The following is a 115343-nucleotide window of genomic DNA, read 5'->3' on the forward strand; positions in this document are numbered from 1 at the left end:
TAACGCCAACGCCAGTGATAACACCAACACCAGTGATAACACCAACGCCAGTGATAACACCAACGCCAGTGATAACGCCAGCTCCCACATTTGTTGTTATATCATCAACGAGTCCGGTAATAGCAGTCACGCCTAGTGCAACCTCAACAGTGACGCCGGTAGTTACACCAACACCAACGGCAACACCAACACCAGAACCAGTTCAACCAACAGCAAGTATAAAGCCAACAGATTCTGCGTCAGGAGGAAATGGAAAGTCAAGTCAGTCGGGCAAGGGGAAATCTACCAGTGGAGAAGAGACACCTACGAATAGTGGAGCATCTTCTGGTACTAGTGGGAGAAATCGCAATAGTCTGACGGATGAAGGTGAAAGTATCCCTAAGACAGGAGTACAGTATAACTTTTTGTTTCCAGTAGTAGGATTTATGTTTATTTCGGGCGGATTTAGTTTAATCTATTTTATAAAGAGAGATCATGAGAAAAAGAAAATTAAGAACTAGAATTCAGTGGGTAGCAGTCATATTCTGTATGATGTGTGGAGGAATACTGTTGTTAATAAGTGCTTATCCTGTTTTTCAAGATTATTTGGAAAACAGGAAGCAAGAACAGTTCTATCAGAAACTAGATGAAAATGATATAGTATCAGTAAATCAATCAGTTATACCAACAGAGGAACAAGCAGAACCAACTGCCTCAGGTTCAGTGGAGACAGAAAAACCTTCCAAAACAGTTATGAAAAAGTATGAAAAGCTTCTTAAATTAAACAAAGAAGTAATTGGATGGGTTAAAATTGAGAATTCTCAAATCAATTATCCTATTGTCCAGCATGAGGATAACACGTATTATTTAACAAAAGCAAGTAATCAGGAAGATTCCTCATATGGAAGTATTTATCTTGACTATAGGAATGAGCCAGATTTTCAAGACCATAATAATATTATATATGGGCATAATATGAAGGATGGTTCTATGTTTCACAATTTGATTAATTATAAGGATGAAGATTTCTTTGAGAAAAACAAGATAATTGTCGTTAGTGATTTATATGAAGAATTTTCGTGTCAGGTGTTTGCGGTTTATGTTGTAGACGCATCTACAGAAAAAACCTATGTGAAATATACGGAAGAGGATTTTCTTGATTATATTAAGGAATGTAAAGAGCGATCTTTGTTCAAGACAGATATTAATGTTCAAGAAGATGACAGAATAATTACATTGATTACTTGTAGTTATGAATATGAAAATGCAAGAACAGTTGTGCAAGCTAAGATTTTATAATAGATACTCTCGCTTTTTATAAGCGAGAGTTTTTGTGGTTCACTCAGCATGGGCAAACTCTTACGAGGCGTCTTTGTAGTAGGTGATATTCATTCTGGTGTTTACCTAAAGGAAAAATACATTGATAATCATAAAGGCTTTGATGTGACAGCAAACAGAGTAAAAGCAGAAATAGATAACTATATGTATTAGTTCGGTTTTAATTCAGAAAAGGAGTGGAAAATGTATGAAAACTAACGCTAAATTGTGCGTAATTGGATTTATCAATATAATTATAGATTTTTTGATGATAGGTTTTGTATTATTTAGTCATATAATGCCCCTGTATAGCATACCGCAGTTCTTCTTAATTATAATAATTATTTCATTGCTACTTAACGCTTTTCTCTCTTTTCACTTTTCAAGTGATAGATTAAATTTTTTGAAGATACCTACAAATTGGATATTTATACTTTTGTTAATAATATTAATTCTAATGTGTACAGAGCCATTTAGCCTAAATTTTTCTGACTTCGGTTGAAAGGGAATCAAAATCAACAAATTTAACGCTAATGATAGGAGCATCCAATCTTTTTTGCTGAAACTGGGATTGTTTAGGCACATTCGTTTGAGATATAATGAGTGTGCTTGTTATTTGCCCAAAAAGTTAAAAGTTTTTGTAATTGTTCCTACGTTGGTATATAATTATACCGTATGAAATGTGTTTAGACTCAAATGGAAGGTCAATGAATAGTCTAACTATTTATTATAGGAAAACGGAGGATATGAAGTTGATCACATCAGAAGAAATAAAAAGAAGATTATGGGATGGAGCAAATGAACTAAGAGGCTCAATGGATGCAAGCCGCTATAAGGATTACATGTTAGGATTGATGTTTTATAAGTTTTTGAGTGATAAAACATTAGAAACATTTAAAATGACAGCTGGTGTTAAAACGGTATCTGAAAGTGAACTAGTAACTGAATTTGTGAAAGCAAAAGAGGAATATGGTGAAGACCTGGAAAAAATGATTCAAGATGTTTTAGGTTATTATGTATCGCCAGAGTACCTTTATCAAACATGGTTAATAGATATTAATATGGGAAACTTTGAAGTGCAAAAAGTTTCAGATAGTTTAAATGCATTTGAAAGAACAATTATGAGTTCTGGTGATGTAAGAGATTTTAAAGGACTTTTTTCAAGTTCAACATTAGATTTAACGGATACAGCACTTGGAAGCAATCTTCACGATCGAAGTGAAAATATAAAAGCTTTAATCTTATTATTTGCGGATTTAAATATGGTTGCACTTCAAAAAGGAGATATCTTAGGAGATGCTTATGAATATTTAATTGGACAGTTTGCAATGGAATCTGGTAAAAAGGCCGGAGAATTCTATACGCCACATCAAGTGAGTGAAGTAATGGCACAAATAGTTGCTAAATCTTCAGATATTAAATCCATATATGATCCAACTGTCGGGTCAGGTTCTTTATTACTCACAGTTAAGAAACATTTGACAAAGGACAAACAAAGGGATCTTGCCTATTATGGACAGGAAAAGAATACGGCAACCTATAACCTGACGCGTATGAATTTATTATTACATGGTGTTCGTCCAGAAAAGATGACAATCAAAAATGGGGATACCTTATCCAACGACTGGCCAGAAGATCCAGAAAATCCAAACGAAGGGGTACAATTTGATGCAGTTGTGATGAATCCACCTTATTCGGCAAAGAATTGGAATAAAGCAGGATTAAAGGTAAGTGATCCAAGATTTGAAGTGGCAGGGGCATTACCTCCAGATTCAAAAGGTGATTTTGCATTTTTATTACATGGGTTATATCATTTAGGAACTAATGGAACAATGGCGATTGTATTACCGCACGGAGTACTTTTTAGAGGTTCATCGGAAGGGGAAATTAGAAAAAGATTATTAGAAAAAAATTATATAGATACGATTATAGGGCTACCAAGTAATTTATTCACCAATACAGGAATACCAGTAGTTATTATTATTTTGAAAAAAAATCGTAATGTCGCAGATCCAGTATTACTTATTGATGCCTCCAATAGTTTTATAAAGGTTGGAAAACAAAATGTTTTACAGGAAAAAGACATCGCTAAAATAGTAGATGTATATCTGGGTAGAGAAGAAATGAAAGGGTATAGTCATCTTGCTACTCGTGAAGAAATCATGAAAAATGATTATAATATGAATATTCCAAGATATGTAGAAGGGGTAGATTCTGAAATCCCACAAGATGTGGATGCACATTTGTTTGGTGGAATCCCAAAAAGTAATATTAATGATTTGAAAGTTTTGCAATCACTTGTTCCAGAATTATTAAATCAGTCAATGGAAGAAATTCGACCTGGCTATGTAAATTTATTGAAACCAGTAACAGAACTAACAATTGAGATTATGAAGGATGAACATATTATTGCAATGTCTAAGGAAATAGAAGCAAAGACGACTGAATATATTCAAAAATACTTGGATTCTTTAAAACAGGTTACTATGGAAACAGATATCTCAGCTCTTACAGAGGAAATGCTTTGTGAGATCAAACAAATTTTATTAAATTACCAATATATTGATGTGTATGGTGGTTATCAAATTATTGCGGAGATATGGAAGAATGCATTGCACCATGACACAGAACTAATTGCAAATGAAGGATTTTATAATGCTGGACGCAAGCGTGAACCTAATATGGTAACAAAGGGATCTGGCAAGAATAAACGTGAAGAACAGGAGGGTTGGGTTGGAAGTCTGATTCCAAATGAATTCATTGCAAAGATGCTTTTTTCAAGGGAATTAGAGAATCTTGAGAATAAACGCATTAAAATTCAGGAAATTGAAACAGAACTCTCAGAGTTAGTGGAAGCAGCAAAAGTGGAAGACAGTGATGAGAATAATGCATTAATAGATGCGATAAAGAAAAATGATGATGGTGAGCCTTTAGATGCATTTGATAATAAAGCTTTAAAAGAGGAATTAAAGAAAGCAAAAAAGGGTTCGGCAGAGCAGTTACTACTTAAAAAAGTAGAATATTTCATAAATAACAAAGCATCGTTAACAAAAGAATTAAAAACAGAAGAAAAGGAACTTGACGATGCAGTACAAGATAGAATCCTCACACTAACAGATGATGAAATTGACAGTTTGATGTATCAAAAATGGTTTGGTAATACAATCAATCAAATGGTAGGTCTTATACAGAATTCATTGAAAAAGGAATTGAATTCTTTGCGAATTTTAGAAGAACGGTATTCAGATACATTACTTGATATTGATTCACAAATCGATAAAATGATGAAAGAGTTTGAATCATTAAAGGATAAATTGGTGGTGGAATAATGAACGAAGGGAAAAAATGTATACCAAAAAGACGATTTAAAGAGTTTCAAAATGACGGAGAATGGGAAGAGCGTAAGCTTGATGACATGGCAGATGTTAGAGATGGAACACACGATTCTCCTCAGTATTTTTCACAAGGACATCCGTTCATTACTTCAAAAAATGTTGGAGGCGGATATATTAATTACGACGATGTTCAATATATCTCTGATGAAGCTTTTGAAGAAATAAATAAGCGTTCTAAGGTAGATAAAAACGATATTCTTATGGGCATGATTGGAACCATAGGAAATATGGCTTTAATACGTGAAAAGCCTGATTTTGCAATTAAAAATGTGGCATTAATTAAGGATACAAAAAAGGTGTATTATTTATATCTTTATCACTATCTACAGTCATCAAATGTTATAAGCCAATTAAACAGCGGAATGGATGGGGGTACACAAAAATTTATTGCATTAAATAAAATTCGTAATTTGAATATTCTTATTCCATATGGTAAAGAACAACAAGCAGTTGGAGCGTTTTTCTCCAATCTCGACAATCTTATTACCCTTCATCAGCGTAAGTTGGAAAAAATTAAAGCATTAAAAAATGCATATCTTTCTGAAATGTTTCCAGCTGAAGGTGAAAGTAAACCAAAGCGAAGATTTGCAGGATTTAAGGATGATTGGGAACAGCGTAAGTTAACTGACGAAGTAGAATTATTTAGTGGTTTAACATATTCTCCTAACGATGTTGTTAATGAAGGCGGGACGCTTGTTCTTCGTTCATCTAATGTAAAAAATGGAGAGATTATTAATGCTGATAATGTGTATGTAAAATCAGATGTTGTCAATGTGGACAATGTCCAGGAGGGAGATGTTATTGTCGTTGTAAGAAATGGTTCTCGTTCATTGATAGGAAAACACGGTCAAATCAAGGTTAAAATGGACAATACAGTTATAGGTGCGTTTATGACAGGCATGAGATCATCAAACTCTTTTTTCACAAATGCATTACTGAGTACACCAGTTTTTGATAAAGAAGTGGGAAAAAATCTTGGGGCGACAATTAATCAAATCACAAACGGCATGTTTCAAAATATGCATTTTATGTTTCCAAATGAAGAAGAACAAATTAAAATTGGAGACTATTTTACTCAACTCGACAACCTTATCACCCTTCATCAGCGCAAGCTTGATAAATTACAGAATATCAAAAAAGCATACTTGAATGAGATGTTTATTTAGAGAGGAGCTATGTCATGAGTAATACACCAAAAAATGCCTCAGAGAGAACTTTTCAAGAAAATTTTGTTGAAGAATTAAAAAAATATAAGTGGGAAGCACCAGAATTTTTAAATGGAAATAAGAAAAAGGTTACCGTTGCAGACCTTATAAATCATTGGAGAAAAGAATTAAATCGTATCAATGGGGATCAACTAGAAGGCGTTGAATTAACAGACAATGAATTTAAACAAGTATTGTCAAAGGTGAATTTGATAAAGAATAGCTATGAAGCAGCAAAGATTTTATCGATGGAAGGTTCAAAAGGTAAAATTGATGGAATTTATCGTGATGATCATCCAGCTATTACTAGAAAACAAATCACATTGACAATTATAAAAAAAGCAGAAGTTCGAGGAGGAGATTCTAGTTATCGAATTGCTAGAGAAGTTGAGACTCCAAGCGGTAATCGCTTTGACATTGTTTTGTTAATCAATGGGTTACCACTAATCAATATAGAACAAAAACGTACAGATAAATCATTAGATGAAGCATACGGTCAGTTTATAAGATATTATAGAGATGGAGAGTACTGTAATAATTTCATGGCTTTTTCGCAAATGATGGTCATAACAACTGAGATTGAAACCCGTTATTTTGCAACACCAAAATCAATAGATGAATTTAATCCAGTATTTGTTTTTCATTGGGCGGATAAAGAAAATAAACCAGTGAATGATTGGAAGAAAGTGATTGAACAATTTTTAATGATTCCAATGGCACATCAGATGGTAGGAGATTATCTTGTTATCGATGAAGCAAAAGAGGAAGAAAATCGTAAACATATGCTGATGAGACCTTATCAAGTATATGCATTACAAGCGGTAGAAGCAGCAGCTTTTGGATTTGATAATAAAGAACACATTCCTCATGGGGGATTTGTTTGGCATACAACAGGATCAGGTAAAACAATTACCAGTTTTAAAACCGCATTGTTTCTTGCTACACGTGCAGGATTTGATAAGGTAGTATTTTTAGTGGATCGACGAGAGTTAGATAGTAGGACAAGTGAAAATTTTAAAGCCTATGCAGCCTATGAACCAGTTACAGTAGACGATACAAAACATACATTTGAATTAAAAAAGAAATTGAAGTTACCAAATCCAGGTATTATAGTTACAACAACTTTTAAGCTGAATGTTCTTGTAAAAGAGTTAGAAGAGTCAAAGGATGATTCCTTGGCAGATAAAAGAATCGTTTTTATTATTGATGAGGCTCACCGGACAACAATGGGACAAATGATGGGTGATATCAAAAAATATTTTAAGAAAAATGGTCTATTCTTTGGATTTACAGGGACGCCTTTATTTGATGAAAATCATATTAAGGGAAAAATAAACGAAAAAAGTGAAGTGATTAATACGACGGAAAAACTATTTGGACCCAAACTTCATCAATACACCATTGATGAGGCAATTGCAGATGGAAATGTTTTGGGTTTTAATGTGGATTGCATCAATACAGGAGAATTTAAAAGCTACGAAGATTTAAGGGATCAGTTAATCGAACTTATGAAAGAAGAACATCCTGAACTTGGAGATAGAGAGATTCAAAGAAAAGTACTAGGATACTCCGAGGCAGAGGTGGAAGAGCAGGCTAGTAAAAACAAGATTTTAATTTATCAAGACGAAACTCATATTCCAAGAGTTGTAGAAGCAATTTTAGGTAATTGGGATATGCAATCAAAAGGGAGAGAATTTAATGCTATTTTAACCGTTGCCTATAAAAATCGTGTGATAGCGTTTTTTAATGAATTTCAAAAGCAATTAGAAGAACGTAATATGACATTAAATATTGCTATGACATTTAGCTTTGGGAATGAAAACGATCCGGAAAATATTGCTCCCGAAGTCATAAAAGGGATGTTTACAAATTATGCAGGATTTACAGGAATTGAATTTGTTGCTGGTGATAAAAAACATGGAGAAAGTGCATATTTTGAAGATGTTGTAGAAAGAGCTACAAGAGGTGGAAGTGGAAGAAATAAAAAGAATATTGACCTTGTTATAGTAGCGGATCAACTTTTGACTGGATATGATTCCAAAAGATTAAATACATTATATGTGGATCGACCACTAGAATTACAAGGACTGATACAAGCGTATTCAAGAACAAATCGTATTTATGGAAAAGAAAAGGAATTTGGTAGTATTGTTAATTTTCAATATCCAGAAATGACGAAAGAGATAGTGGACACTGCATTAAAATTATATGGAAGTGGTGGAAGCAGTAGCAAAGCAATCGTAGATACATATGAGACAGCCGTTAAAAAATTCAACCTAAATGTTTTAAAGATGATTCAAACATTACCAGACCCATCCGATTGGCAAAGTATTAAGGACAATAAAGAAGATGTGGAAAAATTTATACTTTCATTTAAGGATGCCACAGAACAATTAAATTTAGTAGAACAATATTATGCGTATCAATGGGATGACACTTCATTTGGAATTGACGAACATACTTGGTTAAAATATGTTGGTGCATATAAGAATCTTGTTAAAAAAGAAAGTACTGGTGATCCTGTTCCAGGGGTTATAAAGTCATTGGTTGGAAAAATAAAATTAGCAGGAACGCAAGTGATAGATGCAACGCATATTCTTGGTTTAATTGGTTCAAAAGTTAGTAATGTAGGTGGAACACAAGCAGTAGACGGAGAAACTTTAAGAATTATTTATGAACAAATCCAAGAATTAAGCGATATGGGGGATGACAGCAAGGCTCACTTATTACGAGAGTTTGTTGATACCGAATTACTTCCAGGGAAATTAGAGTATGGTGTGTTTTTTGATGATGCTTTTGAACGCTGGAAAAGCAACAAATTAAAGGCAGAAACAGATGATATAGCAGAGCAGTGGGGAATAGACAAAGACTGGTTATTTAAATCGGTAAATGCTTTTACCATATCGCAACCTTCAACAATTCCATATATTGACGAATTAACGAAAAGTGTAGATTATGAGAAGGCTGCTGATAAATCTGCTGGCAATAAACTAAAACATATCATGACAATGACCCGTGAATTGCCAAGAGTGATAAGGGAACTCAAGCAGAAATATGAGTAAAATGAGATAATATCTAAATAAAAATGAAACTGAGGGAACTGTGAAAATTAAACATTTTAAAAGAATTAGTTATGGGCTTGTTGACAAATACATGTTCTGGGGAGAAAAGAAGTGCAAACCTGATGTATATAATGACATTCGATTCATGCTCAACAGTTACTTAGAAAAGAACCCAGATTATTATCTTAATAAAGGGTACAAGATAACGATTTATTTCAAATTAAATATTAGCGCTAAGCCATCCTATTTACATATATCAAATTATAATGAAACAGTTGAGGAATTAAAAATTTATAATGGGTTTTATCATGTAAGTGGAGAACCTATGTCAGGGAGCAAGTTTGAAAAAATATCAAATTATGTCGTCTTTGACGGAATAAAGTCATTGAAATTGGATGAGTATGTTATTTTTGATGATGTATCAAAGTTAACTAGTCTTACTTCTTTGGAATATGTAGTAATTGGTGGAATGGATTCGGCAGAAAAACAGGAAGAACTGAATGAGGTTTTACCTAATTGTCAATTTAGGCTATTTTGAATCTATTTATTTTTTGTGTGATATATTGTATAAAAATGTATTATGTGATAAAATGGGGGTAACTTTATTGTGAATATACCAAGGGGAGTGTCTTTGATGTTTCTGTATTGCATAATGTTTCTTTTATATATTATATCCTATGCAATCGATCCATTTATCTGGATTCATGCATACTATACCGTATTTACACCTAAATATAGGGAAAAGGGGTACTATGTTGGTGCGTTTTTAGGATTATATGCCATAATAATAGTAAAGCAGATCATGACATTTAGAGGAGTTGGTATCGCTTCAATAGCCTTTTTCCCAATTATGTTTGCTTATATTATAATCATATCAAATTTATTATTTAAAGGAACTTTTAAAGCTAACATTTATCTTTTTATTATTATTTACATAGTTTCTATTATTGTAGACTGTCTTGTAGGAGGACTATGGATTATTTCTACCAATGCTGCAAATGATGAGTATGCAGCCATAGGAATATTGAATCTTGGAATTACCATCAGTGCAAGGACGGTAAATTTGATATGCTATAGATTTTTATTACCGTTGCTGTCCAAAAACAAACTTTTTATAAAATGGAAAGGGATGTATGCTACAGTTTTATTTAATATAGCTACAGTAATTCCATTATTAATTATTTTTTATAATATAATTGGAAGCAAATCGGAAATATTATTATTGGCATTAGGAGTGGAATTATTAATTGCAGTATTATTTAGTCTTTATATTGCGTACACAATTTATCAAAAAAGCAGAATTCAAGATATGAAAAACAAGAAAATAGAAGAAATGAAGTCTCAGCTTGCCTTTTATGAGGAAAAGACAGAATCTATAAAAAATTTAAGAAAATTACGGCATGATATGAAATCTCATATTTCTCAAATTATGAGGATTGCAAAAGAGGAAAACAGTTCCAATGTGATCAATTATATTAATGCTCTTTATCTTGATATTGACATAGCCGATGAAATATGTACGATAGACAATTTGTTTCTTGCAAGTATTATTACTGAGAAGAAAAAACATGCTGGTAAAAAGGGAATTACCTTTCAATCTGAGATTACAGTCAGTATATTTCCACTTACGAATCAGGAACTGACGTCATTGTTTGCAAATATTTTGGATAATGCACTGGAAGCAACGGATAGAATTCAAGATGGTAGAAAAAAGTATGTGGATTTAGAAATTTTTTGTGAGAAAGAGATCGTACATATCATTTGTAAAAATAGTTTTGCGGAAAGACCAAAACGTGATAAAAAGGGGAATTATGTAACAAGTAAAGAAAATAGAACAAATCATGGGATGGGAATGTTAATTATAAAGGACATTGTAGTTAAGTATAGTGGAGAAATGACCACTTTTTATGATGCAGAAGAATTTATTTTGTCAATTTCTTTTAGAAATAGTATGTGAGGGAAGAAACATGTTAAATGTATTAATATTTGATGATGATAAGCTGTCTGTAGATATTAACAAGGCTTGTGTAATCAGATTTGCTGAAACCCTTAATGTTCCAGTGGAAGTGAATTGTTACACAAAAATGGAGCAGGGATTAGTCGAATTAATGAATAAAAAAAGAGTACATATGGCTATCTTAGATATTGATCTGGATGATCCCAATCAGAATGGACTGGAGATTGCTAAGATGATTTTAGAAAAAAATCCTTTGGTGATTATTATATTTGTTACAAGTTATTCTGAATATGCTTTGGACGCTTGCGATATGCTGGCATTTGGTTTTTTGCAAAAGCCTGTCGAAACGGAGAAATTTAAAAAACTATTTCGAAAGGCATTAGTTCAAATCAAAGGGATTCATACCATCAAAAATGATACTATTATTGAGATAACGTCTAACAGGACAAATCATTTATTGAAGGAAAGCAGTATTCTATACATTGAAAAGATTGGGCAGACGGTAGAGGTTACTACTGTAAGTGGAGAATCTTACGTAACGTATCGAACACTACAAAGTTATGAAAGCATATTGTCAGATTTGTTTATAAAAATAAACAGTGGAGTCCTTGTAAACAAAAGCAAAATCGTAAAAATATCAGGTCGAACTGTAGTTATGGCAGATAAAAAGGAGCATTCCATTACAATAAGAAAATGTAAATATGTTAGCCAGGAATACAAAAATTATATAAGGGAGAATAGACTTATTACATAAGAGAAATGACATATAAACTATCAACTAGTTTGTAGTAGAGAAAGGTGGTTTTAATATGAAAAAAACAAATCTAAAGGCAGCAAAATTAACGGCGGAATTTTTGATTAAACGCAATGTGAATTCTGCCTGCTGGTTTCTTTGGCATCAGCCTAAAGTACCAGATGGTTACAAAAAATTTGTAAAACAAAAAAAATTGTAAAAATAGAAGAAGGAAGGGAAACCCTCCTTCTTCTATTTTTATCATATTGTCCATTTTTGATAGAGTTAATAAGACTAAAATAAAAGATTGTGCAAAATTAATATGAAAAATGTTCAATTTTATATATTATATTGTAAGAAATGGGAACAAGAAATATAATAGGTAAAAGCCGTTCCTTGAACTACGAACAGCTTTTAACCCCTTACCCCTTTTAGTTCATGTAATATGTATTTTTACATAAAGTGGCTGTTGCTAGTTATCCAGCCACAATCCCTGAGTAAGAGACTTTAGGCTACCGCGGAAATAATTAAATTTATACAGAGGAGTGTTTTTGTGGAGAAAGCGGAGAAAAAAGAATTAAAACAGTTTTACTATAATAAACTATTAGGAAAAATCAAGGAATTCTACAACACACAGGAGGCTTTTGCAGCAGCACTGGGAATTGGAAGAGTTTCACTGAGCCAGAGGCTGAATAACAAAATCGAATTTTCACAGATGGAAATTTACAATTCTGCAAAGTTATTAGATATAGAAATAGCAGAGATATCCACCTACTTTTATTGTACCGAAGAACCTAAAATCAACAGTGAAAAGGAACCAGAACAAAAGAAGACGGAAACAAAGAAAAGAAGAGGAAGAAAGAAGAAGTAAATCGCGTTTCATTTTTATCCATATGCCGAGTAAGGAGACAGAACAGAGATGGCAGCAAGATTACCAAATCAGAAAATAACCTATAATTTTAACTTACTACGAATGGAGATAAAAAATCAGTATAAAACACAAAATCAGTTTGCAGATGCCTTAAGAATCGGAAGAGCATCCCTGACGCAGAAGCTGAACAACCATGTAAAATTTAATGCTGATGAAATATACCGAAGCTGTATGCTGCTGCATATTGATTTAAATCACGTCGCATTATATTTTTTTCAAATTGCTTACGAGGAAAAGCCAGGATACATACCATTATGGAAATAGATTCTCCCTACGAAAATAAGAGCTTCGCACACAGGCTCTTATTTTCACCTATTACTTCGTTTTTTCAGTTGCATGGAAAATTTATTATACTGTTCGGTCTGCTTAAATTCCTTTGTGCTATTTGAGATCCTTTTGTACCAGGCTATGAATACAGGAAATGACGGCTCACTTTACGCAGGACATGCTAACCTTGTGAAGGATATGTTGACGTAGCTAAAAAGTCCATGTTTACAAGGGGTTAGAAGGTTTTGTGCTTTTTTAAAAAGTGTATTTTTAGCACACAGGAGAGACAAAATGAAGTTTTGGGGGAAATTTACGGGGTAAGGTTGTGCCAAAAAGTATGAACTAAATGGCAAAAGTAGAAAGGCAGAAAAAATAATTGACACAATATTTATTAAATGGTATAATTATGAAAATTATTGCAAATAGCTATAGAGAAAGGTAGATTATGCACAATATATTAATAGAAGAAGGATATAATTTGTTTTTTGAAAATGTGGTAGTATATAGAGCCAGATTAAAACAAGAAGATTTTCAAGACGCAATTCAAAATGTTATGACGCAAATTTTTAACAGTGGAGCTAAATTAGAAGGAAAAATGATGACAGTAAGTCATGATTCTAATTGGGAGGATGGTCAACTGGTTGTTGATATTGAATATATTTTACCGATCGATAAAAAAATCGAGCTGACAGGGAAATATAAAGTAATAAACGGATATAAATTTGAGAAATTTATACTATGGAAATATTGTGGTTCGCAAGATGAGTTTCAAAGTGCTCTTTGTAAATTTAATCAATACTTAGTAGAAGAAAAAATTAGTCCGAGTACCCCAATGCATATTGCTTATGATACTAATATGATAGAAGGCAAATTATTTAAAGAGATAAAAGTTGAAGCAATAATAGGTATAAAATAATTCTTTAATTATAACATTTGTTTTAGTTATTGAATTATTTTTAATAAATGAAATATCCGATATAAAGAGAGGTGAGTAAAAAATGAATGATTTTGTAGAAATGAAAAATGATGAGATGATGGATACAAATGGTGGAGTATCAGTGTTTTTTATAGCTGCTGGAATAATAGCAGTAGCTGCAGGAGTTAATACATGCTATGATTTGGGGAAAAATTTAGGTGAAGCAATATACTATGCGACTCACTAAATTCTAAAGGGAGGAAAGTATGAATACATATTTCATGGAGTTAAATGAAAGTGAACAATATGACATTAATGGTGGTATTGGGATAGGATTGGTAGTGGTAGTTGGTGTCATTATTTTTGTGGTAGCTGCGGTCGTAACTGCTGCTATATTATTTTCAAAATAACAAAAAAGGGTTTTGGTGAAAGGAGAATAAATATGCAATTTAGTCTATTATCAGAAGAAGAAGCAATAGAAACTAATGGTGGCATTGCGTTTATAGGTGCATTAGTTATTTGGGGTTGTTGTGCAGCATTAGGAGCTGCAACAGGTGCAGGAATTTATGTTGGCTATAAACAAGCAGAGGAAGCACATAAGTAAGAGGAGATTAGATATGAGATATATTACCGATATATTCAGGGGTAATGTTATGGTTAGAAATATAGCATTTTTAGTTATTTTTTTAGTAGCAATGTATGTATTTTATAACTTAGGAAAGAATATTGGTGAGTTAGTATATTATTTGTCAATAAGATAGGTCTGTATATAGCTGCTACGTGTTGTAGCAGCTATGCCATATTATGCAATTATATAATTTACCCATTGGAGGCAAAGTAATTGAAAAAGTACTATTGTATAAAACAACATGACATTACAGATTGTGGAGCAGCCTGTTTAGCCACTATTTCCAAACAGTACGGTTACAAAACCTCCATTACAAAGATTCGGGAGATAGCAGGAACGGACAAACAGGGTACAAATGCATTCGGAATCATTAAAGCGGCAGAACAACTGGGGTTTTCAGCCAAAGGAGTAAAAGGAAACAAGGATGCTTTTTTTTCGGAATTTCCACTTCCCTGTGTTGCCCATGTTATAGTAGATGGGTCACTGCTTCATTACGTGGTTATACATAAAATAACAAAGAAACAAGTAGTCATTGCTGATCCAGGAGAAGGAATTGTCAGGCTAAAGCCAGAAGAATTTTTTGGGGAAGTGCGAGAAGGAAATAAACCACCCAAATATCAATGGTCAGGAGTGCTGATTTTACTGGTGCCAGATGCCAAATTTGAAAAGGGAAATGAGAAAAAAGGGATTTTTCAGCGGTTTATTCATTTATTAATACCGCAGAAGCGTTTATTAACTCATGTCTTCTTTGCATCACTCCTAATTACCATACTTGGTATATTAGGCTCTTTTTATTTTAAAGTAATTATTGATGAAATTATGCCAGGAGGATTAAAGAAAACGCTGACAGTGCTTTCCATTGGTGTAATTTTATTAAATTTATTCAAGGTAATACTGACGGCACTCAGATCACATCTGCTGTTGTATTTAAGTCAGAAACTGGACATTGCCTTGCTGTTGGGATACTACCGGCATGTGCTGGAGCTGCCCATGAACTTTTTTGGAACACGAAAAGTGGGGGAAATTATTTCGAGATTTAACGATGCCTCTAAAGTACGGGATGCTATTTCTGGAGCAACCTTATCCATTATGATTGATACCATTATGGTACTGGTGGGAGGTATTATTCTGTATATGCAGAATGACAAGATGTTTTTCATTACCGTAATTGTAGTGGTATTCTATTTTCTGATTGTAATGGGCTTTAATAAGCCATATCGAAAACTAAATGAAAAGCAGATGGAGAATAACGCACAGTTAACTTCTTACATGGTAGAGTCTTTAAATGGAATCCAAACAGTAAAGTCTTATAATGCGGAACGAAAGGTAAAACAGGAGACGGAAACAAAATTTGTGAAGTTGTTAAGAAGCGTATTTCAATTAAGCTGGGTAGGAAATATTCAAAGTTCACTGGTGAATTTTGTGGAACTGACAGGGGGAATTGTAATCCTGTGGGTAGGAGCAGCATCTGTCATCAGCGGAGATATGACCATTGGTCAACTCATTACCTATAATTCCTTATTAGCCTATTTTTTAGATCCCGTGAAGAACTTAATTAATCTACAGCCTCAGATGCAGACGGCATTGGTCGCTTCCGATCGTCTGGGAGAAATACTGGATTTAGAACTGGAACGGACAGAGAAGGAAAATAAGAAAATGACACCTGTTTCCTTAAAGGGAGAGATTCAAATCCAACAGATTACCTTTCGGTACGGTACAAGAAGACCTGTACTGGAGGATATTCAGATACATATTAGGCAAGGAGAAAAAATTGCTTTTGTTGGAGAAAGTGGTTCAGGAAAAACTACTTTATCCAAGCTGCTGTTAAATCTGTACACAGCAGAAAAAGGAGAAATTCTTATCAATGGAAATAATATAAAAGACATTGCTCTGGATACATTGAGGGATAAGATTGCCTATATTCCACAAGAAACATTTTTGTTTAGCGGAAGTATTATGGACAATCTGACACTGGGAATGGATTCCTATACAGCAGATGAGGTAATTGAGGCCTGCAAGCGTTCTCATGCTCATGATTTTATCAATGAACTTCCCTTACGTTATGATACGGCGCTGGAGGAAAATGGAAGTAATTTATCAGGAGGACAGAGACAGCGGCTTGCCATTGCCCGAGCAATCTTAAAGAATCCAGATATTCTAATTTTGGATGAGGCAACCAGTAACCTGGATACCATTACAGAAAGGGCAATTGACAAAACCATAGCGGAGTATAGTGAAGGGCTTACGACAATTATCATTGCCCATCGGTTAAGTACGATAAGAAGGTGTGACTGTATTTATGTGTTTGAGAAGGGCAGGATACTGGAGCAGGGAAATCATGAGGAACTGATGGAGCAGGACGGAAAGTATGCAGACTTGTGGAGAAGACAAGTGGAATAGATAAAGAGGTGGTTACGCAAATGAAACCAATTATTATAAATATTGAGGATATGTCAGACAGCAGAGAGGTTTATGAATCGAAACCAAACAAGGCAGGAATTTGTTTTATTTATCTTGTACTGATTCTTGCAGTCACTGCGTTGGTCTGGATGTATTTTGGGAAACTAGATGAGGTTGTAAAATCCGAGGCAATGCTGCGTCCCAATGAGCAGATTGGTACGGTGGTAAACCAGGTGGGTGGAAAATTAACAGAGGTAAGAGTAGAAGATGGAAAACAGGTCCAAAAAGGGGATGTTTTGTATCAAGTAGATTTCAGTGAACAGATGATTCAGAAGGAATATCTTGCACAGCAGATTCAGGAGACAGAAGCTGCGATAGGAAATCTCAAAGTATATAAAAAGTCAGTAGAGGAAGATACTAATCTTTTTCAGCAGACAAAGGAACAGGAAGCCTATTCCGTTCAGTTTGAAACTTATTTCTTAAATTACAGCAGTACGATACATTCGGCTGATTATGCAGAAAAGGAGATGGCATTTTCTTTATCATCCTGTCAGCAGCAGTTACAACAAAAGGAAACACAGCTTTTACAGTATAATCAGTTGAAACAGTCCATTGAGAAAGGGAAAAACTTATTTCAGAATTCAGGGGAGACCAGAGAGTTCTATGATTTATATGAAAAGTATGTAAGTGGCTATGCACAGATAAAAAGTCAGTATGAAAAGCAGGCGGAAGAAATATCACTTTCCACTGCTCAAGAAGGAATTTCTAATTCCTTGGAGTACTATCAGCAGCAGCTGGAAGGTTATCAGACACTTTTGGAAAGTGTAAAAACAGAAGTGGATTCTTTTGAAGCGGATTCTTCTTACCGTCTTCGCTATCAGCAGTATATTAGTCAGATAGAAAAACTGGAGCAGGAGTATCAGGAAGCCTCGGATAACTATAACTTAAATGTGGAATTAGGAGACTATGGAGTCAGCCAGCAGGAAATTGATGCGTCAAAAGTGAGAATGGAACAGGCAGAACAGGCTATTGACGATTACAAAAATTCTTATTTGACAGAACTGAAGGAAACCATAGAAGGAATTCAGAAAAATATACAAGAAGCAGAATTAAATGACAGTGGGGTATTGGAGAAAAAAGAGTTGTTAGAAAAAAATGAAACGGAAAAGTCGGAAGCGTTGCGTAATTATGTACTGGATTATCGGATTAATCTGGATAATACCATATCTGAATTGGAAGAGGTTGTGCAATCCTTAAAGGAAAAAGCTGCTTCCCTTGAACTTCAGCAGGAAAAAGCGTATCAGTATGAGGAACAGGAAAAAGAGAAGGTAGACGGTTCCGTCAGTTTACTAAAAGCCAGTGAAATAAAAACGACCTTGGAAACAATTCAGGGAAAGGAGGAACAACTGGAAAATTTAAAGAAAGAACTGGAATCCGTTGAATTTTCCATTGATCATGCTACGGTTACAGCTTCCATGGATGGAGTGGTAAATAGCAATGTGGAACTGGTGGAGGGAGATATTCTTGCAGCAGGGACGGAAGTCATGACGATTCTTCCAAATCATAATAATGAGTATAAAGTAAATATTTATGTTTCTAATCAGGATATTGGAAAACTAAAAATAGGAATGGACGTGAAATTAAATGTGTATGCTTTGCCTAATACCGAATATGGATATGTTGTTGGTACCATTACAAAAATATCAGAGGATATTAAAGTAAATAATGAAAATACAGCAGGGTACTATCTGGTAGAAGCTTCGTTGGAAAATAGAAAGCTGTATAACAAAGAAGGAACTGAATTTTCTTTAAAATCGGGAATGGGTGGACAGGCACAAATCATAATCGGACAGAAAAGAATTTTGCAATATGTATTGGAAAAAATAGAATTATGGGTCAGAAACTAAGAGGAGGCATGTTTGGGATGAAGAAAAGAAACGTTGTCATAGTGCTGGTGGGAGTTTTGTTGTGTACCTTGTTTCCTACAAAAGCAGTCTGCCTTGCAGATACAACCTATTATGTAGATACAGGGTATGCACCCATAAAAACAATAAAAGAAGCGTTGGAACTATTTGAATCAGATAGTTCTATCATAACACAAATTAATACCTCGTATGAGATAAAAGAGTATGAATATCAAACCTATCAAGAAAAAGCCAATGCCTACAAAACACTGTATGAAACAGCTCAATCAGCAGGTGCTTCTGAGGAGACGGTTTTAAACCTGAAAGCAGAGTATCTGGAGGCGTTACGAAATGCGGAGGCGCTTGTGGTTTATCACAACAATAAGGATGCACTCATAAAATCTGCTATAAAACAAAAAAAGTATGAAGTAATTGTTTGCTGTTATCAGCTTATGCTGTTAGAAAAGAAGATGAATTATTATCAGGTAAACAGTACCTATTTAAATGCATTGCAGGTCTTGGAAACAAAGAAATATAAAAAAGGAAGTTCTACGAAACTGGCAGTAAACCAGCTAAATGCGCAGATACTGGAAAATGATGCAGATTTAAATGCTGTTTCTTTAGACAAAGAGGAATTGCTGGAACAGTTACAGGGGTATTTTAATGGCACTCTAAATTTCAGGATTTCAATTGTGGTTAATACAACTTCAAAATCCTATCAGCAGGCTCAACTACTTAGTTTGTTTGAAGCAGATGATTTCAGCTATGAAGAAGCCATTTCCAGCCAGACCGCCTATACCAATTATAGGAGCAACATGGAACTTGTAGCAGGCAGTACAGCTTATCAATACTGTAGCTTGCTTGCTAAAAATTATGGGTTACAGGCAGAACAGATTACAAAGGAGCTTATAGCCTACAGAAAAAAGGTAGTTCGGATGTACCGTAAGTATACGGCAAGGTGCAGTGCTGCAACAGCAAAAAGAGCAGTGCTGGAGGAGCAGTTTACCAACTTGCAACAGCAGTATAAGAAAGGAAAAGTAGCAAAAATAAAAGTTTTGGAGGCAGCGGTTAACCTAGAAGCGGCAGAATTAAATTACGACACCTGTATGTATGACAAAAACAGGTGGGAATACGTAATGGAACAAGGAATCTATGGAATTTCAATTTAGTGAGGTAAGTAGGATGTTAGTAACAGATCGTTTAAAGGAAGAGTATATAGTAAAGGAAAAGACTACAACCATGATAAAAGCAAATGTTTTTGCGTTGCTGTTAGTTATTCCAATTGTTCTTGTTGGTGGGGGGATATATTACTTTTATCATCCATTTAACGTAAAGGAAATTTTGTTAAGTGATTCTTTTTTTATAAAACTAATTCTTTTTGTAGTTTTGTTTATTCTTTCAATTGGTATTCATGAATTCATTCATGGTCTTTTTTGGAGCTTCTTTTGCGTAAAACATTGGAAAAGTATTTCTTTTGGAATAGATAAAAGTACGGGAAGTCCTTATTGTCATTGTGAGGAACTATTAAAAGTGTGGCAATATGTAGCAGGGGCATTAGCACCCGGTGTTATTTTAGGAGCTGTACCTTATATGCTATCAGTCTACTGGGGCAATATAATGCTTCTTTTGCTAAGTCTTTTTTCTATTTTAGGAGCAGGTGGTGATATTATGATGGTTTCATTTTTGATAGGTGAAAATCCCAATTATTTAGTACTGGATCATCCTAAATTGGTGGGATGCATGGTATATTGTAAGAATAGTGGCGTGTAATTTTTGGGAGGTGAAGGATAGTTTTGAAAAAAAGGAAAAGCAGTACAATAAAAAGCTTTGTTCTTTTATTAATAGGGGTAAGTTTATTATGTACCTCTTGTATAAAAGAAAATAAAAGAGAGTTTCATAGTATTGATGAAAAGGATGTTCAAGAAATGACAGAATCTATAACAACAAATGAATCAGAAGAGCCGTTGCATACAAAATGGACTACAATTAAGAAAGAAAAATATTATTGTATTGAAAAAATGGGACTTCGTGAATACAACGATTATTATAGATATACGGTGTACAATACAAATGAAGAATCTATATATAGTGAGATATTGGGCGAATTTAACGATCCTCCACGTGTAACAATTTGTGATGATACAGTAAATATTCATTATGGTTATGGTACAGGGGTTTTTCGTGATAAATATGTAGACTATAAAAATAATTTGCAATCTATTTGGCTAAATAACGTATGGGGAGTTGGAAAAAAATATGTGGCCTATGTAATTGGTGATTGGCGTAATGGTTCAGACTCTAAACTTGCTATAGAAGAAAAATATATACAAAATACAAGAAAAGAAATTCCTTTTCCGCATATTATTTATGATACTGATGTTGATATATGCGAATTTAGAAACAATGAAACGGAACTGTATATTCATTACATAGACAAGGATACAAAAGAGGCAGAAGAAAAGATAATTAAGCTAAGTGAATTTGAGTAAGGTTATTTCTAAAGTGGAACTGGCACAACCTCTAAGGTCTTTACTGTCTGGCGGGGTGCTTTGCCAGACAGCCATCCATTTTCACCTATTACTTCGTTTTTTCATTTGCGTGGGCAGCTTTTTATACTGTTCAGTCTGCTTAAATTCCTTTGCACTTTCTAAAACAGAATTCATTTTCGATTCTGGATCAGCAGCACTCTGGCTGCACTTTTGAAGCTCATAAGTAATAAGATTATTAACTTCTTCCTTGGTTCTGGCCTGCTTCAGCCGAGACTCAAATGCTTCTTTTTCTGCCATGTATTTTTTTGCTTGTATGTAAAGTTCCGGATAATATTGCTGTAAAAATGCTAGTTCATTACTAGTTAGTCTTTTTCCACTCTTTACCTTTGCCATAATGCGCTGGCATTTTTTTTCTTTATCCGATTCAGATAGCTTTGTAAAACGGATAGTATCTCGAATTGGCTGACCCAAAATGCCAAGCTGGTTGTTTTCTATTAGTTTCATATATCCACCTCATCTCTATTCTTTTTCTATATATCGAAAAAAAATAGAAAAAACTAAATAGCATGTCAAAAGAACAGAAACAGGAAGTTGGGCTTCTGTTTCTGTTCTTTTGAAAGGGTTAGCATAACATTTAATTTCCAATTTTTCATCTTTTGTAAGTCTGAATATCTTTTGTGTAAAATTTTTGGATGTCATTTGTAAAAATTTCGGAGTATCTTTTGTAAAATCCTCTGTGTCTTTTGTACGTTCTAAATAAGTTCTTTTGTAAGTTGAAATTCTTGTGTGTTTTTTACTTCAATAGTATGAAGTATTTATCTTTTGTATGTTATTATTTTATACTAGATATTAAATAGTTACAAGATAAGTGATAATAATTACAATATGCATTTATAAAATGATGAAATTAGACGGATTATTTCAATTTTAAATATAAATTCTTCATTATATCAATAGAATTTGCACTTTTTTTGCTGGCAACTTGGGTCATTTAATCGAACATTTTACACATATAATGGGATAGCATGTATAATAAGTGATATACTTTAATTGTTAAAGTATAACAAAGGGAGGAATATTTAATGAAAGGAAAAATTAAAAAAAGGGGAATTGTTGGAGTTCTTGTAACTTCCATGATTCTTGGGTTAGGCGGCGTGCCTGGGCGCACAGTTGAAGCTGGACCGACAGAGACACCATTTAATTATGCAGAAGCATTTCAAAAATCAATGTATTTCTATGATGCAAATATGTGCGGAGAATATGAAGGTGAGTTGGCATGGAGGGGAGACTGTCATCTAGAGGACAGTGAAATACCGCTGGTTCCAATGGGAGATACGTTGAAAGGCACTAACATGTCAGCAGCTTTTATAGCTGACAATATGGAAACCCTGGATCCAGATGGAGATGGCTGTGTGGATCTTCAAGGGGGATACCATGATGCAGGAGACCATGTGAAATTTGGACTACCTCAAAGCTATGCAGGAGCAACTCTGGGATGGGGCTATTATGAATTCAGAGATGCTTATGTTAAAATCAGTGAGCAGGATCACATCGAAAATATTTTAAGACACTTTAATGATTACTTCTTGCGATGTACATTCCGTAATGAAGATGGTGAGGTTGTTGCTTTTGCTTATCAGGTAGGGGAAGGTACATCAGATCACTGTTACTGGGGGCCACCAGAATTACAAACAACAGATCGCCCGGCATGGTTTGCTACAACTGAGACGCCGGCCAGTGATCAATGTGCTGGTGCAGCAGCAGCATTAGCCATTAATTATTTGAATTTTAAAGATACAGATCCACAATATGCTGAAAAATCTCTGGATACAGCCATTGCATTATATGAATTTGCAAAAGAAAACAGAGGCTTAGGTTATTCGGGAGGATTTTATAATTCAAGCTTTGATGAAGATGAAATGTCATGGGCTGCTGTCTGGTTAAATATTGCAACTGGAGAACAACAATATATTACCGATATTACAGCTGTAGATGCCAGTGGAAATTACATCGGATATATGGGCAAAATTTTAAATTCTTCATCAGATACATGGCAAAATATATGGGTTCATTCATGGGATACTGTATGGGGCGGTGTATTTGCAAAACTGGCACCGATTACAAATAGTCCTCAGCACTGGTATTTCTTTAGATGGAACATTGAATATTGGTCAGGAGTCCCACATCAGGATACTACCGATCAAACATTTATGGCAGCAACTCCAGATAATTTTAAAGTTATAAGTACTTGGGGCTCCTGTCGGTATAACACAGCTGCACAGTTATGTGCCTTAGTTTATAATAAATATAAAACAAATCAGGATTTTGTAAACTGGTGTAAAGATCAAATGGACTATATTTTAGGAGATAATCCAATGAATCGTTGTTATATGGTTGGGTATTCTGACATTTCAGCAGTAAATCCACATCATAGGGCAGCCCATGGTTCTTTGACAAACAGTATGTTGGATCCTGCTGTACAAAGGCATACATTGTGGGGAGCATTAGTAGGAGGACCAGATGCTACCGATCACCATGAGGATATTACAACCGATTTTGTTTACAATGAAGTTGCAGTTGACTATAATGCTGGTTTTGTTGGGGCATTAGCTGCATTATATCTCATTTATGGACAGGACCAGGAACCACTGGAGAATTTCCCGCCACAAGAAACAGACGCTATGCCATATTTTGCATCTGCCAAGCTGGAGCAAGAAAATGGAGAAAGAACGCAAGTTACGGTTACCATAAATAATGATACAAGTCTTCCACCAAAAGTTGTAAGTACACTAAAGGCAAGATATTATTTTGATATTTCTGAACTGTTAGAAGCTGGGCAAAGTGTCAGTGACATTGATATTCAGGTAATGTATGATCAGGCATTGATAAGTGATGGTAAGGCAACTGGTATTTCAGATCCAATTGCGTGGGATGAAGAAAATGGTATCTATTATATTGAGCTGGACTGGACAGGAGATTCCTTCCATGGAAGCAGACAAATTCATTTTGCCATTGTTCCTGGTATGGACTCACAGTGGAAGGTACATTGGGATCCAACAAATGACTGGAGCCGTCAGGGAATTACTGATGTAGATGCGGTAAATTCATATATACCAGTTTATTTAGATAACGAGCTTGTTTATGGATCAGAACCAGAAAAGGGCGTATTGGTAGAAGATTTTAATGTAGCAGTTACTGCACCAGAAGCAGGAACAATAGTTGATTGTATCGATGGTTCTAAAACAGTGGATCTTTCGGCAGCAGTTACAGGTAAAATAGAAGCGGTATCTTTGGTTGAATTTTATGTAAATGGAGAAAAAATAGGTGAGGATGCAACAGCACCTTATACGACTTCGTATTTTATTGATAAAACGGCCGTTGATTCAGCTAAGAAAAATTACGAGATTACAGCAAAAGTGATTTCTACAACAGGTAAATCAGCAGAAAGCAGTGGGGTAATTATTTCAGCTGTTTTCATAGCACCACAAGAATCTGTTATTGATATTACCAGCCCAATACCTGGAGCTATATTGGATGTTACACAAGGTGTCAACAGCGTTGCTGTAGTTGCCGAGCAAACGGAGGAACTGGCAGGTAAAACAATTGAAAAAATTGCAGTCTATGCAGATGGGGTAAAAATTGGTGAAAGTGCTGGAAACAAATGTTCTGCGGCCTATATTGCACCAGACAGTTATGGACCACAGCCAGATGGGTATATTACGGTTAAGTTTACTGCAATTGCCTTATTAGATGATGGAAGTGAAATGGAAGCAGATCCATATACATTGTCTGTTAAACTTCCAGTAAAAACAGTAGATGTGGAAGGACTGACATTGACAGCAAATGGTGTTTCTGCACCATCAACTTGTACAATTCAAGAGAAAATTAAGCTGGCAAACACGGGAAGTCAGAACATTGACTTGAGTAAGGTAACAGTCCGCTACTATTTTACAAAAGAAGCTAATGTGTCTCAGCAAATGATTTGTGATCATGCAGGCATGACATTTAATGGCGCACCATGGTATTTAGATGCGACTGCAAATGTAAAAGGGAGGTTTGCTTCTCTTTCACCAGCAGCAAATGCAGATACATACTGCGAGATTTATTTTTCTGATTTAAATAATACCTTAAATCCAAATCAGAGTATAGATTGCGATCTTCGCATTGTAAACAGTGACTGGTCATTCTTCAATCAGGAAAATGATTATTCTTACTTAAGTAATGAAAACATTGTTGTATATTATGATGGAGTAGTAATTAGTGGTGTTGAACCAAAATAGGATTTATTTTTACAAATAGTTTCTAAAAGTAAATACAAAACTGTTTACTTTTTTGGGAAAAAATAGTATATTGTATAAGGATGGTATTCTGAAAAGAAACTATACCTTATTGCAATATACTAATTTTTTATTTAATAAGAAATTGTTCCGTATTTCAGTAGGTATTTCTGTACATCTTTTCATCCAACAAAAAAGTAGTTACAATTTAATATTTGGAGGAAGTCAGATATGAAACATACAGTTGCAGAGTTTCAAAAAATGAAAGAGTCTGGACAAAAAATAGCTATGCTTACAGCATACGATTATTCTACGGCAAAAGTAATGGATGAGGCAGGAATTCATGGTATTTTGGTAGGAGATTCTCTGGGAATGGTAATGCTTGGATACGAAAATACCCTATCTGTAACAATGGAGGATATGATTCACCATGGAAGAGCAGCAGCAAGGGGAGTAAAAGAAGCTTTATTAGTAATTGATATGCCATTTATGTCCTATGAAACCAGTGTCAGGGATGCGGTAATCAATGCAGGCAGATTAATTAAGGAAACTGGTGGGCATGCGGTAAAGCTGGAAGGTGGAGCAGAAGTTTGTCCACAAATTAAGGCTATTACAGCTGCCAAAATACCTGTTATGGCACATATTGGAATGACACCGCAGGCGGTACATGCATTTGGTGGATTTAAGGTGCAGGGCAAAGAAAAAGAGGCAGCTGCAAAAATACTTGAGGCGGCAAAGAGTGTAGAAGAAGCAGGTGCTTTTGCTATTGTATTAGAATGTGTTCCAGAAGCATTGGGGAAAGCAATTACAAAAGCGGTATCCGTTCCAACCATTGGTATTGGAGCAGGAGCGGCTTGTGATGGACAAATTTTGGTCTTTCAAGATATGCTGGGGATGTATAATGATTTTAAACCAAAATTCGTAAAACAATATGCCTCATTATCAGATACCATGAAGAGTGCCTATCAGACTTATATTAGAGAAGTGCAGGAGCAGGTTTTTCCAAGTAGTGAGTTTAGCTTTTTGTAAGGAACGGCTAATGGCAGAATGATTGAAAGGAGTGTACAAGATGAAAATATTTAAGGAAATTAAAAAGGTCAAGGATATTGTAAGATTATGGAGATTGGAAGATAACAAAATCGGGTTCGTTCCTACAATGGGCTATCTGCATGAAGGACATAAAAGTTTGATTGAGCGTGCAGCAGCAGAAAATGATAAGGTCATTGTAAGTATTTATGTAAATCCGATGCAGTTTGGTCCGAAAGAGGACTTGGCATCTTATCCAAGAGATTTGGAAAGAGATGCGAAAATATGTGAAGAGGCTGGAGTGGATGTTATTTTTCATCCAGATAATAGTGAAATGTATGTACCAGATTTTTGTACCTACGTAGATATGAGTATTATAACAGAGGAACTTTGCGGAAAAAGCAGGCCAGTGCATTTTCGAGGCGTATGTACAGTGGTAGCTAAATTATTCCATATTACAAGTCCAGACAGAGCTTACTTTGGGCAGAAAGATGCACAGCAGCTGGCAGTCATCCGTAAGATGGTGGAAGACTTAAATTTTGATATAGAAGTAATTGGATGTCCTATTGTCCGTGACCAGGATGGACTGGCAAAAAGTTCAAGGAATACTTACTTAAGCCCAGAAGAGCGAACTTCTGCACTAGCACTAAATCAAACACTGAAAAAGGCAAGGGAGTTATTTTGGTCAGGAATCAATAAAACGGATGAATTAATAAAATTTATGAAAACGGAATTAGAAGAAGATTCACGAAGAAAGGTTGATTATGTGGAAATTGTAGAACCAAGAACCATGCAGCCAATTGGGGCAGTAACAGAGAAAAATTGTTGTATTGCAATAGCAGTATGGGTAGGGAAAACAAGGCTGATTGACAATATAAGTCTGGACGAAAAATTATAACAGAAGAGGAGAAGACAGATGCTGAAAGGTAAAGTAGTTGTGGTTGGAGTAACGGGAAGCATTGCAGCATTTAAAGCGGCATCCCTGGTAAGTTCCTTGATTAATAGGGGATGTGAGGTTCAGGTTATCATGACCAGAAATGCAACACAATTTATTCATCCCATTACATTTGAAACCTTGACAGGTAATAAATGTCTGGTAGAAACCTTTGACCGGAATTTTCAGTTTCATGTGGCTCATGTGTCCCTTGCAAAAAGAGCAGATGCAATGGTTATTGCACCTGCTACCGCAAATGTAATCGGTAAGCTGGCAAATGGTATTGCAGATGATATGCTGACAACAACAGCACTGGCATATAATAAAACAATAGTACTGGCACCAGCAATGAATGTAAATATGTATGAAAATAAAATTGTTCAAGATAATATGACAAAGCTTCGGATGTTTGGTTTTCAGATAATTGAGCCACAGGTTGGGCGGTTAGCCTGTAATGTAGTTGCAAAGGGAAAAATGGCAGAGGAAAGTGAAATTCTTGCCGAGCTTGAAACAATGCTCTATGAAAAGAAAGATTTATTAGGGAAGAAGATTTTGGTAACGGCAGGACCTACTCGTGAAGCAATCGATCCAGTTAGATTTATAACCAACCATTCGACTGGAAAAATGGGTTATGCACTTGCCAAAAATGCCATGCAGAGAGGCGCCAACGTAACCTTGATTACAGGGCCGGTGGAGCTAGATCCTCCTCCTAAGGTAAAGGTGATTAAAATTACCTCGGCTGCTGAAATGTTTGAAACTGTCAGACAAACTATGGGAGAGCAGGATATTATAATAAAAGCAGCAGCAGTAGCAGATTATTGCAGCAGCGAAGCAGCGGAACATAAAATAAAGAAGAATGATAATGTAGTTTCTTTACAGCTTAATCCTACAACCGATATTTTGAAATATGTTTGTGAGCATAAAAATAAAGGTCAGTATGTTTGCGGTTTTTCTATGGAAACAGAAAACTTAATCGAAAATTCAAAAAAGAAGTTGGAGAACAAGAAAGCGGATATGATTGTTGCCAATAATTTAAATGAAAAGGGCGCTGGTTTTGGTGGGAATACAAACATTGTTACGATTCTTACAAAAGACAAAATAATTCCGGTGGAATGCATGGAAAAGGAAAAGGTTGCAGAAAAGATATTAGATAGTATTTGTGAAGAACAGATAAAACTGGTGCAGTAAAATGCTGCACCAGAACATAAAATCAGTTTTTCATTTTCTTCATCAGATTGCCCATTTCGATTGCAGATAAAGCACAGTCATAGCCTTTATTTCCAGCTTTTGTTCCAGCACGTTCAATGGCTTGTTCAATATTCTCTGTTGTTAATACTCCAAAAATGACAGGAATATTAGATGCCATAGAAGCAGCAGCAATGCCTTTGGAAACTTCACTGCATACATAATCATAATGTGTAGTGGAACCACGAATTACTGCGCCAAGGCATATGACAGCATCATATTTCTTGGAATTAGCCATGTTTTGGGCAAGAAGAGGTATTTCAAAGGCGCCAGGCACCCAGACTAGTTCAATATCTTCATCGGCTACATTATGACGCTTTAAACCATCTAAGGCTCCGCCAATTAGCTTTGATACAATAAACTCATTAAATCTTGCTGCAACAATACCAATTTTTAATCCTTCTGACACTAAATTACCTTCTAAAATATTCATGAAAAATCTCCTTTTCAATTATTCTTATCAATTAATTACATATAAGTAAATAAATGTCCCATTTTATCCCGTTTTGTTTTTAAATAAAATGCATCAAAAGGGGAGGCTTCTATTTCAATAGAAACACGTTCGGTAACAGAAATTCCGTACTTCTCAAGCTGTTGGATTTTATCAGGATTGTTTGTCATTAATTTGACATTAGAAACACCAAGGCACCTGAGTATTTGTGCACCGTTTGAATAATCTCTCATGTCCTCAGGAAATCCAAGAGAAAGATTTGCTTCTACAGTATCCATGCCTTGATCCTGAAGGGCATAGGCCCTTAGCTTATTAATTAATCCAATACCACGTCCTTCTTGACGCATATAAAGTAAAACACCAGTTCCGCATTCTTCTATTTTTTTCAGTGCAAAAGCCAGCTGGTCGCCACAATCACAGCGTTTTGAACCTAATGTATCACCAGTCATGCATTCAGAGTGGATGCGGCATAGAACAGAATCGGCTGATTTGATGTCCCCCTTTACTAATGCCAGATGATGTTCTCCATTTATCAGATTTTCAAACCCATAGATTTGAAAATCCCCAAATTTAGTTGGCATAGGAGTTGAAACAATTTCAACCATATGCTGCTCGGTGGTTTTTCTATATTCAACTAATTCCTGGATTGTAATCATTGTAAGATTATGGGAAGCAGCAAACCTTTTTAAATCAGAACCACGCATCATGGAACCATTATCAGCCATGATTTCACAACACAATCCACATTCTTTCAGTCCAGATAAACGCATTAAATCTACAGTTGCTTCTGTGTGTCCATTGCGTTCCAGTACGCCATGATTTTTAGATAGCAGTGGAAACATGTGGCCAGGCTTTCGAAAATCTTCTGGTTTTATAGAATCTTCTACACACATGCGTGCAGTAATTCCACGCTCAGCAGCAGAAATACCAGTTGTAGTGGAAACGTGGTCAATGCTGACCATAAAGGCTGTCTGATGATTGTCAGTATTATTTGCAACCATTTCCCACAGTCCAAGCTTTGCAGCTATTTTTCCAGACATAGGCATACAGATAAGTCCTTTTCCATGCTTAGCCATAAAGTTTACATTCTCCGTTGTGGCATATTCAGCAGCACAGATTAGATCTCCTTCATTTTCCCTGTTCTCGTCATCTGTCACTAATATTATTTTACCTTGCTTAAGAGCAGATAAGGCAGCCTTAATTGATTCAAAATTCATTCTAATATGACCTCCACTATTTTCTATTTTAGTAAAATCCATGCTCCAGTAAATATTCTTTTGAAATTTTACTAGAAGCGTTTTCTTTTTCTGCATATACATTGCCAGAACGATGCAATAAATTTTGTACATATTTCCCCAATAAATCACTTTCTAAATTTACAGTATCCCCAACTCCCTTTGTACATAGTACTGTAGACAAAAGAGTGTGAGGAATGACAGATACAAAAAAGCTTTCATTTGTAACATCAGCTACAGTCAGACTTATGCCATCCAGTGCAATAGAGCCCTTTTTTACAACACATGAGAGCAGATTTTCAGATGCACTAATCTGGTACCACACTGCAATATCATCACGTCTTATAGAGAGAATCGTGCCAGTTTCATCAATATGTCCAGAAACAACATGTCCCCCAAATCTTCCATTACTGGACATAGCACGTTCAAGATTTACAGTACTCTTTACTTTTAATGAACCCAGATTACTACGGTTTAAAGTTTCGTGCATAACATCAGCAATAAAAGTTGTCCCCAGTACTTGTCTGGCAGTAAGACATACACCATTAACGGCAACGGAATCTCCTTTTTTTAAATCATCAAAAATGATAGTTCCATGTATAGCAAGCTGCGAAGAATGTGTTCCTTTTTGTATTCCGTAAATTGTACCAATTTCTTCAATAATTCCAGTAAACATGAATTAATCTCCCTTCAAAAACGCGGTTAACTTTTGCTCTCTTTCTTTGTATCATAAGCTTTCTTTAGTAGGATTATTCGTGTCAGGCAATATGAGATGAAACCATATTAGTTCATTTCTCATACTCTAATAAAATATCTGAATCTATCGTTGTTGCATTTACAAATCGAAAAGAAAAATAGTCATTCAGCCGTTCAACGCCAGTACCACCAACAGGTGTCTTTGCGGCAGTACCACCAAGTATTTTAGGAGCAATAAACAGATAAATGTAATCAACAAGATTATCTTTTAGTGCACTAAAATTAAGGGTTGGTCCACCTTCCAGCAGAATACTGTCAATCTTCATTTTGCCAAGCTGCATCACAAGCTCCGATAAATCTAAAACACCATCTTTTAATGGCGTATAAATCATATTGCATCCTAACTCCCTTAAAAGTTGACCCTTTTCAGATTCTTCACAAGCAGTGGCAATGTATGTTGGAACATCATGAGCTGTTTCAACAATTTTGCTGCTTAAGGGTATTCGCAAATGAGTATCACAGATAATCCGAACCGGATTTTTTGCATCAGGCAGCCGGCAGGTTAGCAAAGGATTGTCCGTTATGACTGTCTGAACGCCAGTCATAATGGCCGAATAGTTATGCCTGAGCTGATGTACATATTTTCTAGAAGAATCATTTGTAATCCACTGGGATTCCCCACTGCTGGTTGCTGTCTTGCCATCTATTGTCATGGCTGATTTCAAAACTAAAAAAGGCCTTTTAGTTGTAATGTAATGAATAAAAACTTTATTAAGAAGCCGGGATTCTTTTTCTAATACACCTACAGTAACTTTAACACCATGCTGCTCTAAAATACGCACTCCGTTACCACTGACTTTTGGATTGGGATCAAGTGTACCTACAACAACATGGGAAATACCGCTTTCTAGAATAGCCTCTGTGCAAGGCGGGGTTTTACCGTAGTGGCAGCATGGCTCTAAGTTTACATACATGGTTGCACCAGCTGGAGATTCGGTGACAGAAGCAAGGGCATTCCTCTCGGCATGAAGTTGTCCGTAAGCCTGATGGTACCCAGAACCAATGATGCTATTATTTTTTACGATAACGGCGCCTACCATTGGATTGGGGTTCACAAATCCTTTTCCTTTTTCAGCCAACTCTAAGGCTAGTTTCATATATGCTTCCTGTACCATTATTTTATCTCCTTTATTGTTCTCTATCACATAAAAAAGATGCTATGATATGAAAGAGAGTCATTCATTCAGGGCATCTTCTGTAAAAGTATATAAATGTAAAAAAACCTGAAATGGATACCATTTCAGGGCTGATAATTACATACGTTACATCTTCTTTCATCCAGACTGTACTGTCGGCTTCGGAATTACACCGAATCATGCCATGCGGCTCGTGGGCTTTACCACCGGTAGGGAATTGCACCCTGCCCTGAAGACAATTATTTATTTGTTTATTTTATAACACTATATGTAGAGTTTGTCAATAGAAAAAGAATAACTAATAATGAAAGGATTGCTTTCTAACTCATATTCCTGTAAAATGAAATAAAAAAATACAATTAAATGGAGTAAAAAATGGAATTATTTGAATTGCTAAATGAGGATGGAACAAAGCAGGGAATTGTAAAAGAGAGGGAAGCTGTTCATAGAGAGGGAGATTTGCATGGAGGTTCCCATGTGTGGGTGAGCCGGTATTCTGCAAAGTACAAAAGAATTGAAATTTTACTTCAAAAGAGAAGATTTGATAAGGATGCTTTTCCAGGATGTTGGGATGTATCCTGCGCGGGGCATATGGATCAGGGGGAGGATTTTATAACAACTGCAATAAGAGAAGCAGGAGAAGAACTTGGTTTATTTATAGAGAAAGAAGATTTGGACTTTTTGTTTTCTCAACTAGTAGAAGGAAAGTATGTATTTCATGGTAAGCCTTTTTGGAACAGAGAAGTAAATCATGTCTTTTTGTTGAAAAAAGAAGTACAAGGGGACATGCTTAATTTTCAAAAGGAAGAAATCGAAATGTTGGAATGGCAGGATGCAGAGCATATAAAAAATGAACTGATAAATAATAATCCGGAATATTGTATTTTTCTGAAGGAATATATGGGTCTATATGAATATTTGGTAAATAAATATGAAGGGAATAAAGCGGGCGATGAGTAAAAATATAAGAATATGTCTGGAGTATGATGGGACTCGTTATGATGGGTGGCAGAAACAGGAGAATACTGACATGACCATACAGGGAAAGTTGGAAGTTTTATTGAAGAAAATGACAGGCGAGAATATAGAAATTCATGGGTCAGGAAGAACAGATGCAGGGGTTCATGCATTTGGACAGATTGCAAATTTTCACACTAGCACAAAAATGTCAGTAGATGAGATTATGAATTATATGAATGAGTATTTGCCAAAAGATATCGCTGTAGTGAATGTGTCAGAAGAAGCACCTCGCTTTCACAGCCGGTTAAATGCTCGGAAAAAGATCTATTGCTATCGCATCTGGAATTCAAAGGTTTCTAATGTGTTTCAGCACAGATTTTTATATCAACTGGCAGAAGAGCTGGATTTGGAAAAAATGAGAGAAGCAGCAGAAATTATGACGGGAACACATGATTTTAAGGGATTTTGTTCAAATAAGAGAATGAAAAAATCTTCAGTCCGGACGATAGAAAAAATTTCTATAGAAAAAATTGAAAATGAAATTCAAATCAGGTTTACTGGAGATGGATTTTTATATCACATGGTTCGTATTTTAACAGGCACATTAATTGAGATTGGCATGGGAAAAAGAAAGATAGAGACTGTTTTGGAGATATTTGAGAAAAAAGACAGACAATTAGCAGGATATACGGCTCCTCCTAATGGCCTTGTTCTAGAAAAAGTAGAATATTAGAGAATGCTATACTTATTTTAAAAAAAATCTTTCATACTATTGCAAAAGGTCAATTTTATTTACATATTATTTTCCAATGTGATATAATTAAATAATATTTGCAGCAAGAATTTATAAGTAAAGTGGGTGAAAGTGCATAAGAATAGTAAAGACATAGGTGTAAAAATAGTGGGGGAACATGATAAAATTAGAAGAAGGATGGTATTATGAAGAGAATAATTGTTTTTTTAGTGTGCCTGTCAATGATAATGTGTGTAGGATGTAATAATACAAGTAAAAAAGAGGAACAGGTAAATGGAGAGGTTGATTCACAGCAGACTGAAGCAGCGGCAACTGAAGCAGCGGAGTTTCAAGGTGAGTTATATCCGATTATGGTGAATGGCAAAATGGGTTATATCAATGCAAATGGTGAAATGATGATGGAACCTGTTTATGCTTATGCTGGTGAATTCTGTGAAGGATTTGCTGCGGTGTCCATGGATGACAAATCATTATTTTATATTAACAAAAAGGGTGAAAATGCATTTGGTACTACTTTTGTATCTGGGAATGATTTCGCTTGTGGGCGAGCTGTAGTTTTAAATGATGCTGGCAAGCTTCAAATTCTTGATACTGAAGGAAATATTATGGATACTCCTGAAGATTTAGTGTATGCAGTACAGTATAGTGAAGGATTTCTATGTGCTAGATTTGAAAGTGGATTATACGGCTTTTTAGATACAGAGGGTAAGGTAGTAATAGATCCAACATTAGAATACGCAAGAGATTTTCATGAAGGTGTGGCTGCGGTTGGTACAACAAAGGATAAAATTGATTTATCTTACATAAACACAGATGGAACTGTGTGCTTTGAGACAGAGCTGGAATATAATAATTATATGTGTGTACATGATTTTTCAGAAGGACTGGCATGTTCTTATAATGGAAAAGCGTTTGGATATATTTCACACTCTAATGAAGTGATTATTGACTATCAATATGAAAGTGTAAAACCATTTTCAGAAGGACTGGCTGCTGTAATGATTAATGGAAAGTGGGGCTTTATCAATACCCAGGGTGAACTTATAATTGATGCAATCTATGATGAGGCTGATTCATTTTCAGAAGGACTGGCTGCTGTACGTAAGAAAAATACAGCAAATCAGGATTATCAGATTGGCTTTATCAATACCCAGGGTGAACTTGTAATTGATTATCTGTATGATGAGGATTATAATTCAGACGCATTTTTACAGGTAAACAATGCAAAAAAGAATGGACTGATTCAAGTGAAAAGCTATGAAGATAAATGGTATGGGTATATTAATGACGCAGGGGAAGTAATTTATAAAGCAGAATAATATATAGAATTTTGTGTTATGCTAATGTATAAAGCAGTGCTTGGTTCTACTAAAAAGACTTTATACAGGAGGTTTGGAATGAGACTGAAAAAAATACTACTTAGCTTTGTTTTATTAGGAGCAGTTCTTATTCAACAAGAAATAGTTTCAGCTGATTCTTACGATGAGAGTGTGACACCATATGTTGCATTGGGAGCAGATTTGACTGAGGAACAGAAGAATACTGTTTTTAATCTGTTAGACATTGAGGAAGAGGATTTGGAACAGTATAAGGTCGTTGAGGTCACCAATCAAGAGGAGTATGAGTACCTAAGTGGATACTTATCTAGTGATATAATTGGTACGAAGGCACTTTCTTCTGTTAAGGTAATAAAGATGGAGGATGGCGAAGGAATTACAGTTCGTTCTTACAATATTAATTACTGCACCAACGGAATGTATTGTAATGCGCTTCTGACAGCAGGAATCAGCGATGCAGAGGTAGTAGTGGCAGGACCGTTCCAGTTAACAGGTACAGCAGCATTAGTTGGAACCATTAAGGCATATGAGGAAATGACAGGTAAAGAAATTCCACAAGAAAGCATTGATGCGGCAATGAATGAGCTTGTTTTAACAGGTGAACTGGCAGAGGATATAGGTAATGCAGAGAAGATGGAACAGTTGATTGCTTTGGTAAAACAGGCGGTTGTGGAAAAGAGTCTGGACTCCAGGGAAAAAATCCTAGAGGAAATTCAAAAGGATTCAGCAACTCTAGATTTAGAACTAACAGAAAACCAAAAGGAAAAAATCGCTGATTTAATGGGGAAAATTGAAGGATTAAATCTGAATATTGATACCATGAAGCAGCAGGCAAAGGAATTGTATGATAAGTTAGCAGAGCTTAATCTTGATACAGAAGGTTTCTTTGCTAAAATCGGTAATTGGTTTTCAAATCTTTGGGATCGTATTGCAGGGTTATTTAGTTAAGGGGCAAAAGTGTGATAGAATAGAGAATTTATGAATCTCCAGGAGCATAAGTAATGCTTTTGGAGATTTTTTATGATAAAGGTATTGATTTTTCCAATGTTTATAGTTATTATGTTAAATAGATAAATCTGTAAAAGAAATCGGATAATAAGTCAGGCTTATTTAATAGTGGAGGGTAACATGATTAATTTTGAAGAAGAAATAAAAAAATTTCAACCCAGCTTGGATGTGGATCAAGCAGAGGAAGCAATCTATAATAATAATTTGACTGATGTAACAGATATTATTGGTGAAATTCTGAAAGATATTAAAAAGTAAGCTGGTATCAAGTGGTAAGGAGGCTGTTATGAATTGTCCAAAATGCAATGCTAATCTGTTATTTAAAGTGAATAAATGTGAACAATGCGGACAGGATTTGAAAACATATAAGAAAATAATAGGAGCATCCAATATTTTTTATAATGATGGTTTATCTCGGGCTAAGATTAGAGATTTGTCTGGGGCAGCAGCATCATTAAAAAAGAGTCTGCAAATTTATAAAAGGAACACGAATGCTAGGAATCTTCTTGGGCTGGTATATTTTGAAATGGGTGAAACTGTTTCGGCGTTAAGTGAATGGGTAATTAGTAAGCATTTTCAACCAGAGAATAATGATGCTGACAGATATATGGAGAGTTTGCAATCAAATCCAACAAAACTGGAAGCAATAAACCAGACAATAAAGAAATATAATGCAGCACTTTTGGCCGCTAAGCAAAGTAATGAGGATTTAGCTATTATACAGCTGAAAAAGGTAACAAGTTTAAGTCCTAATTTCTTACGGGCACAGCAGCTTTTGGCACTGCTGTATATAAAAGCAGGGGAAAAGGATAAGGCACTGCGATGTTTGAAAAAAATAAGTAAGATTGATATTAATAATATTACAACTATCCGGTATTTAAAGGAAGTAGAAGTAAATGAACAGCCCGAAGTAAAGGAACCAGCAGAACGTGTATCAAAACCAACAGCTATATACCAGACAGGAACTCAGTATAAAGAGGAAAAAACAAACATTTGGGCGTATGCAAATTTAATAATAGGTGTTGTAATTGGAATTGTAGCAGTGTATATTTTAATTGTGCCTACGGTCAAAAAAAATGTTGAGATGAAGTATGCTAATCAGGAAGATGTTTATCAGGACGAGATTTCAGCAAAAGAGTACACCATTGACACGTTAGAAGGCACTAATCAAGAGTTGCAGGATGAGATAGAGGATATAACAACAGAATTGACTGAGTTAAAAGAGAATATGTTTGATGAATCTATTTATGATAATATGTTTGATGCAGTGGTTTTATTTCAAGAAGGTAAAAATGTTAAGGCGGCAGAGAAGCTTTTGGAAGTAGATACTAAAAAGCTTAGTAGTGCCAAAGCGAAAAAGGTGTATAATGCAATAAAGGAGGCTACTTTTTCAGAGGGTTCAAAAGAACTTTATCAGGAAGGAAAAAGTAAGTATGACTCAGGTAATTACGACGAGGCAATTACTATTTTTGAAAAGGCAATAAAATTAGATGAAGCAAATGCAGATGCTATTTATTTTCTGGGTAGATGCTACCATAGAAAGAATGACTATGTGAAGGCAAGAGAATATTATGAAACAATTATGAATCAGTATGAAGATTCAACAAGATATGCAGAAGCAAAAAAGATGTTGCAGACGTTGCCTGAATAAAACCCGTATCGTAACAAACAAACGAAAGAAAATATCCTGGAAAAGTGTAACAGGCTTTAACCAGGTATTTTTTATAGATTTATATGTAAAATTTTGAATAAAGAAGGGAAAAAAAGTGAGCAAAAATAATCTTATTAATTCATCTGTACATGTTGAAAACCCAGAGAAAGCAATCTACAAGGTTGAAAACCACTGTTTGATTATTCAGCTAAATAGCGATTTAGATCATCATAGTGCATTAAAGATCCGTGAAAAATCAGATCATATTATTGCACATGACAATATACGAAACATAATTTTTGATTTTTCTAATTCTAATTTTATGGACAGTTCAGGAATAGGGGTTATTATGGGAAGATATAAAAAAGTGATTTTTTCAGGGGGGAAAATCGCTGTAACAGGGATAAATCCACCAGTAGACAGGATTTTTCGAGTTTCTGGCTTATATAAGATTATTCAAAAATATGAAACTGTAATGGATGCATTAAAAGCATTTTAATAAGAGGAGGATAAGTAAATGAGCGATACAAACGAAATGACATTAGTATTTGATAGCAAATCAGAAAATGAGGGATTTGCAAGGGTTGCAACAGCAGCATTTATTGCACCATTAAATCCGACTATGGAGGAAATATCTGATATTAAGACAGCCGTTTCGGAAGCGGTGACAAATTCAATTATTCATGGATATAATGGAAAACCTGGTAAAATTACTTTACACTGTAGTATTGATATGCAGAATATAAGGATTGAAGTGAAAGATGAGGGCTGTGGAATTGAAGATATTCAAAAAGCAATGGAACCTTTATATACGACAAAGCCAGAATTAGAACGTTCTGGTATGGGCTTTGCTTTTATGGAAGCCTTTATGGATCACTTGGAAGTCATATCACAAGCAAATCAGGGAACAAAGGTTATTATGAAAAAGACAATACAAAGCAGTGCTGCGGAATCGTAGAAGGAGGGTGGTTATGGATACACTTGAATTAATCAGACAGTCTCAAAGTGGCAATAAAGAAGCGAGAGATCGGGTTGTTACAGAGAACACGGGATTGGTTTGGAGCATAATTAGAAGGTTTGCCAATCGGGGTTATGAGATGGAAGATTTATTTCAAATCGGATGTATTGGGCTTATAAAGGCAATTGATAAATTTGACACAAGTTTTGAAGTAAAGTTTTCCACCTATGCTGTTCCTATGATAACAGGCGAAATTAAAAGGTTTTTACGAGATGATGGAATGATTAAGGTAAGTAGATCTTTAAAGGAGATTGCCTATAAAATACGAATTGCAAAGGATGAGTTAAATGCACAGCTGGGAAGAGAGCCGACAATAAATGAGGTAAGTGAGCGGACAGGCTTCCAGACTGAGGATATAGTAATGGCAATGGAAGCTGGTGCAGAAGTAGAATCCCTATACAAAACAATTTATCAAGGAGATGGGAATGCTATTTATTTAATTGATAAACTGGAAGAAACAAAAGATGAAAATGAAATGATAATTGATCATTTGGCACTACAGGAAATATTAAATTCTTTGGAAGAAAAAGATAGAAATATTATTAAACTTCGGTATTTTATGAATCGGACTCAAATGGATATAGCAAAGGAATTAGGAATTTCACAGGTTCAGGTATCAAGAATCGAGAAAAAAATTCTTAAAACAATGCGGGAAAAATTGGCTTAACAGATTATCTTATTATTTTTAGGAATAATATAGATGAAAAAATATCAAAATAGAAGTATAGAAAACATTCACTAGCATATAGTGAATGTTTTTTTTGGTAAAGGAGTGATGGGATGAAAAATAAGATTTGGGTAGCAATTGTTTCTATGAAGCTCATTATATTAGTACTAGTCTTTTACTTTAACTATGACGGAAATAATGAAATTATGTCAGAGGGTACTTTAATAAAAGTAGGTTGTGAAATATGATAAAACTCTATATTTCCATGAATCAGAGAGTTCAGGTAATGAAAAGAGAAGTGTATCTGGATGATATTGCATCTTGCTATTGCTCGGATTTAGAAGTTCTAAATAAAATTAGGAAAATAGAATTATTTCATCTTGGACAGGAAAATTTGATTGTATGTTCCGCTTTAGTTGTAATTGAGAAAATTAATGAAAAGTATCTTGATATTGAGGTAATCAATATGGGTGAGACAGATTTTATTATTGAGTATTTGCAGAAAAAGAAAAAGAACATGTTATTTGAATATTTCAAAATAGTAGTGGTTAGTTTTACTGTATTCTGTGGAGGTGCCTTTGCTATTATGACTTTTAATTCCGATGTGGGAGTCAAGGAACTATTTCAAAGACTTTATGAAATCATACTTGGTGATAACGGAGCAAATAGCAAGATTCTTGAAATTTCATATAGTATTGGCGTTTCATTGGGAGTCATCTCTTTTTATAATCATATGTTCCGTAAAAAAATTGAACCAGATCCAACTCCAATCCAGATTGAGATGAGGCAATATGAGTCACAGGTAAATGATACAATTATTATGGATGCGAACAGAGAGGGTGAAACAATGAATGTTCCTTAAAATAGGTATTCTTATATTGATTGGAGTAATTTCTGGGTGGACAATTGGAAGTGGAGTTTTTGCATTTATTACTACAATAGGCGTGGTACCAAGATTAATTGCAAGAACAAAAACAGCAAAAAAGATAGTGCTATATGAAAATGCAATTATTTTAGGAGGTACTCTTGGAAATATTTGTACTACCTTTTCCGTTGCTGCTCCTGTTGGAAAAGTTGGATTAATTGTTATCGGACTATTTTGTGGTATATTTGTGGGATGTCTTGCCATGTCAATAGCGGAAACCTTAAATGTCCTTCCAATTTTTATTGAAAAAATTGGGTTGGAAGAAGGTCTGGCAATTATTGTTTTATTTTTTGCAATTGGAAAGGGAATGGGTTCCTTTTACCAGTTATATTTTTTGTAAAATATAGGAAGGGTGATTTTATGGACAAGAATAAAGTTTCTATTCATGATGTTGTATCAGAAAAGGACTCGGAAAAGCGAGAACAAAAGTATAATAAATACGTAAAAGATGTTACACCAACACACAACTATGTTTTGAATACGCTAAAAGCATTTTTTGTTGGTGGTATTATCTGCACAATAGGACAGGGGTTTACTAATCTGTATATGCAGATGGGGTTGGATAAGGAAACAGCTGGCTTATATCAAATCATTACATTAGTATTATTAAGCGTAGTTTTAACAGGTCTTAATATTTATTCTAAACTGGCAAAGTTTGGTGGCGCAGGAACAGTAGTGCCAATAACAGGATTTGCCAATTCAGTGGCAGCAGCAGCAATTGAATTTAAAACAGAAGGCCAGGTCTTTGGAATTGGATGCAAAATATTTACCATTTGCGGTCCTGTAATTCTATATGGAATCTTTTCTTCCTGGGTTTTGGGTTTGGTATACTATTTTCTTAAAATGGCTGGAATCGTATAGTGAGGTGTGTACATGAAAAATAATAAAATAGTTGGAAAACAAAGTATATCTTTTGAGCATCCTCCAGTTATTACAGGTTTTTCGTCTGTTGCTGGGAAAAAAGAAGGGGAAGGACCTCTTGGAAGTTTTTTTGATGTTGTAGAGGAGGATCCCTTTTTTGGTGGAGATAACTGGGAAGATGCAGAAAGCCGCATGCAGAAAATGGCGGCAGAACTTGCAATTAAAAAGGCAAAATTAAAGCCAGTGGATGTACGTTATCTGATAGCAGGTGATTTGTTGGGACAATTGATAGCTACTTCTTTTGGAATTATGGATTTAGATATTCCTCTATTTGGGGTGTATGGAGCATGCTCTACTATGGGAGAATCCATATCTATTGGTTCCATGATAGTAGATGGAGGATATGCAAAGAATGTTGTGGCATTAACGTCAAGTCATAATGCAAGTGCAGAAAAACAATTTCGTTTTCCATTGGAATATGGAAATCAAAGACCTCTTGCAGCAACTTGGACGGTAACTGGAAGTGGAGCAGTTGTGATTTCCCAGAATACCAGTAACAATTCGGAAAACTCAGAAAAATCATCTGGAGGCAATGAAAAAAAAGAGCCGGTGATTGAAATAAAGGGAATTACGACTGGTAAAATCACTGACTATGGCGTAAAGGATTCTATGAATATGGGGGCTTGTATGGCTCCGGCAGCAGCAGATGTTATTTATCAGAATCTTCAGGATTTTAAGCTTTCACCAGCATATTATGATAAGATTATTACAGGAGATTTGGGATATGTTGGTCAAAGAATTTTAATTGATTTATTATTAGAAAAGGGATATGATATCTCAGTAAATCATATGGACTGTGGAATTGAGATTTATGATAAAGAGACCCAGGACACTCATGCTGGCGGAAGTGGATGTGGCTGTAGTGCCATTACCTTAAATGGATATATTATGGACAAGCTTTTAAAAAGAGAGTGGAAAAGAGTATTGTTTGTTCCAACAGGAGCTTTATTGTCTACGGTAAGTTTTAATGAAGGAAATTCCGTTCCTGGAATTGCACATGGAGTAATGATAGAAGGAAGGTAGCAGCTATGGATTATGTAAAAGCTTTTTTCGTTGGAGGATTAATTTGTGCAGCAGTGCAGATATTTATGGATAATACAAAATTAATGCCAGGAAGAATTATGGTGATTCTAGTTTGTCTGGGAGCAGTATTGGGAGCGTTAGGAATCTATGAACCATTAATTGACTGGGCAGGAGCAGGAGCCAGTGTGCCATTAAGTGGATTTGGAAATACATTATATAAGGGTATTAAGGAAGCTATAGATAAGGATGGGTTTATTGGTGTATTTAAAGGAGGTTTTACTGCCTCTGCCGTTGGAATTTCTACAGCACTTATATTTAGTTATATTGCTTCTTGGGTGTTTAAGTCTAAAATGCAGTAAAATGAAGTGACATATTAGAATTAGGGAGTGTTGCAAAGCAGCACTCCCTAATTCTAATTAAGAAAATAATACTAAGGTTCTGTTGTTTCTGGCAGTTCACCCGAGTTTGGTATTACAGGTGCTGACGGATTGCTGGTTGGTGTACTAGTTGGTATATTGACTCCAAAAGGAGAATGAATCTTACAAATATCGTTTTCAAAGTTTTTCGGTAAGATATATGGTGTGTCAGCGGTATTTGAAGTTTCCTCCTTAGATAAATATACTTTTTCTAGGATAGAAGTCTCTGGACAAAAATCAGTTGCAGATTTATTTGACGCAGCACATACTTTTACTTTTACATGTACATCACAGGTCTCAACAGGCTGGGTTCCTTTTGCAAAGTATTCTGTGCGGACAGTAGAGCCACCGAGAGCAGAATCACATACGCCATCGACCGCTAGTTTCCCAGATTTTGTACATATTTTAGCTGTAACAATGGAATCAGGTTTTACAAATTCTTTTCTCTCAAGATTATCATGGACCTTCTCCATTATGGTACGCCAGAGAATTTTTGTATAAGTAGTATTGGTCTGATCATAATTATTGTCATAGCCACCCCATATTCCAGCAGTATAGTAAGGAGTGTAACCGACAAACCAAAGGTCATTGTCATCTGTACTTGTCCCTGTTTTTCCAGAAACAGGCATATTAATATTTTGAAACTGGATTTTCGTACCAGTACCAACTTTTACAACATCTTCCATAGCGTTGGTTAGCAGCCATGCGGTAGAATCTTTCATTACCTGGCTGGTAGATGGTTTATTATCTATCAAAACTTTTCCATCATGATCAACAATTTTTGTATAAAAAATAGGTTCTGTATAAATGCCGCCATTTGCAATAGAAGCAAATGCAGCGGTAATCTCCAGATTTTTTACACCATGTGTAATACCACCTAGTGCAAGAGAAAGATTAATATCTGAAAAAACTTCGCCAGTAGTTTCATTAACTTCTTTTTCTACAAGAGTAGAGAAGCCAAGTTTCTGTAAGTAGGAAAAACCTGTCTGGGGAGTTACCTGTTCTAAAGTTTTTACGGCAAATACATTCATAGAATCATATATAGCCTGTCGGATAGTAGTAAGTCCTTTGTAATTATCACCATACCAGTTATTAACTTTTGTCTTAGTACCTGGATAATAATATAGAGCATCATCTTGTACAGTTGCCAGTGTCATTCCCTTCGTATCTAAAGCAGGAAGGTAAGTAGACAAAATTTTAAAAGTTGAACCTGGCTGCCGAAAGGTATTGGTAGCTCTGTTTAGTGTACGGCTTGCGGTTTTCTCGCCACGCCCTCCAACAATAGCTTCTACTCTGCCAGTTGCCTGATCCATTAAAACAAAAGAAATCTGGGGTTGTATTGTAAAGTTTGTCTTTTCACCTTCGATTGTATCGGTATCTGTAACAACAGCGTTACGATATTCTTCGATATAAGAAGCCGCATCCTCTTTATCTGAAAAATATAACGAAAAACTCTTTCCCTGTGAATGGAAAAACTCTTCCATCATTTGTTCATTGTAATTGTGCTTTTCACCATCAGAGCTAACTGTAGTAAGGCGGTAGGTTAGTTCCCACTTTGAATCTGCTGGATACAGAGATTCATCGGACAATACATCATCGCAAATGGATTGCAATTCAGGGTTCTGGGTTGTGTAAATTTTTAATCCGCCTCGATAAATAAGATTGTAAGCCTGGGTAGAGGTATAACCTAGCTTGGTCTCTAAATCTTCAGCTACCTGTTCAATTACTTCATCAACAAAATACGAATTGATTTGAGAAGAAGTGCTTTGTTCTTCATTCACAAGCTTTATACGACTGTAGACATCGTCTGCCAAAGCTTCAGCGTACTCTTCTTCTGTAATGTAATTCTGGTTTTTCATATTTTCCAAAACTAGATTATGGCGTTCCGCATTATTCGTTGGGTAAGTAATAGGATTAAGTGCGGATGGATTCTTGGTAATACTTGCAATGACAGAAGCTTCTGACAATGTGAGTTCACTTACATCCTTATTAAAATACCTGTTTGCAGCAGCTTGTACTCCCAGAGTATTCTGACCAAGATTAATTGTGTTTAAATAATATTCAAGAATTTCTTCTTTGGAATATCGGCTTTCCAGCTTGACTGCCAGATACTGTTCCTGGATTTTGCGTTCCAGCTTATCTGAAAAATTAGTTTCAAGTCCGCCTTCAAATACATTGTTTTTTAGCAGCTGCTGAGTAATGGTGCTTGCGCCCTGATCAAAGTGCTGGCTGGCAATACCATTAAAGAATGCACGGAAAATACCTTTAATGTCAATGCCGTTATGTTCCCAATACCGTTCATCTTCAATTGCTACAAAAGCGTCAATTACATCCTGTGGTATTTTATCAATACTTACATAGATACGATTAGCATCAGAACCGACAAGCTTCTGGGTTTCATTTCCGTCAGAATCATATATAGTAGATGAAAATCCAGTTGGAGCAACAGTTATGGAATTCATATCTGGTGCATTATCTATAATTCCTCTCAAAAATCCTATGCCTGCAAATCCACCAACACATATAAGCAGAACAAAGCAGATTAAAATTGTTTTAAAAAAAATAATATAAGCTTTTGTTGTAAGCTTTCTTCCAGGCGATGAAATCTGCTGTTGTTTTTTTGCAGTGCCGTTTTTACTAAAATTCATATAGAGCCTCCTATGAAATCTTACCATTTGTTTTATTATAGCAAATAATGATTTCCAAATAAAGCAGTATTTACAATAGAATTAATATTTTCGTCAACATGGTTTTTCTTTCCATGTCAAAATTTGCAATAAAATGCGTCGTATTTCTATTGCAAAAATTACCATTTATCTGTTATTATGAAATTGAAGTCTTACAAGGGGGAGCAGAATCATACTCTGCTCAAGGACTAAAATACATAATTTGAAGGGGTAGTTAGTATGAGAAAGTCAGAATTGAAAGGAAAAAAATGTCTGGAAGTGTCTCCGGAAAGAAAGGTGAATCTGGAATATTATCTGATTAAGGAGGAACGCGAAGATTTGGATTCTGTGTTATATGGAGTCAGTATCAGAAAGAATGAAGGTACTCGTGAGGAGATTGAAGAAATCTCAGGTATTACTTATTCAAAGGAGATCGCTGAGAATATTGTTCATTTGTTGATGACACATGATGTAACTCCCATTGCTATGATTCCTATTGTGGATGATTTCATTACAGAAAGAATTTGTAGCTAAAAGCTGGATAAAATGATATAATTGCTTCATTAGGATAAGGAGTCAGTTATATGGAAGAGCAGTTGAAAATTATTTATCAGGCAGGTACAGGTGAATTAGTCGAGAAAAAATCAAGATTTATTGCGCGTGTTGCATCAGCAGATTCGGAGGAATCTGCACTTGGGTTTATCGAAAAAGTAAAGAAGGAATGTTGGGATGCAACACATAATTGTTTTGCGTATGTGATTGGAGACAGGCAGCAGATTCAAAGGTGCAGCGATGACGGTGAACCTTCTGGTACTGCTGGAAGGCCAATGTTAGATGTATTGTTAGGCGCTAAAATCCATAATGTAGTAGTTGTTGTAACGAGATATTTTGGTGGTACATTACTTGGTACAGGTGGATTAGTCAGAGCATATTCAAGGTCTGTACAAGTAGGGTTAGATAATAGTACTATTTTGGAAAAATGTAAAGGAGCCCAGTATATCGTAAGGACAGATTATAATGGAATTGGTAAACTGCAATATATAGCAGGTCAGATGGAGTTGCATACAATTAATACTGATTATACAGATATTGTTGTTTTTTCAGTATTAGTACCCGTATTCAAATCCAATGAGTTTGAAAAGAAGGTCATAGAGGCTACAGCAGGAAAAGCCCGTATAGAGATGACGGATATGGTTTTTTATGGTGAGAACGATCAGGAAATTATTATATTGGATAAATGCCTTCATTAACAGTGAGAATCAAAATTTGCAGCAGTAATCAGATAATGGAAATGAAGTATGAAAAATGATGCCACAAGAATATCTGAAAGATTTCTTGTGGCAGAAGTAAAACACACTCTAGTTACAAATAAATTGATTTCTATTTAAGTCATAAATATAGTCTATATTTTGAAGTTTATTTTCTATATCAGCTTGAACCAAATTCAGGTTTTTACATAAATCATCTAAGCTTTCATAGTTATCTCTTAGCTGTGTATTGATATAGCTAAGCAGCATAACTGAATCATTTGGAACTTTCATCACGCACCTTCTTTCTACATTTTATTCTTAAATTAATCCAAACTTGATAATCCAGAATGAAAACATTTATTTTGTAAGGAATTCAAAAGGTTTTGCTTTTGAAATGTTGTGATACGGGATTGAAGTAACAAATCCGCATATTCAGCATAATACACCAAATGCTCTTTGGTATCAAGGAACGCTTTGTTCCATAAATCTAGAAATGAATCATAACGGACTGTGTCAGCTTCCCAGGGAGATTTCCAAGGATGATGGTTCAAATTTAACGTGGTAATCTCATCATCGGGAGAAAGGTTCTTTTCTTTAGGAAGCATCATGGTTGAAAAATAAGGATAGTGAAGAATAAACTGCTCCATATTATAAAACAATGTTTTTTTTCGTCCAGTTTGATCATCTACAAATCGTGCCTCTACATGAAAGGTAAAGATGGCACGGTGAATAGAAGCCGGTTTTATTGTAGTGTGATAAGTTTTTCTTATAATTTTAGATAAAAATTCAGCAATTACTTGCGATGAGAAATATTTATATGGAAACAGGCTTTTCTTTTTTAAATGGTCGGTTCCTTTTATTCGCTTCAACATATAGTAGTCAATAGTTGACTCAAAATCCATATGTTCCCCTGAACTTTTTAAAGAACTTTTTTGATTTTTTACATAATTGGTTTTAGCATATACATAGGGGTGGGCTGTATAGTCCATGCCGTAATGACAGATATACCCACCAACAAACGCCAAAATTATTTCACGTTTTTGTAAGTCAGATTCTTTCTCCAATTCATTCAGACAATTTCTAAAAAAAAGATTTGCTTTTGCTGTATGCATAGTGGATGCGATGTTTACTTTTTGCTGTAATAAATAAGGAACATAAAAAAAGAAAAAATCAGGTCCCTGTAAACCCAACAGATAACTTTCTGGATAGGTTTGAATCACTTGTTTTAAGGGTTGGATAGTATTTGGCGATTGGGGATATACAGTAGTTTCACTAATTTTTTTGTATAAACTCATTCCAAAAAGGTAATGGGTAAAAAAACCTGGCATCTTATATTTCCTCCTATTCATCAGAAGATTTTAAAAATTCAAAATGTTTGATAATCTGTTGTTCATAGCCGTTTTCAGAAGGAAAGTAAAATTGTCGATCCGTTAACGAATCAGGAAGGTACTGCTGCTTAACATAATGATTTGGATAAGCGTGGGCATATTTATATCCTGAACCGTGACCAAGCTCTGAAGCTCCCTTATAATGAGCGTCTTGTAAATGAGGGGGGATGGTAACATTTTTTTCAGAACTGACAGCTTGAAAGGCAGCATCGATAGCAGCAATGGAAGAGTTACTCTTCGGTGCACATGCTACATAAATGGCAGCCTGTGCCAAGACAATACGTCCTTCTGGCATTCCAAGACGTTCCACAGCCTGTGAAGCAGAAGTTGCAACGACCAGTGCATTTGGATCAGCATTACTGACATCTTCTGCGGCGCAGATCATGATGCGGCGTGCAATGAATGATACGTCTTCACCTGCATAGAGCATTCTTGCCAAATAATATACAGTGGCATCAGGATCAGAACCTCTCATGCTTTTTATGAATGCTGAAATGGTGTCATAGTGATTATCTCCCGTTTTATCATACCGTACAATTCGTTTTTGTATACATTCAGAAGCTACTTCTAATGTAATGTGGGCAATTCCATCCTCAGATTTTGCTGTTGTAAGTACACCTAGTTCAACTGCATTCAAGGCGGAACGCGCATCTCCATTGCAAATATCAGCAAGAAATTCCAGAGCATCCTCTTCAATTTGTGCGTGATAAGAACCTAGCCCCCGTTCTGAATCTGTAACAGCTCTGGTTAGCAATACTTTAATATCTTCTTTTGCTAAAGGTTTTAGTTCAAAAATAATGGAACGGGAAAGCAAGGCACTGTTTACTTCAAAATAAGGATTTTCTGTCGTTGCTCCAATCAAAATAATAGTTCCATCTTCTACAAAAGGTAGTAGGTAGTCTTGCTGTCCTTTATTAAAACGATGAATTTCATCAATAAAAAGTATCGTTCTTTTTCCATAAGCGCCTAGTGTTTCTTTGGCTTTCAAAATGACCGCCTCCATATCCTTTTTTCCAGAGGAGGTGGCATTTATTTGTGTAAACACAGCACTGGTTGTATGGGCAATTACTTTTGCAAGAGTTGTTTTCCCAGTTCCAGGAGGACCATAAAAAATGATAGAGGTTAATTTATCTGCTTTAATTGCCCGATATAATAGTTTGTCTTTTCCTATAATATGTTCTTGTCCGACTACTTCTTCCAAAGTTCTGGGACGAAGCCTGGAAGCTAGAGGAGATTCTTTTTCCAATGTATGATTTCTTACATATTCAAATAAATCCATAAATACCTCATTTCACAAAAAAATTATTTTTTATCATTCTCATTTTTTAATACACGATAAATCAATTGATAGGCATATATTAAAACTGGAAATGATATTGTTGCAAAGATGCAGGCAAAAAACAGACCACCAGTTTCCTTTGTTGTAAATATTGCCACAATTAATGTTGTAATGTATAAGCTGAGTAAAAATAGTACTGCTAATAAGCTTAATATTCGTTTACCTTTTTTCATAACTACCTTCCTAAAGATTATTTTTATAGTTAAGTACCATTATATAGGAAAAAAACATGCTTTGCAAGAAGTCCATTTTGTAAAAAATCATTTGTCTTTTACATAAAGAAACTGGATGTAGTAGGGAGCAATAAAAGCAGTGTACATAAAAACTATTGGGTTCCAGTTTAATTTCTTCTTAAAAGATTCTAGAAGATAAGGTATGGTGTAATACCTAGTTACCTGGGAAAACAATCTAAATGTCCAATTCCAATATTCCTAAAATAAAGAGTCTGGTATTTTTTTGGTGTTATACCTGTTTTTTTGCGAAAAATTTCAGTAAAATAGCTTTGGTTTGGAAATGCCAATACAGATGCAATCTGAGCTGGCGTAAAATCAGAGTAAATCAGCATATTCTGGGCTGTTTCAATCTTTTTATTCTGGATATAGTCACTGAGTGTTACTCCAGCTTCTTTTTTAAATAGCCTCGACAGGTAAGAGGTACTTAAATTTACCAGTTCAGATAATGTTTTTATGGTAATGCGCGTGTGCAGATTATCACAAATATAGTCAATACAAATAGCAACTGGTTTTGAACAAATTTTTTGTTTTCGGAGATTCCGCATGCGATTAGCATAATCCATACACATGATAGGATGAAGATTGGAGACTTCTTCTGGGATTTTGCATAAATCTGCTTTATGAATATAAAAATCACTTAAACTATAAGCAGTTGCCAACTCCATGCCCCCTTCAATGCAATATCTTGCTACCAATGCAGTAGTAATTGCAAAATGGTATATGATATTTCTAAGACAATTGTCTGAAAGATTTCCAAGTCCTTTTTTCTCCATAAGTGATTCACTGCACAGTTCTTTCGTTTTCTTTAAATCACCAGATTTTATAACTGAATAAAACTCCAGTTCTGGATTATAAGGGGCATGAAAAATATTGTTCTCGCGTCTAACAAATTCTCTGTAAACTAGTTCCTTTTGATATTTCATAAAGCACTCTCCCATATCACATTGGTTTATCAGTATCACATTTTTATTATATCACAAAAACATTAAAAAAGATAACAAAACGATATATTATTTTGTGAATAAATGCTAAAAATATATTACAAACAAACATCCATACAAAGATATTGAAAGGAAGATCTTATGAAGCTTAATCGAGGAATCAATCTAGGAGGTTTTTTATCACAATGTACACATTCAAAAGAACATTATGTGGAATTTGTGAAAAATGATGATATTAAACAAATTGCTGCATGGGGGTTTGATCATATTCGATTACCAATTGACAGTGAGGTGCTTGAAGATGAAAACGAATATGAAAAAAAGGAGGGGTATGAAATTCTTTTACAGATTATATCTTGGTGCAAAGAGAGTGACCTGAACATTATACTTGATTTACATAAAGTATATGGGTACGATTTCAATGATGCAGGCAATAAGGAAAAAAATAGCTTGTTTTCAAACGAGGTGCTTCAGGAACGTTTTATAAGGCTGTGGAGGAAAATAGCGGAAAAGTTTTGGGTATATGATAATGTGGCATTTGAATTACTGAATGAAGTGGTGGAATCAGATAATGCGGATTCATGGAATTTATTGATTACTAAAACAGTGGACAATATACGTTCCATTACAGAAAGAACGCCAATTATTTATGGGGGCATTCAGTGGAATAGTGTAAAAACAGTATGTTTGTTGGAAAAGCCAAAACAAAAAAACATTATTTTTACGTTTCATTTTTATGAACCACTTTTATTTACGCATCAAAAAGCTTATTGGGTTGAAAATATGGATAAAGAGAAAGACATATTATATCCAGAATCCATGGAGTATTATAAACAACAATCGGATGTATTGGGAATTCAGGGGAAAACCGTAAGAGAATCCAAATCAAAGACAATGGGAACAGAGTTTATGGAGGAATTAATTTCTGAAGCTGTGTCTGTTGCGCAGGAGGCGGGTGTTAGCTTATATTGTGGGGAATTTGGTGTAATTGATCAAGCACCTTCTCTAGATACTCTAAGATGGTTTCAAGATATAGAGATGGTTTTTCAAAAGTATCAGATTGGTTGTGCTGTTTGGACTTATAAAGAAAAGGACTTTGGATTAATTGGAGATAATTATGCAGAGATAAAGGAAGAATTAATTTCTTTATGGACAAAAAACCAGATGGATTAACAATGTTATTGATTTATCTGAAGGTAGAAGGTATTTGATGGTGTAAGGAAGGATGGGAGGGTTCGTTGTGAAAATAGCCTGATTTTCTTACAGAAAGGGATGAGAAAAGCGTATGAAAAAAAAATCTATTATTTTGTTAGTCGTATTTATTTTAATTGTTACTGGATGTAATAGTCGAAAGAACAATACAGAGAATAATGAGGCAGCTATGACAGAGAAAACTGTTACGAAGGAAACAGAAAAAACGGAAACAAAAGAGGAAAGTAACACAAATTATGAGGAAAATATTGGGGAAAATGCAGAGGAAAACATGGTGACTGATAATGAAAAGAAAGAGGATGCTTTTGAAAATCCAGATGTGTTCAATAATAATGAACAGTCTGAAACAAAAGCAGGAGAATCTGAGGTTACAGACATTGGGGGTGAAACAAAAAGCACAGATATTATAAATAAACCAATCAGTGAAGATAATATAGAGAAAGCAAAAAGTACAGACAAGCCGAAAAGCACAGACAAGCCGAAAAGCACAGAGAAACCAAAAAGCACAGACAAGCCGAAAAGCACAGAGAAACCAAAAAGTACAGAGAAGCCAAAAAGTACAGAGAAGCCAAATAGTTCACACAACATAGGTGAACAGGGCGGTACAAATCAGCCGATAGACTGGAGTATAGACGAGAAAAGACTATCTTACAGCGGATATGAGTTGAAGTGGAAAGAAGATTTTGATGGTTCGGCTTTAAATGCTGCAGACTGGAATTTTGAAACGCATGAAAAGGGCTGGGTTAATAATGAACTGCAGGAATATGTTGTATCGGACAACAATGTTTATGTTGAAAACGGGAAGCTTGTGATTAAAGCAGTTAAAACTTTAGATGGAGAAGGAAATGCTTCTTACACTTCTGGCAGAATTAATACACTAGGTAAGCATGAGTTTACTTATGGATTGTTTGAGGTTAGGGCTAAGGTTCCAAGTGGAAAAGGATTTCTCCCAGCATTTTGGATGATGCCAGCCAATGAAAATCTGTATGGGCAATGGCCAAGATGTGGTGAAATTGACATTATGGAGGTTCTGGGAAATCAAACAGAAACTGTATATGGAACTATTCATTATGGAAATCCCCATAGAGAAAGTCAGGGAACTTATAAGTTAATACAAGAAAGTTTTTTTAATAAATACCATACATTTTCATGTGAATGGGAACCTGGTAAGATTAGTTGGTACGTAGATGGGATACTTTATCATACGGAGAGTGACTGGTTCAGTAGAACTGTAGGTCAGGGTGAAATCACCTATCCAGCTCCATTTGATCAGCCATTTTACATGATTTTAAATTTAGCGGTTGGAGGAAACTGGCCTGGAAATCCAGATGAGAATACAGATTTTAATCAGGCAGAATTTTCCATTGATGGTATTAGAGTATATCAGAAGGACAGTTATAATGAAAATGTGCAAAAACCAGAGCAACAGGTTGTATTGAGGAAGCCAGATGTTAATGGTAACTATATTAATAATGCCGATTTTGAGAATATAGAAAACCTATCTGACGAAAAGAACTGGAGGTTTATGACGGCTTTAGGTGGGCAGGCTACCGCCCAAATTAATAACCAGGCCATTGAAATTATGACTACAAATGAAGGTAATGCGGATTACAGTGTTCAGTTAGTGCAAGCGGATGTTCCAATGGAGAAGGGGGCTTCCTATGAACTGAGTTTTGATGCATATGCATCTGCTGATAGAAGCATGAAAACATGTATTACAGCACCAAATTACGGATATTCCAGATATTTTTCAGATACAACATTAGATTTAACGACGGTAAAAAAGACCTATACCTATTCGTTTAAAATGAAAGATAATTCTGATCCAAATGGACGTCTGGAGTTTAATCTTGGTGCAGCTGGGTCAAAGGCTGATGTCTGGATTAGTAATGTTAAAGTTATTAAAGTTAAAGAAGCAGATCCAAATGAGAATGAACCAAAGACAATACTAGCCGACGGAAACTATGTTTATAATGGTGGATTTCAAGAAGGAACAGACCGGTTGGGGTATTGGGAAATTGAGAATAAATGTAATGCAGATATTTCAGTTACAAGTATAAATACTGACAGGCGCCTAAAAGTTAGTGTGTATGAAGATGGAACAAATAATAGTGTGATAGTAGGAGAATCTGAATTAGCACTTTCTGCAAGCGGCAAATATTCGTTAAGTTTTGATGCGCAGAGTGATAGTGCAAAAGAAATGACAGTGATAGTAGCAGGACAGGAGTTTAAGATACAGTTATCAGAGGAAAATCAATCGTACAACTTTAAATTTGCAACACCTGCTGAACTTACAGGTACAAATCTAGAATTTTATATGGGTATGAAGGGTACTACATATCTGGACAATGTCCGAATTGTTGAAGATACCTTAATTAGAAACGGTAACTTTTCAGCAGGGTTTACAGGATATGAAATATATAAGGATTCTTCTGCTGACGCAACTTATGTAGTTGATAGTTTAACAGAAGACAATGCTGCTGATTTTACAATCAGAAATACAGGAGATCAGGACTGGAAAATTCAACTGAAACAAAGTAATATAGAACTTAGAAATGGACAGTGGTATAAGCTGACTTTTAAAGCAAAAGCATCATTAGACAGAAAAATTCGTGTCATTATGCAGGGGACGGAAAGTAAAAACTGGGCTGTATATTCTGGAGAAAATACAGTTAGTTTGACAAATGAGTACCAGACATTTGAAAAAGTATTTCAAATGAAGGCGGAGACAGATCCAGAGGCATTTTTAAGTGTCTGCTTTGGCAAGGTGGATAACCAGATTACAGAGCTGCACAGAGTGTGTATCGATAATATTTTTCTAGAAGAAGTTGTTGAACCAGAATCAGGCACTAATGAGACTGTAATTGGTGAAAATATTTTGAAAAATGGAGATTTTTCAAAGGGAGAAGAAAATTGGATTCAAGCTATTACTTCACCAGGCGCAGCAAGTGTTGCATTTGAGGATAATAAAGCTGCCTACAATATTACAAATGTAGGAACCCAGGACTGGAATGTACAGTTAAAGCAGGAAGGAATCGCTCTTGAAAAAGGAAAAACTTATAAAATTACCTTCAAAGCATTGTCTACAGAAGCAAGAACTATTAAATGTGCGATGCTGAGTTCAACATATAAATGGTATGGTGGTGGAGACATTATTTTAGAAGGATCAAAAGAAAAGGATATCGAGATTGTCTTTACAATGAACGAAGATACAGATACTGCAACGACAATGGTAGTTTCCATGGGGAAAATTGATGGTGAAGATACTCTAACATCCAGTATTGAACTATATTCTTTTGCATTAGTAAAAACAAATTGATAAAGCTTATAAATCTTCATTAGTATAGAACCCTATTTAGAAAGAGAGCAGACAATTCGTGCTGCTCTCTTAAGCTTCGTAAGTAACAGTAAGAACAGTGGGACTAAATGAAGCAACTAATTTCTCTATTGTTTGTAAGTACTAAGTAAACCTCCTTAAACCGTTAGAAACCCTGGTGTAGTAGGGAGCTACACCAGGGCTATAAAAGGGGAGGATAAGTATTTAATTTTTCATTTGTAAATTGCTTGTAATAATTGGAGGGGGATCCAATTATCATTAGAGCATACGCGTTTTGTAATCTCTAATCATTAGGTACTTTGTGGCACCTCATGTATTAGATTAGTAATAGTATGACCCACCAGAAAAATCTTATACATGATTTTGAAAAAAATCTTATTTTTTATTGAAAGTTAAAATAGAACTATGCTATACTTGTAAACAGTCAGAATCCAAAACGGATGAAAAAAGGTGGTAATAAGATGAGTTTATTAAGTGAATGGCGTGATTATGCATATAGTATAGACACGAATCAAAAGGAGGGCCAATTATTTTGGGCCAATTATTTTAATTTGGAAAAGGCGATCTATGAGAAGCTTTTATCCGAACCAGATGTAGTGGTTAGTGGTACAGTAGAAGAACTGGCAGAAAAATATGATATGAAGCTGTCTTTCATGGTAGGTTTTTTAGATGGGATTAATGACAGCTTAAAAACTCCAAATCCTATTGAGGAAATGGATAAAGATACAGTAGTAAGCTTAGACTTTGATAAAGAGAAGCTTTATTATAATATGGTAGGAGCACAAGCAGACTGGTTGTACGAACTGCCACAATGGGATACATTACTTACTCCAGAAAAACGTAAAGAATTGTATCGTGAGCAAAAACGTTCCACAACCATAGTGAAAGATAAGAAAGTCGGAAGAAATGAACCTTGTCCTTGTGGCAGTGGTAAGAAATATAAACATTGCTGTGGAAAATAAATACTTTCCATTGTTTGAAAATTGTACATTAAAATTTGTCCATGCTTTGTCCATGCTACTTACTAGTTGTGGACAGTATGGACTTTTTAAATTTATTGCATGAAATTGTATAATTTGCCAATTTGAATAAAAAAGCAATATAATTAATAAAAATATTGTGCATTATTGCTATTTCTGTTATAATTGTATCAAGGGAAATTAGTTTCAATCCCATACCATATTAGTGGAAGCCATATGTTAGAAATGATATGAGGAGGAAATGCCTATGAAAAAGAAGATTTTCATTTTAATGAGCGTAACGGTGTTAAGTGTTACAGTATTATGTGGTTTTACTTTTAACAAGGATGCAGTATTAAAGTCATATGAGTTTTCATCAGAGGAAGAAAGCGTACAAGATGAGGACTATGATGGAGAAGATTATGATGAGGAGAATTATGACGAGGAAGAATATGATGAGGAGAAACTGACATTTTATGTTGGAGAACAAGTATTTGCGGAGAGCTTGATTCCAGATTTTGAGGAGGTAATCGTTACATTTGAGGATGGCTCTGAAAGCAAAATATACAATACAGCTGGCACCTATACAGAAACTTTAAGCATACTAGATGATTCTGGAGAAATGGAATCAGATGAGATAAGCTTTGAAGTAGTAGAGGATACAGAAGCTCCTATTTTTTACGGAGTGAAGAACAGGACAGGGTATGTTGGAGATGAAATCGATTATTTAAAAAATGTTACTGCGGATGATAATAAGGACGGCGATTTGACTGATAAAATTGTTGTTGATAGTTCTAATGTAGACTTACAAACAGTTGGAAAATATGAAGCAACATATACCGTAACAGACAGTTCTGGTAATACAGAAACTAAAAAAATAACAGTTACTGTGAAAAAGGACGAACCACCTAAATTAATTGTTGTGAAGAAAAGAAATGTTTATGTAAATGGGAAAATCAATTATTTAAAGGGAGTCAAGGCAATTGATAAAAAAGATGGAAAATTAACCAATAAGATTGTTGTTGACAGCTCTAATGTGGATCTTACTAAGGCAGGTACGTATCAAGTTACTTATTCTGTAACAGACAGTTCTGGTAATACAACTGAGAAGACAGCTAAAATCATTGTAAAGCAACAGAAAAAAAAATCTGATGCAAAGGAAGAGAAAAAAAGTTCAAAAAGTAATAAAATAAAAATTAAAAAGAACAAGTAATAGAAATGAATAGGAGGTATCGTAAAATAGCTAAATTTAGCTGTGGAGCGAACCTCTTTTAATTTTTGCAAGGGAGCTTTTGCGTGTGAAAGGCAGTAGCACTAGTGTTTACAGGACTAAGAAAGAACATGCTGTCTGTGTTTGGCTGTTTAGTTGAACTGACAGAGGATGTCCTGCCTTTAGGCAGTCTGGTTCAGTTGAAAACAGAATATTTTAGGAAGTTATAACTGATGTGAAGTCCATTGTTTCCAGCTTGTAAAAAGGTAAGGGCAACCTAGAAGTAAGTTGCCCAGCGTCATCATTAAGGATTTTACCAATTTTTCACAAACATACCATAGTTATCTCTAAATGAGCCAAGTAGTATAAGTATTAAGTCTATAAAAGCACCAATTCCGAATACTCCAAAAGTAAGAAGGTAAAGGATTCCACTTCCTACCTTGCCGACATAGAATCTATGTATTCCAAATACTCCAAGGAAAAAACATAATAATAAAGAAACTAATCTGCTTTTAGTGCTAATCATTGTATTTGCACCATTAACTGCTGTTGCATTTGCAACATTATTTATGTTAATGGTATTTGCTGAATTTGAAGACTTAGCAGCTTCTTTTTGTTCAGAAAAAGCTTTTCCTACGCACGATTTGCAATAATTTTTACCTTCTACCTCTACAAGGCATTCTTTACAAAAGAATTTACCACAGTATACGCATGTTCCGGAAGCTTCCGTATCTGTATGATTTGTACAGTTCATTTTATTACTCCTCTCAATAATATAAAACCTACTTATGTATACTTATATTCTGCATACATATTGAAAATTTAACAAAATATAGAATATCATGTTTATTTAATAAAATCAAGTACAAAAAACAATTAATTAGCACAGTAGTTTACAATAAACTACTGTTAGATACATGGTGTATACAATAAGATTTTCCTTACATGGATGGAAAAGTAAATGTGAAGGTACTCCCCACACCTAGTTCACTAGTTGCATAAATGGTACCATATGAGCAATCCCGATGCCATTATCAGAAACAGTACCCACGATGTAATTATTTTCAATAGAAAGAGTTACCTTCTGGAAAGTAGAAGCAGATGGGAAATCAGTTCTGACATTTTATGAGACTGCTTCAAAGGATTTTTCTAATCGCTCAAACATATTGTTAATAATCTCATAGCAAACTCCTTATACGAGTTACGATTATTAAAACATATTTTTCTTTTTTTGCGTTAACCCTATTTAAGCTTAATAAAATATAATTAGACCGGAATAAAAAATGGAGGAGGCTAGAAGAAATGGAGAAGAAAAAAATAATAGTGGTCATTCCTGCATATGAGCCCAGTGATAATCTGATTTTACTGCTTAGGGAAATCAAGGAGAAGACAAAATACAAAATGGTAGTTGTAAACGATGGCAGCTCAAAGCAGGCAGAGGAGATTTTTGATGCCGCAGCTCTCTATGGAACAGTACTTACCCATAAGATTAATAAAGGAAAGGGTGAAGCCATAAAAACTGCCCTGAATCACGTTGAAAAAAATTTTCAAGATAATTCAGGAATTGTAATAGTTGATGCAGATGGACAGCACAAAGTAGATGATATGATAAAGGTATGTGAAGAACTAGATAATTTTCCTGATGAAATTATTTTGGGAAGCAGACACTTCAAAGGGAAAATTCCGCTGCGAAGTAAGATAGGAAATATCATTACAAGAGGAGTATTCCGCATGGTATCAGGAATAGCAGTAAATGATACCCAGACTGGTCTGAGGGCATTTGGATATCATAAAATACCTTTTATGAAAAATGTATATGGAAGCCGGTATGAATATGAAATGAATGTATTATTAGCATGTACAAAAGCCCAAATGAAAATTAGGGAAGTTTCTATTGAAACAGTATATATTGGAAAAAACCAGTCATCACACTTTCATGTATTACGAGATTCCTTTCGTATTTATACGGATATCTTAAAGTTTTCATGCTCCTCCTTGCTAAGTTTTATATTAGACTATAGTTTGTACAGTTTTTTTACAATGCTATCTCATAATATGGTGTTTAGTAATGTTTCAGCAAGGATTATAAGTGCCAGTTTCAATTTTTACATTAACAGAAAGTATGTATTTCAAAGCAGAGAACATGTTGTGAAATCTGCGGTAAAATATAGTTTGCTGGCCATAGGACTACTTGTAGTTAATACTATTTTACTGGAATTCTGTGTGAAGTATATTGTAAATAATTTGCTTTTAGGAAAATTGCTGGTGGAAATCGTTTTATTTACATTAAGCTGGATGATTCAAAAAACAGTAGTATTTAAAAAATCAGCAGAAAGGAATGAATTGGATGGGCGAAAAAAATGAATTAAATCATAAGAAGAAAAGAATGTCAGTGAGCCAGATGATTGTAATGGATCTTTTACTGCTGGCGGCAAGTATGGGTGTGTTTATGCTGTTTGATTATGTATTACCACAAAAATCATCTAACCAGGGAACTGTGATTGCAGACGTAAGCGACAGCAAGGACAATTCTTTTACCTTACCAGAAGAGAGCAGCGAGGAAACAAAAGAAGAAACAACAGAAGAAACAACAGAGGAAACAACAGAGGAAAGTACAAGGAGCCGCAGGAAAGGAGGAGACAGATCGGGAAATACCAATACAACAGATATTGCGTCTGATTCCACCGATGCTGAAAATATAAGCTCTTCACAGGTAAAGACAAATAGTTTTGAAACCTATACAAATGAAAATGTACAATTAACCATCAGTCAGAAAGAAACAGGAAGCGGCAGTGATAAAATCACGTATTATGTGGCAGATATATATGTTACCAATATCAAATATCTTCAAACTGCATTCGCAGAAGGCACTTATGGAAAAAATATTAAGGACACCGTACTGAATATTGGAAATGAGAATAATGCGGTATTTGCGGTATCGGGTGACTTTTATGGAAATAGTGAAGAAGGTGTAGTAATTCGAAATGGAATATTATACCGTTTGGATATTAATGATGCAGACATATGTGTTTTATTCACAGATGGAACAATGAAAACCTATTCTCCAGAAGATTTTGATGGAGAAGAAGTAATTGCTGAAGGTGCATGGCAAGCATGGAACTTTGGACCTTCTCTTTTAGACGGAAGTGGTGGAATATTAGGTTCATTCAACACCAATTCTTATTTAAATAGCAGTAATCCCAGATGTGCAATTGGCTATGTAGAACCGGGACATTATATACTGGTTGTAGTTGATGGAAGGAATGAGGGGTATTCCAAAGGGGTAACTTTAAGCGAACTGGCACAGATTATGTCGGGTGAAGGATGTGTTTTAGCTTATAATTTAGATGGAGGCAAATCGGCTGCTATGGTATATCAGGGGGAGTATGTAAACCAGCCTGCGGATGGAGGAAGAGAAGTAAGTGATATTATATTGATAGGAGGTGAATGACATATGAAACAAGGATTTCAGCGATTTTTAACGAGAGTTCTGCCACACATAACCATTGTATTGGCAGGCATGTTTGTGATTTTCTGGATACTGGATATTTTAAATCCAACAATGAATTTTATAAACCGCGAAATATCTAACAAATTGCTTATTATCTTTTGCACAGCTTCCCTAGTTACCTCCATTGTGACGATTGGGCTGGAGCGAAAGACTGACTGAAATAAATTGCTAATATATCGCTTTTTCAGTATAATGTTATTTGGTAACAGGTGACTTGTCCGAAAGGAGCGAATTTTGCAAAAAAGGAAAAGATATTTAAATGGGAAAATGCTACATACTTTTGCATTTTTATTTCTTATCATTGTATTAGCCAGTTTATTAACCTATATGATTCCTGCTGGAAATTTTCAGCGTGTTGAGAACCAATCCTTAAATCAAACAGTTGTAGTGCCTAACAGTTACAAACAGGTGGAGAGCAGTCCTGTGGCTCCATATAAGATTTTTCATAAAATTTTCGAGGCGTTTTGCCAGGAGAAAACAGCATCCTTGATTTTTTTTATTCTAATAATTGGCGGCGTGTTTGAGATAATTATGCAGACAGGGTGTATGATAAGCTTTTGTGAAAGTATTTTAAAAAAATTTATGAAAAAGGAGCTTCTAATAATTCCTGTTTTTGTAACCTTGTTTTCTGTATTTGGCTTTACCATGGGGTTAACAACGGCATCTGTTATTTTTGTTCCATTAGGCATTGCCGCAGCGCAATCGTTAAAGCTGGATAGGATGACAGGCATTGCAATGGTTGCATTGGGAACAAACGCTGGATTTACGGCAGGAATTTTTAATCCATTCAGTGTGGGAACGGCTCAGATTATTGCAGAGCTGCCCTTATATTCTGGAATATGGTTAAGATGTGTAGTGTTGGTAGTTATAAATTTTGTAACCAGTTTATATCTTATGTATTATGCCAAAAAGCAAAGGGACAAAAATATTAACCATAGCATGGAGGAAGAACAGAAGATAGAACAGGGTTTGGAAGCAGGACATAAAATGACAAAGAAACAGATTATCATTTTAACTGAATTTGCAGTTAGTTTTCTTATTCTTACAATTGGAATTTCTGCATACAAGTGGCAGACAGCAGATATTACGGCGGCATTTCTACTTATCGGAAATGTAATCGGTTTTAGTGCTGGTTTTGGAATCAATCAGATTTGCAATATTTTCACAGAGGGATGCAGTAAAATGATAAAGGGAATACTTGTCATTGGGTTGGCAGCAACAATCCGTTTGATTTTGTCTGAAGGAAATATATTGGATACTATTACTTATGAATTGACAGCATTAATATATCATTTGCCACAGTGGGCACAGCTTTTAGGAATATTCTTTTTTAATGCAGCAATCAATTTGCTTATTACATCAGGCTCAGCAAAGGCGGCACTTGTTATGCCTATTTTTACTCCAATGGCTGATTGCTTAGGACTAAGCAGGCAATCAGCTGTTTTTGCGTTTCAGCTGGGTGACGGATTAACCAATTTATACTCCCCAGTTTCAACTACACTAAATGGGGTATTATCCGTTTCAGAAGAGAGTTACGGAAACTGGGTTCGTTTCTACACACCACTTGTTGGAATCTATATGATAGCTGGAGCATTACTGACAATACTCGCCAGTGCTGTCAGTTATTAACTTTATAAAACGGCCGTTTTCGCTAAAGAAGACGGCCAGTGCTATTTCGAATAATTAAATTAGTCTTTAAAGTAATTTTGCAATCTGGCTTTGGCATAGAGGAATCAGTATTATATGCAATAATTTTCTTGGCATAGTCCATAGCAGTCAATGCAATCTCGTCTTTCGGTAATGCAATAGTAGTTAGTGAATTAGAAGGACTGGCTGAAAAGAAAAGATTATCATGTCCCATAACCGATACTTTTTTTCCAATTGCAATACCGTGAATTTTTAAAGCTTCAATTACACCAGACGCCATTAGATCACTGGCACACCAGATGCCAGTAGGAAGCTGGTTTCTGGAAATTAATTGCTCTGTCAAAGAAAATCCAGCTTGAAAGGTATCGGTGTTTTCTCCATTCCAATAAATCAAAGGTTCTAAACCACGTTCTTCCATTGCATCTAGATATCCATTTTTCTTTAACTGAAGAGTTTTATTATCTGGAAAATATAAAAAAAGTGCAATTTTCCTATGTCCTAAATGATAAAGGTGTTCAACGGCAATTTTTCCACTGTTATAGAAATCAGGCAAAATGTAGTTTTCAACGGAGGTTCCAGTTTTTCCACCAATAAAGATAATAGGTACCAGGCCGTCACATATTTCTTTGATATGTGAGACATCGCTGGTACAAGAGGCAATCACAAGAGCGCCAACTCTGTTTTCACACATCATTTTACAATATAAAGCTTCTAATTCGGTACTCCTGTTACAGCTTCCTAGTAATAAACAAAGTTTTTCATGGGCAGCCAGTTCTGATAAGGAATTGATCACTTCGTTGTAGGCTGTTTCAGAACCAAGAGTAGGAACTATCATCCCAATAGAGGCAGGTGTCTGAAGTGCAAGATTTCGTGCGGCCAGATTAGGCGTATAGCCTATTTCTCTGGCAATTTGCTTTACTTTGGTTTTAGTAGACTCAGAAATGCAGGAAAAATCCCGGAGAGCCTGTGAAACTGTTACGTGAGATACACCGGCTATTTTTGCGATATCTTTTATAGTTGGTCTCTTTTCCTTTTTTGTCATAATATCCACTTTCTTTTTAATATAATTCTAACAAACAATTTACAAAAATAAAGTATTTGTAGTATATCATAAAGAAAACAACGATACAATAGTGATTTAGCATTTCAGTTGACATGAAAAATAAAATATGCTATATTTTATCTAAACGTGTAAGAGAAAGATTTAACAAATGAAATAGGAGGAGAATTAAAATGTTTAATCAAAAATTGAAAAGAATGGGTATGTTATGCCTAACATTTGGTATGGTATTAACAGCAGGAGTATTTGGAAAAAGTGCAGGGGTAAGTGCAGCAGGATATAGCAAGGATGATGCAGAAGAAGTTACCTTTGGAGAAAAAATTGAGGATGCCATTTCTGAAAAGGCTGAGGAAGACTGGTATTGCTTTACTACGTCTACTTCAGATAGTGGAGCAAATTCATGGTATTCATTTACTATGATGTATAAGAATAAGGCAGGAAGTGGTGGTGCGCCAACACTTTACCTTTATGATGAAGATGAAGAGGAAATAGGAGAGTTAGTGATATATAGCTCTAATAGCAATAAAACAAAGTATTATAACCTTGAGCAGGATAAGACTTATTACATGAAAATTGCCTCTGAATATAAAAATGATACAGCTGATTATATCTTTACTGTTGAAGAATTGCAGGATGAAGCAGGAGATGCATTGGAGACTGCAAATACATTAGAAAAAAATACTACCAACCGTTTTGAGATGCAGGCACCTGGTGATGAAGACTGGTTTTATGTAGAATCTGATACACTGCATCCTGTTCTTACCATAAAAAGTACCAACGTGCCTTCTGTCGATATTCGAATTTATGATATTGATGGAATAGAGTTGGATTCTTTTGCTGTTTATGCAAAGGGAAGTCAATCAAAATCATTGTCCTTGACAGAAAATTGTTTTTACATCAGAGTTTACACTTATTTTAATGGAGATGAAGATTTGGGTAACTACACAATTTCTCTTTCGGACAAAGTAAATGTAACGAAGGTGACTTTGAATAAATCTAAGGTGACATTGAAAAAAGGCAAATCCGTTACTTTAAAAGCTAAGGTAACACCAAGCTCAGCATCTAATAAAAAGGTGACTTGGAAGTCTTCTAATTCTCGTATAGCAACAGTAAGCAGCACAGGAAAAGTTACTGCCAAAAGAGCTGGAAAAGTAACGATTACATGTACGACTAAGGATGGAAGTAAAAAGAAAGCTACTTGTAAGATTACAGTAAAATAGTATTGCATCCTATCACATCCCAGATTAGCTGATGACCGCTGTCTGGGATGTTTTTATGGAAAATTGCGGGTATTGTTATAAAGAGGAGCTGGTTTTCAGAATAATTAAATTCCATGGTTCCAAAGTATAGGTTGTTCCAGGCTCAATATCCTCATTACAAAGCCTTTTGTTTTTCAGCAGTATAGTTCCTTTGTTTCCTTGGTAAAGAAAGGGAGCAGGTTGATCAGAGTAATTAAGGTAATAAATAATTTCCTCATTTCGTTCATTGAAGCCTTTCTTTATGATAATAGGATATTGATTTTCTGCTGGAGAAATGCTGATCTCTTGTAATAAGTGAAGTAATAATTTTTCCAGGGAGTTACCATCAAAATAGCAGCCAAGGTAGGTTGCAGTTCCTTTTCCATAATAATTATGGGTAATAGCCGCATATTTCTGATAGTGAGGATGGTGATAAGAAGCCCATATCTCGGCGGTATCGGGGCAGAGCAGTTCCATCCAGTAGAGTGGATAAGTATCCTTTGGCAGCTTGGAGCTCTCTAAGCTTACCTGATGTGGAAGGGTAAACTGTTGATAGGACATACCAAAACATTCAGTTAACAGATGAGGCTGGCGGTCGTCATATACTTTCAGGGATGGATCCGAAAAACCCGTTTTGAAGGTAGAAAGAAGGTGGCCGCCATTTTTTACATATCCATCCAGATGTAAAAGAGTTGTTTCCGATGCACTATAGAGGGCAGGAACTACAATGAGTTTGTATTTGTTTAATTCTTTCTCGGAGCTATGAATAATATCACATTCTACATTTATGTTGTAGAAAGCATCATAAAGCCAGCGTAAAATATCATTGTATTTCAGTTGTTCGTGAATAGGAAACCATTTCATCCCAGAAAGAGCGTTGTTGTCAATCATAATAGCAACATCACATACCTTGTTCAAATTTTTCAGGGAAGAACCAATGGCAGACCATTCCTGGCCAAATTGGCAAAGCTCATGGTACGTTGGGTTTTCATCAAGATCGTGGCTCAAAATACCTTTCCAGTATGTTTCCAGAGAATTATGAATAGAATGCCAGTGCCAGTACATGACAGAATTAGCCCCATTAGCAAGATGACTATATGCCTGAAGCCTAAGCTGTCCTTCATAGGGAAGCCAGCTTAGATTTCCCTGTGCTTGTGTTTCCAAAATAAGATAATTATTACCGCCGTTATAGCGGGCTACTCCGCGTCCAATGGAGCCGCCAAAGGCTATTTCTTTTCCAGTCAATTCATGGCGGGACGGGTGGTAAATATCGAAACCAGGTATCGTAAGTGCTTTTGCTGCTTCAAATTGATTTACTTCAGGCTGTAAGCCAAAAGAATAATCTCTCCAGTCATAGTCAAAATTTTGCGTGATAAATTGTTCTGGTCGCTTGTATTCGGATACAATTTCTGCCTGCCAGGAAAGAAAATCTGTCACTAATTTTCGCTGAAATTTTTCATATTCGGCTCCAAGGCTGGCATTAATCGTCCCACGAATGTCAGGAAAATCCCTCCAGCTGTTTATCTGGTTACTCCAGTAGGTAAGTCCAAACTCTTTATTCAGGTGGTCAATATTCGGATATTTGTTTTTTAAATAATCAATGAACTGTGTCTGAGCTGTAACAGAGCAGGTATCATATGATTTTGTTTCGTTATCCAGTTGAAAACCAATTACATTTTCATAATCCTTTACCTGTTCCATTAGGCTGCGTATTATACGTTCCGCATAAAACAAATAATGAGGATTGGTAATGTCCATATTTTGTCTGTGTCCATACCTGGAAATTCCGTTGTGTGTTTCAGCAAGTATATCGGGATGCTTTTTAACAAGCCAGGCAGGAACTGCATAGGTAGGTGTCCCAATAATAACTTGGATATCATATTTGGAAGCGGCCTGTATTACCTGATGAAGAACAGAAAAATCATATACATTGTCCTGTGGTTCCCATGTACTCCAGGTTGATTCTGCAATGCGTATTACATTGATATAAGCACATTTCATCATCTTCATGTCTTCCTCAATCCGTTCATAAGGCATATACTCAGCATAATAGGCTGTACCTAGAAGTAAATTGTCTATTTTCATAAAAATCTCCTATCAAATTGATGTGTAAAGTAACTGTTGCCAGGTTGAACAACCGATTGCGCGTATAAACATTATATCATGTTATCTCACAAGAGACAAGGCAATACATAATACTATTTTTATATGGGCATTACTAATAAATATTTATTGCGCAAAAAAAGCGCAACACTATTGACAAGTTGCAAAAGCTTTGGTACGGTTAAAGAGAAATATTTTTTGTGAAATGAAAATGACCATGAAGTGTCTTGGTGTACAGGAGAAGGGAAAATGGAAAATAAAATGAGTGATAGAACTAACACGACAATTGGAGATGTTGCAGAAGCTCTTGGAGTATCAAAAACCACAGTATCTCGTGCTATATCTGGCAAGGGGAGAATTAGTCCAGCTACTAGAAACAAAGTGTTAGAGTATATAGAGAAGCATAACTTTAAACCCAATACAATTGCCAAAGGACTTGCTCAGTCAAAAACATTTAATATCTGCGTGACAATTCCAGTTGAATGTGGAGTGACAGAACAGGTGTTTTTCCAAACGGTTCTGGTGGGCATGTGCAATTATTTGTCAGCAAGGGATTATGATGTGGTAGTAGCTGATATTGCAGAAAATGATATATCAAATCTGGAACGGATTATATCAAATCGAAAGGTTGATGGGGTGATTGTTACCCGTACATTAATCGATGGAAACATAGTGGAGTATTTGAAAGCAACGAAGATTCCTTTTGTGACGCTGGGGCTGTATCCCGATGATGAGGTTGTACAGATTGATGCCAATCATACAGAAGGCTGCGGTGAATTGGTGTCCTTTTTGCTTATGAGAGGCTTTCGCAGGCTGGCATTGCTGGGAGGAAATACAAAACACATTGTAACAGAGAGCCGTTACAGAGGGTTTGAAAATGCACACAAACAGGCGGGTTTGGCTGTTGACCGAACATTGGTATATGAGAATATGATAAATGATGTGGTAATTGAAAAAGCAATCGATGATATTCTGAAGAAAAAAGCAGATTGTATTTTATGTATGGACGATAATATTTGCAATACAGTGCTTCACAAATTCAATAAAGAGGGCATACGTATTCCAGAAGATATTAAAATAGCGTCTTTTTTTAACAGCATTCTTCTGGAAAATAATCATCCGTCTATTAGCTGCGTGGATTTTGATACGACAGAAGAGGGGATGCTGGCGGGTAAACTTATATTGGATCTGCTGGATGGAGAAGAGGTTCCAACGGTAACAAGGCTGGGGTATCAGGTGATTTTAAAGGATTCAACAAAATAAACAATGTATAGTTGCGCAAACGGTTGTTATTAGAAAAATAATAACTGTTTGCGCTTTTTTTTATTGTGCAATATGTATACAAAAAAAACTTTTAAAAGATAAAAAATATACATTGACAATAACAAAATGATCTGATATGCTAGATTTATAGAACAACCGATTGCGCAATTAAAAATCAAGGAAGGTTGTTTTGACCGGTTAGAGTAGTAATCATGTTTCAAGGTTATAATTACTAACAAAGGCACGATACGATTTTTAACTAGCAGGACAAATGATCTATGGAGGGAAAAAAGATGAGAAAAAAATTATTAACAGCTCTATTATCCGCTACACTTATTGTAGCTTCATTAACAGGTTGCGGAAATAAAGGGAATGACTCAGCAGATACTACCGAAAAAGCAAATCAGACAGAAGCTGCAAGCCAAACAGAAACAGAGGCACCTGCTGAATTAGAAAATGTAAAGCTTACTGTATGGGGTTCTGAAGAAGACCAGTCAATGCTTCAGACAATGATTGAAGGATTTAAAGAAGCATATGCAGATAAAGCGGTTTTTGATATTTCACTTGGGGTGGAATCAGAGTCTACGGCAAAGGATACTGTTTTAACTGATATTGAATCAGCAGCGGACGTATTTGCTTTTGCAGATGATCAATTAAATGAATTAGTATCAGCTGGTGCATTACAGCCGATTTCGATTAATACAGATGCTGTAATTGAAGCGTGTGGTGGAGCTGAGTCAGGAAGTGTTCAGGCAGCTACAGCAGATGGGACATTATATGCATATCCAATGACAGCAGATAATGGGTATTTTATGTTCTATAATAAAGAATACTTTTCCGAAACAGATGTACAAAGCTTTGATAAAATGATGGAAGTTGCTGCAAATGCTGGCAAAAAAGTCACTATGAAAATGGATGATGGATGGTATTTATATTCATTCTTTAAAGGTGCTGGATTAAATCTGGGTCTTGCTGAAGATGGTGTAAATAATGTTTGTGACTGGAATGCTACAGATGGTAAATATTCTGGTGTAGATGTTACAGAAGCATTACTTAATATTGCAAAAAATCCTGGTTTTGTAAGCTTGGCAGATGAAGCATTTGTTACAGGTGTTCAGGATGGTTCTATTATTGCAGGTGTAAATGGTACTTGGAATGCAACTGTTGCAAAAGAAACATGGGGCGAAAACTATGCTGCAACTAAACTTCCTACTTATACATTAGCAGGAGATCAGGTTCAGATGTCATCTTTTGCAGGTTATAAATTAATTGGTGTAAATGCATATTCAGATAATGCAGGTTATGCAATGTTATTAGGTGAATGGCTGACCAACTACGATAATCAGGTTCTTCGTTTTGAAACCAGAGGCCTTGGACCAGCTAACGTAGAAGCAGCAGCCTCTGAATCAGTACAATCCGATCCAGCAATTGCAGCACTAGCACAGCAATCACAATATGCAACGGTACAACGTGTAGGTGGAAACTACTGGAGTCCAGCAGAAACGTTTGGAGCAATCATTGTTGCAGGAAATGAAAAAGGAACGGATCTTCAAAAACTTGTGGACAATATGGTTGAAGGTATTGTAGCACCAATTCAATAATACAAATGACCTATGTGCCAAGGAACAACAAGCATATAGGTCGTTTTTAACTAAAACAAATCAAATAAAGCAACTCTACAAAGGAGTTTTGTTATGAAAAATATAGGCAGAAAAATTGCAAAATTTTTTAGTGATATAGGGAATGCTGTTGTAAAAGGAGATATCTTTGTAAAATTGTCACTGCTTATTATGGGAGCAGGTTATTTTGGCAGAAAGCAGTATATAAAAGGTATTATTACAACAATATTTCAGGCGGCAGCAGCACTTTTTACAGTAATCGTAGCGATACCGTATATCTCTAAATTTTCTACGCTGGGAACCGTTGAGCGTGAAATGGTATTTAACATTGATACTATGAAGAATGAAGTAAATAACTATGACCATTCATTTAAAATATTACTGTTTGGTATGATTGGTATTATAGCAATTGTAGTATTTGTTTTTCTCTATTTATGGAACATTATTAAGGTAAGAGAACTTCAAATCCTTTCCCAAAGGGGAAAACATATTAATAGCTTTCGTGAGGATGTAAGAGCATTATTGAATCAAAAATTTCATATTACATTACTCTTTTTCCCGTTCTTAGGAATCACTTTATTTACTATAATTCCGTTATTAGTAATGATTATGGTAGCGTTTACCAACTATGACCAGAATCATATGCCGCCATCGTCATTGTTTACCTGGGTAGGATTTAACAACTTTAAACAGCTGTTTACGTCAACAATATCTGTAACCTTTGGATATTCCTTTACAAAAATATTAATTTGGACTTTGATCTGGGCATTCTTTGCAACTTTTACAACTTATATTGGTGGTATTTTGCTTGCAATGCTTATCAATGACAAGAAAACAAAAGCAAAAAAATTGTGGAGGACGTTATTTATTATTGCAATTGCAGTTCCGCAGTTTGTAACATTACTTCTGGTTCGTAACTTCTTTGCAGATTTAGGTATTGTTAATACAATATGTTCTAAAATTGGTCTTACCGATTTCTTAAAAACAATTGGATTAGTTAAGGATAGTCTTACATATATCCCGTTCTTATCCGATCCAAATTGGGCAAAGGTAATGATTATTCTAATAAATATGTGGATTGGTATTCCTTATTTAATGCTGATAGCAACTGGCGTATTAATGAATATTCCAGCAGACTTAAAGGAAAGTGCCAAAATTGATGGTGCCAATGGAATACAGATTTTCTTTAAAATTACTATGCCATATATGCTGTTTGTAACAGGTCCTTATTTAGTAACTTCATTTGTGGCAAATATAAATAACTTCAATGTAATTTATCTGTTAACACAAGATGTTTTTGTTACTCATAATCAGTATCTGGCGAATTCAAATGCAAAGGAAACCGACTTGCTGGTAACCTGGCTTTACCGCTTAACACAGGAATATTACAACTATAAAATGGCATCAGTTATCGGTATTGTCGTATTCATCATTTGTGCTACATTTACATTGTTTGCATTTAATTCTATGATAAAAGGTGACAAGGAGGAGGAATTTCAATAATGAATAAATTAAATTCAATAATTAGACACGCGTTTTTAACCTTCCTTGCCATTATCTGGCTGATACCAATTATCTGGCTGGTGTGTACTTCACTAAGTGGATATCCAGGAATTAATATAAGTAAATTTTTCCCGGACACATGGACGCTGAATAACTATAAATTGCTTTTATGGGATGTTGATACCGTATCACAATTTCCTAGGTGGTTCATGAATACATTGACCATTGCCATTTTTTCTTGTATGATTTCCAGCTCATTTGTGTTGATGGTTAGTTACGCTATGAGTTGTATGCGTTTCAATATGAGAAAGCCACTTATGAACTTAATGGTAATTTTAAATCTTTTTCCAGGGTTTTTATCTATGATAGCAGTGTATTTTATCTTAAAATCATTTAACCTGACAAACAGCCATATTGGATTAATTTTAATTTATTCTGGCAGCTCAGGTTTGGGATATTTAGTTGCCAAAGGATTTTTTGATACAGTTCCAGTTCCTTTGCGAGAAGCGGCAAAGCTGGAAGGTGCTTCTGAAGCAAAGGTGTTTTTGAAAATTGTACTTCCGCTGTCAAGACCGATTATTGTATATACTGTAATAAGTTCTTTTCTGGCACCTTGGATGGATTTCATTTTTGCAAAAATCATATTAAATTCAGGTATTTCATCAGATTGGACAGTGTCCATTGGACTTTACAGTATGTTGGAAAAAACATTAATTAATAGTTACTTTGCACGCTTTTGTGCAGGTGGTGTATTGATTTCCATACCAATTTCAATTCTGTTTATTATTATGCAGAAATTCTATGTGGAAGGTATTACGGGCGGTTCTGTAAAGGGATAATTGAAAAGTTTATTTCTTGCTAAAAATATTTTGACTATAAAGGAGTATTTAAAACATGGACAAATTTGTTGTTAACATAATCCATCGTCCTGAGATGGTTCCGGAATATGCGGAAAAAGTGACAGGGCATGGTAAAGAAGAAGATATTAGTAGGGAAAATCTGCTTACAGAATCCTTAGATATTTTTAAATTACAGCAGGAGACGGCACATAAGAATGGTTTAAAAACCACAATCCAAATGACCTATGCGAGTCTGTTTAATGAAGAAGCAATTGCTTTAGCAAAGCAGGATCACGAAACCTATGGAGATGAAATCGCACTTTCTTTGCTAGGTCTTCCTTGTAAAGAATTTCGTGATAAATATAAAACAAAAGATTTTTGCATCTGGATGTTTTCTATGGAAGATAAAAAATCAATTGTAGAAGATGTCTTTGAAAAATTTTATGAAATTTTTGGATTTTATCCAGAATCAACAGGATCTTATTATATGGATGCGGAACTGACGAATTTTATTAAAGAAAAATATCCTACTGTAAAATGTGCAGTCGCTACCTGTTGGGAAGAAGGACCAAAGGCATATCATACCTGCAACAACTCATGGTATACGCTATTTGATGGAGGCCCATGGAACCCATGGATTCCTTCAAAACAGAATACCCATGCACCTGCTGCAAATGAAGCAGAGGACAGTGGAATTGTAGCAATACCACATCTTTCCAGGGATTTGCTTGCCTGCTACGATGGAAATGGGTCAAATTTTGGTACTCATCCACAAAATGTTTTAAGAGGTATGATTTACAGGGATGGCGAATATCCGTATTTGTATAATTTAATTGACCAATATCGTTCTCTTGAAAAATACAACAACGGTTATTCTTATAATATGATGTTTGTAGGACCAGGCTGGTTAAATAAAATGGGACGGTGGGAAGCACCTTATGAGCTTTTGAAAAAATCTTATGAAGATGGAATGGCTTATTATGGGCAGCTGAAAAAAGAAGGAAAGCTTGACGATATGACAATGGCTGAATTTGCAGACTACTATCGTGAAAAGAAAACTTATACAGAACCAGAATGTGCCTTATGGAAAGATATTTTATATGGATCTGAAAAGCAACTGTTCTGGTACTGTGATCCATTTATGCGTGCTTGTGTCAATATGGATCAGGGTGGTGCCATTGTGGATTTAAGACCTTATGCAGCTAAGCTGAAATGGGAGGTTGGTATTGGGACAAAGCATGTGCAGGATGCGTCCTATCCATTTCTTATTCAAGAAAAATACCGTGCTGGATATTTTACCCATTATGCTGGAGAGGGTACAGTTCGTAGTGCAAAGTTAACTTATAATGGAGAAGAAGTGGATCTTTGCCTTTGCCGGACAAAAGCAAAATTTAGTGAAGAAGCTGTTGAAAATGGTAGAAAAATAAGAATTCTTACGCTGGAGCCTGTGGATATTGAGTTTTATAAATTAACGGTAAAGCTTCAGACAAAGATTTATTTTGAAGAAGGAAACTCAGATATTAAAATAGAAAGAACAATTCTAGAAATGAGTGATCCAGACGCAAAAGTGGAATTAAATGAGTACATGGTAGCCTGTTACGGAACAACCGAATATCCAGAAGATATGACACCAATTACATTATCTTGTTTTGGTGAAAAGGAAAAGAAAGAGATTGCTTATGCTTATAAATGCCGTGAGGAAGAATTAGTGGGAGCAAAAAAAGTAGAAGCTGTTATCCCTCCAATTGAAACGAAGGTTTCTATGACAGCAGGTAAAGAGGATGTAAAGGGGTATATAAAAGAGGGATATGCGTTCTCACCAATGTTTACAATAGGCTATACAACAACTTTGTCAGACAAGGAGGTATTTGCATCATGGCTCAAGCTGGAAAAGGCAGATTAAATTACAGATGTCCATCTTGCTTTATGAGGGATTTGGACATTGATATGTTTTATGATAAAGAAAAAGACGAATATTATTGTTTAAGATGCCAGTACACAGGAAAAGAAGAAGATGTACTAGAGAAGAATGAAATGGCAAGATTTCGTTATCGTTCTATGATGAAGCGGATTACACAATTTGATTAAGGATAGTAGAAGGAAAGGCTGGATATGAAGAAATTTATAAAAGGTATGGATATCTCTACACTGAAGGAGATTGAAAGTCTTGGCGGTAAATTTTATGATAATGGAATAGAAAAAGATGCTCTTGCTATTTTGCAAAGCTATGGGGCTAATGCTGTCCGCCTTCGATTATGGAATGATCCATATTCGGAGGAGGGAATGCCTTATGGTGCAGGTACAAATGATCTTTTGGTTACCATTGAGCTTGCAAAAAGGGCATTAGCCAGAAGAATGGATTTTTTGCTTGACTTTCACTATAGTGATTTCTGGACGGATCCTGGAAAACAGTATATTCCAAAGGCTTGGACTGGCTATACGACAGAAGAACTGGAGGATGCGGTTTTTTCTTATACGAAAGAAACCATGAGTACCTTAAAGGAAGAAGGGGCATTCCCAACGATGGTTCAGATTGGAAATGAATTGTCCAATGGACTTTTGTGGCCACATGGAAAAGTTCCGAATTATGATAACATTGCACGTTTTGTAAATGCTGGAATCAGAGGAGTAAGAGAAATTGATAAAGAGATTCCGATTATGATTCATCTAGACAACGGTGGTAACAATGCATTGTATCGGGAGTGGTTTGATCACTTTATGGAGCAGGGGGAAGAGTTTCAGGTTATTGGATTGTCCTACTATCCATTTTGGCATGGAACACTGGAGGATCTGGAAAACAACATGAAAGATATTGCAGTCCGTTATCAGAAAGACTTAATAATTGCAGAGGTATCTATGGGATATACACTGGAAGATTATGAGAGTTTTGAAAGGCTCGCACCATATGAAAGAAAAGGAATGGCAACAAAGAAAGAACTTGCTGAAAAGGTTCCTTATCCAATGACACCAGAAGGACAAAGTCATTTTTTAAATGATTTATTTGCATGTATGAAAAGGATTCCTGATGAAAGAGCAACAGGATTTTATTACTGGGAGCCGGCATGGATTCCGGTAGAAGGATCTGGCTGGGCAACCAAGGAATCGTTGGAATATATAAAAGATAAAGGACCTTGCGGAAATGAATGGGCAAATCAGGCATTATTTGATTATCAGGGAAATGCCTTGCCAGCACTGAAGGTAATACGAGATATGGATTTTGACAGGTAGGGAATCTGTATAAGAGTTTTCCTTGTGAAACTCTTGTTGAACTGTTAACTAGGTTTTGTGAAAATGGGGAAATGTGTATGAGACAAAAGAAAAATAAACGGATAATAGCATTAATAATGGCAGCTTTTCTGTGTGTGGTTTCTGTGTTATCTTATCCTGATTTAGTGTCAGTAGAAGCAGAGGATACCAGTCTGATTACCAATGGAAGCTTTGAAGAAAGCATTTGGGATAATAATACATGGGGTGTTTCCTGTGACTGGAATTGTGTAACGGAAGAGAGACAAGCAGGAGATGCATATTTAACAATTCCAGAGGGAAGCTACATGCAGAAGTTCTGGATAAATGAGACAGCAACGGAGACACAGAATATTTATCTGACACAGACAATCAGTTCTTTGGCAGCAGGAACGTATACTTTAACAGGAAAGACAATGGGTGCACCATCTGTAACAACAAACTTTTATACAGCAGATGCCAGTGGAGCAGAAGTGACTGTGTCAGGATGGAATACATGGAGTGATTTTTCCATGGAATTTACACTGAATACAGCGGTAACTGACTATACAATAGGAATACTTCTAAAGGGAGATGCTTCCACTACGGTTTGTTTAGATGATATACGTCTTACAACAGGCAGTGTGGGGGAAGTGGATACTTCAGTAGAAGCTGATATTTTTGTAAAGAAAGTAACTGGTATGAGCGAGGATTTTATCAAAGGTGTAGATATTTCTTCTTTTGTTAGTGTAACAGAAAGTGGAGCAACTTTTAAGGATTGGGATGGCAATACCTTGACAGAAGCAGGTTTCTTTGCTTTACTAAAAGAAGCTGGAGTAAACTATGTCCGTATTCGTGTATGGAACAATCCATATGATGCAGAGGGCAATGGTTATGGCGGTGGAAACAATGATGTGGCAAAAGCAGTAAAAATGGGGAAATGGGCGACGGACGCAGGATTAAAAGTATTAGTTGATTATCATTATAGTGATTTCTGGGCGGATCCAGGAAAGCAGAAAGTACCAAAGGCTTGGGCAGGATACACACTGGCTCAAAAAGAAGAGGCAATTAGAACCTTTACCTCTGATTCTATGAGAACATTGTTAGATGGTGGCGTAGATGTAGGAATGGTGCAGATTGGAAATGAGACAAATAATGGTCTTGCAGGTGAAACTTCCACTGTAAACAAATGTGCCTTATTTCAAGCTGGTGCATCGACGATAAGAAGTATTTCAACTGAATACAGTAAAGATATTCTAATTGCATTGCATTTTACAAATCCGGAAACGACTGGAAGATATGCAGGTTATGCAGCCAGCTTAAATTCAAATGGCGTAGATTATGATGTGTTTGCAACTTCTTATTATCCATTCTGGCATGGTTCACTATCAAATTTGACTAGTGTATTAAAAAATGTAGCAGATACGTATGGAAAAAAAGTTATGGTTGCGGAAACCTCATATGCTTATACTTATGAAGATGGAGATGGCCATACAAATAATGTGAGATCTGACAGTACAGGGCTGACAATGGATTATCCTATTTCTGTGCAGGGACAGGCAAATTCTGTCCGTAATGTGATACAGGCAGTGGCTGACATTGGAGAGGCAGGAATTGGTGTATTCTACTGGGAGCCAGCGTGGATTCCGGTACAGGTATATGACAAAACTGCATCTGATGCTGAAACAGTTTTGCAGTCTAACAAGGCAAAGTGGGAAGCGTATGGTTCAGGCTGGGCATCAAGCTATGCTGGAGAATATGATCCAGATGATGCTGGAGTCTGGTATGGTGGTTCTTCTTGGGATAATCAGGCGATGTTTGATTGGCAAGGTAATCCGTTGGCTTCTTTAAATGTATTCAAACATGTGGATACAGGTGCAAAGGCAGAACTTAAAATAGAAGAAATTGAAACTCCACAAGTTAGCGCAACAGAAGGTAGTGAGATTGAGCTTCCAGATACTTTAAAAGTTACTTTTAATACTGGAGATACACAAGACATGTCGGTGACATGGAATGCAAGTGAAATAGCGGCAGCTGAAAGTAGTGGAATTGGTAAGTATCAGATTTCAGGAACTATTTTGCTGGAGGGCGTACCATATGCAGCAGTATGTTCCCTTTCGATTTTAAAAGAAAATCTTTTGGTAAATCCGGGATTTGAAAGTGGCAATACGGGATGGGAATTGTCCGGAGCGGCAGCTTTTATTACAAATGATTCAAATAATGTAAGAACTGGAAATTACTCTTTGAAGTTTTGGGATGACGAAGCAGTAATATACGAAGTTAAACAAACGGTTACGGGACTGGAACCAGGGTATTACCAGCTTAGCGGCTATTTAGAAGGTGGTGATGCGGGTGATACTGCTGTATTTACGTTATATGCAGAAACAGGAGCCAGCACGTATACAAAGGATAGCGGTGTGGCAGGCTGGCAGATTTGGGATAATCCAACTATTACAGATATTCTTGTTGGTGAAGATGGAACGCTGACGGTAGGTGTAACAGCAAGTGCTGCGGCGGGTGCATGGGGCGCATGGGATGACTTTTATTTGTTTAAAACAGATAAAGCCCTTCCAACACCAACGCCAGTAGTGACACCAACGCCAGTAGTGACACCAACGCCAGTAGTGACACCAACGCCAGTAGTGACACCAACGCCAGTAGTGACACCAACGCCAGTAGTGACACCAACGCCAGTAAAAACACCAACGCCAGTAAAAACACCAACGCCAGTAGTAACACCAACGCCAGTAGTAACCCCAACACCATCTCCAAAACCTAGTATCGGAGCAGATGTTGTTGCAAATGGTAATGACTGGACGGGTGGTTATTGCATGAATTTTACTGTAAGTAATACAGGAGATTTACCGATAACAGATTGGAAGCTTACAATAAAAAGCACAAATGTTAAGATTGACAGTATTTGGAATGCAGATGCAAATACATTAAAAAAAGGTGTTTCCATTATACCTGCTAGCTGGTCTAAGACAATTAATAAAAAAGGAAGTATCAGCTTTGGATTTCTTGGCAAAGGGACAATGCCAAAAACTTTAAAATATACTTTAGTTTACGAAGTGAATGGTGTAAAATATTCTGTAAGTGGCGTGTGTTCCACACCACTACAGAAAGAAAATGTATCAACCTGGGTGCAGACTTGTGTTGCAGCTATGTTGACAAAACAAATAAAACAGTACTTCATTTTTCCAAAACGTTCCTAAATTATGACGCAGCGGAAAGAAGCAGAATGGGGGAAATATGATTAGGAAATCTATTATAAAATTAACCGCCTATGGTTTAGCATGCGGATTAATTGAGCCTGAGGACAAACAATATACCATAAATCGTTTATTAGAACTATTTGAATTAGATGAAATCAATCTAGAGGATCAGTTTATTTCAGATAATGATTTGGAAGAAGAAGCACTAGTTGCTGCTTTACCTGAAATTTTAAACGAAATGTTAAAATATGCAGTTGAAGCAGGTATGATAAAGGAAGACGGAGTGGTATACCGGGATTTGTTTGATACAAAGGTAATGGGTACTTTGACTGCAAGGCCAAGTGAAATTATAAGAAAATTCTGGTCCTTATATGAAAAATCACCTCAGGATGCTACTGATTTCTTTTACAAGTTTAGCCAGGATACTGATTATATCAGAAGATATCGTGTATGCAAGGATGAAAAATGGGTTACCAGTACGGAATATGGAGAGCTAGATATTACTATTAATCTCTCCAAACCAGAGAAGGATCCAAAAGCAATTGCTGCGGAGAGAATGGCAAAGCAGAGTGGATATCCAAAGTGTCTCTTGTGTATGGAAAATGAAGGATATGCAGGAAGAATGAATCATCCTGCCAGGCAGAATCACCGGATTATTCCAGTGCAAATAAATGGAAGCCAGTGGGGATTTCAATATTCTCCTTATGTGTATTATAATGAACATTGTATTGTGTTTCATGGAAGGCATGTTCCAATGAAAATTGAAAGAGCTACCTTTTCTAAGCTTTTCGATTTTGTAAAGCAGTTTCCACATTATTTTGTAGGGTCAAATGCAGATTTGCCGATTGTAGGAGGCTCTATTTTAAGCCATGACCATTTTCAGGGAGGTAATTATCAGTTTGCTATGGCAAAGGCAGAGTGCGACCGTTATTTTTCAATAAAGGGTTATGAAGAAGTGAAAGCAGGAATTGTAAATTGGCCTATGTCAGTAATTCGGATAGCGGCTGATAATACAGAAGTGTTGATTGAGTTAGCAGATCAAATTCTAAATAAATGGAGAAGCTATACCGATGAGACAGCGTTTATTTTTGCTGAAACAGATGGCGAAAAGCATAATACGATTACACCGATTGCAAGAAAAAGAGGAAACTTTTTTGAGTTGGATTTAGTGTTAAGAAATAATATTACGACAGAAGAGCATCCTTTAGGTGTATATCATCCTCATGCAAAGCTTCACCATATTAAGAAGGAAAATATAGGTCTTATTGAAGTGATGGGATTAGCAGTTCTTCCAGCCAGGCTGAAAGAAGAAATGGAGTTATTGGAGCAGGCTGTTCTTCAGAACAGTTCAATTTGGGAAAATGAAATTCTAATGAAACATGCAGAATGGGTTGAGGGATTTTTACCGAAATACAAGGAAATAACTGCCTCTAATATCCATGAAATTATTAAAACGGAGATAGGTCTTGTTTTTATGCAGGTTTTAGAAGATGCGGGTGTGTATAAGCGGACAAAAGAAGGACAAGAAGCATTTGACAGATTTATAAAAAACATTTAAAATAATTGATAAAAGTTATTTAGAGAAAGCGGCTGTATCGAAAAACTCATTTATGAGAAGATACAGCTGCTTTCCATGTAATGGGAGGTTAAAATGGAAAAGATATTAATTATAGAGGATCATAAAGATGTCAATATGTTGTTAGCGGAAACACTGGAGCAGGAAGGATATGAGGTAATATCAGTATTTGATGGGATTTCAGGAACAAAGACATTAAAAAATGAAGTGTTTGATTTGATATTACTAGATATTATGCTTCCATATAAAAGTGGAGATGCAATATTAAAAGAGTTGAGATGTTTTTGTGAAACGCCTGTTATCATTATTTCAGCCAAAGATATGGTGGGTACAAAAATCGATTTTTTAAAGCTGGGGGCAGATGATTATATTACAAAGCCTTTTGATTTAGGAGAAGTGGCAGCTCGTGTGGCAGCAAATTTGCGTCGTTTTCAAAAACAAAGAAAAATAGAAGCTGTTTTTACATATAAAGATATGGTTTTGGATGAAAATACAAAGCGAATTACTTTGTCAGGCAATGAATTAGATCTGACGTCAAAGGAGTATCAGATAATAGAACTTTTGATAAAAAGTAAGGGTAAAGTGTTTTCTAAGGCAAATATATATGAAGATATATGGAAGGAAGAATATTTGGGAGATGATAATGCTGTGAAGACTCATATAAGCAATCTTCGTAATAAATTAAAGAAAATAAATCCTTGTGAGGAGTATATTGAGACAGTATGGGGGTTGGGATATCGTTTGTATAAAGAGAGAGAGTAAACATAGACGATTTGAAAAGTTATCCCTTTCTTAACTGTTTTTCCGGTATACTTAACTTTTTCTAAACCTTTTGCTATTAAAATGTTACTATAAGATACGGGAAGGTAGGAGGTAATGATGAAAGAGTATGTTTTGAAAACAATGAATGTCTCAAAAAGTTTTCGCAACTTTTGGGCATTAAAGGATGTTTCCATTACATTGGAGGCAGGTAAAATATACGGCTTAATTGGTCAGAATGGAGCTGGAAAAACCACTTTAATGAAAATGATTGCGGGACTTAGTTTTCCCACAGCAGGAACAATAGAATTATTTGGGCATTCAAATCAGAAGGAAAGGCAGTCTGCATTAAAGCGCATAGGTTGTTTAATTGAATACCCTGGTGTAGAAGGAAAATTATCTGCTTCAGAAAATCTAAAAGTTCACCGAATAATGAGAGGGATTCCTAATAAGGAACTGGATCAGGAGCTTCTTGAACTGGTAGGACTTAAGGGGGTTGGGAAAAAGAAAGTAAAAGATTTTTCTTTGGGGATGAAGCAGCGGCTTGGAATTGCCATTGCACTATTAGGAAATCCAGAATTTTTAATTTTAGATGAACCAATCAATGGATTAGATCCGCTGGGTGTAGTAGAAATACGAAAACTAATTAAGCGGATGTGTGAGGAAAAGAATATGACAATTCTAATATCTAGTCATAACCTGCCGGAGTTATTCCAAACTGCCACAGACTATATTATTATTGATAAAGGGGAAATAAAGAAGACATTGACTCAGGAAGAGCTGGAAGACAGCTGTCAGCATTATATCAGGATTGAATGCCGTGAACCTGAGAAGCTGGCGGAGGTATTGGAATCAAAGCTAAAGACTGTGAACTATAAAGTGATGCAAGATAAAAGTATTCAGTTGTATGAATATTTGGAAGAAAAAGAATATGTAGCAAAAACTATTTTTGAAAATGGGATTATTCCAACTCATTTTTCTGTCAGAGGAGATACATTAGAAAATTATTTTATTTCTGTAATAGGGGGAGAACAAAATGATTAATTTAATCTATGGAGATTTATATAAACTTAGAAAGTCTGGGGCTGCCAAAGTATGTTTTTTGATTTCGTGCGTATGTGCCTTTTTTCTGATTTATATTGCACATAAAATCTTTGCTGGAGACTTAGATGCTTCTGTGGGAGGCAGTGCATCTGGTTTGGGAGACATTGTAATTGTTTCTGTTCTCGGACCGTTTATGGCAGGAACTTTTATTTGCCATGATTTCAATTCAAAAACAATACATGACGCAATAGCTTGTGGAAATGGAAGAAGCAATGTAATTATTAGTAAAGCCATTGTATATATGCTGGCAATTGCAGCATTAGTGATTCCCTATGCGGCAGCAATTGTTACAGCGTATGGAATGGGGATCGAGATTGGGATGCCATTTGTAATATCCCCCTTTTTAAATATTTTGTCGGAGATAGGTGGTACGCAGGTAGAAGTAATTAAAATTTGCAAAATAATTGTTCTTTCGTTTATCGCCATGCTGGTTCATGGAGCAAGACTAAGTTTTTGTATTCCTCTTGCGTTTAAAATGAGAAAAACAGGAATTATAATATTGATTGCAAATGTAGTTTGCTTTCTAATTGATTTGGTGATAAGGTTATTAGATGAGATTCCGCTAATAGGAAGCATCGTGAAATGGACACCATATGCTGCCGGTATATTTAACGTAACAATGAAAACTTCTGCTGGAGAATTGTTAAAAATAACAGGTATCAGTATCGGATTTTACGCAATTATGATTGCCGTTACATATGTTCTTTTCCGAAAAGCGGATATTAAATAAATGCAGAGCAGGTGAAAGGATAAGTTCTATCGTGTCTTATATTATAGGAATTCTAAGTACTATTATAGTTATATTAGTGGTGTATATAAATGTGCTAAAGCTGCAAATACGCCGAATCAGTTTTCAATTAGAAAAACGGCTGCGAGAGCAGACCAGGCAGCCAGTCAGTCTGGAATTAATACATTCGGAACTGAATCAGCTGGTTGTGAATATGAATAAGTGTCTGGAAGCAGAGGAAGTCTTTCGGCTGAGAGGAATACGTGAAGAAAAGCAGTTTAAGGAGTTGATTGCTAATATATCTCACGATTTAAGAACACCACTTACAGCGATAAAGGGGTATCAGCAGCTGCTGGAACAGGAGTCATTATCAGAGGGACAGCAGCGAAAGCTTAAAATTGCCAGAAAGCATACCGAAGAACTGGGACAGCTGATAGAACATTTTTTTGAATATTCTTACCTTATAAATGCAGAACCAGATATTCATTTAGAGAAAATAAACTTAACTAAGCTGGTAACAGAGTGCTTATTGGCAGTGGTCAATACATTAGAAGAACGTCAACTATCGCTTTCTTTTAATGATTCAAAGCAGGTCTTTGTAACTGGCGATAAAGAAATGGTGCTGCGAATTGTTCAGAATTTAATTAGGAATGCTATGCAGCATTCGGATGGACAGATTGAGATAAGTATAATGGCTGATAGGGATGTAACACTATCTTTTCGAAACCCAGTGAGACAATCGGTCTCTATCGATGTAACTAGAATTTTTGACCGATTTTACACAGGAGATAAGTCAAGGAGCGGTTCCACTGGACTTGGATTATCTATAGTAAGGCATCTGGCAGAACAACTTGGAGGAAGTGTCCAGGCTGGCATGAGTAATGAAGTATTAGAGATCCAGGTTATATTTAAAAAAGATGAATAATAAACATAGGGAGTGTTTTTATAACGTTGCCTATGACATTACATTAGAGAACGGGGAAGAGGTTATTTTGAAAATTGCTCCGCCGCCGCAGAATATTTCTTTATGGAAAAACTAGAAGGAAAAAGTTTGAATTCTATCTATAATGAGTTGAATGAAGAAGAAAAAGCAGGAATACAACAGCAGATTGGCAGATACTCGGCAATGCTGAATCAGCTAGAGGGAGAACGGTTTGGGTATTATGGGCAGCCAGACAAACAAGGAGAAAACTGGTTTCATGTTTTTAAAAGTATGATAGATGATACGGTTTATGATGCAGAGAGAAAGAATGTTGATCTCAGGATATCAGTGGAAGAATTGCATGATTTACTAGGAAGAGACAGGCGTTATTTTGAAGAAGTTGTTACACCAAAGTTTGTTCATTGGGATTTGTGGCTGGGAAATATTTTTGTGAAAAATAACAGAATCACTGGACTGATAGATTTTGAACGTTGTATGTGGGCTGACGTGTTAATGGAAGTTGGGTTTCGGACACATGATTGTGATAAAAGTTTTTTGGAGGGATATGGAATATGTGAACTTTCTAAAAATCAGAAGATTAGAGCAAAATGGTATGATATTTATTTGTTTTTAATTATTTCCTTAGAATCTGACTATAGAAATTATGAAACAAGGGATCCTTATTTTTGGGCTACAGACAGGCTTATTCAAAGGTTAAGTGAGGTGCAGGATGAAAAATTTTAAAAATGCTACAGAAGAAACAGCTGGTATGTGAGTAGCTGTCAGAGGATAAACATTGACAAAACAGCATAATGCAATTAATTTAAAAAAAAATAAAAAAGTACTTGCATTTTTCTTTGTTTTGTTGTATCATATGTCTTGTCCTTGAGGCCTGTTGGTCAAGCGGTCAAGACGCCGCCCTCTCACGGCGGAAACAGGGGTTCGATTCCCCTACAGGCTGTTATGATATGAATACGTGCTATAAGATGCTCAGTAAGTATCCACTTGTTATTGTGGATACTTACTGAGTAATTTTTGTTTAAAAAGTAGTATTTTTTTTAATGACACTGAATCACCTACCATGAACTCGTTTTCTGATACAGAGGAATAGGGTACATATCTTTTGTTTTCAATAATGGTATTTGGAACATCTCTATAATTAAAAACAGGATTAATAAGCAATTCTGATATACGATATACATTATCTTTTGGGTAGGGACTGTTAATTTTTTCATCAAAAAATACTAAGTACTCATTGTCCTTTTTAAGTAAATTCGTAAAACCCAAATTTAATGTCATATCGTCTAAGTTAAGAAACATTCTGGTTGTTAGTATATCAATCTCTTCTCCTTCATTGATATGGGTGCCTTTGTAAACTTCGACTATTTGTACGTGCTGTTTAATAGTTTTTGCGGTATATTCTCTTTTGCCAGAAGCCTTGACTCTTAAAATAATAGGACTATTTGTAAGTAAATCTATGTATTCATCTAGTGAATCGGGAAGCATATCGTTATGTAAAGGAGCTACTGAAAATAGAAAAAGATTATTTTCATCTGCCATGATATTGGTATATTCTTGTTTCTTTATTAATCCTATTACTAAAGCAATTCCACATGCAATTATTATAGTAAGTTTCCATTTTTTTATCTTCATATCTTACACCACCTTATTCATAATCTGTCCATTATTCATAAAATAAACCTGATCAGCCAGAAGTTGAATATCTTCTTTATTATGGCTTGCAATGAGTATGAGAGCGCCACGTTCCTTTTCTTCCCTAATTATTTTTCTAATAAGCTCAACACCAGCATTATCCAAAGCATTCGTAGGTTCATCAAGTAAAAGAATATCTGGTTTTTCCATGATAGCTTGTGCTAATACAATTCGTTGTTTCATTCCTAAAGAATATTTTTTGATAATACGCTTATCGTAAGGATCTAAACCAACTCTGCTTATCGCCTCAGCAATCTCATTATCGCCAATTTTAGAATTAATTTGTGCTAGCAACTTTAGGTTTTTCATACCTGTAAATTCTGGGTATAAGCCTGCATTTTCTAAGATTATTCCCGTATTTGGCAAAATTGGAATGTCGCGGTGCAGTATTTTTCCGTCACAAGAAATTTCACCTGAATCTATTTTCATCAGACCAGATATTGCCCGAAATAGCATGGTTTTTCCTGAACCGTTGCGACCTACAATACCATATACATGTCCACCTTCTAAGGATAAGCTATTGTTTATAAGTATTTTTCTGTTTCTAATTGTTTTTGAAATATTTTTCACCAGTAGTTCCATTATATTCCTCCAGTTTCGTTATTTGTAATAATAAATTGTTTGTTATTAATAATGTTAATCCCGACAACAGTTGATATAAGAGCAATAAGACCTAAATAAGCAAAAGAAATGTTAAAACTAAAGTTAATATTCCAAGTGTTAATCAGTTTGTTTATATATGCTAATTTGCTGCTATGCCAGCTAATCACTAAATGCGAAATAGGGTTTAGTTGGAGTATGATTTTATTCATTGGCACATTATTTTCAAAGGGCATCCAAGTGTCAAATATAGTTAGCATCAATGTTAAAATTAGTTGAACTCCAGCAATAATTACAAACGAATATTGACTTCCTGCTACAATCGCAATAATATTTATACTAAGTGCTGCAATATAATACCAAAGAGAATAAATTATTAAAAAACAAATAACTAGGTATAAAGAGCCTTTATCAAAGTGAACTTCAAAATTTATTAGACAAAAAGCTGTACTCGCAGATGTCATTGTAAATAAATATAAAACTGAGTATCCGTATAGTTTTAACGCCTCTTTTAGAAACCATTTTCTTCTATTTGAACATCTTGAAAAAAAGTAAATTCCAGCGGAGCAAAAATGTCTATAAATATAAGTTCCATATATTATCTGAAATAAAAATGCAGGTATTAGTTTTGCGACCATTTCCATAATAGCAGTTATATAAAAAATAGGTTTGTAAAAGCTTAAAACAAAAATTAAGTCAGAAAATAATATGGGAACATTTGTTCTGGAATAGAATAAAGTCTGTAATATACCCATTACGATAGCAAGAACTAAGTATTTAGAATATATTTTCATTATATTGAATCCTTCCTTGCTTTATATACAACTAAAACTATTGATAATCCTGCAATAGAAAGAAGGCACATTAGATAACCAATAAAGCTTTTAGCTGTAATATTAAAAATATCAAAATAAAAATAGTAATTTGTTGAAAAGTTTATTTGTGGAATTATATCAGACATTTCGTTTAAAATATATACTAGTATATATACTGGTAAAAAAAGAAACGCCTTATATTTTAGCTTTATAGCTATTGAAACTGCCAAGGCAAAAGTGGCAAGTATGCCAGATGCAATTCCGAACATTACAGTAAAAATTATTACATAAATGCAAATAGAATATGAATATACGGATGGAAGTAACAATTTATGTACAGCTTCTAATTCAGGAATCTGATATTTACTCACATTTGATAAAAGGCCAGCTGCTTTGCCGGGAAATACAATGCAATTTAAAATTATTTCAGTTAAAAACGGAATTGAAAAAGCTAAAAAGGTTGTCCAAAAAGTAGCAGCCATTTTGGCTAAATAGTAATTAATTTTTCCTGCTCTAGACAGAATAAATACTTGTTCGTTACAATCCTGATCATAGATATATGAAAAAGCAGCAGGAATAATTACTATAATGGGATAAAATAGCATTAAAAAGTGGTAGAATGGGCTTCCGTTTGCTAACAACAGCAGTCTCATGGGATGATACATATCGGCAACATCTCGGCCTGCGTATTTGAAAACATTGTACAAAAAGTTTAGCAGCATATATCCAAAAAGCATTAGAAATAAAATATAAAAATTTTTTCTTTCAATAATCGTGTTATATTGCATTTTAAATGTTTTTATCAGCATTCTTTTTACCTCTTGTTCATTTGATATTAGAGTTTAATATAACCATAAAAAAATAAGAAGAGTTATAACAGTCCTAAAAATTAATTAGCTATGTTTTAATTACTATAATAATTTACTTCTGCATAAGCACTATAATCTGGATCGTTGCCTCTAAAGCAAACAGTTACGGAAGACAAGTTCAAGTAGCCGTCTTCTATGTATACTTTTGAATATCCACTGCCCTCTGTAAGTGTAACAGTATCCTCTGCAATAATTGTTCCAGAAGAGTTTTTTGTCCTTATTCTTACAACTCTTCTTATTCATATAATCATATTACCAATTATTACAATGTTTGTCAATTTGAAAAGAAAAAATATACTTTTACTGTGGAAGAAACCCAAAATAGTCTAAAATACCCATATAAATTCCCAGCGCAAATGGATAAGAATTATAATAAAGCTTTTGTGCATCGTTCCAGTTAGTCAGGTATCCAAGCTCAATCAGTAAAGCTGGCATGGCAGTTTTTCGTAATACATATAAGGTTGGAGCGGCAAAGATGCCATTATCCTTAGTACCGGCAAATTTGGTCATTTGCATCATAATCCGCTGTGCAAGCCAGTTTGCCTGAGTATAGTATTGATAAATATATATTTCGCTCCCATTTAATGCAGTATTTTCACTGGCATTGCAATGAATGCTGATAAAATAATTAGCAGGCCACAGGTTAGCGGCTTGGACTCTTGCATCTAAGCTGGTAGTATTACTGGTTCCTAAAACAGTTGTAGGTGAAGGTCTGGATAAACGTGCTTCAAAGCGTGGATCATTGTTTAAAAGGTTTGCAAGCCAGACGCCTGTTTGGTAGGTGATATCTCCTTCGTATAAACCGTTGCCTACAGCACCAGCATTTACATTTCCAGATGGATTATGTCCTTGGTCAATGAAAAATTTAATTGGCAAATGAATACGCCTCTTTCTATAAGTCATTGCTATATTTTATGCACTGGCGGGTAGGAAGTTACTGCTGAAAGTGGTTTCTAAAAATAAAACGCAAAAAAATAAAAAAACAGTTGCATTTATTGGAAAGAAGTGTTAGACTAGTATTTAGAGTACTTATGTATGATACGGTAGATTGATAGGAGTGGACGCAAGTTCACTCCTTGTGTTTATGTTCGAAGCTTTTTCTATCAGAATACTATTTTAAAGGAGTCTTTCAAAATATGAGTAACAAAGAGATTTATGAGAAGAAAACGGAAGAATTACTAGAACCATTAGTAGCAGAGCACAATTTGGAATTGGTAGATGTAGAATATGTGAAAGAAGGTTCCAGCTGGTATCTGCGTGCCTTTATTGATAAAGAGGGAGGAATTTCAATTGATGAGTGTGAAGTAGTCAGCAGAGCATTAAGTGAACTGTTGGATCAGCATGATTTTATTCCTGATTCTTATATATTAGAGGTGGGTTCTCCAGGATTAGGAAGGCAATTGAAGAAGGATAAAGATTTCAGGCGGAGTATTGGGGAAGAAGTTGAGGTAAAATTATATAAAGGTATTCCAACCATTCGAAAGAACAAGACCGTAGCAGTAAAAGAATTTACAGGGATTTTACAGGGGTTTGATGAAAATTCGGTATATATTGAATTAGAAGAGGGAACCTCTATGGAACTAGTAAGAAATGAAATTGCAATGATACGACTGACAATTGATTTTTAATTCATAAAGTAAAAGATTAAAACGTTATAACATAAAGACCAGTACAGAAAGAAACTGCGGCTTAATTAAGCAAACGTAGACAGGCGATTTAGGAGGATAAAGGAAAATGGATGCAAATAAGGAATTAATTGAAGCGTTAAACCAGATTGAGAAAGAAAAAGACATAAGCAAAGAGGTTTTACTGGAGGCAATGGAAAATTCCCTTGTTGCAGCTTGCAAAAATCATTTCGGAAAGGCTGACAATATTAAAGTAAACATTAATCGAGTAACAGGAGCAGTTAGTGTTTTTGCGGAACGACAGATTGTACAGAACGTAGTTGATAAAGTAACAGAAATCAGCGTGGAAGAAGCTATTTTAAAGTTTCCGCTAAATAATGTAGGGGATATTGTTCAAGTAGAAGTGACACCAGCCAATTTTGGAAGAATTGCAGCACAGAAGGCAAAGCAGGTAGTGGTACAGAAAATTCGTGAAGAAGAAAGAAAGGTACTGTACAATCAATATTATGGTAAAGAAAAGGACATTGTAACTGGTATTGTTCAACGTTATGTTGGAAATAACATTAGTGTAAATCTTGGTAAGGTAGATGCTATTTTAGCAGATAATGAACAGGTAAAAGGGGAACGGTTTAAACCTACTGACCGAATTAAGTTATATGTAATTGAGGTAAAAGATACTACAAAGGGTCCTAGAATTACTGTTTCCAGAACACATCCAGAACTAGTTAAGCGTTTGTTTGAGGCAGAAGTTACAGAAATCAGAGATGGTATAGTAGAAATTAAGAGCATCGCCCGTGAAGCTGGTTCCAGAACAAAAATGGCTGTGTATACATCTCACCCTGATATTGATCCCGTTGGTGCCTGTGTAGGTATGAATGGTGCAAGAGTAAATGCTATTGTAAATGAATTGCGTGGTGAAAAAATTGATATTATAAATTGGAGTGATGATCCTAAGGTATTAATAGAAAACGCTTTAAGTCCAGCTAAAGTAGTTTCTGTTGAAGCGGATGCAGAGGAAAAGAGTGCAAAGGTTGTTGTTCCAGATTATCAGTTATCACTTGCAATTGGAAAGGAAGGACAAAACGCACGTCTTGCAGCAAGATTAACAGGATATAAAATTGACATTAAAAGTGAATCACAGACAAAAGACACTTCAGAAGCAGAAGAAATACATGATTTGGAGGAAGTTCAGGAAGTACAGGAGATTCCAGATGTTTTAGATTTTTCTGAAGTGGAAGAAGAGTAGAACTCAGTTTGGGAGGTTTATGTAGTGAATAAGAAAAAAATCCCGTTAAGACAATGCACTGGATGCGGAGAGATGAAGAGCAAAAAGGATTTAATACGAATCATCAGAACACCTGAAGATGAAATTGTAATTGATACGACAGGAAAGAAAAATGGGAGAGGTGCCTATATCTGTAGTTCGTATGAGTGCTTTCAAAAAGCAAAAAAAACGAGAGCAATTGAACGATCTTTAAAAATCAGTATTCCAGAAGAGGTATATAACCAATTAGAAAAGGAGTTGAGAGCGATTGAACAAAGTTAAGGCTTTTTCATACATTGGCTTAGGAATGAAGTCAGGAAATGTGGCTTGCGGGGAATTTCTAACGGAAAAAGCAGTAAAGGAAAAGAGGGCTTTTTTGGTCATCGTAGCAGAGGATGCTTCTCAGAATACAAAAAAAAGTTTTACTAATATGTGTAGCTATTATAGTGTTCCAATTTATTTTATTGGCAGCAAGGATGAATTGGGGCATGCAATGGGAAAAGAAATGAGAGCTTCCTTGGCGTTCCTTGATCAGGGATTAGCGCGTGCAGTCGAAAAACAACTTTTATAGGAGGTAGGCAGTATGGCGAAAATGAGAATATACGAAATAGCGAAAAGTTTAAATATGAAAAGTACGGATTTAGTGAAAACTTTGAATGAACATGGATTCGAGGTGAAAAGTCCACAGAGTAATATTGAGGATGAGGCAATTGCTTTTGTTTTGAAAAACTTTGTTCCTAATAAGTCAGAAGCAAAGGAAAATCAGGCAGAACCTCCAGTATTGAAGAATCGGGATATTGTCGTGACACCTAATCTAAAAAAAGAAGCTGAACAGATAAAATCAAAAGAGCCGACAGGAACAATTCAAGAGGCTGATACTGAAAAGACAAAAGTTAAGAAGGTGATGGAAGGCCAAACAGAAAAGTCTGTTGTGGAAGATAAACAGGCTGTCTCTAAGGAATATAAGTCATCACCAGAACTGGGAAAAGTTACAAAAAAAGAAACTGTTGTGAATAAGCATGAATCAGAGAAAGTAGTGAAGAATATTAATACAAATACTATAAATAATTCAATGGATAGTGAAGTAAATACAGAAGTCGATAAAAAAGTTAAGGAACAAAACATTATTATACAGGAAAAAAGGGTAGAAGTGAAAGTGGAAAATAATAATAAAAATAGTAATGGGGAGCAGTACGAAGCGCATAGTATGGAGAAGAGTACAGAAAAAATGGAAGATAAGAAAATGGAACAGAGACCTACTCAGAACAGAGGAAATCAGACTGAAGAACAAAGAAATAACTCTCAGAAAAGCGATCAGAGAAATGATCAGAGAAATGGTCAGAGAAATGACCAGCGTAGTAATTATACCCAGAGAAATGGTCAAAGAAATGACCAAAGAAGCGATCAGCGCGGTAATAATACCCAGAGGAATGGTCAGAATGGTCAGAGAAATGACAACCGCAGTTTCCAAAGAAATGACCAGGGAAATTATAACAGAAACAATGATAACAGGAACAATGATAACAGAAACAATGATAACAGAAGTAATTATAATAGGAACAATGATAACAGAACCAATGACAACAGAAGTAATTATAACAGAACCAATGATAACAGAGGTTATCAGAGAAATGATAACAGAACTGGTGGTCAAACTGGTGGTCAAACAAGTGGTCAGAATGGTGAAAGAAAATGGGATAGACCTTTTCAAAAGCGTGGAGACAGACCTGTTGGCCAAGGAAATACTAATGGTCAAAGAACCTATAATGGAAATAACAATCAGAGAAGTGATAACAATTCCTTTGAAAAAAGAGACTCTAGACCAGCTGGGGAAAGAGGACCTATTAATAAAGACAGACGTGCTACCGCAAAACCAGGGGATCGCCTAGACAAAATGATTGCAAAGGCAGAAGAGATTCAAAAGCCTAATAGAACGCTGAATAAAGGTAAACGCCAAAAAGACAGTGTTTATAAGCAGAGTAAGGAATTTGGAGATGAAACTGATTCAATTAAAGCAAAGAGTAGTAAAAGACAAAATCTCAGTAAGGGCAAAAGTGTAAAAGAAGAAGTAGTAGTATTGAAAAAGGATCCGAATAGAAAAGGAGCTTTTATTAAACCTAAGCCACTTGCACCAGTAGTAGAAGAAGCAATTAAATCAATTGTAATTCCTGAGGTTTTGACGATTAAAGAACTTGCAGATAAAATGAAAATACCAGCAGCAGGTATTGTTAAGAAACTTTTTCTTCAGGGAAAGATGGTTTCCATTAATAGTGAAATTCCATTTGAAGAGGCAGAAGAAATTGCATTGGAATATGATATTATTACAGAATTAGAAGAAAAAATCGACGTAATTGAGGAGCTTTTGAAGGAAGAACAGGAAGATGAAAGTTTAATGGTAAAGCGTCCTCCAGTTGTCTGTGTTATGGGTCATGTTGATCATGGTAAAACCTCTTTATTAGATGCAATTCGTGAGACAAATGTTACAGAAAGAGAGGCAGGCGGAATCACGCAGCATATTGGTGCATACGTTGTTACCGTTAATAATCAGACAATTACGTTTTTAGATACTCCTGGACATGAGGCTTTCACATCTATGCGTATGAGAGGAGCAAAGTCTACCGATATTGCTATTCTTGTAGTTGCAGCAGATGATGGTGTAATGCCGCAAACAGTAGAAGCCATTAGTCATGCTAAAGCTGCGGGAATTGAAATTATTGTTGCAATTAACAAAATTGATAAACCAAGTGCTAATATAGAACGTGTAAAACAGGAATTGGTTGAGTATGAGCTGGTAGCTGAAGACTGGGGCGGAGATACGATATTTGTTCCAGTATCTGCACATACGAAAGAAGGCATTGATCAATTACTGGAGATGATTACCTTAACAGCTGAGATTATGGAATTAAAGGCAAATTCTGATAGAAATGCAAGAGGTATTGTAATTGAGGCACAGCTTGATAAGGGAAGAGGACCAGTCGCTACTGTATTAGTACAAAAGGGAACATTAAATGTTGGTGACCCAATTGCAATTGGTTCTTCTTACGGTAAAGTAAGAGCCATGATGGATGATAAGGGAAGACGTGTGAAGGAAGCTGGACCATCAACACCTGTAGAAATACTTGGATTAAACGAAGTGCCAGATGCAGGTGAGATTTGTATGGCAACGGAGAATGAAAAGGAAGCTAGAACGATTGCAGAAACATATATTAAACAAAGTAGAGAGAAGCTTTTGGACGATACAAAGGCTAAGTTGTCACTAGATGGTCTCTTCTCACAGATAAAGGCAGGAAATATTAAAGAACTTAACATTATTGTGAAAGCAGATGTACAAGGCTCTGTAGAAGCAGTAAAACAAAGTTTACTGAAATTAACAAATGAAGAAGTTGCAATTCGTATTATTCATGGTGGTGTTGGAGCAGTAAATGAATCGGATGTTGCCTTAGCTAGTGCATCGAATGCAATTATTATTGCATTTAATGTCAGACCAGATAATTCGGCTAAGGATTTAGTAGATAGAGAAAAAGTAGATTTAAGATTATACAAAGTAATCTATAATGCAATTGAAGACATTCAGGCTGCCATGAAGGGAATGCTTGACCCAGTCTTTGAAGAAAAGGTAATTGGTCATGTTGAAGTCCGTCAGGTATTTAAAGCATCTGATTTAGGAACAATTGCAGGTTCTTATGTATTAGATGGAAAGGTTTTACGTGGTTCATCTGCCCGCATTACAAGAGAAGGAACATTGGTTTTCGAAGGCAAGCTGGCATCTTTGAAGAGATTTAAGGATGATGTTAAGGAAGTTGCCGCTGGCTATGAGTGTGGTCTTGTGTTTGAGAAGTTTAATGACATTAAAGAAATGGATTTAGTTGAACTTTATATTATGGAAGAGGTGCCAAGATAGTGAGAAAAAACAGCATTAAAAATACAAGAATTAATGGTGAGGTTCAAAAAGAGTTAAGTGTAATTATTAGTATGGAAGTAAAGGATCCAAGAATTAATCCTATGACTTCTGTAGTTGCTGTAGAGGTTACACCTGACTTAAAATATGCAAAAGCATATATTAGTGTGTTGGGGGATGAAGAAAGTAAAAAATCCACATATGAGGGATTGACGAAAGCGTCTTCTTTTATCCGAAGCCAGCTGGCTAAGAGATTGAATTTGAGAAACACACCAGAACTTTCCTTTGTTATGGATCAGTCCATAGAGTATGGGGTATCCATGTCAAAAAAAATTGATGATGTAAACAAAGCTTCTAACAAATCAGAAGAAGATGCTTCTGATGTGGCGGAGGGAGACGAAGCAGAAAATGGTGAAGAAAATTAATGATGCAATTGAAAAAGCAGATTCCATCGGAATTGGCGGACACATTAGGCCAGATGGTGACTGTGTGGGGGCTTGTCTGGGTTTTTATTATTATTTACAGACCAAATTTCCTGAAAAGACAATTCATCTCTATTTGGAATATGTACAGGATGAATTTCAATTTCTTAAGTTTGCAGAATGTATTTTGACAGAAGCGGATGGAGAATTTTTAGAGAAGCCGTATGATATTTTTGTTTCCTTGGATTGTGGAGATGCAAAAAGATTAGGGTTTTCTGAACTGCTTTTTCATAATGCAAGGGTTACAATTAATATCGATCATCATGTGAGCAATCCTGACTTTGCAAAGTTGAACTATGTTCTTGCGGATGCTAGTTCAACTTGTGAGGTGCTTTACCATATTATTGATAAGGAATATATGGATACCAATTTAGCACAGGCATTATATACTGGCATCATACATGATACAGGTGTATTTAAGCATTCCAATACTTCCAGAAAAACTATGGAAATAGCAGGAGACTTAATGTCTTATCAGATTCCTTTTTCAAAAATAATTGATGAAACTTTCTATCAAAAAACCTATTTGCAAAACCAGATTTTAGGACGTTGTTTATTAGAAAGCATGATGATTTTAGACGGAAAATGTATTGTTTCCAGTGTATCGAAAAAGATGATGAATTTTTATGGAACTACACCCAAGGATTTAGAGGGGGTAATTGATCAGCTTCGTGTTACAAAAGATGTGGAAGTTGCTGTGTTAATTCATGAACTGGATACACAAAAATATAAAATAAGTATGCGTTCCAATGGAGAAGTAAATGTAAGTAAAATAGCAATCCTCTTTGGCGGAGGTGGACATATTAAGGCAGCAGGCTGTACATTATTTGGAACCTTACATGACGTAATTAATAATATCGGAGCCCAGCTTGCGGCACAATTAGAAAAATAAAGTGTGAATAAAAGGCAGGCTTTGGCTTGTTCAGACTGGAGAGCATAAATATGGATGGAATCCTTAATGTTTATAAAGAAAAAGGATTTACTTCACATGACGTAGTTGCAAAATTAAGAGGCATATTAAGGATGAAGAAAATAGGTCATACGGGAACTCTGGATCCAGATGCTGTCGGGGTTCTTCCAGTATGTCTTGGAAAAGGAACAAAGGTATGTGATTTATTAACAGAGAAACAAAAAACTTATGAGACAATACTTCAGCTAGGCGTAACAACAGATACCCAGGATTTGTCAGGGAAAGTACTTTCCGAAATAGAAGTGACAGCTTCAAAAAAAGAAATTGAAAAAGCTATTTCTATGTTTTGTGGAAAGTATATGCAAATCCCACCCATGTATTCTGCATTAAAAGTGAATGGAAAAAAGCTGTATGAACTTGCCAGAGAAGGGAAAGAGATAGAACGGCAGCCAAGGGAAGTATATATTTATAATCTGGTAATTCATAAAATTGATATGGATTTAAAACAGGTTTATCTGAAGGTTGATTGTTCAAAAGGCACGTATATCCGGACACTATGCCATGACATAGGTGAAAAGCTTGGTTGTGGTGGTGCTATGCTGGAATTAAAGAGGACAAGGGTAAGTGATTTTTTATTACAGGATAGTTATACTTTAAGTGAAATAGAGTTATTAATGAACCAAGGGAGATTAGCAGAAGTGGTAATTCCCATTGACAAGCTGTTTGAACAACAGAAAAGAGTAGTTGTTAGTAGTGAATATCAAAAGTATGTCGATAATGGAAACAAAATTAGCAGGAATTTTTTAGAAGAGCCTGTTTCTCTGGAAATAGGGGAACAAGTCAGAGTCTATGATAGTAATAAGAGATTTATCGGCATTTATCAGTCTGAAAAATTGCAGGAATTGAAGCCAGTAAAAATCTTTATTTAATATAGAAAGGCAGAAAGGTAATATGGAATATATCTGGAATACCACGGATTTTAAACTAAGTAATACAGCAGTTTCTTTAGGTAAATTCGACGGTTTTCATATAGGGCACAGGTTACTAATAGATTACGTAACATCTTTGAAGAGGAATGGATTGACAGCAGTAACTTTTACCTTTTTCGTTCATCCGAAAAACTTAATTAAAGAACAATCTATAGAGTTAATTTATACGGAAGAAGAAAAGTGTCTGAGAGCTAGCCGTCTCGGTACAGATATTCTTGTTTCCTATCCATTTCATACGGAAATCATGAATATGGAACCAGAAGATTTTGCAAAAGAGGTCATTGTGAAAAAACTTGACGCTAAAGTTGTTGTTGTAGGAAAAGATTTTTGTTTTGGAAAAAAACGTTCGGGAAATGTATCAATGTTAAAAGCATTTGGTGAAAAATATGGATTTGAAGTAGTTGCATTTGAGAAAGTTTTGATGGACGGTGAAGAAGTGAGCAGCACCCGTATCCGTAAAAACATATTAAACGGAAACATAGAATTGGTGAATAAAATGTTAGGGGAAAACTATAGCGTTTCTGGCGAGGTGATTTATGGAAATCAGCTAGGGCGTACTATGGGAATTCCGACAGCTAATTTCTTACCAGCTCAGGATAAGCTTCTTCCACCAAACGGGGTGTATGCCACCAAAGTAAGGGTAGATGATGAGGAGTATAGAGCAGTTACCAATGTTGGAAATAAGCCTACTGTTGGAGAAAAAAATTGTAAAGGTGTTGAAACCTATATTTTTGATTTTACCCAAAACTTATATGGAAAAAACATATCAGTAGATTTTTACACCTTTGTGCGTGGTGAAAAGAAGTTTGATTCTATTGAGGCATTAAAGGATCAAATTGAATTAGACTGTAATTTTGTTAAAGAATATTTTAAAGGTGAAACCAATTCTTCTGTTTAAACAATTCATATAATTCATGTATGCCTTTTTGAAGTTCAAATTCTGAAAGATTAGCAAAACCAATTAAAAAAGTTGGGGTATTGTCAGTGGGTTTCTGGATATAATGTTCCAGAAGTCCATAGAGACGTATCCCATTTTTTTTGGCTTCTTCAATAATCAGGTCTTCCGTTACGTTTGTTTTAAATTTTACAACCACATATAATCCAGCATTTTCGCCACAAATTTCCATATTGTCTTTAAAAATCCCCAGTGCCTGCATTAAAGTATCGTGCTTTGTTTTGTAAAGTTTTCTCATTCGATTTAAATGACGTTCAAAATATCCTTCTTGAATAAAATTAGTAATAATTGCCTGATCAATTCTTGATACAGTACATGAATAGTAAGAATATTCGGATTGATACTGAGCAAGAAGTGGTGTTGGTAAAACCATATATCCAACTCGAATGGCAGGAGCAATAGCACGGGAAAAGGTTCCTATATAAATCACTTTATCTTGTGGAGCAATTCCTTGTAAAGAGGGGATTGGTTTACCTGTATACCGGAATTCAGAGTCATGATCATCCTCTATAATATAGCGGTTTTCTTCTTCGCAGGCCCATTGAAGTAATTCCATTCTACGCTTGATTGGCATGACAATTCCAATAGGATATTGATGAGAAGGAGTCACATAGGCAATGGAAGCATTTGACTGGTATAATTTTTCCATAGATATGCCCATATTGTCTAGGTCAATGGCAGCTGTCTGATAACCCAGCCCTTTAAAGATACGATATGCTCTCATATAGCTGGGATTTTCCATAGCAATTAACTGATTTCTGGGGATTAGTATACTAATAAGCTGGAGAAGATAATCAACTCCGGCACCAATAATAAGTTGTTCTTCTGTACACCTTACACCACGTGACTGGTGAAGATAATCTGAAATAGCATGTCGAAGACGGTCATCTCCCTGATTATGACCAAGTAAAAATAAATTCTCATCTTGTGTAAGGCAGTTCTTGGATAACTGGCGCCAGGTATGATAAGGAAAATGAGTAAGGTCAACAGAAAATGGAGAAAAGTCATATGAATACACCTTTCTCTTTTCTGCTTTTAACTGTTTAGCTGTTAGCTTTGTCTGGTGATATTCTGCTAATCCATTAATTTGACAGATATAATAGCCACTTTTTTGTTTCGATTCAATATAACCTTCAGAAATCAGCTGGGCATAAGCCTGCTCAATGGTATTTCTGCTTACCTGCAAATGATTTGCTAGTCCTCTTGTAGATGGAAGCTTAGTCTGAACAGGAAGGGCACCAGATTGAATTTCTTTTTTTATATGCAAATAGATTTGTTCATATAATGGATGTTTGGATTTTACATTTAATGGTATTGTTAACATAAAAAACTCCTTTTTGGTATGATTGAATAGTTCAATAAAGTATTTATAGTAGTACCAGATTGCTTTTAATGTAGCATGAGTTTTGATTTGTGTCAATTGGTTTTTATGTGTTTTTGTGGGATTTTAACAATAATTTAAAATATTACAAAAATCTTACAAATCACAATATGAATTTACAGAAATGTACAAATATGATATAGTAATAGATACATATTCAAGAATTTGGATGTGCAAAAATCTCGGAATCAGTGTTTATAACAAAAAAGGAGGATACAATGAAGGAAAGAAAAAATCAAAAGGCAATTAGGTCGAATTGGATACTAGAGGCAATTGGAGTTATACTGCTCATTGCTTCAGTTGTACAAGTTACATTTAATTGGGAAAATGCGTATACGAAAGACTTTAGTTTTTTTATTGATGATACGTCAGTTCTGAGTGATTACGTGGACATAGGTGGGACATTGGAATTAACATCATTTCAAAAAACAGGTACCTCATCCTGCAAATATAACTTGTATAGGAAAGCTAGAACTGCATCTTCATACACAAGTATTTATACAGGGGTAAGTTATAGTAACAATAATGAGATATCTGACATATGGAGTGTTTCGTTTGGTTCATGGGCTGATACTCGTTTTAAAATGACTAAGACGGCAGGAAAAACTACACAGTCTACGATATGTGTCGCAATTGAAGAATCTTAATTAAAGGAGAATAATATGAATAATATAAAAAGTGTAAGAGCCAATATGGGTACAATAGCTATTGTTCTTTTAGTAGTAGGGGTCATCACTGCAATTGGATCAGCAGGGGTAATTGCGTGGGGGACATGGAATTGGAGTAAATCATATAATGGAACATTTGAATTTGCAATAAATGATAGTAGTCAAGAATCTGAATGGGTTAATATTGGTGGACAATCAGAAATTAAAACTGCTCAGACAGAAGGAACTAGCGATTGCAAATATTCATTATACTGTAAAAAAAGATATGGAAGTTATGATACTGTTTATAATAATTTAACATATTCTAAAAACAATAAAGCAACTTCAGCTTATTCATATAATTTTGGAAATATATATGATTACAAATTTAAAATGAAAAAACAAGCTGGAACAAGTACATATTCAACTGTTGAAATACTAGTCGGAATTGAATAAATATTTTAAAATGTTATTTCAGAGATTCTAGTAGGTATAATGGTTATAAACATTGATTAGAGATTTGACGATATTTATTTGTACAAAATGAGAAGGAGTTTACTTGTATGGGAAAGGATTTGAACGGTTATTATAAGTTTGAGTATAAGGAATGTGTCTTTAAGAAGAAGATAATTTATAAAAAAGGTCATATAACTATTTGTAAGAATAATATTACGTTGATTACAGGGGGGAATGGAACAGGTAAGAGCACACTTTTAGGTAGAATATACCAGAGCAATAATAGTAATAGTACATATATTTGCCAAGATAACTATGAAATTTTTAAAAAGCTTTCTGTATTGGAGAATATTACTTTTTTTCAACCTGATATTGATGAAAAGAAAGTAATACAAATATTGGAAAAATATCATATGGAAGGATTATTAAATAAGAGTTCAGATGGTTTATCGGGTGGGGAGAAAAGAATTATTACAATTTTACGTGGAATAATGTCAGAAGATGAGCTATTGTTTTTAGATGAACCAACAAACGATTTAGATTACCAAACAGTAGATACTATTATTAAAATAATCAATGATTACAAAACTGAAAAAACATTTCTTGTGGTTACACATGACGAGAGGTTGTATCCAATAGCTGGATGTCTATATGAGATAGTGGATCAGCAAGTTGTAATGCATGAGAATAAAGTTATAATGGAACAAAAAGTGAGTTCTCAGTGTAATGGAAAAAAGGTTTTTCAAAATAAAGCGTTTATTAATAAAGTATTCATATCTGATATTTGTGGAGTATTATGTTTATCGCTCATAGTACTTCTGTCTGTGTATCTTTTTTATTATTTGAAAAAGGAAACAAGTGAAGAAATTGAGCGAATTCATTCGGATCAAATTGAACTGTGTAATTCAATATATTCTGAACCAACAAAATTAGTAAATGAAGGATTTATTCCAACCAGTTTTTTAGCATATCTGAATTCTGATATTAGTTTAAATGAATTAAGTGTTGCTTTAGAAAAGGGAATTGCAAATAGTGAGGAAAGATTTTATTGTTTGAACCTTTCTGTGGATCAAAGCATAAATTATCAGGTTTATAACTTAATAAGGTATGATTTAAGTACATCCACATTGATAAATACATTAGATTATTGTAAATCAGATAATAACAATTTAGATCAAAACCAGCATTATATAGATACAAGTAAGTATTTTAAGTATGGTGATACCTATGAAAATCCGAATAATAATGCTATTGCGATAGAGTTTAATGATAAACTGTATCAGAATGCAATTGAAGAAATTGATACTATTTTTGAAGAAGACCTTGAAAATATTTTAGTTGAAATAAAGTTAAACCAAGGGTACACGTTTTATGACTTTATAGTTCAAGATAAGTATAGAGAAAAATGGAAATCAAACTATTTTATTCGCTCAAACGAAACAATTGAAATCGTTGAAAATGCAAAAAATATAATGAAATTCAATAAGATAATAAAATTATGGATATTTGGAGTTGGAATATTAAGTTTTATTATCATATATCAGACGATTATTAATTGGTTTTTGATTAAGAAAAAAATTATTATACTAAAAAATTATGGCTTTTGTAAGGCGGACATAAAAAAGGCAGTGATTCACAAGTATAATAATCCTAAAAGTTATATCATTTCTTTTATATATTCAGAGGTGTCAATGATGTTCCTATATATCTATTATGGCAATATAAAAGAAATTAAAGATTACGCTATTATGGTATTATTGGGGGTATTTCTGATCATTACAAATAGATTACAAAAAGGTATTTATAGCTTGAATATAAGGAATTTATATAAGATTAAGGGGGAACTCTAATGATTGTTAATACAAAAGTAAATCATGATTATATTAAATTAGATCAAATTAACTTTGACTTTTCAGAGTATGGAGTATATATAATATCCGGGAAAAATGGAACAGGAAAATCAACAATTATGAAACAACTTGTTTTTGAAGAAAATCAAATCAGATTTAATACAGAAGAGCATAAAACAACTTATGAAAATAGCAGGAGTAGTTTGATTAGTTATATTGAACAAGATCCAGCATCCTATCATTGTTCTGTGAAGGAGTATATTTCTAAACTATTACCTTTTGATAAAAAGGATACCGTTGATTATTATATGAAAAAATTTAATATGGCTGATATTAGGTACAGTAGAAATGTAGAATCATTAAGTGGTGGAGAACTTATGAAGTTAAATCTAATAGGTGCAATTATTAAAAATACACCTTATATTATGTTAGATGAACCAACCAATAATTTAGACAATCCTTCCGTTAGAGATTTTTTACATATGATTTCTGAATTAGCAACTTCTCATAGTATTATTATAATTAGCCATGATCCAAGATTAAATTTTGAAAATTGTACAAAAATTTTGATTGAGGAAGAAATTATGTTACAAGAATCACATAATGGAGCTATTAATACTGCTGTACCAGAATTAATTAAGTATCCAGCGGCAAAGGTATGTAAGAATTTTTTGAAATCACCATTTGTTATACTTACTTTTGTAGTTATGCTAATACTAATGATTTTTTATAGCTACGTAACTAATATTTTATATGGCACATTCATTAGCGATGAGCATTTGATTGACAAAGGACAAAATGTGATTGTTACGTATAAGGTAGATCAAGAATTTTCAGAGTTAAACAGTAATTATGCGAATAGCCAAAAATTAAAAATTAGTAATGCTAAGAAGTATCAAATGATATATTTTAACGACATTGCGGATATAGCAGATACAAAAGGTATTAAAAAAATAATTCTTTCAGATGATAAATATATAGATGAACTTTCGGAACAATTTTATAACAGCGATTTAATCAATGAGTTTAATATTTTTTCTGTTCCAAATGATATTATTAAAAATTATGGTGGACAACTATTGTTGCCAATTGATATAAGAAATCTGATTTCAGGAAGACTTCCATATGATGGTGAAAATGAAGTTGTAGTTTCCAATGACTTTTTGAAGAAATATTATGGTATTGAAGATGAAAATCCTATCGGACAATTTATTAAAATACAGGATGAAAATTATGAAATAGTGGGAATTGGTTGCTACGATTTATGTATTGTTTCGTTTGATGAAACAAAAGATTATGGATTTTTTCTATATGAGAAAGGTAAAAGTGAAACGTATTTTGAAGAAATAAAAAAATATCTGGTAAGAAAAGATTTTTATATAGATAATGGTTTATACAATTTAATTATTTATACGGATAAGCTGATAGAGAAAAAGGTTTTGAATCAATTAGTGAGTAATTATCCAGCAGAGAATTATATTTCCTATGAATTTCAAAGTGCCTACAAAAAATATATTAATAGAAAAGGAAATATGATTATTTTAGCCTTTGATATGATATATAGTATAATTAGTTCTATCTTTATCCTATATGTATTTTATAAAATAATACAAATTAATAAGTCAAAAATTAATGCATTTGATAGTTATTACTGCCAACAACGAAAAACTTTAAAATTGTATAAAAACTGTTTGTTCTTTTCGTATATGGCGTGTTTTCTACTTGCTAGTACAATTTCAATAATTGTGTACAAGGATACTATTGTATACTTGTTAGTGAATGTAGTAGTTTTTACATTAGCATGGTTAGGATGGAGAAAAAAATGCATATTTTGAAAATATTCTTTTTGTTGTACATTATGAATATAGTATCAATAATAATTCACGAGTGTTCGCATTTATTAACTAGTTTGTTGTTTTTCGGTGGATATGAGGAGATTAGTATCGGAAACTTGTTCTATTTTCATTTTACGAAAAAGATAAAAGTATCTCCAATAATATTTTCTGGTTATGTTAGTGTTGGGCAAGAAAAAATCATTGAGTTCTCCTATGTTAAAATTTGTGTGTTCTTTTTGATTGGTCCATTTGCAAGTTTTGTATTAGGATATTTGTTTTATTTTCAAGTAAGCACTTTATTATTTAGACTAATTGGAATATATAATATGCTTTCAGCCATTATATTTCTACTACCATTACCAAATACAGATATGTATAATATGATAAGGGTAGTATCTTATAAAGTCAAAACTGAAAAATAATAAAATAGTTTCTGCTCACCATAGGTGAAGGAAGAATATGGTTACATTCTTTTAGATAAGTATTACAAAGGACGGTACAAACCTGTACTGGCGAATTGGAAGGTATATATTCAAGCATTTACTGTTTCTGCACGATTACAGAATTTCCACAACTAATCATGAAGCCAAAAGGCTTCTAAGTGGCTATGAATGTATTCGCTTTTTTGATTTGTGTCAATTGGTATTTACAAATAAAAAATTTTGTGTTATCATAAAACAGTTGTGGGGCAAATAGCCTCGATCCAATGCTCAGGAATTGGACACTCCGACCATTTTCTTGGCATTTGGAGATTAAAATTAGGAGGAAATGAAATGATTACAAGTGAAAAGAAAAAAGAAATTATTGCTGCTTATGGCAGAAATGCAGAGGATACTGGTTCACCAGAGGTACAAATTGCATTATTAACTGAAAGAATTAATCAGTTGACAGAGCATTTAAAGATCAACAAAAAAGATCACCATTCAAGAAGAGGTCTTCTTAAAATGGTAGGTCAAAGAAGAGGTCTTTTAGAGTATTTAAAGAAGAAAAATATCGATGGCTATCGTAGTTTAATTGAAAAGTTAGGTTTAAGAAAATAATTTTGATGTTTGCTGCTGTGAAAGAATACTTTTACAGCAGTTTTTTCGTTAATAAATAAAGTTAATACCAGAAAGTATTTGATTTTGATAGTACATATGTTAAAATGTGAATATACAAAAATACGGAGGGGTTTCATGAAAAGGAAAATCGGAATACTAATGATGGTAACAATGTTAACATTTTGTTTATGCAGTTGTGCAAAAAAATCTGATTATTCTGGGGAAATTCAGGTTATCCAGAATGGATTGCAAAAAGATATGGAGTTAGATAGTGGTACTATTTATCGAAAAATTATAGTAAGTCCAACTAATAAGTCAATTGATAATTTTTCAAGTGAAATGATTTTAGAGTCACAGTCAGAATTTACGAAAGATGGTGAATACATTAACTGTGAGAAGAAAGAAACTCAAAATTATAATGGCGAGATACTAGAAAGTAATTTCAAAAATGGAGAAGATGGTTACTATATTATGGATGGAGAGGGAAACTGGCAATTATATTCTGAGTATAAAACGGATTTTATGGACGAACAATATACTTATGTTGATTTAGATTTCCAAAGCAGCGATATAGAAACAATGAAGATAGAAAAAGGCGATACTGAAACAACCTATATTTTCCAAGTATCTAAGAGTTATATTAAAAGCGAGAATGAGGAACTGGGAGAAGGAAATAAGGTTAAATCTGTTCAAATAGAATGTACATTGGATTCGGAAGGTTATCTGGCTAAGCTTAGTTGTGTGAGGGAAGATGAAACTACAATGAATGAAGCAACAGATATATTACATACAGAGATGATAATCGAGTATACAAGATAAATAAAATGAAGAGCAGGTAAATGAAATGTTTGATTTTAAATTTGACTGGAAAGATAGTTTGTGTACAGGAATAGAAGTAATTGATAATCAGAATAAAGAACTATTTCGAATAGGTAGGAATATTGAGCAGCTTCTTTTAAGAAAATGTATTGGAGCGACTACACAGGAGCTGTTGAATATTGTATGTGAATTGAGGGAATATGTATCATATCACTTTTATGAGGAAGAGCGGTTGATGATGCAGGCGGGATGTAGTGATTTTGAAGAGCATAAGAAGGCACATGAGCAATTAAAAAAAATGGTTAAAGAGATAGATTGTGTGGAATTAGGGAAAAACCCTTACAAAGAAATGAAGAGAATTAAGGAATTTCTGACAGACTGGATTTTTGAGCATTTAATGATTGAGGATTTGCAGGAAGCAAAATGTATTATGAAAACGGATGGCCAAGAATAGGTTTATTTATTGGTCTTTACTTATATTTAGTTATCCTAATTGACATTAAAAAATGGCTACAGTATTATGAGTATAAGAGTATTATATGAAATAAGGCTATATGAACAAAGAAAACTTTAGAATGTATACATATAAGGTTAAGTGTCTAAAGAAACAAAGTAATTCTGCCATTTACTAAGCGTATTCTTTGTTCATTTGGCATATACTTGCTTTTAAAAGTAGTATAATACTTATTATAGTAAGAATATTTTACTGTTTTTATAGGTAATTTGCGTTCTTAATTGTAAAAAGGAGAAGGATTATATGAATAAGAAACAAAATTTAAAGTTTCGCTTAATAGCTAAGATGAGTTGCTTATTACTTATTATGTTTGTATGTTTTCAAAGTATAATGCCTGGTTATTCTGCTACAGCAGCTACAACTACAACTAAAATAATGCCACTAGGTGATTCTATTACAGATTGCGATTTCTGGAGAACATTACTATTTAACAAATTAATTAGTAATGGATATGATGTTGAATTCGTAGGTTCAAGAGGTACACATGAAGGACATAGTGGTATGCTTGTTACAGATCTTGCTGCAACAAATCAATTATCTACATGGCTTTCATCAACAAATCCTGATATCGTTATGATGCATTTTGGAACAAATGACTGCTGGTGTAATAAGGGGGCAGACGCGATTCTTAATGCATATACTATATTAGTTGGGCAAATGAGGGCAAACAATCCTAATATGATAATAGTAGTGGCACAAATTACACCGATGCAGCCTAATAATGATGCAGACTATATTGGACGTGTTGAAGAACTGAATACAGCAATGGTAAATTGGGCAAATGAGCTGTCAACAGCTGAATCACCAATTACATTGGTGGATCAGTTTACAGGCTTTAATACAAGTACAGATACTTATGATGGAGTACATCCAAATAGTTCTGGTGGTCAAAAAATGTGTGATAAGTGGTATGAAACATTAAGTAGGATTTTATCTGCAACACCAACACCAACGGCAACACCAATAGCAACACCAACACCAACGGCAACACCAACGGCAACACCAACGGCAACACCAACACCAACAGCAACACCAACAGTAACGGCAACACCAACAGCAACACCAACAGTAACGGCAACACCAATAGCAACAGGCTTAAAATTAACAGCTGAAACAAATGCATGGTCAACTGGTTATACCATGAATGTAACTATAAAAAATACATCAAATACTACGGTAAATAACTGGAAACTAATTGTAAATAAAGCAGATTTCAATATCTCCAATATTTGGTGCGCAAATATTGTGGAATCAGGAGATACTTTTATAATTACACCAATGTCTTGGAATCAGACAATTAGTGCTGGTTGTTCAGTTAACTTTGGTTTCCAAGGTGTAGGAAGCCCAGTTGCTGATTTTTCATATATGCTTGAATAATTACTGAATGATTTGAATTAGTAAATGGCAGACTAAAAAGAATCCCAGATAACGCATTAAGTAAACGCTATCTGGGATTTATTTATTAGATTAGTTCTAAAATATATGTTTTTAAAGCTTCAAAATCAAGAGAATCAACGGAACTATCTCCATTAAAATCAGCCGCCTTTAGTGCATTTTCAGTTAATGTTTTGGTTCCTGCAAGATGCATTTTCAATAAAGCCAAATCTAAGGAATTGATTTCTGAATCGCTGTTGATGTCTCCTTTTCTAATTGTTACTGGCGTGGTTCCGTCTGGTTCCATTCCACCTACAAGAACACCATTATCATAAACGCAGATGTGATCTGTTTTTACAGGTGTTCCAGTCCAATTACTTTCTTCAATGCTTAATCCCTGGTAACTCCAGTCATCAGATGGATTCCAGTAGTTTTGCCATGCATAGGTACCAAGAGCAAACTGGTACTTTTTATTAGAATTAGCAACTACAAAACCGTCCCAGGTAATTTCCACATAATATATGTTATCCTTATAAAGATGTGGACCGGAAAGCTGAGCAGCATAATTAGTTTCTGCCGCTGTCTGATCATAGAGCTGTCTCATTTCAATTTTATCTGCGTCCAGTGATGTCATTCCCGTAGCATCAAAATAATAACGGACGGAAATATTTTTAGATGTTTTAGTGACATCGGAGCAAACGTATAAAGTGATTTCATTAGTTTTTGGCTCGTCATTTTGTACAATATTAACGCCAAAAGCTTCAACCCAGTAGGATGAGCCACCTTCCTCTTCATCAGCACTTACTTTTGGAGGAAAATCAGGAGTGACTTCCATAGAAGTATCACCAAAGTATCGGTAAAGTCCAGCACATGCACCAACAAAAGCAGCATTGTAATCAATAGTTACTTCGTTATAGATATAATCGGCTGTAGAATCAGTATGTTCATCACTTGAGCCAGGGCCCCCAACTAAAGCACCATATAAGACATATTTATGTTCATTGGTATCTTCACATCTGGATAAACCAGAAGCAGCCCTGTGATGTGGATATTTAACGGAAATATCACTGTAACCTACTATGTAGCATCGGTTTAATGGATTATCTCCCATTAAATAGTTCATTTGAGACTTTGCCCATGTACTATATTTAGAAGGGGTGTCACCATGATGCTTGTCATAAACAAGTGCCAAAAGCTGTGTAGCCGTATTGTAGCGGGCAGAACCCCATTGATTCAAAAAGGAATATCCACCTGGAGTAATGGTAACAGTAGTTCCGTTCATCCAGTTATCCACCGTTTTGGCAATCTGACTCCAAAAGTCAATTACTTCATAAGGACTTTTATTTGCAGCAGTTCGGAACTGGTTTTCTAGTTCTTGTCCATTTTTATCGTATAAATCATCTATTTCTCCTAAAAGACAAGTTGTACCAGCCCATACATCATTCCAGCAATGTGTCCAGCAGGAAGGTGCATAGTAATCATAGTATTGAAAAAGCTGATCTAAATAATGCGCATCCTTAGTTGCCAGATAGAGCCAGGCTGCTGCCCAGCAATAATCATCCTGCCACTTGGAGGAGGTATAATAGCCTTTTGGGCCATCAGCATTACAAGCTTTATTATCGCATCGTTCAGCAAATTCAAATAGTGCCTTTGCGTAGGTAAGACTTGTCTCGGCATATTCAGGTGCTTCTGTTTTGAAATTCATATAATTAGCTGCAAGTGAAGCAGCAGCAGCAGAAACGCAGTCAGTGGAAGGTAGTTCATCGGTAGCAAACCAGCCGCGGCGGAACATTTCATCGATTTCAGGAGCATTCCAGTATGCGTGGTCAACGTCACCATCCCCAACCTGATAGCAAAATGCAATTGCTTTTCCGGTTTCATCCAGATAAGTACATTTCATAAAGTAATCATTGAAATATTTTAATAAAGTTTTTGCATGTTCTGCTTGTCCGGTAGCCTCATATTGCTCACGGAATTCATAAAAACCCCATCCCAGCGTAGAACCAGAGTATGCTTCTGGCATACCAAATTTCACATGATCACCAGCATCGTGAAAGCCGCCAGAAACATCAAGAGTACCATTCCCATCTGGGTCCAGAACAGACCGGTGTTCATCGATAAAGCTTTCAGTCATATTAGTATTGGTGGAATCCAGTGGAAGCTCTGCATCATATGTATGGCAGTCATGACGCCATTCATACTGGCAATTTTCATCGACTCCAGTTCCGCACATATTGGCATCATAAAAATATTGTGAATATTGCAGAGCCTTTGCATAATTAAATTCTAAAGCAGTTTCCTCATCGGAGGCATTCAGGCTTATTGAACTGACAGGAGCAAGAAGCAGAGCAGGAACAAGAATGCCTGTTATCAAGGTCTTTGCTTTTCGTGTAGATAATTTTGTTAATTTAAATTTTTTCATTTACCCTATTCCTTTCTATAAAATAGTAAAGATAGTATTTTATTAATATGTAATAAAATGGTATAAATATATAATAGCATATTTTTATTCTTCTTACAATTGACTTGTATGTAAGGAAATCTAACAACTTGAGCAATTGGCATTGACGAAGGGGTACTTTCTAAATTAATATTAAAGCAAATATATGTAAGTAATATGAATAATCATGGAGGTAATAATATGAAAAAAGGAAAAAAAGCAGTAGCGTTACTCGTTTCCATTTTAGTGGTGTTTTCTTTTGTAACGTTTAAAATGTCTGTTGAAGCAACAAATACAGACATACAGGTTCAATTCAGTAACGGAAGTACAGCAGCAAATTCCAATACAATTAACGTAAAATTGAAAATTTCCAATACAGGCACTTCAGCTGTAAATCTTGCAGCCTTAAAAATCAGATATTATTATACAGCTGATATGGAAAAGGCACAAAACTTTTTTTGTGACTATGCAGGTATGATGAATGGTGGAAACTACTATAATCTTACCAATAAAGTATCTGGAACATTTGTAGTTATGGAAGATACAGTTCCTATCGCAACGCATTATCTTGAGATTGGTTTTTCGTCAGATGCGGGAAATGTTTCATCAGGAGGAACAATTGAGATTAATACAAGAATTTCAAGAAATGACTGGAGCAATTATGACCAATCCAACGATTATTCTTATAAATCGGTAAATACATATGAGGATTGGGATAGAATAACGGTTTATGTGAATGAAAGTTTATTATCAGGAAAAGAACCAATTGGCTCAACCCCAGTGGTAACACCAACGCCAGTGGTAACACCAACGCCAGTGATAACGCCAACGCCAGTGGTAACGCCAACACCAGTGGTAACACCAACGCCAGTGGTAACACCAACGCCAGTGGTAACACCAACGCCAGTGATAACGCCAACGCCAGTGGTAACGCCAACCCCAGTGGTAACACCAACGCCAGTGGTAACGCCAACCCCAGTACCAGATGGGTTAAAGATAAGTTTAGGAAATGTAATTGGAGAAACAGGTGATACAATAACAGTACCTGTTACAGCAGCAGACATTGCATCAGTCGGCAGCATAGGAACCTTTAATTTTTACATAACATTTGATTCAAATCAATTGCAGGCAGTATCCGTATCAGCGGGAGACATTATTACAAATCCAGATGTGAATTTTTCAAGCAAAATAAATGCTGGCTCTATCAGTTTATTGTTTTTGGATGATACAATTGGTGAAGAGCTTATAACAGATGACGGGGTATTAGCATATGTATCCTTTCAAATAACTGGTACTTCAAGTGGAACAACACCAGTTGTGTTTGGGCAAAAAGGAGCCTTTGGAAATGGTAATATGGAAAAAATAAAAGATATTACATTTATCAATGGCAGTGTAGAAATTCAATAGCTAAAATCTGATAACCATATAGGCGGTAATCTGTCTATATGGTTTCCTTCATAATTAAGTAAGTTCTTTCTTATATATCCGCCAAATTACGCCAGTGCCAGGGACAAAATTATCTGAGTTGTAGAAAGCATTTAATCCCATATCAACAACGTACATGGCACCATCTGGAGCAAAAATAATATCAGCAGGCCGTTCAAATCCTCCACCTTTTGAAAGAGAGGAAGGAAATCCAGATTTATTGATAGCAAATGTATTAATTGTTCGTGATTTCATATCAATCTTGGAAACTCTGTGGCCAGTTCCAGCATAAGGCATTGGTTCCCCTAACGTGGTCTTTACCATACTTCCGAATTCAGCAATATAAACATCTCCATAAGGACCAAATTTTGAGTTGTAATTAAAATCAAAGCCTCTTATCATAGAATTTGGGGGAAAGGAAACAAATGGGGTTGGTGGAACGTTTGGCTGGTTTTTTAATAAAAGAGTGGGCTGGACACCTCCGCTGGGACGAAATCTTGGGAGGCTTACAGGCTCACCACCAGAATAGTCAGGCCATCCATACCATAGACCATGTGAAACAAGATAAAAGTCATCTGTAGCATTTTCAATAGGCCTGCTTCCTGTGGCAGTATAGCCATTGTTTGCTGCAAACAGTTGACCGTTATTATCAAACTTTAAGTAACTGGGATTTCGGAATCCCCAGGCGACCTGTTCGATATTAGAACCATCTAAATTTGAAGATAAAATACATCCAGATGCCTTTAAGTATTTTTTTCTTGTCTCATAGGGCTGATTTGCTATGCCATAAGGGGAAAATGCCCCTGTAACAGCAATTTCATTATTTGCTGCCTCAGATAAAATATTGGAGGTATTATAGTTTTGTCCATTCAGCATAATATAATCACCAGCATAGTCGCAAAGCAGCGGTGAAGAGGTCAGCCATTTGTTGTCATTTCCAACTATTCCAGAGTTTGTTACAGTTCCTTGTCCGAAATATAATTTATTATCCATTGAGAAAGTAACTGGGCTATTGGTATTATCGCCATTGCTGGGAAGTCCCATAATAATATTCTGTCTGGTGCCATCTTTTAATATTTTAGTGACGAAGCCTCTATGTGAAACATAAAGTATTCCGTTCATATAGTTGATGCCTGTTACAGGTATATTAAAGCCTTCTGCAACTATTTCGAAGTGGTTGTCTTTTAGCATCAAAATTTGTGGGTATCCTGTGGACAGACCTGAATCTGCAACTAGAATGTCACCGTTATCTGTGAATATCATACTTATTGGTGAGTTTAAACCCTGAGCAAATACTTCAATACCATATCCTTGTACAATATATATGTCAGAAGGATTTAAAAATCTTTCAGTAATTTCGTTTTCTGGATTGAAGGAATAAAAACATAATCGTTCATTTTTATTTTTTGGCATAATTCCTCCTGAAAAACATAGTTGTTTAAATATATTCTTTATTATTAAATTTATTCGTTATATACTTAGCTTGTAGAGTAAAAGAAAGGATAAAAAGTGAAATGCAGTTTAATCCATATATTATTGATATTACACATACATCTGTACATACATTATACTGGCCATCAGGTATGCCATACCATATCAGAAAAACTAGATTCTATGAAATAGAGCTGATTACTGGTGGTACGGGTGAGATGACTACAGACAATAAACAATTTAAAGCAATTAAGGGAAATTTGTTTTTCAGGAGGCCTGGAGTTTTTACCCAGGGAATAGCAGGGTATTATTCTTACGTAGTTGCTTTTGATCCCGTATATGATAAATCTCGTGTTAAGTGCTATGAAAGCAAGATTCCCTATTGGATATTTGACGAAAACACAATGATTAAGGACTATGGGTGTTTTGATGAATTTCCTGATTGTTATAGTACACTTAATCAGGAGGCGTTAGAAGTTCTTTTCTCTAACATCGTGAATTCCTTTAATAATGGAAGAGAGTTAAATCAAACCTATATGAAAGCAAATCTAATCAATATATTTGATATAATAAAAACCGAATTAGACACTGAACTGAATCATATGGGGAGACGGGTAATACGTAATAACTATGATAATTTGATTGCCTGCAAAGAGTACATTGATAAAAATTTAGATAAAAGATTTACATTAGAGGAGCTAGCAGAACGATGTGGGTTAAGTAAAAACTTTTTTAGTAAGATATTTAAAGAGATTATAGGAAAAACGCCATTTGAATATATTTTAGAAAATAGGATGCAGCTTGCAAAAAAATTAATTCTCACAACTAATTTAAGTGTGGAGCAAATTTCTATATTAAGTGGATTTGAGGACAGAGCTCATTTCTATCGAACTTTTAAAAAATATTATCAAATGACACCGGCACTATTTCGTGAAAAATACAAGGGTAGCTGAAAAATAGAACGAATGGCAATAAATATTTATCGATTATCGATAAAAAATTATTGACATTCGTTTTTTACGGTGGTATAGTATAGTCAATATTAAAAATGTGGAAACAATAATCAGGTAAGGCGGAGGAATGATATATGAAAACAAACCCATTAGTGCGGTTTACAAAGCATTTAATAGATTTTATGCTGCTATCAGGAGTAGTTATCTGTTTGAGCGTACCCATGCTTTTTCGCCAGGCAGCAAAGTATTTTAGTATTTTTCAAAAGTATTATGTGCCATATTGTATTGTGTTTATGGCAGCAGGGGTTTTTGCTCTCATTATATTATGGAATTTACGTAATATGTTTCAAACAGTGATAAACGAGAATCCATTTGTAACTGAAAATGTAATATCATTAAAACGAATGGGAAGCTGTGCATTTATGATTGCAATTCTGCTATTGGTGAAGCTGGTTCTTGTACTAACACCTGCCGCGGCAGTTCTAGTTTTGGTTTTTATCATAGCAGGTTTATTTTCACTGGTTCTTTCTCAGGTTTTTGAGCAAGCTGTTAGTTACAAACAGGAAAATGATTTAACAATATAGGGGGAAACCAGAATGATTGTGATAAATTTAGATGTTGTGATGGCACAGAGAAAAAAGGGCTTAACGGAACTGGCAAAAGAAGTAGATATATCACTGGCAAACCTGTCTATTTTGAAAAACAATAAGGCAAAAGCAATTCGCTTTAGTACGTTAGAAGCAATCTGCAAGGCATTGGATTGCCAGCCAGGGGACATTTTGGCTTATGTGGAAGAGAAACATGAGGAATGAAAGAAAGGATGGAGAATAGTTATGGATCAAGTGATTCAAAAAGTGCGTCAGAATTTTATGATATTTGGAATAATCAGCTTGTTGTTTGGAATTACATTCACTATGTGCTTTTATAAGGCAGGGCTTGGGGTCAATGCAAGTATATTTACCATAATAACAGTAATACTTCTGATAGCAGTAACCAACAGGCTGGGTCTAACTGTAAAGAAGCAGACGATCATATACTATGCTGGAATTATAGTACTAGGCGTATCCAGTGCCATGACGTCCAGTTGGGCGCTGGAAATTTTCAATGTAGCCGGAATTTTGTTATTACTGGAAGCAGCGGTTCTAAACCAGTTTTGTGAAGGGCAAAAAAAAGACTTTACCAGCCAGCTGAAAAATATGCTGATACTTCCCTTTAGCAGCCTGTTGTCTATTAGCCTGCCCTTTATAGACAGTTATCAGTTTTTTAGAAACATAACAATTTTAAAAAATAAA

Annotated in this window: 109 protein-coding genes, 1 tRNA gene and 1 riboswitch (1 of these 111 only partly in view); of the genes, 88 read left to right on the forward strand and 22 right to left on the reverse strand. The window is 35.0% G+C overall.

The window, feature by feature from the left end:
• From BM305_RS19060 to BM305_RS09185, 21 genes are all read left to right on the forward strand, one after another.
• A partial coding sequence (locus BM305_RS19060) for an LPXTG cell wall anchor domain-containing protein (protein ID WP_177214652.1) occupies positions 1-500 on the forward strand: 500 nt, incomplete at its 5' end.
• Positions 475-1278, forward strand: a complete 804-nt coding sequence (gene srtB / locus BM305_RS09100) for a class B sortase (protein ID WP_092560389.1) — start codon at positions 475-477, stop codon at positions 1276-1278. The genes BM305_RS19060 and srtB, both read left to right, overlap by 26 nt.
• A 48-nt stretch (positions 1279-1326) precedes the next feature.
• Complete coding sequence (locus BM305_RS19065; RefSeq protein WP_177214653.1) at positions 1327-1470, forward strand: hypothetical protein; 144 nt, start codon at positions 1327-1329, stop codon at positions 1468-1470.
• 572 nt (positions 1471-2042) lie between these two features.
• Complete coding sequence (locus BM305_RS09110) at positions 2043-4625, forward strand: type I restriction-modification system subunit M (protein WP_242940506.1); 2583 nt, start codon at positions 2043-2045, stop codon at positions 4623-4625.
• A complete protein-coding gene (locus BM305_RS09115) occupies positions 4625-5857 on the forward strand; it encodes a restriction endonuclease subunit S (RefSeq protein WP_092560391.1) in 1233 nt (410 codons plus the stop codon). The genes BM305_RS09110 and BM305_RS09115 overlap by 1 nt, the downstream gene beginning before the upstream one ends.
• A gap of 14 nt (positions 5858-5871) precedes the next feature.
• On the forward strand, positions 5872-8958 hold the full coding sequence (locus BM305_RS09120) for a type I restriction endonuclease subunit R (RefSeq protein ID WP_092560392.1): 3087 nt from the start codon (positions 5872-5874) through the stop codon (positions 8956-8958).
• Between the two features lie 40 nt (positions 8959-8998).
• Positions 8999-9496, forward strand: a complete 498-nt coding sequence (locus BM305_RS09125; protein WP_092560393.1) for a hypothetical protein — start codon at positions 8999-9001, stop codon at positions 9494-9496.
• Positions 9497-9610: 114 nt separating this feature from the next.
• Positions 9611-10915, forward strand: coding sequence for a sensor histidine kinase (locus BM305_RS09130; protein WP_177214654.1), 1305 nt, complete (start codon positions 9611-9613; stop codon positions 10913-10915).
• Between the two features lie 10 nt (positions 10916-10925).
• Positions 10926-11669, forward strand: a complete 744-nt coding sequence (locus BM305_RS09135; protein WP_177214655.1) for a LytR/AlgR family response regulator transcription factor — start codon at positions 10926-10928, stop codon at positions 11667-11669.
• 55 nt (positions 11670-11724) lie between these two features.
• Complete coding sequence (locus BM305_RS09140) at positions 11725-11868, forward strand: cyclic lactone autoinducer peptide (protein WP_092560396.1); 144 nt, start codon at positions 11725-11727, stop codon at positions 11866-11868.
• 333 nt (positions 11869-12201) lie between these two features.
• Positions 12202-12519: a DUF739 family protein gene (locus BM305_RS09145; protein ID WP_092560397.1), complete on the forward strand. Its 318-nt coding sequence runs from the start codon at positions 12202-12204 to the stop codon at positions 12517-12519.
• A 48-nt stretch (positions 12520-12567) separates the two neighbouring features.
• Positions 12568-12843, forward strand: coding sequence for a DUF739 family protein (locus tag BM305_RS09150; protein WP_092560398.1), 276 nt, complete (start codon positions 12568-12570; stop codon positions 12841-12843).
• Between the two features lie 448 nt (positions 12844-13291).
• Positions 13292-13762 (forward strand): hypothetical protein, encoded by a 471-nt coding sequence (locus tag BM305_RS09155; protein WP_092560399.1) that lies wholly within the window; start codon positions 13292-13294, stop codon positions 13760-13762.
• An 82-nt stretch (positions 13763-13844) separates the two neighbouring features.
• Positions 13845-14009: a class IIb bacteriocin, lactobin A/cerein 7B family gene (locus tag BM305_RS09160; RefSeq protein WP_092560400.1), complete on the forward strand. Its 165-nt coding sequence runs from the start codon at positions 13845-13847 to the stop codon at positions 14007-14009.
• 19 nt (positions 14010-14028) lie between these two features.
• Positions 14029-14172, forward strand: a complete 144-nt coding sequence (locus BM305_RS19070) for a hypothetical protein (RefSeq protein WP_177214656.1) — start codon at positions 14029-14031, stop codon at positions 14170-14172.
• 32 nt (positions 14173-14204) lie between these two features.
• The gene (locus BM305_RS19075; protein ID WP_177214657.1) at positions 14205-14366 is read left to right on the forward strand and encodes a hypothetical protein; all 162 of its coding nucleotides are present in this window, start codon (positions 14205-14207) and stop codon (positions 14364-14366) included.
• A 237-nt stretch (positions 14367-14603) separates the two neighbouring features.
• Entirely contained in the window at positions 14604-16790 is a 2187-nt protein-coding gene (locus tag BM305_RS09165) for a peptidase domain-containing ABC transporter (protein ID WP_092560401.1), read from the forward strand.
• Complete coding sequence (locus BM305_RS09170) at positions 16769-18697, forward strand: HlyD family efflux transporter periplasmic adaptor subunit (RefSeq protein ID WP_177214658.1); 1929 nt, start codon at positions 16769-16771, stop codon at positions 18695-18697. The genes BM305_RS09165 and BM305_RS09170 overlap by 22 nt, the downstream gene beginning before the upstream one ends.
• Positions 18698-18714: 17 nt before the next feature.
• Positions 18715-19863: a hypothetical protein gene (locus BM305_RS09175; protein ID WP_092560403.1), complete on the forward strand. Its 1149-nt coding sequence runs from the start codon at positions 18715-18717 to the stop codon at positions 19861-19863.
• The gene (locus BM305_RS09180) at positions 19847-20464 is read left to right on the forward strand and encodes a DUF3267 domain-containing protein (protein ID WP_092560404.1); all 618 of its coding nucleotides are present in this window, start codon (positions 19847-19849) and stop codon (positions 20462-20464) included. Before BM305_RS09175 ends, BM305_RS09180 begins: the two co-directional genes overlap by 17 nt.
• 23 nt (positions 20465-20487) lie before the next feature.
• A complete protein-coding gene (locus BM305_RS09185) occupies positions 20488-21183 on the forward strand; it encodes a hypothetical protein (protein WP_092560405.1) in 696 nt (231 codons plus the stop codon).
• An 81-nt stretch (positions 21184-21264) separates the two neighbouring features.
• Here BM305_RS09185 and BM305_RS09190 read toward each other — a convergent pair whose 3' ends face one another.
• On the reverse strand, positions 21265-21687 hold the full coding sequence (locus BM305_RS09190; protein ID WP_092560406.1) for a hypothetical protein: 423 nt from the start codon (positions 21685-21687) through the stop codon (positions 21265-21267).
• A gap of 578 nt (positions 21688-22265) precedes the next feature.
• Here BM305_RS09190 and BM305_RS09200 point away from each other — a divergent pair.
• From BM305_RS09200 to coaBC, 4 genes are all read left to right on the forward strand, one after another.
• The gene (locus tag BM305_RS09200; RefSeq protein ID WP_092560408.1) at positions 22266-25463 is read left to right on the forward strand and encodes a glycoside hydrolase family 9 protein; all 3198 of its coding nucleotides are present in this window, start codon (positions 22266-22268) and stop codon (positions 25461-25463) included.
• A gap of 228 nt (positions 25464-25691) precedes the next feature.
• Entirely contained in the window at positions 25692-26489 is a 798-nt protein-coding gene (gene panB, locus BM305_RS09205; RefSeq protein WP_092560409.1) for a 3-methyl-2-oxobutanoate hydroxymethyltransferase, read from the forward strand.
• Between the two features lie 40 nt (positions 26490-26529).
• A complete protein-coding gene (gene panC / locus BM305_RS09210) occupies positions 26530-27384 on the forward strand; it encodes a pantoate--beta-alanine ligase (RefSeq protein ID WP_092560410.1) in 855 nt (284 codons plus the stop codon).
• An 18-nt stretch (positions 27385-27402) separates the two neighbouring features.
• A complete protein-coding gene (gene coaBC, locus BM305_RS09215) occupies positions 27403-28608 on the forward strand; it encodes a bifunctional phosphopantothenoylcysteine decarboxylase/phosphopantothenate--cysteine ligase CoaBC (protein WP_092560411.1) in 1206 nt (401 codons plus the stop codon).
• Between the two features lie 22 nt (positions 28609-28630).
• Here coaBC and ribH read toward each other — a convergent pair whose 3' ends face one another.
• From ribH to ribD, 4 genes are all read right to left on the reverse strand, one after another.
• The gene (ribH, locus tag BM305_RS09220; RefSeq protein ID WP_092560412.1) at positions 28631-29098 is read right to left on the reverse strand and encodes a 6,7-dimethyl-8-ribityllumazine synthase; all 468 of its coding nucleotides are present in this window, start codon (positions 29096-29098) and stop codon (positions 28631-28633) included.
• A gap of 35 nt (positions 29099-29133) precedes the next feature.
• Positions 29134-30333 (reverse strand): bifunctional 3,4-dihydroxy-2-butanone-4-phosphate synthase/GTP cyclohydrolase II, encoded by a 1200-nt coding sequence (locus tag BM305_RS09225; protein ID WP_092560413.1) that lies wholly within the window; start codon positions 30331-30333, stop codon positions 29134-29136.
• Between the two features lie 28 nt (positions 30334-30361).
• On the reverse strand, positions 30362-31027 hold the full coding sequence (locus BM305_RS09230) for a riboflavin synthase (RefSeq protein ID WP_092560414.1): 666 nt from the start codon (positions 31025-31027) through the stop codon (positions 30362-30364).
• 112 nt (positions 31028-31139) lie between these two features.
• The gene (ribD, locus tag BM305_RS09235) at positions 31140-32222 is read right to left on the reverse strand and encodes a bifunctional diaminohydroxyphosphoribosylaminopyrimidine deaminase/5-amino-6-(5-phosphoribosylamino)uracil reductase RibD (RefSeq protein ID WP_092560415.1); all 1083 of its coding nucleotides are present in this window, start codon (positions 32220-32222) and stop codon (positions 31140-31142) included.
• Between the two features lie 147 nt (positions 32223-32369).
• Positions 32370-32484, reverse strand: a riboswitch (FMN riboswitch).
• A gap of 134 nt (positions 32485-32618) precedes the next feature.
• Here ribD and BM305_RS09240 point away from each other — a divergent pair.
• The 14 genes from BM305_RS09240 (at position 32619) to spoVAE (ending at position 42866) form a co-directional block, all read left to right on the forward strand.
• On the forward strand, positions 32619-33203 hold the full coding sequence (locus tag BM305_RS09240) for an NUDIX hydrolase (protein WP_092560416.1): 585 nt from the start codon (positions 32619-32621) through the stop codon (positions 33201-33203).
• Positions 33196-33936, forward strand: coding sequence for a tRNA pseudouridine(38-40) synthase TruA (gene truA, locus BM305_RS09245; protein WP_092560417.1), 741 nt, complete (start codon positions 33196-33198; stop codon positions 33934-33936). The genes BM305_RS09240 and truA overlap by 8 nt, the downstream gene beginning before the upstream one ends.
• A 206-nt stretch (positions 33937-34142) precedes the next feature.
• Positions 34143-35276: a WG repeat-containing protein gene (locus BM305_RS09250; protein WP_092560418.1), complete on the forward strand. Its 1134-nt coding sequence runs from the start codon at positions 34143-34145 to the stop codon at positions 35274-35276.
• 78 nt (positions 35277-35354) lie between these two features.
• A complete protein-coding gene (locus tag BM305_RS09255; protein WP_092560419.1) occupies positions 35355-36242 on the forward strand; it encodes a DUF1002 domain-containing protein in 888 nt (295 codons plus the stop codon).
• 180 nt (positions 36243-36422) lie between these two features.
• A complete protein-coding gene (locus BM305_RS19080; RefSeq protein WP_177214659.1) occupies positions 36423-36560 on the forward strand; it encodes a hypothetical protein in 138 nt (45 codons plus the stop codon).
• 28 nt (positions 36561-36588) lie between these two features.
• Entirely contained in the window at positions 36589-37953 is a 1365-nt protein-coding gene (locus BM305_RS09260) for a tetratricopeptide repeat protein (protein WP_092560420.1), read from the forward strand.
• A gap of 115 nt (positions 37954-38068) precedes the next feature.
• Positions 38069-38452: an anti-sigma F factor antagonist gene (spoIIAA, locus tag BM305_RS09265; protein WP_242940507.1), complete on the forward strand. Its 384-nt coding sequence runs from the start codon at positions 38069-38071 to the stop codon at positions 38450-38452.
• An 18-nt stretch (positions 38453-38470) separates the two neighbouring features.
• A complete protein-coding gene (gene spoIIAB, locus BM305_RS09270) occupies positions 38471-38911 on the forward strand; it encodes an anti-sigma F factor (RefSeq protein WP_092560421.1) in 441 nt (146 codons plus the stop codon).
• A 13-nt stretch (positions 38912-38924) separates the two neighbouring features.
• Complete coding sequence (gene sigF, locus BM305_RS09275; RefSeq protein WP_092560422.1) at positions 38925-39638, forward strand: RNA polymerase sporulation sigma factor SigF; 714 nt, start codon at positions 38925-38927, stop codon at positions 39636-39638.
• 244 nt (positions 39639-39882) lie between these two features.
• The gene (locus tag BM305_RS09280; protein WP_092560423.1) at positions 39883-40500 is read left to right on the forward strand and encodes a stage V sporulation protein AA; all 618 of its coding nucleotides are present in this window, start codon (positions 39883-39885) and stop codon (positions 40498-40500) included.
• Positions 40490-40903, forward strand: coding sequence for a stage V sporulation protein AB (locus tag BM305_RS09285; RefSeq protein WP_092560424.1), 414 nt, complete (start codon positions 40490-40492; stop codon positions 40901-40903). Before BM305_RS09280 ends, BM305_RS09285 begins: the two co-directional genes overlap by 11 nt.
• A 20-nt stretch (positions 40904-40923) precedes the next feature.
• Positions 40924-41424, forward strand: coding sequence for a stage V sporulation protein AC (gene spoVAC / locus BM305_RS09290; protein ID WP_092560425.1), 501 nt, complete (start codon positions 40924-40926; stop codon positions 41422-41424).
• A 12-nt stretch (positions 41425-41436) separates the two neighbouring features.
• Positions 41437-42507: a stage V sporulation protein AD gene (locus BM305_RS09295; RefSeq protein WP_092560426.1), complete on the forward strand. Its 1071-nt coding sequence runs from the start codon at positions 41437-41439 to the stop codon at positions 42505-42507.
• A 5-nt stretch (positions 42508-42512) separates the two neighbouring features.
• A complete protein-coding gene (gene spoVAE, locus BM305_RS09300) occupies positions 42513-42866 on the forward strand; it encodes a stage V sporulation protein AE (protein WP_092560427.1) in 354 nt (117 codons plus the stop codon).
• A 71-nt stretch (positions 42867-42937) separates the two neighbouring features.
• On the opposite strand, the gene BM305_RS09305 is transcribed toward spoVAE, so the two are convergent.
• The gene (locus BM305_RS09305) at positions 42938-45571 is read right to left on the reverse strand and encodes a transglycosylase domain-containing protein (protein WP_092560428.1); all 2634 of its coding nucleotides are present in this window, start codon (positions 45569-45571) and stop codon (positions 42938-42940) included.
• A gap of 258 nt (positions 45572-45829) precedes the next feature.
• On the opposite strand from BM305_RS09305, the gene BM305_RS09310 reads away from it, so the two are divergent.
• The gene (locus tag BM305_RS09310) at positions 45830-46123 is read left to right on the forward strand and encodes a DUF6514 family protein (protein WP_092560429.1); all 294 of its coding nucleotides are present in this window, start codon (positions 45830-45832) and stop codon (positions 46121-46123) included.
• 50 nt (positions 46124-46173) lie between these two features.
• Entirely contained in the window at positions 46174-46839 is a 666-nt protein-coding gene (locus BM305_RS09315; protein ID WP_092560430.1) for a YigZ family protein, read from the forward strand.
• Between the two features lie 108 nt (positions 46840-46947).
• Here the strand turns inward: BM305_RS09315 and BM305_RS09320 are convergent, their stop codons facing one another.
• The 5 genes from BM305_RS09320 to BM305_RS09340 form a co-directional block, all read right to left on the reverse strand.
• On the reverse strand, positions 46948-47130 hold the full coding sequence (locus tag BM305_RS09320; protein ID WP_092560431.1) for a DUF4250 domain-containing protein: 183 nt from the start codon (positions 47128-47130) through the stop codon (positions 46948-46950).
• A 32-nt stretch (positions 47131-47162) separates the two neighbouring features.
• Entirely contained in the window at positions 47163-48167 is a 1005-nt protein-coding gene (locus BM305_RS09325) for a zinc dependent phospholipase C family protein (protein ID WP_177214660.1), read from the reverse strand.
• A 13-nt stretch (positions 48168-48180) separates the two neighbouring features.
• Positions 48181-49506, reverse strand: a complete 1326-nt coding sequence (locus BM305_RS09330; protein ID WP_092560433.1) for a replication-associated recombination protein A — start codon at positions 49504-49506, stop codon at positions 48181-48183.
• 23 nt (positions 49507-49529) lie between these two features.
• Positions 49530-49739, reverse strand: a complete 210-nt coding sequence (locus tag BM305_RS09335; protein WP_092560434.1) for a hypothetical protein — start codon at positions 49737-49739, stop codon at positions 49530-49532.
• A 218-nt stretch (positions 49740-49957) separates the two neighbouring features.
• The gene (locus BM305_RS09340; protein WP_092560435.1) at positions 49958-50722 is read right to left on the reverse strand and encodes a helix-turn-helix domain-containing protein; all 765 of its coding nucleotides are present in this window, start codon (positions 50720-50722) and stop codon (positions 49958-49960) included.
• A gap of 159 nt (positions 50723-50881) precedes the next feature.
• On the opposite strand from BM305_RS09340, the gene BM305_RS09345 reads away from it, so the two are divergent.
• From BM305_RS09345 to BM305_RS19645, 5 genes are all read left to right on the forward strand, one after another.
• Positions 50882-51913: a glycoside hydrolase family 5 protein gene (locus tag BM305_RS09345; protein WP_092560436.1), complete on the forward strand. Its 1032-nt coding sequence runs from the start codon at positions 50882-50884 to the stop codon at positions 51911-51913.
• A gap of 112 nt (positions 51914-52025) precedes the next feature.
• Positions 52026-55271: a carbohydrate binding domain-containing protein gene (locus BM305_RS09350; protein ID WP_092560437.1), complete on the forward strand. Its 3246-nt coding sequence runs from the start codon at positions 52026-52028 to the stop codon at positions 55269-55271.
• Positions 55272-55750: 479 nt separating this feature from the next.
• Positions 55751-56251, forward strand: a complete 501-nt coding sequence (locus tag BM305_RS09355) for an SEC-C metal-binding domain-containing protein (RefSeq protein WP_092560438.1) — start codon at positions 55751-55753, stop codon at positions 56249-56251.
• Positions 56252-56516: 265 nt separating this feature from the next.
• Positions 56517-57461 (forward strand): immunoglobulin-like domain-containing protein, encoded by a 945-nt coding sequence (locus BM305_RS09360; RefSeq protein WP_177214661.1) that lies wholly within the window; start codon positions 56517-56519, stop codon positions 57459-57461.
• 104 nt (positions 57462-57565) lie between these two features.
• Positions 57566-57688 carry a hypothetical protein gene (locus BM305_RS19645; RefSeq protein ID WP_272481957.1) on the forward strand — a complete coding sequence of 41 codons (123 nt, stop codon included), beginning with the start codon at positions 57566-57568 and terminating at the stop codon, positions 57686-57688.
• 83 nt (positions 57689-57771) lie between these two features.
• On the opposite strand, the gene BM305_RS19335 is transcribed toward BM305_RS19645, so the two are convergent.
• Positions 57772-58212 carry an NINE protein gene (locus BM305_RS19335; RefSeq protein ID WP_092560440.1) on the reverse strand — a complete coding sequence of 147 codons (441 nt, stop codon included), beginning with the start codon at positions 58210-58212 and terminating at the stop codon, positions 57772-57774.
• 548 nt (positions 58213-58760) lie between these two features.
• Here BM305_RS19335 and BM305_RS09370 point away from each other — a divergent pair.
• The 4 genes from BM305_RS09370 (at position 58761) to BM305_RS09385 (ending at position 62598) form a co-directional block, all read left to right on the forward strand.
• On the forward strand, positions 58761-59822 hold the full coding sequence (locus tag BM305_RS09370; RefSeq protein ID WP_092560441.1) for a bifunctional glycosyltransferase family 2/GtrA family protein: 1062 nt from the start codon (positions 58761-58763) through the stop codon (positions 59820-59822).
• Positions 59806-60909, forward strand: coding sequence for a phosphodiester glycosidase family protein (locus tag BM305_RS09375; protein WP_092560442.1), 1104 nt, complete (start codon positions 59806-59808; stop codon positions 60907-60909). The genes BM305_RS09370 and BM305_RS09375 overlap by 17 nt, the downstream gene beginning before the upstream one ends.
• 3 nt (positions 60910-60912) lie before the next feature.
• Positions 60913-61128 (forward strand): hypothetical protein, encoded by a 216-nt coding sequence (locus BM305_RS09380; protein ID WP_092560443.1) that lies wholly within the window; start codon positions 60913-60915, stop codon positions 61126-61128.
• A 108-nt stretch (positions 61129-61236) separates the two neighbouring features.
• The gene (locus tag BM305_RS09385; RefSeq protein ID WP_207649471.1) at positions 61237-62598 is read left to right on the forward strand and encodes a YfcC family protein; all 1362 of its coding nucleotides are present in this window, start codon (positions 61237-61239) and stop codon (positions 62596-62598) included.
• Between the two features lie 22 nt (positions 62599-62620).
• On the opposite strand, the gene BM305_RS09390 is transcribed toward BM305_RS09385, so the two are convergent.
• Complete coding sequence (locus BM305_RS09390; protein ID WP_092560445.1) at positions 62621-63658, reverse strand: LacI family DNA-binding transcriptional regulator; 1038 nt, start codon at positions 63656-63658, stop codon at positions 62621-62623.
• Positions 63659-63849: 191 nt separating this feature from the next.
• Here BM305_RS09390 and BM305_RS09395 point away from each other — a divergent pair, with 191 nt between their 5' ends.
• Positions 63850-64896 (forward strand): Ig-like domain-containing protein, encoded by a 1047-nt coding sequence (locus tag BM305_RS09395; RefSeq protein ID WP_092560446.1) that lies wholly within the window; start codon positions 63850-63852, stop codon positions 64894-64896.
• 75 nt (positions 64897-64971) lie between these two features.
• On the opposite strand, the gene BM305_RS09400 is transcribed toward BM305_RS09395, so the two are convergent.
• Complete coding sequence (locus BM305_RS09400; protein ID WP_092560447.1) at positions 64972-66999, reverse strand: beta-galactosidase; 2028 nt, start codon at positions 66997-66999, stop codon at positions 64972-64974.
• 267 nt (positions 67000-67266) lie between these two features.
• Between BM305_RS09400 and BM305_RS09405 the strand changes: the two genes are divergently transcribed.
• The 15 genes from BM305_RS09405 to BM305_RS09475 all read left to right on the forward strand — a co-directional run bounded on the left by BM305_RS09405 (position 67267) and on the right by BM305_RS09475 (position 84727).
• Positions 67267-68280: a LacI family DNA-binding transcriptional regulator gene (locus tag BM305_RS09405; RefSeq protein ID WP_242940508.1), complete on the forward strand. Its 1014-nt coding sequence runs from the start codon at positions 67267-67269 to the stop codon at positions 68278-68280.
• 293 nt (positions 68281-68573) lie between these two features.
• A complete protein-coding gene (locus BM305_RS09410; protein WP_092560448.1) occupies positions 68574-69881 on the forward strand; it encodes an extracellular solute-binding protein in 1308 nt (435 codons plus the stop codon).
• A gap of 93 nt (positions 69882-69974) precedes the next feature.
• On the forward strand, positions 69975-71402 hold the full coding sequence (locus BM305_RS09415) for a carbohydrate ABC transporter permease (RefSeq protein ID WP_092560449.1): 1428 nt from the start codon (positions 69975-69977) through the stop codon (positions 71400-71402).
• Complete coding sequence (locus BM305_RS09420) at positions 71402-72241, forward strand: sugar ABC transporter permease (RefSeq protein ID WP_092560450.1); 840 nt, start codon at positions 71402-71404, stop codon at positions 72239-72241. Before BM305_RS09415 ends, BM305_RS09420 begins: the two co-directional genes overlap by 1 nt.
• A gap of 55 nt (positions 72242-72296) precedes the next feature.
• On the forward strand, positions 72297-74144 hold the full coding sequence (locus tag BM305_RS09425; protein ID WP_092560451.1) for a hypothetical protein: 1848 nt from the start codon (positions 72297-72299) through the stop codon (positions 74142-74144).
• Entirely contained in the window at positions 74117-74329 is a 213-nt protein-coding gene (locus tag BM305_RS09430) for a hypothetical protein (protein WP_092560452.1), read from the forward strand. The genes BM305_RS09425 and BM305_RS09430 overlap by 28 nt, the downstream gene beginning before the upstream one ends.
• A gap of 24 nt (positions 74330-74353) precedes the next feature.
• On the forward strand, positions 74354-75469 hold the full coding sequence (locus tag BM305_RS09435; RefSeq protein ID WP_092560453.1) for a glycoside hydrolase family 53 protein: 1116 nt from the start codon (positions 74354-74356) through the stop codon (positions 75467-75469).
• Positions 75470-75546: 77 nt separating this feature from the next.
• Positions 75547-78678, forward strand: a complete 3132-nt coding sequence (locus BM305_RS19650; RefSeq protein WP_177214662.1) for a glycosyl hydrolase 53 family protein — start codon at positions 75547-75549, stop codon at positions 78676-78678.
• Between the two features lie 37 nt (positions 78679-78715).
• Entirely contained in the window at positions 78716-80236 is a 1521-nt protein-coding gene (gene galT / locus BM305_RS09445) for a UDP-glucose--hexose-1-phosphate uridylyltransferase (RefSeq protein ID WP_092560455.1), read from the forward strand.
• Between the two features lie 93 nt (positions 80237-80329).
• Positions 80330-81016 (forward strand): response regulator transcription factor, encoded by a 687-nt coding sequence (locus BM305_RS09450; RefSeq protein WP_092560456.1) that lies wholly within the window; start codon positions 80330-80332, stop codon positions 81014-81016.
• A 117-nt stretch (positions 81017-81133) separates the two neighbouring features.
• Positions 81134-82057, forward strand: coding sequence for an ABC transporter ATP-binding protein (locus BM305_RS09455; protein WP_092560457.1), 924 nt, complete (start codon positions 81134-81136; stop codon positions 82055-82057).
• On the forward strand, positions 82050-82847 hold the full coding sequence (locus BM305_RS09460) for a hypothetical protein (protein ID WP_092560458.1): 798 nt from the start codon (positions 82050-82052) through the stop codon (positions 82845-82847). The genes BM305_RS09455 and BM305_RS09460 overlap by 8 nt, the downstream gene beginning before the upstream one ends.
• A gap of 31 nt (positions 82848-82878) precedes the next feature.
• Positions 82879-83769 carry a sensor histidine kinase gene (locus BM305_RS09465; protein ID WP_242940509.1) on the forward strand — a complete coding sequence of 297 codons (891 nt, stop codon included), beginning with the start codon at positions 82879-82881 and terminating at the stop codon, positions 83767-83769.
• Between the two features lie 102 nt (positions 83770-83871).
• The gene (locus tag BM305_RS09470) at positions 83872-84510 is read left to right on the forward strand and encodes a phosphotransferase family protein (protein ID WP_092560460.1); all 639 of its coding nucleotides are present in this window, start codon (positions 83872-83874) and stop codon (positions 84508-84510) included.
• Positions 84511-84655: 145 nt separating this feature from the next.
• Positions 84656-84727, forward strand: a tRNA-Glu gene (locus tag BM305_RS09475).
• Positions 84728-84774: 47 nt separating this feature from the next.
• Here the strand turns inward: BM305_RS09475 and BM305_RS09480 are convergent.
• The 5 genes from BM305_RS09480 to BM305_RS09500 all read right to left on the reverse strand — a co-directional run bounded on the left by BM305_RS09480 (position 84775) and on the right by BM305_RS09500 (position 88639).
• A complete protein-coding gene (locus BM305_RS09480) occupies positions 84775-85419 on the reverse strand; it encodes a hypothetical protein (RefSeq protein WP_092560461.1) in 645 nt (214 codons plus the stop codon).
• A 3-nt stretch (positions 85420-85422) separates the two neighbouring features.
• Entirely contained in the window at positions 85423-86061 is a 639-nt protein-coding gene (locus tag BM305_RS09485) for an ABC transporter ATP-binding protein (RefSeq protein WP_330393448.1), read from the reverse strand.
• Entirely contained in the window at positions 86061-86873 is an 813-nt protein-coding gene (locus BM305_RS09490) for a hypothetical protein (RefSeq protein WP_092560463.1), read from the reverse strand. The genes BM305_RS09485 and BM305_RS09490 overlap by 1 nt, the downstream gene beginning before the upstream one ends.
• Positions 86873-87535, reverse strand: a complete 663-nt coding sequence (locus tag BM305_RS09495; RefSeq protein WP_143099154.1) for a hypothetical protein — start codon at positions 87533-87535, stop codon at positions 86873-86875. The genes BM305_RS09490 and BM305_RS09495 overlap by 1 nt, the downstream gene beginning before the upstream one ends.
• A 528-nt stretch (positions 87536-88063) precedes the next feature.
• Complete coding sequence (locus tag BM305_RS09500; RefSeq protein WP_092560465.1) at positions 88064-88639, reverse strand: N-acetylmuramoyl-L-alanine amidase family protein; 576 nt, start codon at positions 88637-88639, stop codon at positions 88064-88066.
• 260 nt (positions 88640-88899) lie between these two features.
• Between BM305_RS09500 and rimP the strand changes: the two genes are divergently transcribed.
• From rimP to BM305_RS09545, 9 genes are all read left to right on the forward strand, one after another.
• Positions 88900-89391 carry a ribosome maturation factor RimP gene (gene rimP / locus BM305_RS09505; RefSeq protein WP_092560466.1) on the forward strand — a complete coding sequence of 164 codons (492 nt, stop codon included), beginning with the start codon at positions 88900-88902 and terminating at the stop codon, positions 89389-89391.
• Positions 89392-89497: 106 nt separating this feature from the next.
• A complete protein-coding gene (gene nusA, locus BM305_RS09510; protein ID WP_092560467.1) occupies positions 89498-90634 on the forward strand; it encodes a transcription termination factor NusA in 1137 nt (378 codons plus the stop codon).
• 24 nt (positions 90635-90658) lie between these two features.
• Positions 90659-90934: an RNase P modulator RnpM gene (rnpM, locus tag BM305_RS09515; RefSeq protein ID WP_092560468.1), complete on the forward strand. Its 276-nt coding sequence runs from the start codon at positions 90659-90661 to the stop codon at positions 90932-90934.
• Positions 90921-91223 (forward strand): L7Ae/L30e/S12e/Gadd45 family ribosomal protein, encoded by a 303-nt coding sequence (locus BM305_RS09520; RefSeq protein WP_330393449.1) that lies wholly within the window; start codon positions 90921-90923, stop codon positions 91221-91223. The genes rnpM and BM305_RS09520 overlap by 14 nt, the downstream gene beginning before the upstream one ends.
• Before the next feature lie 12 nt (positions 91224-91235).
• A complete protein-coding gene (gene infB, locus BM305_RS09525; protein ID WP_092560469.1) occupies positions 91236-94553 on the forward strand; it encodes a translation initiation factor IF-2 in 3318 nt (1105 codons plus the stop codon).
• Positions 94553-94975 (forward strand): 30S ribosome-binding factor RbfA, encoded by a 423-nt coding sequence (gene rbfA, locus BM305_RS09530; protein WP_092560470.1) that lies wholly within the window; start codon positions 94553-94555, stop codon positions 94973-94975. The genes infB and rbfA overlap by 1 nt, the downstream gene beginning before the upstream one ends.
• Positions 94959-95924, forward strand: coding sequence for a DHH family phosphoesterase (locus BM305_RS09535; protein WP_092560471.1), 966 nt, complete (start codon positions 94959-94961; stop codon positions 95922-95924). Before rbfA ends, BM305_RS09535 begins: the two co-directional genes overlap by 17 nt.
• Positions 95925-95974: 50 nt before the next feature.
• Entirely contained in the window at positions 95975-96871 is an 897-nt protein-coding gene (gene truB / locus BM305_RS09540) for a tRNA pseudouridine(55) synthase TruB (RefSeq protein ID WP_092560472.1), read from the forward strand.
• Between the two features lie 22 nt (positions 96872-96893).
• Positions 96894-97829, forward strand: a complete 936-nt coding sequence (locus BM305_RS09545; protein ID WP_092560473.1) for a bifunctional riboflavin kinase/FAD synthetase — start codon at positions 96894-96896, stop codon at positions 97827-97829.
• On the opposite strand, the gene pdxR is transcribed toward BM305_RS09545, so the two are convergent.
• Positions 97801-99210 carry a MocR-like pyridoxine biosynthesis transcription factor PdxR gene (pdxR, locus tag BM305_RS09550; RefSeq protein WP_092560474.1) on the reverse strand — a complete coding sequence of 470 codons (1410 nt, stop codon included), beginning with the start codon at positions 99208-99210 and terminating at the stop codon, positions 97801-97803. The two genes, BM305_RS09545 and pdxR, sit on opposite strands and share 29 nt — an antisense overlap.
• Before the next feature lie 275 nt (positions 99211-99485).
• On the opposite strand from pdxR, the gene BM305_RS09555 reads away from it, so the two are divergent.
• From BM305_RS09555 to BM305_RS09595, 8 genes are all read left to right on the forward strand, one after another.
• Positions 99486-99914, forward strand: a complete 429-nt coding sequence (locus tag BM305_RS09555; protein ID WP_092560475.1) for a hypothetical protein — start codon at positions 99486-99488, stop codon at positions 99912-99914.
• A gap of 15 nt (positions 99915-99929) precedes the next feature.
• Positions 99930-100370, forward strand: a complete 441-nt coding sequence (locus BM305_RS09560; protein WP_092560476.1) for a hypothetical protein — start codon at positions 99930-99932, stop codon at positions 100368-100370.
• A gap of 107 nt (positions 100371-100477) precedes the next feature.
• The gene (locus BM305_RS09565) at positions 100478-102220 is read left to right on the forward strand and encodes an ATP-binding cassette domain-containing protein (RefSeq protein WP_092560477.1); all 1743 of its coding nucleotides are present in this window, start codon (positions 100478-100480) and stop codon (positions 102218-102220) included.
• Positions 102220-104055: an ATP-binding cassette domain-containing protein gene (locus BM305_RS09570; protein ID WP_092560478.1), complete on the forward strand. Its 1836-nt coding sequence runs from the start codon at positions 102220-102222 to the stop codon at positions 104053-104055. The genes BM305_RS09565 and BM305_RS09570 overlap by 1 nt, the downstream gene beginning before the upstream one ends.
• A 773-nt stretch (positions 104056-104828) precedes the next feature.
• Positions 104829-105095: a 30S ribosomal protein S15 gene (gene rpsO, locus BM305_RS09580; protein ID WP_092560480.1), complete on the forward strand. Its 267-nt coding sequence runs from the start codon at positions 104829-104831 to the stop codon at positions 105093-105095.
• Positions 105096-105230: 135 nt separating this feature from the next.
• Positions 105231-105914 carry a hypothetical protein gene (locus BM305_RS09585; RefSeq protein ID WP_092560481.1) on the forward strand — a complete coding sequence of 228 codons (684 nt, stop codon included), beginning with the start codon at positions 105231-105233 and terminating at the stop codon, positions 105912-105914.
• 25 nt (positions 105915-105939) lie between these two features.
• The gene (locus BM305_RS09590) at positions 105940-106368 is read left to right on the forward strand and encodes a bacteriohemerythrin (RefSeq protein WP_092560482.1); all 429 of its coding nucleotides are present in this window, start codon (positions 105940-105942) and stop codon (positions 106366-106368) included.
• Positions 106369-106671: 303 nt separating this feature from the next.
• Entirely contained in the window at positions 106672-107805 is a 1134-nt protein-coding gene (locus tag BM305_RS09595) for a cellulose binding domain-containing protein (RefSeq protein ID WP_092560483.1), read from the forward strand.
• Positions 107806-107890: 85 nt separating this feature from the next.
• Here BM305_RS09595 and BM305_RS09600 read toward each other — a convergent pair whose 3' ends face one another.
• Positions 107891-110224, reverse strand: coding sequence for a glycoside hydrolase family 9 protein (locus BM305_RS09600; protein ID WP_092560484.1), 2334 nt, complete (start codon positions 110222-110224; stop codon positions 107891-107893).
• Positions 110225-110443: 219 nt separating this feature from the next.
• Here BM305_RS09600 and BM305_RS09605 point away from each other — a divergent pair, with 219 nt between their 5' ends.
• Positions 110444-111649 (forward strand): cohesin domain-containing protein, encoded by a 1206-nt coding sequence (locus BM305_RS09605; RefSeq protein WP_177214663.1) that lies wholly within the window; start codon positions 110444-110446, stop codon positions 111647-111649.
• Between the two features lie 54 nt (positions 111650-111703).
• On the opposite strand, the gene BM305_RS09610 is transcribed toward BM305_RS09605, so the two are convergent.
• Complete coding sequence (locus BM305_RS09610; RefSeq protein ID WP_242940510.1) at positions 111704-113080, reverse strand: PQQ-dependent sugar dehydrogenase; 1377 nt, start codon at positions 113078-113080, stop codon at positions 111704-111706.
• Between the two features lie 101 nt (positions 113081-113181).
• Between BM305_RS09610 and BM305_RS09615 the strand changes: the two genes are divergently transcribed.
• The 4 genes from BM305_RS09615 to BM305_RS09630 form a co-directional block, all read left to right on the forward strand.
• Complete coding sequence (locus tag BM305_RS09615; RefSeq protein WP_092560486.1) at positions 113182-114051, forward strand: AraC family transcriptional regulator; 870 nt, start codon at positions 113182-113184, stop codon at positions 114049-114051.
• A gap of 134 nt (positions 114052-114185) precedes the next feature.
• Entirely contained in the window at positions 114186-114635 is a 450-nt protein-coding gene (locus tag BM305_RS09620) for a DUF2975 domain-containing protein (RefSeq protein ID WP_092560487.1), read from the forward strand.
• Positions 114636-114647: 12 nt separating this feature from the next.
• A complete protein-coding gene (locus tag BM305_RS09625; protein ID WP_092560488.1) occupies positions 114648-114863 on the forward strand; it encodes a helix-turn-helix domain-containing protein in 216 nt (71 codons plus the stop codon).
• Between the two features lie 21 nt (positions 114864-114884).
• Positions 114885-115343 carry the 5' end (the start) of a DUF4153 domain-containing protein gene (locus BM305_RS09630; RefSeq protein WP_092560489.1) on the forward strand. 966 nt of this gene lie beyond the right edge of the window, so 459 of the gene's 1425 nt are visible here — the first part of the coding sequence; its start codon is at positions 114885-114887; its stop codon lies beyond the right edge, outside the window.

The sequence above is a fragment of the Anaeromicropila populeti genome (assembly GCF_900112775.1).
Taxonomy (GTDB): Bacteria; Bacillota; Clostridia; order Lachnospirales; family Lachnospiraceae; genus Anaeromicropila_A; species Anaeromicropila_A populeti.

Excerpts from the sequence above, each read along its gene's own strand:
- BM305_RS09175 (WP_092560403.1), top strand. The coding sequence starts at position 18,715 with ATGAAGAAAAGAAACGTTGTCATAGTGCTGGTGGGAGTTTTGTTGTGT.
- BM305_RS09405 (WP_242940508.1), top strand. The coding sequence starts at position 67,267 with ATGGAAAATAAAATGAGTGATAGAACTAACACGACAATTGGAGATGTT.
- BM305_RS09310 (WP_092560429.1), top strand. The coding sequence starts at position 45,830 with ATGAGAAAGTCAGAATTGAAAGGAAAAAAATGTCTGGAAGTGTCTCCG.
- BM305_RS09240 (WP_092560416.1), top strand. The coding sequence starts at position 32,619 with ATGGAATTATTTGAATTGCTAAATGAGGATGGAACAAAGCAGGGAATT.
- BM305_RS19065 (WP_177214653.1), top strand. The coding sequence starts at position 1,327 with ATGGGCAAACTCTTACGAGGCGTCTTTGTAGTAGGTGATATTCATTCT.
- BM305_RS09545 (WP_092560473.1), top strand. The coding sequence starts at position 96,894 with ATGGAATATATCTGGAATACCACGGATTTTAAACTAAGTAATACAGCA.
- BM305_RS09460 (WP_092560458.1), top strand. The coding sequence starts at position 82,050 with ATGATTAATTTAATCTATGGAGATTTATATAAACTTAGAAAGTCTGGG.
- BM305_RS09570 (WP_092560478.1), top strand. The coding sequence starts at position 102,220 with ATGATTGTTAATACAAAAGTAAATCATGATTATATTAAATTAGATCAA.
- BM305_RS09385 (WP_207649471.1), top strand. The coding sequence starts at position 61,237 with ATGCTACATACTTTTGCATTTTTATTTCTTATCATTGTATTAGCCAGT.
- pdxR (WP_092560474.1), bottom strand. The coding sequence starts at position 99,210 with ATGTTAACAATACCATTAAATGTAAAATCCAAACATCCATTATATGAA.
- BM305_RS09600 (WP_092560484.1), bottom strand. The coding sequence starts at position 110,224 with ATGAAAAAATTTAAATTAACAAAATTATCTACACGAAAAGCAAAGACC.
- BM305_RS09120 (WP_092560392.1), top strand. The coding sequence starts at position 5,872 with ATGAGTAATACACCAAAAAATGCCTCAGAGAGAACTTTTCAAGAAAAT.
- BM305_RS09330 (WP_092560433.1), bottom strand. The coding sequence starts at position 49,506 with ATGGATTTATTTGAATATGTAAGAAATCATACATTGGAAAAAGAATCT.
- BM305_RS09315 (WP_092560430.1), top strand. The coding sequence starts at position 46,174 with ATGGAAGAGCAGTTGAAAATTATTTATCAGGCAGGTACAGGTGAATTA.
- BM305_RS09200 (WP_092560408.1), top strand. The coding sequence starts at position 22,266 with ATGAAAGGAAAAATTAAAAAAAGGGGAATTGTTGGAGTTCTTGTAACT.
- BM305_RS09325 (WP_177214660.1), bottom strand. The coding sequence starts at position 48,167 with ATGCCAGGTTTTTTTACCCATTACCTTTTTGGAATGAGTTTATACAAA.
- BM305_RS09615 (WP_092560486.1), top strand. The coding sequence starts at position 113,182 with ATGCAGTTTAATCCATATATTATTGATATTACACATACATCTGTACAT.
- BM305_RS09490 (WP_092560463.1), bottom strand. The coding sequence starts at position 86,873 with ATGAAAATATATTCTAAATACTTAGTTCTTGCTATCGTAATGGGTATA.
- BM305_RS09115 (WP_092560391.1), top strand. The coding sequence starts at position 4,625 with ATGAACGAAGGGAAAAAATGTATACCAAAAAGACGATTTAAAGAGTTT.
- panB (WP_092560409.1), top strand. The coding sequence starts at position 25,692 with ATGAAACATACAGTTGCAGAGTTTCAAAAAATGAAAGAGTCTGGACAA.
- BM305_RS09415 (WP_092560449.1), top strand. The coding sequence starts at position 69,975 with ATGAAAAATATAGGCAGAAAAATTGCAAAATTTTTTAGTGATATAGGG.
- truB (WP_092560472.1), top strand. The coding sequence starts at position 95,975 with ATGGATGGAATCCTTAATGTTTATAAAGAAAAAGGATTTACTTCACAT.
- BM305_RS09595 (WP_092560483.1), top strand. The coding sequence starts at position 106,672 with ATGAATAAGAAACAAAATTTAAAGTTTCGCTTAATAGCTAAGATGAGT.
- infB (WP_092560469.1), top strand. The coding sequence starts at position 91,236 with ATGGCGAAAATGAGAATATACGAAATAGCGAAAAGTTTAAATATGAAA.
- panC (WP_092560410.1), top strand. The coding sequence starts at position 26,530 with ATGAAAATATTTAAGGAAATTAAAAAGGTCAAGGATATTGTAAGATTA.
- BM305_RS09610 (WP_242940510.1), bottom strand. The coding sequence starts at position 113,080 with ATGCCAAAAAATAAAAATGAACGATTATGTTTTTATTCCTTCAATCCA.
- spoVAE (WP_092560427.1), top strand. The coding sequence starts at position 42,513 with ATGGATTATGTAAAAGCTTTTTTCGTTGGAGGATTAATTTGTGCAGCA.
- BM305_RS09140 (WP_092560396.1), top strand. The coding sequence starts at position 11,725 with ATGAAAAAAACAAATCTAAAGGCAGCAAAATTAACGGCGGAATTTTTG.
- BM305_RS09225 (WP_092560413.1), bottom strand. The coding sequence starts at position 30,333 with ATGAATTTTGAATCAATTAAGGCTGCCTTATCTGCTCTTAAGCAAGGT.
- BM305_RS09340 (WP_092560435.1), bottom strand. The coding sequence starts at position 50,722 with ATGAAATATCAAAAGGAACTAGTTTACAGAGAATTTGTTAGACGCGAG.
- rimP (WP_092560466.1), top strand. The coding sequence starts at position 88,900 with ATGAGTAACAAAGAGATTTATGAGAAGAAAACGGAAGAATTACTAGAA.
- BM305_RS09450 (WP_092560456.1), top strand. The coding sequence starts at position 80,330 with ATGGAAAAGATATTAATTATAGAGGATCATAAAGATGTCAATATGTTG.
- BM305_RS09320 (WP_092560431.1), bottom strand. The coding sequence starts at position 47,130 with ATGAAAGTTCCAAATGATTCAGTTATGCTGCTTAGCTATATCAATACA.
- BM305_RS09250 (WP_092560418.1), top strand. The coding sequence starts at position 34,143 with ATGAAGAGAATAATTGTTTTTTTAGTGTGCCTGTCAATGATAATGTGT.
- BM305_RS09390 (WP_092560445.1), bottom strand. The coding sequence starts at position 63,658 with ATGACAAAAAAGGAAAAGAGACCAACTATAAAAGATATCGCAAAAATA.
- BM305_RS09355 (WP_092560438.1), top strand. The coding sequence starts at position 55,751 with ATGAGTTTATTAAGTGAATGGCGTGATTATGCATATAGTATAGACACG.
- coaBC (WP_092560411.1), top strand. The coding sequence starts at position 27,403 with ATGCTGAAAGGTAAAGTAGTTGTGGTTGGAGTAACGGGAAGCATTGCA.
- BM305_RS09560 (WP_092560476.1), top strand. The coding sequence starts at position 99,930 with ATGAATAATATAAAAAGTGTAAGAGCCAATATGGGTACAATAGCTATT.
- BM305_RS09420 (WP_092560450.1), top strand. The coding sequence starts at position 71,402 with ATGAATAAATTAAATTCAATAATTAGACACGCGTTTTTAACCTTCCTT.
- BM305_RS19070 (WP_177214656.1), top strand. The coding sequence starts at position 14,029 with ATGAATACATATTTCATGGAGTTAAATGAAAGTGAACAATATGACATT.
- BM305_RS09285 (WP_092560424.1), top strand. The coding sequence starts at position 40,490 with ATGTTCCTTAAAATAGGTATTCTTATATTGATTGGAGTAATTTCTGGG.
- BM305_RS09295 (WP_092560426.1), top strand. The coding sequence starts at position 41,437 with ATGAAAAATAATAAAATAGTTGGAAAACAAAGTATATCTTTTGAGCAT.
- BM305_RS09180 (WP_092560404.1), top strand. The coding sequence starts at position 19,847 with ATGGAATTTCAATTTAGTGAGGTAAGTAGGATGTTAGTAACAGATCGT.
- spoIIAB (WP_092560421.1), top strand. The coding sequence starts at position 38,471 with ATGAGCGATACAAACGAAATGACATTAGTATTTGATAGCAAATCAGAA.
- BM305_RS09150 (WP_092560398.1), top strand. The coding sequence starts at position 12,568 with ATGGCAGCAAGATTACCAAATCAGAAAATAACCTATAATTTTAACTTA.
- BM305_RS19080 (WP_177214659.1), top strand. The coding sequence starts at position 36,423 with ATGATTAATTTTGAAGAAGAAATAAAAAAATTTCAACCCAGCTTGGAT.
- BM305_RS09585 (WP_092560481.1), top strand. The coding sequence starts at position 105,231 with ATGAAAAGGAAAATCGGAATACTAATGATGGTAACAATGTTAACATTT.
- BM305_RS09135 (WP_177214655.1), top strand. The coding sequence starts at position 10,926 with ATGTTAAATGTATTAATATTTGATGATGATAAGCTGTCTGTAGATATT.
- BM305_RS09155 (WP_092560399.1), top strand. The coding sequence starts at position 13,292 with ATGCACAATATATTAATAGAAGAAGGATATAATTTGTTTTTTGAAAAT.
- ribH (WP_092560412.1), bottom strand. The coding sequence starts at position 29,098 with ATGAATATTTTAGAAGGTAATTTAGTGTCAGAAGGATTAAAAATTGGT.
- BM305_RS09160 (WP_092560400.1), top strand. The coding sequence starts at position 13,845 with ATGAATGATTTTGTAGAAATGAAAAATGATGAGATGATGGATACAAAT.
- BM305_RS09470 (WP_092560460.1), top strand. The coding sequence starts at position 83,872 with ATGGAAAAACTAGAAGGAAAAAGTTTGAATTCTATCTATAATGAGTTG.
- BM305_RS09110 (WP_242940506.1), top strand. The coding sequence starts at position 2,043 with ATGAAGTTGATCACATCAGAAGAAATAAAAAGAAGATTATGGGATGGA.
- BM305_RS09260 (WP_092560420.1), top strand. The coding sequence starts at position 36,589 with ATGAATTGTCCAAAATGCAATGCTAATCTGTTATTTAAAGTGAATAAA.
- BM305_RS09425 (WP_092560451.1), top strand. The coding sequence starts at position 72,297 with ATGGACAAATTTGTTGTTAACATAATCCATCGTCCTGAGATGGTTCCG.
- BM305_RS09455 (WP_092560457.1), top strand. The coding sequence starts at position 81,134 with ATGAAAGAGTATGTTTTGAAAACAATGAATGTCTCAAAAAGTTTTCGC.
- BM305_RS09625 (WP_092560488.1), top strand. The coding sequence starts at position 114,648 with ATGATTGTGATAAATTTAGATGTTGTGATGGCACAGAGAAAAAAGGGC.
- BM305_RS09435 (WP_092560453.1), top strand. The coding sequence starts at position 74,354 with ATGAAGAAATTTATAAAAGGTATGGATATCTCTACACTGAAGGAGATT.
- BM305_RS09430 (WP_092560452.1), top strand. The coding sequence starts at position 74,117 with ATGGCTCAAGCTGGAAAAGGCAGATTAAATTACAGATGTCCATCTTGC.
- BM305_RS09370 (WP_092560441.1), top strand. The coding sequence starts at position 58,761 with ATGGAGAAGAAAAAAATAATAGTGGTCATTCCTGCATATGAGCCCAGT.
- BM305_RS19335 (WP_092560440.1), bottom strand. The coding sequence starts at position 58,212 with ATGAACTGTACAAATCATACAGATACGGAAGCTTCCGGAACATGCGTA.
- nusA (WP_092560467.1), top strand. The coding sequence starts at position 89,498 with ATGGATGCAAATAAGGAATTAATTGAAGCGTTAAACCAGATTGAGAAA.
- BM305_RS09305 (WP_092560428.1), bottom strand. The coding sequence starts at position 45,571 with ATGAATTTTAGTAAAAACGGCACTGCAAAAAAACAACAGCAGATTTCA.
- BM305_RS09230 (WP_092560414.1), bottom strand. The coding sequence starts at position 31,027 with ATGTTTACTGGAATTATTGAAGAAATTGGTACAATTTACGGAATACAA.
- BM305_RS19650 (WP_177214662.1), top strand. The coding sequence starts at position 75,547 with ATGAGACAAAAGAAAAATAAACGGATAATAGCATTAATAATGGCAGCT.
- BM305_RS09350 (WP_092560437.1), top strand. The coding sequence starts at position 52,026 with ATGAAAAAAAAATCTATTATTTTGTTAGTCGTATTTATTTTAATTGTT.
- BM305_RS09380 (WP_092560443.1), top strand. The coding sequence starts at position 60,913 with ATGAAACAAGGATTTCAGCGATTTTTAACGAGAGTTCTGCCACACATA.
- BM305_RS19075 (WP_177214657.1), top strand. The coding sequence starts at position 14,205 with ATGCAATTTAGTCTATTATCAGAAGAAGAAGCAATAGAAACTAATGGT.
- BM305_RS09535 (WP_092560471.1), top strand. The coding sequence starts at position 94,959 with ATGGTGAAGAAAATTAATGATGCAATTGAAAAAGCAGATTCCATCGGA.
- BM305_RS09345 (WP_092560436.1), top strand. The coding sequence starts at position 50,882 with ATGAAGCTTAATCGAGGAATCAATCTAGGAGGTTTTTTATCACAATGT.
- BM305_RS09360 (WP_177214661.1), top strand. The coding sequence starts at position 56,517 with ATGAAAAAGAAGATTTTCATTTTAATGAGCGTAACGGTGTTAAGTGTT.
- BM305_RS09485 (WP_330393448.1), bottom strand. The coding sequence starts at position 86,061 with ATGGAACTACTGGTGAAAAATATTTCAAAAACAATTAGAAACAGAAAA.
- spoVAC (WP_092560425.1), top strand. The coding sequence starts at position 40,924 with ATGGACAAGAATAAAGTTTCTATTCATGATGTTGTATCAGAAAAGGAC.
- BM305_RS09335 (WP_092560434.1), bottom strand. The coding sequence starts at position 49,739 with ATGAAAAAAGGTAAACGAATATTAAGCTTATTAGCAGTACTATTTTTA.
- BM305_RS09190 (WP_092560406.1), bottom strand. The coding sequence starts at position 21,687 with ATGAAACTAATAGAAAACAACCAGCTTGGCATTTTGGGTCAGCCAATT.
- sigF (WP_092560422.1), top strand. The coding sequence starts at position 38,925 with ATGGATACACTTGAATTAATCAGACAGTCTCAAAGTGGCAATAAAGAA.
- BM305_RS09400 (WP_092560447.1), bottom strand. The coding sequence starts at position 66,999 with ATGAAAATAGACAATTTACTTCTAGGTACAGCCTATTATGCTGAGTAT.
- galT (WP_092560455.1), top strand. The coding sequence starts at position 78,716 with ATGATTAGGAAATCTATTATAAAATTAACCGCCTATGGTTTAGCATGC.
- ribD (WP_092560415.1), bottom strand. The coding sequence starts at position 32,222 with ATGGTACAGGAAGCATATATGAAACTAGCCTTAGAGTTGGCTGAAAAA.
- BM305_RS09555 (WP_092560475.1), top strand. The coding sequence starts at position 99,486 with ATGAAGGAAAGAAAAAATCAAAAGGCAATTAGGTCGAATTGGATACTA.
- BM305_RS09280 (WP_092560423.1), top strand. The coding sequence starts at position 39,883 with ATGATAAAACTCTATATTTCCATGAATCAGAGAGTTCAGGTAATGAAA.
- BM305_RS09410 (WP_092560448.1), top strand. The coding sequence starts at position 68,574 with ATGAGAAAAAAATTATTAACAGCTCTATTATCCGCTACACTTATTGTA.
- BM305_RS09565 (WP_092560477.1), top strand. The coding sequence starts at position 100,478 with ATGGGAAAGGATTTGAACGGTTATTATAAGTTTGAGTATAAGGAATGT.
- rpsO (WP_092560480.1), top strand. The coding sequence starts at position 104,829 with ATGATTACAAGTGAAAAGAAAAAAGAAATTATTGCTGCTTATGGCAGA.
- BM305_RS09255 (WP_092560419.1), top strand. The coding sequence starts at position 35,355 with ATGAGACTGAAAAAAATACTACTTAGCTTTGTTTTATTAGGAGCAGTT.
- BM305_RS09605 (WP_177214663.1), top strand. The coding sequence starts at position 110,444 with ATGAAAAAAGGAAAAAAAGCAGTAGCGTTACTCGTTTCCATTTTAGTG.
- BM305_RS09620 (WP_092560487.1), top strand. The coding sequence starts at position 114,186 with ATGAAAACAAACCCATTAGTGCGGTTTACAAAGCATTTAATAGATTTT.
- BM305_RS09395 (WP_092560446.1), top strand. The coding sequence starts at position 63,850 with ATGTTTAATCAAAAATTGAAAAGAATGGGTATGTTATGCCTAACATTT.
- BM305_RS09130 (WP_177214654.1), top strand. The coding sequence starts at position 9,611 with ATGTTTCTTTTATATATTATATCCTATGCAATCGATCCATTTATCTGG.
- BM305_RS09375 (WP_092560442.1), top strand. The coding sequence starts at position 59,806 with ATGGGCGAAAAAAATGAATTAAATCATAAGAAGAAAAGAATGTCAGTG.
- truA (WP_092560417.1), top strand. The coding sequence starts at position 33,196 with ATGAGTAAAAATATAAGAATATGTCTGGAGTATGATGGGACTCGTTAT.
- BM305_RS09480 (WP_092560461.1), bottom strand. The coding sequence starts at position 85,419 with ATGAAGATAAAAAAATGGAAACTTACTATAATAATTGCATGTGGAATT.
- BM305_RS09590 (WP_092560482.1), top strand. The coding sequence starts at position 105,940 with ATGTTTGATTTTAAATTTGACTGGAAAGATAGTTTGTGTACAGGAATA.
- srtB (WP_092560389.1), top strand. The coding sequence starts at position 475 with ATGAGAAAAAGAAAATTAAGAACTAGAATTCAGTGGGTAGCAGTCATA.